This is a genomic window from Aeromonas molluscorum (genome assembly GCF_051376105.1).
Classification (GTDB): Bacteria; Pseudomonadota; Gammaproteobacteria; order Enterobacterales; family Aeromonadaceae; genus Aeromonas; species Aeromonas molluscorum.
The window spans coordinates 1,869,502-1,982,233 of sequence record NZ_JBPQCY010000001.1 but is presented as its reverse complement, the minus strand read 5'-3'; the positions used below and the strand labels follow the sequence as shown (position 1 = coordinate 1,982,233).

The 112,732-nt window shown below is 59.7% G+C and carries 100 protein-coding genes, 4 tRNA genes, 1 other RNA gene, 15 pseudogenes and 1 riboswitch (2 of these 121 running past the window's edge); of the genes and pseudogenes, 88 read left to right on the top strand and 32 right to left on the bottom strand.

Going from position 1 to position 112,732, the window contains the following annotated elements:
- Positions 1–246, bottom strand: partial view of a penicillin-binding protein activator gene (locus tag ACSMDR_RS09780; protein ID WP_436468066.1) — the 5' portion only. It extends 1,698 nt beyond the left edge of the window; 246 of the gene's 1,944 nt are visible here — the first part of the coding sequence; its start codon is at positions 244–246; its stop codon lies beyond the left edge, outside the window.
- A gap of 79 nt (positions 247–325) precedes the next feature.
- On the opposite strand from ACSMDR_RS09780, the gene rsmI reads away from it, so the two are divergent.
- The 16 genes and pseudogenes from rsmI to ACSMDR_RS09700 form a co-directional block, all read left to right on the top strand.
- Positions 326–1,168, top strand: a complete 843-nt coding sequence (gene rsmI / locus ACSMDR_RS09775; RefSeq protein WP_005891108.1) for a 16S rRNA (cytidine(1402)-2'-O)-methyltransferase — start codon at positions 326–328, stop codon at positions 1,166–1,168.
- 215 nt (positions 1,169–1,383) lie between these two features.
- Positions 1,384–1,769, top strand: an RNA gene (gene rnpB / locus ACSMDR_RS09770) — RNase P RNA component class A.
- An 11-nt stretch (positions 1,770–1,780) separates the two neighbouring features.
- Positions 1,781–2,249 (top strand): annotated as a pseudogene (lfiM, locus tag ACSMDR_RS09765) (lateral flagellar motor switch protein LfiM); the annotation flags it as partial.
- Between the two features lie 8 nt (positions 2,250–2,257).
- A pseudogene (gene lfiN, locus ACSMDR_RS09760) lies at positions 2,258–2,635 on the top strand (lateral flagellar motor switch protein LfiN).
- Positions 2,635–3,362, top strand: a pseudogene (gene fliP, locus ACSMDR_RS09755) (flagellar type III secretion system pore protein FliP). Before lfiN ends, fliP begins: the two co-directional pseudogenes overlap by 1 nt.
- 1 nt (position 3,363) lies before the next feature.
- Positions 3,364–3,622: pseudogene (locus ACSMDR_RS09750) on the top strand (flagellar biosynthetic protein FliQ); the annotation flags it as partial.
- Between the two features lie 4 nt (positions 3,623–3,626).
- Positions 3,627–4,408 (top strand): annotated as a pseudogene (gene lfiR, locus ACSMDR_RS09745) (lateral flagellar biosynthetic protein LfiR).
- A 345-nt stretch (positions 4,409–4,753) separates the two neighbouring features.
- Positions 4,754–5,542, top strand: a pseudogene (locus ACSMDR_RS09740) (EscU/YscU/HrcU family type III secretion system export apparatus switch protein).
- A 3-nt stretch (positions 5,543–5,545) separates the two neighbouring features.
- Positions 5,546–7,613 (top strand): annotated as a pseudogene (lfhA, locus tag ACSMDR_RS09735) (lateral flagellar biosynthesis protein LfhA).
- 192 nt (positions 7,614–7,805) lie between these two features.
- A riboswitch (cyclic di-GMP riboswitch) is annotated at positions 7,806–7,893 on the top strand.
- Positions 7,894–8,114: 221 nt separating this feature from the next.
- Positions 8,115–8,360 carry a response regulator gene (locus ACSMDR_RS09730; protein ID WP_436468065.1) on the top strand — a complete coding sequence of 82 codons (246 nt, stop codon included), beginning with the start codon at positions 8,115–8,117 and terminating at the stop codon, positions 8,358–8,360.
- A gap of 98 nt (positions 8,361–8,458) precedes the next feature.
- Positions 8,459–8,629, top strand: a pseudogene (locus ACSMDR_RS09725) (sigma 54-interacting transcriptional regulator); the annotation flags it as partial.
- Positions 8,620–8,763 (top strand): hypothetical protein, encoded by a 144-nt coding sequence (locus ACSMDR_RS09720; protein ID WP_436468242.1) that lies wholly within the window; start codon positions 8,620–8,622, stop codon positions 8,761–8,763. The pseudogene ACSMDR_RS09725 and the gene ACSMDR_RS09720, both read left to right, overlap by 10 nt.
- Positions 8,730–9,005 (top strand): sigma 54-interacting transcriptional regulator, encoded by a 276-nt coding sequence (locus ACSMDR_RS09715; protein ID WP_436468241.1) that lies wholly within the window; start codon positions 8,730–8,732, stop codon positions 9,003–9,005. Before ACSMDR_RS09720 ends, ACSMDR_RS09715 begins: the two co-directional genes overlap by 34 nt.
- Before the next feature lie 5 nt (positions 9,006–9,010).
- On the top strand, positions 9,011–9,409 hold the full coding sequence (locus ACSMDR_RS09710; protein ID WP_436468240.1) for an AAA-type ATPase lid domain-containing protein: 399 nt from the start codon (positions 9,011–9,013) through the stop codon (positions 9,407–9,409).
- Between the two features lie 4 nt (positions 9,410–9,413).
- Positions 9,414–9,739: pseudogene (gene lfiE, locus ACSMDR_RS09705) on the top strand (lateral flagellar hook-basal body complex protein LfiE).
- 17 nt (positions 9,740–9,756) lie between these two features.
- A pseudogene (locus ACSMDR_RS09700) lies at positions 9,757–10,222 on the top strand (flagellar M-ring protein FliF); the annotation flags it as partial.
- On the opposite strand, the pseudogene ACSMDR_RS09695 reads toward ACSMDR_RS09700, so the two are convergent.
- A pseudogene (locus tag ACSMDR_RS09695) lies at positions 10,217–11,167 on the bottom strand (IS481 family transposase). The pseudogenes ACSMDR_RS09700 and ACSMDR_RS09695 overlap by 6 nt on opposite strands.
- An 87-nt stretch (positions 11,168–11,254) precedes the next feature.
- On the opposite strand from ACSMDR_RS09695, the gene ACSMDR_RS09690 reads away from it, so the two are divergent.
- The 6 genes from ACSMDR_RS09690 to ACSMDR_RS09665 all read left to right on the top strand — a co-directional run bounded on the left by ACSMDR_RS09690 (position 11,255) and on the right by ACSMDR_RS09665 (position 15,981).
- Positions 11,255–11,428, top strand: a complete 174-nt coding sequence (locus ACSMDR_RS09690; RefSeq protein WP_436468064.1) for a hypothetical protein — start codon at positions 11,255–11,257, stop codon at positions 11,426–11,428.
- Positions 11,429–11,518: 90 nt separating this feature from the next.
- Entirely contained in the window at positions 11,519–12,514 is a 996-nt protein-coding gene (locus ACSMDR_RS09685; protein ID WP_436468063.1) for a flagellar M-ring protein FliF C-terminal domain-containing protein, read from the top strand.
- A complete protein-coding gene (fliGL, locus tag ACSMDR_RS09680) occupies positions 12,501–13,529 on the top strand; it encodes a lateral flagellar motor switch protein FliGL (protein WP_436468062.1) in 1,029 nt (342 codons plus the stop codon). The genes ACSMDR_RS09685 and fliGL overlap by 14 nt, the downstream gene beginning before the upstream one ends.
- A gap of 12 nt (positions 13,530–13,541) precedes the next feature.
- Positions 13,542–14,234: a FliH/SctL family protein gene (locus ACSMDR_RS09675; protein ID WP_436468061.1), complete on the top strand. Its 693-nt coding sequence runs from the start codon at positions 13,542–13,544 to the stop codon at positions 14,232–14,234.
- Positions 14,227–15,561: a lateral flagellar FliI-like assembly ATPase LfiI gene (gene lfiI / locus ACSMDR_RS09670; RefSeq protein WP_436468060.1), complete on the top strand. Its 1,335-nt coding sequence runs from the start codon at positions 14,227–14,229 to the stop codon at positions 15,559–15,561. Before ACSMDR_RS09675 ends, lfiI begins: the two co-directional genes overlap by 8 nt.
- Positions 15,562–15,570: 9 nt before the next feature.
- Positions 15,571–15,981, top strand: coding sequence for a flagellar export protein FliJ (locus ACSMDR_RS09665; protein WP_436468059.1), 411 nt, complete (start codon positions 15,571–15,573; stop codon positions 15,979–15,981).
- Between the two features lie 45 nt (positions 15,982–16,026).
- Here ACSMDR_RS09665 and flgN read toward each other — a convergent pair whose 3' ends face one another.
- From flgN to flgA, 3 genes are all read right to left on the bottom strand, one after another.
- Positions 16,027–16,473 carry a flagellar export chaperone FlgN gene (gene flgN / locus ACSMDR_RS09660; RefSeq protein ID WP_436468058.1) on the bottom strand — a complete coding sequence of 149 codons (447 nt, stop codon included), beginning with the start codon at positions 16,471–16,473 and terminating at the stop codon, positions 16,027–16,029.
- Positions 16,470–16,742, bottom strand: a complete 273-nt coding sequence (flgM, locus tag ACSMDR_RS09655) for a flagellar biosynthesis anti-sigma factor FlgM (RefSeq protein ID WP_436468057.1) — start codon at positions 16,740–16,742, stop codon at positions 16,470–16,472. The genes flgN and flgM overlap by 4 nt, the downstream gene beginning before the upstream one ends.
- A gap of 70 nt (positions 16,743–16,812) precedes the next feature.
- A complete protein-coding gene (flgA, locus tag ACSMDR_RS09650) occupies positions 16,813–17,508 on the bottom strand; it encodes a flagellar basal body P-ring formation chaperone FlgA (RefSeq protein WP_436468239.1) in 696 nt (231 codons plus the stop codon).
- 169 nt (positions 17,509–17,677) lie between these two features.
- Between flgA and lfgB the strand changes: the two genes are divergently transcribed.
- The 12 genes from lfgB to ACSMDR_RS09590 all read left to right on the top strand — a co-directional run bounded on the left by lfgB (position 17,678) and on the right by ACSMDR_RS09590 (position 27,488).
- Complete coding sequence (lfgB, locus tag ACSMDR_RS09645; RefSeq protein WP_436468056.1) at positions 17,678–18,067, top strand: lateral flagellar basal body rod protein LfgB; 390 nt, start codon at positions 17,678–17,680, stop codon at positions 18,065–18,067.
- A 2-nt stretch (positions 18,068–18,069) separates the two neighbouring features.
- Positions 18,070–18,492, top strand: coding sequence for a lateral flagellar basal body rod protein FlgCL (flgCL, locus tag ACSMDR_RS09640; protein ID WP_436468055.1), 423 nt, complete (start codon positions 18,070–18,072; stop codon positions 18,490–18,492).
- Between the two features lie 2 nt (positions 18,493–18,494).
- Positions 18,495–19,172, top strand: a complete 678-nt coding sequence (locus tag ACSMDR_RS09635; RefSeq protein WP_436468054.1) for a flagellar hook assembly protein FlgD — start codon at positions 18,495–18,497, stop codon at positions 19,170–19,172.
- Between the two features lie 18 nt (positions 19,173–19,190).
- Positions 19,191–20,393: a lateral flagellar hook protein FlgEL gene (flgEL, locus tag ACSMDR_RS09630; protein ID WP_436468053.1), complete on the top strand. Its 1,203-nt coding sequence runs from the start codon at positions 19,191–19,193 to the stop codon at positions 20,391–20,393.
- 9 nt (positions 20,394–20,402) lie between these two features.
- Positions 20,403–21,137, top strand: coding sequence for a lateral flagellar basal-body rod protein LfgF (gene lfgF, locus ACSMDR_RS09625; protein ID WP_436468052.1), 735 nt, complete (start codon positions 20,403–20,405; stop codon positions 21,135–21,137).
- A 66-nt stretch (positions 21,138–21,203) separates the two neighbouring features.
- The gene (lfgG, locus tag ACSMDR_RS09620; RefSeq protein ID WP_042041854.1) at positions 21,204–21,989 is read left to right on the top strand and encodes a lateral flagellar basal-body rod protein LfgG; all 786 of its coding nucleotides are present in this window, start codon (positions 21,204–21,206) and stop codon (positions 21,987–21,989) included.
- Entirely contained in the window at positions 21,989–22,660 is a 672-nt protein-coding gene (flgH, locus tag ACSMDR_RS09615) for a flagellar basal body L-ring protein FlgH (protein ID WP_436468051.1), read from the top strand. Before lfgG ends, flgH begins: the two co-directional genes overlap by 1 nt.
- 8 nt (positions 22,661–22,668) lie before the next feature.
- The gene (gene fgIL / locus ACSMDR_RS09610) at positions 22,669–23,772 is read left to right on the top strand and encodes a lateral flagellar basal body P-ring FlgIL (protein ID WP_436468050.1); all 1,104 of its coding nucleotides are present in this window, start codon (positions 22,669–22,671) and stop codon (positions 23,770–23,772) included.
- Positions 23,773–23,781: 9 nt separating this feature from the next.
- Entirely contained in the window at positions 23,782–24,174 is a 393-nt protein-coding gene (locus ACSMDR_RS09605; RefSeq protein ID WP_436468049.1) for a rod-binding protein, read from the top strand.
- A gap of 61 nt (positions 24,175–24,235) precedes the next feature.
- Positions 24,236–25,555, top strand: a complete 1,320-nt coding sequence (gene lfgK / locus ACSMDR_RS09600) for a lateral flagellar hook-associated protein LfgK (protein ID WP_436468048.1) — start codon at positions 24,236–24,238, stop codon at positions 25,553–25,555.
- Between the two features lie 10 nt (positions 25,556–25,565).
- Positions 25,566–26,465, top strand: coding sequence for a lateral flagellar hook-associated protein LfgL (lfgL, locus tag ACSMDR_RS09595; protein WP_436468047.1), 900 nt, complete (start codon positions 25,566–25,568; stop codon positions 26,463–26,465).
- An 18-nt stretch (positions 26,466–26,483) separates the two neighbouring features.
- Positions 26,484–27,488 (top strand): hypothetical protein, encoded by a 1,005-nt coding sequence (locus ACSMDR_RS09590; protein ID WP_436468046.1) that lies wholly within the window; start codon positions 26,484–26,486, stop codon positions 27,486–27,488.
- 77 nt (positions 27,489–27,565) lie between these two features.
- Here ACSMDR_RS09590 and fliB read toward each other — a convergent pair whose 3' ends face one another.
- Positions 27,566–28,738 carry a flagellin lysine-N-methylase gene (gene fliB, locus ACSMDR_RS09585; RefSeq protein WP_436468045.1) on the bottom strand — a complete coding sequence of 391 codons (1,173 nt, stop codon included), beginning with the start codon at positions 28,736–28,738 and terminating at the stop codon, positions 27,566–27,568.
- 232 nt (positions 28,739–28,970) lie between these two features.
- Here fliB and lafA (ACSMDR_RS09580) point away from each other — a divergent pair, with 232 nt between their 5' ends.
- The 11 genes and pseudogenes from lafA (ACSMDR_RS09580) (at position 28,971) to lafU (ending at position 38,342) form a co-directional block, all read left to right on the top strand.
- Positions 28,971–29,831, top strand: a complete 861-nt coding sequence (gene lafA, locus ACSMDR_RS09580) for a lateral flagellin LafA (RefSeq protein ID WP_436468044.1) — start codon at positions 28,971–28,973, stop codon at positions 29,829–29,831.
- A gap of 179 nt (positions 29,832–30,010) precedes the next feature.
- Positions 30,011–30,874, top strand: a complete 864-nt coding sequence (gene lafA / locus ACSMDR_RS09575) for a lateral flagellin LafA (protein WP_436468043.1) — start codon at positions 30,011–30,013, stop codon at positions 30,872–30,874.
- A 175-nt stretch (positions 30,875–31,049) separates the two neighbouring features.
- Positions 31,050–31,916, top strand: coding sequence for a lateral flagellin LafA (gene lafA, locus ACSMDR_RS09570; RefSeq protein WP_436468042.1), 867 nt, complete (start codon positions 31,050–31,052; stop codon positions 31,914–31,916).
- Between the two features lie 119 nt (positions 31,917–32,035).
- Positions 32,036–33,319: a lateral flagellar capping protein LafB gene (gene lafB / locus ACSMDR_RS09565; protein WP_392441317.1), complete on the top strand. Its 1,284-nt coding sequence runs from the start codon at positions 32,036–32,038 to the stop codon at positions 33,317–33,319.
- Between the two features lie 39 nt (positions 33,320–33,358).
- Entirely contained in the window at positions 33,359–33,751 is a 393-nt protein-coding gene (gene lafC, locus ACSMDR_RS09560; RefSeq protein ID WP_436468041.1) for a lateral flagellar export chaperone LafC, read from the top strand.
- 124 nt (positions 33,752–33,875) lie between these two features.
- Entirely contained in the window at positions 33,876–34,214 is a 339-nt protein-coding gene (locus ACSMDR_RS09555) for a LafX (RefSeq protein WP_436468040.1), read from the top strand.
- Positions 34,205–35,344, top strand: a complete 1,140-nt coding sequence (locus ACSMDR_RS09550) for a flagellar hook-length control protein FliK (RefSeq protein ID WP_436468039.1) — start codon at positions 34,205–34,207, stop codon at positions 35,342–35,344. The genes ACSMDR_RS09555 and ACSMDR_RS09550 overlap by 10 nt, the downstream gene beginning before the upstream one ends.
- The gene (locus ACSMDR_RS09545; protein ID WP_436468038.1) at positions 35,341–35,589 is read left to right on the top strand and encodes a hypothetical protein; all 249 of its coding nucleotides are present in this window, start codon (positions 35,341–35,343) and stop codon (positions 35,587–35,589) included. The genes ACSMDR_RS09550 and ACSMDR_RS09545 overlap by 4 nt, the downstream gene beginning before the upstream one ends.
- Before the next feature lie 192 nt (positions 35,590–35,781).
- Positions 35,782–36,493: pseudogene (lafS, locus tag ACSMDR_RS09540) on the top strand (lateral flagellar system RNA polymerase sigma factor LafS).
- 50 nt (positions 36,494–36,543) lie between these two features.
- A pseudogene (gene lafT / locus ACSMDR_RS09535) lies at positions 36,544–37,402 on the top strand (lateral flagellar motor stator protein LafT).
- Positions 37,402–38,342 (top strand): annotated as a pseudogene (lafU, locus tag ACSMDR_RS09530) (lateral flagellar motor protein LafU). The pseudogenes lafT and lafU overlap by 1 nt, the downstream one beginning before the upstream one ends.
- Before the next feature lie 653 nt (positions 38,343–38,995).
- On the opposite strand, the gene ACSMDR_RS09525 reads toward lafU, so the two are convergent.
- Together ACSMDR_RS09525 and ACSMDR_RS09520 are read right to left on the bottom strand one after the other, a co-directional pair.
- Positions 38,996–39,349 carry a transglycosylase SLT domain-containing protein gene (locus ACSMDR_RS09525; RefSeq protein ID WP_436468037.1) on the bottom strand — a complete coding sequence of 118 codons (354 nt, stop codon included), beginning with the start codon at positions 39,347–39,349 and terminating at the stop codon, positions 38,996–38,998.
- On the bottom strand, positions 39,270–39,482 hold the full coding sequence (locus ACSMDR_RS09520; RefSeq protein WP_436468036.1) for a transglycosylase SLT domain-containing protein: 213 nt from the start codon (positions 39,480–39,482) through the stop codon (positions 39,270–39,272). Before ACSMDR_RS09520 ends, ACSMDR_RS09525 begins: the two co-directional genes overlap by 80 nt.
- A 314-nt stretch (positions 39,483–39,796) precedes the next feature.
- On the opposite strand from ACSMDR_RS09520, the gene mraZ reads away from it, so the two are divergent.
- From mraZ to mutT, 19 genes are all read left to right on the top strand, one after another.
- Positions 39,797–40,255 carry a division/cell wall cluster transcriptional repressor MraZ gene (mraZ, locus tag ACSMDR_RS09515; protein WP_436468238.1) on the top strand — a complete coding sequence of 153 codons (459 nt, stop codon included), beginning with the start codon at positions 39,797–39,799 and terminating at the stop codon, positions 40,253–40,255.
- Positions 40,256–41,194, top strand: coding sequence for a 16S rRNA (cytosine(1402)-N(4))-methyltransferase RsmH (rsmH, locus tag ACSMDR_RS09510; RefSeq protein WP_005891112.1), 939 nt, complete (start codon positions 40,256–40,258; stop codon positions 41,192–41,194). It begins immediately after the preceding gene.
- Between the two features lie 3 nt (positions 41,195–41,197).
- Complete coding sequence (gene ftsL, locus ACSMDR_RS09505) at positions 41,198–41,512, top strand: cell division protein FtsL (protein WP_005891115.1); 315 nt, start codon at positions 41,198–41,200, stop codon at positions 41,510–41,512.
- Positions 41,509–43,254: a peptidoglycan glycosyltransferase FtsI gene (locus tag ACSMDR_RS09500; RefSeq protein WP_005891119.1), complete on the top strand. Its 1,746-nt coding sequence runs from the start codon at positions 41,509–41,511 to the stop codon at positions 43,252–43,254. The genes ftsL and ACSMDR_RS09500 overlap by 4 nt, the downstream gene beginning before the upstream one ends.
- On the top strand, positions 43,238–44,731 hold the full coding sequence (gene murE, locus ACSMDR_RS09495) for a UDP-N-acetylmuramoyl-L-alanyl-D-glutamate--2,6-diaminopimelate ligase (protein ID WP_436468035.1): 1,494 nt from the start codon (positions 43,238–43,240) through the stop codon (positions 44,729–44,731). The genes ACSMDR_RS09500 and murE overlap by 17 nt, the downstream gene beginning before the upstream one ends.
- Positions 44,728–46,083, top strand: coding sequence for a UDP-N-acetylmuramoyl-tripeptide--D-alanyl-D-alanine ligase (locus ACSMDR_RS09490; RefSeq protein ID WP_436468034.1), 1,356 nt, complete (start codon positions 44,728–44,730; stop codon positions 46,081–46,083). The genes murE and ACSMDR_RS09490 overlap by 4 nt, the downstream gene beginning before the upstream one ends.
- Entirely contained in the window at positions 46,077–47,159 is a 1,083-nt protein-coding gene (mraY, locus tag ACSMDR_RS09485; protein WP_005891129.1) for a phospho-N-acetylmuramoyl-pentapeptide-transferase, read from the top strand. The genes ACSMDR_RS09490 and mraY overlap by 7 nt, the downstream gene beginning before the upstream one ends.
- Positions 47,160–47,161: 2 nt before the next feature.
- A complete protein-coding gene (murD, locus tag ACSMDR_RS09480; RefSeq protein ID WP_436468033.1) occupies positions 47,162–48,445 on the top strand; it encodes a UDP-N-acetylmuramoyl-L-alanine--D-glutamate ligase in 1,284 nt (427 codons plus the stop codon).
- A gap of 91 nt (positions 48,446–48,536) precedes the next feature.
- The gene (gene ftsW, locus ACSMDR_RS09475; RefSeq protein ID WP_436468032.1) at positions 48,537–49,721 is read left to right on the top strand and encodes a cell division protein FtsW; all 1,185 of its coding nucleotides are present in this window, start codon (positions 48,537–48,539) and stop codon (positions 49,719–49,721) included.
- Entirely contained in the window at positions 49,718–50,812 is a 1,095-nt protein-coding gene (gene murG, locus ACSMDR_RS09470) for an undecaprenyldiphospho-muramoylpentapeptide beta-N-acetylglucosaminyltransferase (protein WP_436468031.1), read from the top strand. The genes ftsW and murG overlap by 4 nt, the downstream gene beginning before the upstream one ends.
- Positions 50,813–50,920: 108 nt before the next feature.
- Positions 50,921–52,375 (top strand): UDP-N-acetylmuramate--L-alanine ligase, encoded by a 1,455-nt coding sequence (gene murC / locus ACSMDR_RS09465; RefSeq protein ID WP_436468030.1) that lies wholly within the window; start codon positions 50,921–50,923, stop codon positions 52,373–52,375.
- A 96-nt stretch (positions 52,376–52,471) separates the two neighbouring features.
- The gene (locus ACSMDR_RS09460; protein WP_436468029.1) at positions 52,472–53,224 is read left to right on the top strand and encodes a cell division protein FtsQ/DivIB; all 753 of its coding nucleotides are present in this window, start codon (positions 52,472–52,474) and stop codon (positions 53,222–53,224) included.
- Positions 53,205–54,464: a cell division protein FtsA gene (gene ftsA / locus ACSMDR_RS09455; protein WP_005891144.1), complete on the top strand. Its 1,260-nt coding sequence runs from the start codon at positions 53,205–53,207 to the stop codon at positions 54,462–54,464. Before ACSMDR_RS09460 ends, ftsA begins: the two co-directional genes overlap by 20 nt.
- A 40-nt stretch (positions 54,465–54,504) precedes the next feature.
- On the top strand, positions 54,505–55,656 hold the full coding sequence (gene ftsZ / locus ACSMDR_RS09450) for a cell division protein FtsZ (RefSeq protein ID WP_005891146.1): 1,152 nt from the start codon (positions 54,505–54,507) through the stop codon (positions 55,654–55,656).
- Positions 55,657–55,751: 95 nt separating this feature from the next.
- The gene (gene lpxC, locus ACSMDR_RS09445) at positions 55,752–56,675 is read left to right on the top strand and encodes a UDP-3-O-acyl-N-acetylglucosamine deacetylase (RefSeq protein ID WP_436468028.1); all 924 of its coding nucleotides are present in this window, start codon (positions 55,752–55,754) and stop codon (positions 56,673–56,675) included.
- Positions 56,676–56,812: 137 nt separating this feature from the next.
- On the top strand, positions 56,813–57,718 hold the full coding sequence (locus ACSMDR_RS09440; protein ID WP_005891149.1) for a M23 family metallopeptidase: 906 nt from the start codon (positions 56,813–56,815) through the stop codon (positions 57,716–57,718).
- A 57-nt stretch (positions 57,719–57,775) separates the two neighbouring features.
- Entirely contained in the window at positions 57,776–60,493 is a 2,718-nt protein-coding gene (gene secA, locus ACSMDR_RS09435) for a preprotein translocase subunit SecA (RefSeq protein WP_436468027.1), read from the top strand.
- A 74-nt stretch (positions 60,494–60,567) separates the two neighbouring features.
- Positions 60,568–61,752, top strand: a complete 1,185-nt coding sequence (locus ACSMDR_RS09430; protein WP_436468026.1) for a tetratricopeptide repeat protein — start codon at positions 60,568–60,570, stop codon at positions 61,750–61,752.
- An 8-nt stretch (positions 61,753–61,760) separates the two neighbouring features.
- On the top strand, positions 61,761–62,171 hold the full coding sequence (gene mutT / locus ACSMDR_RS09425; RefSeq protein ID WP_005891157.1) for an 8-oxo-dGTP diphosphatase MutT: 411 nt from the start codon (positions 61,761–61,763) through the stop codon (positions 62,169–62,171).
- 71 nt (positions 62,172–62,242) lie between these two features.
- On the opposite strand, the gene yacG is transcribed toward mutT, so the two are convergent.
- From yacG to ACSMDR_RS09380, 9 genes are all read right to left on the bottom strand, one after another.
- Complete coding sequence (gene yacG / locus ACSMDR_RS09420; RefSeq protein WP_005891160.1) at positions 62,243–62,437, bottom strand: DNA gyrase inhibitor YacG; 195 nt, start codon at positions 62,435–62,437, stop codon at positions 62,243–62,245.
- Between the two features lie 61 nt (positions 62,438–62,498).
- Entirely contained in the window at positions 62,499–63,221 is a 723-nt protein-coding gene (gene zapD, locus ACSMDR_RS09415; RefSeq protein ID WP_005891162.1) for a cell division protein ZapD, read from the bottom strand.
- A gap of 37 nt (positions 63,222–63,258) precedes the next feature.
- Complete coding sequence (gene coaE / locus ACSMDR_RS09410; RefSeq protein ID WP_436468025.1) at positions 63,259–63,873, bottom strand: dephospho-CoA kinase; 615 nt, start codon at positions 63,871–63,873, stop codon at positions 63,259–63,261.
- Positions 63,874–63,940: 67 nt separating this feature from the next.
- Positions 63,941–64,813, bottom strand: coding sequence for a prepilin peptidase (locus tag ACSMDR_RS09405; RefSeq protein ID WP_436468024.1), 873 nt, complete (start codon positions 64,811–64,813; stop codon positions 63,941–63,943).
- A 98-nt stretch (positions 64,814–64,911) separates the two neighbouring features.
- The gene (locus tag ACSMDR_RS09400) at positions 64,912–66,153 is read right to left on the bottom strand and encodes a type II secretion system F family protein (RefSeq protein ID WP_436468023.1); all 1,242 of its coding nucleotides are present in this window, start codon (positions 66,151–66,153) and stop codon (positions 64,912–64,914) included.
- Between the two features lie 62 nt (positions 66,154–66,215).
- The gene (gene tapB, locus ACSMDR_RS09395) at positions 66,216–67,922 is read right to left on the bottom strand and encodes a PilB family type IVa pilus assembly ATPase TapB (RefSeq protein WP_436468022.1); all 1,707 of its coding nucleotides are present in this window, start codon (positions 67,920–67,922) and stop codon (positions 66,216–66,218) included.
- Between the two features lie 3 nt (positions 67,923–67,925).
- Positions 67,926–68,342: a type IVa pilus major pilin TapA gene (gene tapA, locus ACSMDR_RS09390; protein WP_436468021.1), complete on the bottom strand. Its 417-nt coding sequence runs from the start codon at positions 68,340–68,342 to the stop codon at positions 67,926–67,928.
- 430 nt (positions 68,343–68,772) lie between these two features.
- Positions 68,773–69,630 carry a carboxylating nicotinate-nucleotide diphosphorylase gene (gene nadC / locus ACSMDR_RS09385; RefSeq protein WP_436468020.1) on the bottom strand — a complete coding sequence of 286 codons (858 nt, stop codon included), beginning with the start codon at positions 69,628–69,630 and terminating at the stop codon, positions 68,773–68,775.
- A gap of 5 nt (positions 69,631–69,635) precedes the next feature.
- The gene (locus tag ACSMDR_RS09380; RefSeq protein ID WP_005891180.1) at positions 69,636–70,112 is read right to left on the bottom strand and encodes a retropepsin-like aspartic protease family protein; all 477 of its coding nucleotides are present in this window, start codon (positions 70,110–70,112) and stop codon (positions 69,636–69,638) included.
- A 111-nt stretch (positions 70,113–70,223) separates the two neighbouring features.
- Between ACSMDR_RS09380 and ampD the strand changes: the two genes are divergently transcribed.
- The 5 genes from ampD (at position 70,224) to lpdA (ending at position 78,206) form a co-directional block, all read left to right on the top strand.
- The gene (gene ampD / locus ACSMDR_RS09375) at positions 70,224–70,799 is read left to right on the top strand and encodes a 1,6-anhydro-N-acetylmuramyl-L-alanine amidase AmpD (RefSeq protein WP_436468019.1); all 576 of its coding nucleotides are present in this window, start codon (positions 70,224–70,226) and stop codon (positions 70,797–70,799) included.
- A gap of 273 nt (positions 70,800–71,072) precedes the next feature.
- Complete coding sequence (gene pdhR / locus ACSMDR_RS09370; protein WP_005891186.1) at positions 71,073–71,837, top strand: pyruvate dehydrogenase complex transcriptional repressor PdhR; 765 nt, start codon at positions 71,073–71,075, stop codon at positions 71,835–71,837.
- Between the two features lie 67 nt (positions 71,838–71,904).
- Positions 71,905–74,565 carry a pyruvate dehydrogenase (acetyl-transferring), homodimeric type gene (aceE, locus tag ACSMDR_RS09365; protein ID WP_436468018.1) on the top strand — a complete coding sequence of 887 codons (2,661 nt, stop codon included), beginning with the start codon at positions 71,905–71,907 and terminating at the stop codon, positions 74,563–74,565.
- Positions 74,566–74,732: 167 nt separating this feature from the next.
- Positions 74,733–76,625 carry a pyruvate dehydrogenase complex dihydrolipoyllysine-residue acetyltransferase gene (aceF, locus tag ACSMDR_RS09360; protein ID WP_436468017.1) on the top strand — a complete coding sequence of 631 codons (1,893 nt, stop codon included), beginning with the start codon at positions 74,733–74,735 and terminating at the stop codon, positions 76,623–76,625.
- Between the two features lie 153 nt (positions 76,626–76,778).
- Positions 76,779–78,206, top strand: coding sequence for a dihydrolipoyl dehydrogenase (lpdA, locus tag ACSMDR_RS09355; RefSeq protein ID WP_436468016.1), 1,428 nt, complete (start codon positions 76,779–76,781; stop codon positions 78,204–78,206).
- Between the two features lie 84 nt (positions 78,207–78,290).
- Here lpdA and ACSMDR_RS09350 read toward each other — a convergent pair whose 3' ends face one another.
- The 3 genes from ACSMDR_RS09350 to ACSMDR_RS09340 form a co-directional block, all read right to left on the bottom strand.
- A complete protein-coding gene (locus tag ACSMDR_RS09350; RefSeq protein WP_436468015.1) occupies positions 78,291–78,470 on the bottom strand; it encodes a hypothetical protein in 180 nt (59 codons plus the stop codon).
- A gap of 121 nt (positions 78,471–78,591) precedes the next feature.
- Positions 78,592–80,238, bottom strand: coding sequence for a methyl-accepting chemotaxis protein (locus ACSMDR_RS09345; RefSeq protein ID WP_005891196.1), 1,647 nt, complete (start codon positions 80,236–80,238; stop codon positions 78,592–78,594).
- A 170-nt stretch (positions 80,239–80,408) separates the two neighbouring features.
- A complete protein-coding gene (locus ACSMDR_RS09340; protein ID WP_436468014.1) occupies positions 80,409–82,319 on the bottom strand; it encodes a methyl-accepting chemotaxis protein in 1,911 nt (636 codons plus the stop codon).
- Between the two features lie 301 nt (positions 82,320–82,620).
- Here ACSMDR_RS09340 and ACSMDR_RS09335 point away from each other — a divergent pair, with 301 nt between their 5' ends.
- From ACSMDR_RS09335 to ACSMDR_RS09320, 4 genes are all read left to right on the top strand, one after another.
- Positions 82,621–84,900 (top strand): patatin-like phospholipase family protein, encoded by a 2,280-nt coding sequence (locus ACSMDR_RS09335; protein WP_436468013.1) that lies wholly within the window; start codon positions 82,621–82,623, stop codon positions 84,898–84,900.
- A 227-nt stretch (positions 84,901–85,127) separates the two neighbouring features.
- Entirely contained in the window at positions 85,128–87,725 is a 2,598-nt protein-coding gene (gene acnB, locus ACSMDR_RS09330) for a bifunctional aconitate hydratase 2/2-methylisocitrate dehydratase (RefSeq protein ID WP_436468012.1), read from the top strand.
- 269 nt (positions 87,726–87,994) lie between these two features.
- Entirely contained in the window at positions 87,995–89,572 is a 1,578-nt protein-coding gene (locus ACSMDR_RS09325) for an EAL domain-containing protein (protein ID WP_436468237.1), read from the top strand.
- Positions 89,573–89,700: 128 nt separating this feature from the next.
- Complete coding sequence (locus tag ACSMDR_RS09320) at positions 89,701–91,278, top strand: EAL domain-containing protein (RefSeq protein WP_436468011.1); 1,578 nt, start codon at positions 89,701–89,703, stop codon at positions 91,276–91,278.
- Between the two features lie 99 nt (positions 91,279–91,377).
- On the opposite strand, the gene ACSMDR_RS09315 is transcribed toward ACSMDR_RS09320, so the two are convergent.
- A complete protein-coding gene (locus ACSMDR_RS09315) occupies positions 91,378–92,127 on the bottom strand; it encodes a 3-oxoacyl-ACP reductase family protein (RefSeq protein WP_436468010.1) in 750 nt (249 codons plus the stop codon).
- A 172-nt stretch (positions 92,128–92,299) separates the two neighbouring features.
- Between ACSMDR_RS09315 and ACSMDR_RS09310 the strand changes: the two genes are divergently transcribed.
- Entirely contained in the window at positions 92,300–93,223 is a 924-nt protein-coding gene (locus ACSMDR_RS09310; protein WP_436468009.1) for a LysR family transcriptional regulator, read from the top strand.
- Between the two features lie 71 nt (positions 93,224–93,294).
- On the opposite strand, the gene ACSMDR_RS09305 is transcribed toward ACSMDR_RS09310, so the two are convergent.
- The gene (locus ACSMDR_RS09305) at positions 93,295–94,206 is read right to left on the bottom strand and encodes a LysR family transcriptional regulator (RefSeq protein WP_436468008.1); all 912 of its coding nucleotides are present in this window, start codon (positions 94,204–94,206) and stop codon (positions 93,295–93,297) included.
- 77 nt (positions 94,207–94,283) lie between these two features.
- Here ACSMDR_RS09305 and ACSMDR_RS09300 point away from each other — a divergent pair, with 77 nt between their 5' ends.
- From ACSMDR_RS09300 to mdtD, 4 genes are all read left to right on the top strand, one after another.
- A complete protein-coding gene (locus tag ACSMDR_RS09300) occupies positions 94,284–94,901 on the top strand; it encodes a LysE family translocator (protein WP_436468007.1) in 618 nt (205 codons plus the stop codon).
- A gap of 117 nt (positions 94,902–95,018) precedes the next feature.
- Complete coding sequence (locus ACSMDR_RS09295; protein WP_436468006.1) at positions 95,019–96,431, top strand: D-arabinono-1,4-lactone oxidase; 1,413 nt, start codon at positions 95,019–95,021, stop codon at positions 96,429–96,431.
- Positions 96,424–97,551, top strand: a complete 1,128-nt coding sequence (locus ACSMDR_RS09290; protein WP_436468005.1) for a CobW family GTP-binding protein — start codon at positions 96,424–96,426, stop codon at positions 97,549–97,551. Before ACSMDR_RS09295 ends, ACSMDR_RS09290 begins: the two co-directional genes overlap by 8 nt.
- Before the next feature lie 270 nt (positions 97,552–97,821).
- Positions 97,822–99,222 carry a multidrug transporter subunit MdtD gene (gene mdtD, locus ACSMDR_RS09285; RefSeq protein ID WP_436468004.1) on the top strand — a complete coding sequence of 467 codons (1,401 nt, stop codon included), beginning with the start codon at positions 97,822–97,824 and terminating at the stop codon, positions 99,220–99,222.
- A gap of 83 nt (positions 99,223–99,305) precedes the next feature.
- Here mdtD and ACSMDR_RS09280 read toward each other — a convergent pair whose 3' ends face one another.
- From ACSMDR_RS09280 to folB, 4 genes are all read right to left on the bottom strand, one after another.
- Positions 99,306–101,141: a methyl-accepting chemotaxis protein gene (locus tag ACSMDR_RS09280; protein WP_436468003.1), complete on the bottom strand. Its 1,836-nt coding sequence runs from the start codon at positions 101,139–101,141 to the stop codon at positions 99,306–99,308.
- A 94-nt stretch (positions 101,142–101,235) separates the two neighbouring features.
- Positions 101,236–101,790: a YbaK/EbsC family protein gene (locus ACSMDR_RS09275; protein ID WP_436468002.1), complete on the bottom strand. Its 555-nt coding sequence runs from the start codon at positions 101,788–101,790 to the stop codon at positions 101,236–101,238.
- Positions 101,791–101,925: 135 nt separating this feature from the next.
- Complete coding sequence (gene folK, locus ACSMDR_RS09270; protein WP_005903661.1) at positions 101,926–102,432, bottom strand: 2-amino-4-hydroxy-6-hydroxymethyldihydropteridine diphosphokinase; 507 nt, start codon at positions 102,430–102,432, stop codon at positions 101,926–101,928.
- A gap of 40 nt (positions 102,433–102,472) precedes the next feature.
- On the bottom strand, positions 102,473–102,844 hold the full coding sequence (gene folB, locus ACSMDR_RS09265) for a dihydroneopterin aldolase (protein WP_005903658.1): 372 nt from the start codon (positions 102,842–102,844) through the stop codon (positions 102,473–102,475).
- A 154-nt stretch (positions 102,845–102,998) separates the two neighbouring features.
- Between folB and plsY the strand changes: the two are divergent.
- From plsY to ACSMDR_RS09240, 5 genes and pseudogenes are all read left to right on the top strand, one after another.
- A pseudogene (plsY, locus tag ACSMDR_RS09260) lies at positions 102,999–103,670 on the top strand (glycerol-3-phosphate 1-O-acyltransferase PlsY).
- A 47-nt stretch (positions 103,671–103,717) separates the two neighbouring features.
- Positions 103,718–103,793: transfer RNA gene (locus tag ACSMDR_RS09255), tRNA-Phe, on the top strand.
- Positions 103,794–103,844: 51 nt separating this feature from the next.
- Positions 103,845–103,920 (top strand) — tRNA-Thr (locus tag ACSMDR_RS09250).
- A gap of 10 nt (positions 103,921–103,930) precedes the next feature.
- Positions 103,931–104,006 (top strand) — tRNA-Phe (locus tag ACSMDR_RS09245).
- Positions 104,007–104,014: 8 nt separating this feature from the next.
- Positions 104,015–104,090, top strand: a tRNA-Asn gene (locus ACSMDR_RS09240).
- Between the two features lie 175 nt (positions 104,091–104,265).
- Here ACSMDR_RS09240 and ACSMDR_RS09235 read toward each other — a convergent pair.
- Positions 104,266–104,598, bottom strand: coding sequence for a hypothetical protein (locus ACSMDR_RS09235; RefSeq protein WP_436468001.1), 333 nt, complete (start codon positions 104,596–104,598; stop codon positions 104,266–104,268).
- 129 nt (positions 104,599–104,727) lie between these two features.
- Between ACSMDR_RS09235 and ACSMDR_RS09230 the strand changes: the two genes are divergently transcribed.
- Together ACSMDR_RS09230 and ACSMDR_RS09225 are read left to right on the top strand one after the other, a co-directional pair.
- Positions 104,728–105,243 (top strand): ClbS/DfsB family four-helix bundle protein, encoded by a 516-nt coding sequence (locus tag ACSMDR_RS09230; RefSeq protein WP_436468000.1) that lies wholly within the window; start codon positions 104,728–104,730, stop codon positions 105,241–105,243.
- A 553-nt stretch (positions 105,244–105,796) separates the two neighbouring features.
- Positions 105,797–106,306, top strand: a complete 510-nt coding sequence (locus ACSMDR_RS09225) for a DUF1993 domain-containing protein (protein ID WP_005906928.1) — start codon at positions 105,797–105,799, stop codon at positions 106,304–106,306.
- An 85-nt stretch (positions 106,307–106,391) separates the two neighbouring features.
- Here the strand turns inward: ACSMDR_RS09225 and ACSMDR_RS09220 are convergent, their stop codons facing one another.
- Both ACSMDR_RS09220 and ACSMDR_RS09215 read right to left on the bottom strand, forming a co-directional pair.
- On the bottom strand, positions 106,392–106,997 hold the full coding sequence (locus tag ACSMDR_RS09220; RefSeq protein ID WP_436467999.1) for a LysE family translocator: 606 nt from the start codon (positions 106,995–106,997) through the stop codon (positions 106,392–106,394).
- Positions 106,998–107,013: 16 nt separating this feature from the next.
- Positions 107,014–107,841: an AraC family transcriptional regulator gene (locus tag ACSMDR_RS09215; RefSeq protein WP_436467998.1), complete on the bottom strand. Its 828-nt coding sequence runs from the start codon at positions 107,839–107,841 to the stop codon at positions 107,014–107,016.
- Positions 107,842–108,060: 219 nt separating this feature from the next.
- Here ACSMDR_RS09215 and ACSMDR_RS09210 point away from each other — a divergent pair, with 219 nt between their 5' ends.
- Positions 108,061–108,393: a YegP family protein gene (locus ACSMDR_RS09210; RefSeq protein ID WP_436467997.1), complete on the top strand. Its 333-nt coding sequence runs from the start codon at positions 108,061–108,063 to the stop codon at positions 108,391–108,393.
- A gap of 185 nt (positions 108,394–108,578) precedes the next feature.
- Here ACSMDR_RS09210 and ACSMDR_RS09205 read toward each other — a convergent pair whose 3' ends face one another.
- Positions 108,579–108,911 carry a hypothetical protein gene (locus tag ACSMDR_RS09205; RefSeq protein WP_436467996.1) on the bottom strand — a complete coding sequence of 111 codons (333 nt, stop codon included), beginning with the start codon at positions 108,909–108,911 and terminating at the stop codon, positions 108,579–108,581.
- Between the two features lie 392 nt (positions 108,912–109,303).
- On the opposite strand from ACSMDR_RS09205, the gene ACSMDR_RS09200 reads away from it, so the two are divergent.
- Entirely contained in the window at positions 109,304–110,809 is a 1,506-nt protein-coding gene (locus ACSMDR_RS09200; protein ID WP_495549120.1) for a histidine-type phosphatase, read from the top strand.
- Between the two features lie 63 nt (positions 110,810–110,872).
- Here the strand turns inward: ACSMDR_RS09200 and ACSMDR_RS09195 are convergent, their stop codons facing one another.
- Positions 110,873–111,739 carry an EamA family transporter gene (locus tag ACSMDR_RS09195; RefSeq protein ID WP_436467994.1) on the bottom strand — a complete coding sequence of 289 codons (867 nt, stop codon included), beginning with the start codon at positions 111,737–111,739 and terminating at the stop codon, positions 110,873–110,875.
- A 106-nt stretch (positions 111,740–111,845) separates the two neighbouring features.
- Here ACSMDR_RS09195 and ACSMDR_RS09190 point away from each other — a divergent pair, with 106 nt between their 5' ends.
- Entirely contained in the window at positions 111,846–112,304 is a 459-nt protein-coding gene (locus ACSMDR_RS09190) for an Lrp/AsnC family transcriptional regulator (RefSeq protein ID WP_436467993.1), read from the top strand.
- Positions 112,305–112,433: 129 nt separating this feature from the next.
- Here the strand turns inward: ACSMDR_RS09190 and ACSMDR_RS09185 are convergent, their stop codons facing one another.
- On the bottom strand, positions 112,434–112,732 hold the 3' end of the coding sequence (locus ACSMDR_RS09185; protein ID WP_436468236.1) for a sugar O-acetyltransferase. It continues 325 nt past the right edge of the window; 299 of the gene's 624 nt are visible here — the last part of the coding sequence; its start codon lies beyond the right edge, outside the window; the stop codon is at positions 112,434–112,436.

The window sequence follows — 112,732 nt, the reverse complement described above, 5'->3', positions numbered from 1 at the left end:
GCCTTGAGCCAGATAGCTGCGGGCAGCCAGGGTTTGCCAGACGAAGGCTTCATCCGGCTTGGCCGGATCCACCTTGGCCAGATAGGCCTCCGGATTCTGGGTCAGTTTGGCAAAGCCAGAAAGGCCCCCTTCCTGTCCAGAGGGTTGATTGGGTTCCGACGCGCAACCCGCCAGCAGGATAGCTGCGAGTAGGATGCCGAAGAGTCGTGATACACTTAGCTGCTTTGTAACCCGGTTCAAGTTCATTCCCCGACCAGTGTTGAAGTTACCCATAGTGTAAACGGGCCAATATGGCGACACAATTGTCGGGATGCTCGGAGATCCCATGAGTGACATCCCAACCCTCTATATAGTCCCCACTCCCATCGGTAATTTGGCAGATATCACCCAGCGTGCCCTCGATACGCTGCGCCGGGTCGATCTGGTGGCGGCCGAGGATACTCGCCACACCGGCATACTACTCAAACACTACCAGATATCGGTGAGCAGCTTCCCTTTGCATGATCATAACGAGCAGCAGAAGGCCGAGGTGTTGATAGCGAAAATCAAGGAAGGCAAGAGTGTAGCCCTGGTATCGGATGCGGGCACACCACTGATCAGCGATCCCGGTTATCACCTGGTCACCCGCTGTCGCGAAGCCGGGGTCAAGGTTGTGCCACTGCCGGGTCCCTGTGCCGCCATCACGGCGCTCAGTGCCGCAGGTCTGCCGACCGATCGGTTTGCCTTTGAAGGTTTCCTGCCAGCCAAGAGCAAGGGCCGCGATGACAGGTTGCAGGCCGTGATTGAGGATACCCGCACCCTGGTGTTCTACGAATCACCCCGCCGGGTTCAGGACACAGTGGAAGCGATTGCTCGCATCCTCGGGGAACGCCAGGTTGTGGTGTGCCGCGAGTTGACCAAGACCTTTGAGTCCATTCACGGTCTGCCTGCCTCCGAAATGCTGGTCTGGCTGGGCGAGGATGAAAACCGTTGCCGCGGTGAAATTGTGCTGGTGGTGGCCGGGGCGAGCAAGACGGAAGAGGATTTGCCCGCCGAGGCGATCCGTACCCTGGGGCTGCTGGTGGCAGAGTTGCCGCTCAAGAAGGCGGCCGCGCTGACAGCCGAGATCCATGGGGTGAAGAAGAACGCACTTTACAAGTACGGACTGGATCACCACCAGAAAGAATAAATAGCATCGTCGGTTCGGGTCACAGGGTCATCCTCACCATGAGGGTCTATGACGAAGGTCGCATCTACCAACCTGACCTGGCAAGAATGGGTCCATCGATGGGGGCGGCTTGATGACAGTGTCACTCTAGAATGGGTCAGCATATCATTAATAAATGCCACTATCGGCAATTGCCGGTTTACCCCGGGCTGCGGACAGGGCTATAATCCGCGCCCGGAGTCGGCTGGACAATCGCTGCTTCGTCGTTGTGCCTTTCGGGGCAGACGGGCGGAGGGGAGGAAAGTCCGGGCTTCATAGGGCAGGGTGCCAGGTAACGCCTGGGAGGCGTGAGCCTACGACCAGTGCAACAGAGAGCAAACCGCCGATGGCCCGCAAGGGATCAGGTAAGGGTGAAAGGGTGCGGTAAGAGCGCACCGCGCGTCTGGTAACAGTTCGTGGCACGGTAAACTCCACCCGAAGCAAGACCAAATAGGCCCCTATTGGCGCGGCCCGCGTTGGGGGCGGGTAGGTTGCTTGAGCCAGTGAGCGATTGCTGGCCTAGAGGAATGATTGTCACCGGGGAAACCCGGAACAGAACCCGGCTTACAGGCCGACTCCGACCTAATTTCAGCCGATACCGAACAGCGGCTGTTATTGCGGCTTCGCCAGATCAGGTTGATATCTGGTGTGCTTGTTCTCGGGGTTGGGGGATTTGAAGTGGCAGTTGCATGTCGTGCCACGGGATTCCATCGCCACCGTCAAGCCTGGACCACGCAGGCAACCCTGCATGTAATTGCACGCATCACTTGCAGATGTGGCTGCTTCCCCCCGAGGAGTCCATTTCTCAGGTCAGTCATTCATTGCCGCAAGGTCAGCTGGCAACAGGCTCTGACGCATGTGCCAGTGCGGCTGCGCGTGGTCATGGGACAACTCTCCATGACACTGGCGGATCTCGAGTGTCTCAAGGTGGGGGATGTGCTCTCGCTGGATTTGCCTGAAGTTGTGCCAGCACTGATTGGCAATCGTACCCTGTTTTAATGGACGCATTGCTGAACATAAAGGCAGCCTGGTCTATCAGGTTGCGACGGTTGTAGAGGAGTAAATTGAATCATGAACGAGCACAATATGAATGACCCGCTGGATCTGGATGGCCTGGATCAACTGTTTGGTGATGACATCAGCATGCCTAGCGCCGCAGATTTACTTGGCCCCCACCAGTAGCAGCAAGCAGCGGGATCTCTCCTTTTTCGCCAGATCCCGGTCAAGGTGACGCTGGAAGTGGCCAGCACCGAAGTGCCGCTCGGTGATTTGATGCGCGTCGAGGAGGGGGCTGTCATTGAGCTGGACAAGCTGGCGGGTGAACCGCTGGATGTGCGGGTCAACGGTCGCCTGCTTGCCAAGGGCGAAGTGGTCGTGGTGAATGGCAAATATGGCCTGCGCCTGGTCGATGTCATCGATACCAACCTGCTGGGTGGCATGGACGACTGATGCGCTATCTGCTTGCTCTGCTGCTGTTTTCGCTGCCCGGCTGGGGCGCGGACATGACGCTGTTCTCGGTATCGCCAGGCGCTTCCGGGGGCGAGGACTACAACATCAAGTTGCAGATCCTCTTCTTCATGACCCTGCTGGGTCTGCTTCCGACCCTGTTGCTGATGATGACCAGTTTTACCCGGATCATCATAGTACTGGCCATATTGCGTCAGGCCATTGGCTTGCAGCAGAGCCCTCCCAACCGGGTGCTGATCGGCATCAGCCTGATCCTGACTGTGGTGATTATGCGTCCGGTCTGGACGGACATGTATCAGAACGCATTTGTCCCTATGACCAGAACGAAATAACCCTGTCCGAGGGGCTGGCCCGGGCAGAAAACCCCTGCGTCAAATTCATGCTGGCCCAGACCCGTGAACCGGATCTGGAGCAGATGCTGCGCATCTCTGGCGAACCAACTACGGTCGCCAAAGAGGATGTGCCTTTCGGTGTGCTGTTGCCCGCGTTTGTGCTGAGCGAGCTGAATACCGCATTCCAGATTGGCTTTATGCTGTTTATTCCCTTCCTGGTGATCGACCTAGTGGTCGCCAGCGTGCTGATGGCGATGGGGATGATGATGCTCTCACCGCTGATCATCTCCTTACCATTCAACTGATGGTCTTCGCTGGTAGACGGCTGGTCGATGACGGTCGGCACGCTGGCGGCCAGCTTTGGCGGGGGAGGCTGACATGACGCCGGAGCAGAGTGTTGCCCTGGTTGGTGGCGCGGTCGATCTGGTGGTGACCATGGTCTCGGTGCTGATTGTACCGGGCCTGATCATCGGCCTCATGGTCAGTATTTTTCAGGCTGCAACGCAGATCCAAGAGCAGACCCTCAGCTTTCTGCCTCGTTTTATCGTGACTCTGATGACCCTTATCTTTACGGGAAAGGTGACTGTCCCAAATCACTACTTTGTTCCAGGATCTTTTTCTAAAATCCCCGGGTTTATCGGATGAATTCGCTGCTGTCCTCAGTGCTGCTGACCTGACCGCATGGTTGGGACAGTGGTGGTGGCCGTTTATCCGGATCGGTATGGCATTCTGGGTGATGCCGGTCTTTGGTGATGGCCGGGTGCCGCGCCAGTTCGCCTGATGCTGGCGTTCATCATCAGCCTGCTGCTGGCGCCCATGATCAAGGGCATGCCTGCGGTCGACCCTTTCAGCACGGGCGCGCTGGTGCTGACCATCGAGCGGTTGTTGTTTGGGCTGCTGTTCGGGCTTTGTGTCCCAGCTGCTCTATATGGTGATGACCACAGTGGGGCAGATCCTCTCCATGCAGATGGGTCTGGCGATGGCGGTGATGAATGATCCGGTCAACGGTGATTCTGCCCCTATCATCAGTCAGGTAATGACGGTTTTTTGTGCCTTGCTGTTCCTCGGCCTGAACGGCCATCTGGTGGTGCTGGATGTGCTCGTGCAGAGCTTGCGTAGCTGGCCGCCGGGTTCATCGCTCGGATCTGCTGGATATGAAGGGCGTCATCGGGTTGTTTGGCTGGTCTATCGGGGCCGCCCTGATCCTGACTCTGCCTGCCGTGGTTGCCATGTTGATGGTCAACCTGACCTTTGGTGTCATGAATCGCACGGCCCCTTCGCTGAACATCTTCTCGCTGGGTTTCCCATGACGCTGATGCTGGGCCTGCTGACCATGGCCATTTCCATCAGCGGAGTCCCTTCCCGTTACCTTGAGCTGGTGACCTATGTGCTGGAACAACTGCGAGCCCTGACCCCTTCATGAGCCAGAAAAGAACAGCGCCCAGGATAAAACCGAAGAGGCCTCTTCCAGAAACTGCGCAAGGCACGGAAAGAGGGTCAAATTGCGCGCTCCAAGGAGCTCAGCTCGGCGGGCTGCTGTTGCTGCTCGGCGGCTTTGCCATGCAGTGGATGGTGCCCAGCTTCGGCCGCTTCTTCGCCGAGTTAATGAAAACGGCCCCAGCGTTTCGACTGGCAAGGAGCCAGGGATTCCGGAAATGATGCTTCACTGGACGGCGGAAGCCTTGCTCAACATGTTGTGGGTCCTGCTGCCGCTGTTCGGCTTTTCTGGCCCTGTTGCTGGTCCTGCTCAGCATTGTTGCCGGGGGGCATGGTGCTGACCTGGAAGAAGCTGATCCCCAGTGCAAAGAAGCTCAATCCGCTCAAGGGGCTCAAGCGGATGTTCTCGACCCACAGCCTGATGGAACTGCTGAAATCGGTACTGAAAATTCTGCTGATTGGCGGCACGCTGGCCCTGATGCTCCAGCACCAGTGGCCCCTGCTGATGATGATGAACCGTATGCCGCCCCAGGCAGCGATGGAACAGGCGCTGCGCATCCTCTTCTCAGGCATCTTGCTAGGCAGTGTGCAGATGTTGATTGCCGTGCTGGATGTCCCCTATCAGCGCTGGTCTTTGAACAAGCAGTTGAAGATGACCAAGCAGGAGGTCAAGGACGAGCACAAGAACAGCGAAGGCCGCCCGGAAATCAAGGCCGGATCCGTCAGGTGCAGGGCATGCTGGCGCGGGCGCGCATCGAACAGCGGGTGCCGCAGGCAGACGTCATCATAGTGAACCCGACCCATTACGCGGTGGCCATCAAGTATGATCCCCGCGAGCCAACGCCCCCTATGTGATTGCCAAGGGGTCGACGGCATGGCGGAGCGGATCCGCGAGGTCGCCAGGCAGCACGACAAGATGGTGATGAGCCTGCCGGAGCTGACCCGGGCCATCTACTACTCCACCCGGATAGATCAGGAAGTACCGGCGGGTCTCTATACCGCGGTGGCTTATGTCTTGAATCATGTATTGCAGTTGAGGGCCTATGCGGCTGGCAAGGGAAAGCCAAACCCGCTTGCTCCTTTGCATGTGCCGCCCGAATTACGTCAACCTGAGAGGTAAGTTGTGAACTGGCGTGTATTGACCAAATCCTATACCGCGATCCCGATGATGCTCCTGGCCATTCTGGCCATGATGATATTGCCGCTGCCGGCTGGCCGCTGGATGCTCTGTTTACCTTCAACATTGTGTTGGCAGTGCTGGTGTTGCTGGTCTCCGTATCGGCGCGTTGCCGCTCGATTTTTCCGTCTTCCCGACCGTTCTGCTGGTGGCCACCCTGATGCGACTGTCGCTGAACGTCGCCTCGACCCGCGTGGTGTTGCTGCATGGTCATGAAGGGCATGAAGCGGCGGCAAGGTCATCAGGCATTTGGCGAGGTGGTGATAGGTGGCAACTCTGTCGTGGGTCTGGTGGTCTTCGTGATCCTGATGATCATCAACTTTGTGGTGATCACCAAGGGTGGGAGAGCGGAATATCCGAGGTGTCTGCCCGCTTTACCCTGGATGCCATGCCGGGCAGCAGATGGCCATCGATGCCGACCTCAATGCCGGCACCATGGATCAGCATCAGGCGCGAGCAAGGCGTGATGAGATCGCGAGGGAAGCGGATTTCTACGGTGCGATGGACGGCGCGTCCGATTCGTGCGCGGTGATGCGATTGCCGGCATGCTGGTGCTTATCATCAACCTGGTTGGCGGCCTTGCCATCGGTATTTTCCAGCATGCCCTGCCGGTTGCCGAAGCCTTCCAGCGCTATGCCCTGCTGACCATCGGTGATGGTCTGGTGGCCCAGATCCCTTCGCTGCTGATGTCCACCGCTGCCGCCATCATTGTGACCCGGGTCAGCGATGAAGGTGAGATGGCGGATCAGGTGGGTGACCAGATCCTGGCATCGCCCCGGGTAATCTACACTGCCGCTGCCATCATGCTGGTACTGGGGCTGGTGCCGGGCATGCCATGCTGGCCTTCCTCAGCTTTGCCGCCGTACTGGCCTGGGCTGGCTGGAGCGTGAGCAAGCGGGCGGCCAATACCCCGGATCCGGATGCCGCGCAAGAATTGACTCGTCCAGCTGCCCAGCCGGAACCGCAAGGGCTGGAGTGGCAGGATCTGCCGCCAGTCGATACCGTCGCCATCGAACTGGGTTATCGGTTGGTGCCGCTGGCGGAAGCTGACAAAGGTGCCGAAGCTGTTGGCTTGGGTGCGCGGTATTCGCAAAACTCTATCGGAGCAGTACGGTTTTCTGCTGCCCGAGATCCGGGTACGTGACAACCTGCAACTGCAGCCCGATCAGTACCGGATCAAGCTCTCAGGTGTAGGCACTGGCGTCCGGTAACGTTGATTGTCAGCGTCTGATGGCCATCAGCAGTGGTGAGACCTATGGTGCGCTGGATGGAGCTGACCCAGGATCCTGCATATGGCATGAGCGCAGTCTGGATTTCACCGGAGAGCAAGGCCAAGGCGCTGAATCTTGGCTATTCGGTGGTGGATTCTGCAACGGTGATCGCCACCCACGCCAGCAAGCTGCTGCGTGAGCAGCTTGATGCCCTCTTTGGTCATGACGAGGTCGGCAAGCTTGGGCAACATCTTGCTGTCCAGTCTGCCCCGTCTGGCGGAAGAGCTCAATCTGGCCCTGACCCAGATGCAGCAGTTGCCAGTTTTTCGGCAATTGCTAAAGGAACAGGTCAGCCTGACCGATATACGCACGGTGGCGACGACCCTGCTGATGCCAGCGAGCTGACCAAGGATCCCGTGCTGCTTGCTTCCGATGTTCGTTGCGCCTTGAACGCCAGATTGTGAGACAGGCGATTGGCAGCCGTGATGTACTGCCACCTTCACGCTCGATGACCGTCTTGAGCAGACCTTGCTGGCGGCCATGAACCAGTCGCAGCAGCAGGGGAAAATCCAGCTGGACAGTTTTCCGGTTGATCCCCAACTGCTGGCACAGTTGCAGCAAAATATGCCGCTGGTTAAAGAGCAGCTGCAGCAGCAGGGACATGCCCCGGTACTGGTGGTCATGCCTCAACTTAGACCCTTGATGGCGCGTTATGCCCGTTCATTTTCAAAAGGCCTCAAAGTGCTCTCTTATAATGAAATACCGGAAGATTTAGAGTGGAGGTTATTGGTACGCTAGGCTGAAGCGGAACTGCCATGTTAATGAACTGACATGGAAGAATATATTCCGCCTATCTACTTGAATTGTAATTATAAGCCGTTATGATGTGACGGTTTTGACAGTCGGCCGTCAAAGATAAATAACAAATATAACAATTCACATGTGCCATGCAGTCACCACTAATTTGGTGCTGTCTTGTCCAAATACGGGCAGTCGCATGAAAAAGGCAAACTGAACTGAAAAGTCAGGACGCAAAGCCTCCGGTCTAATAGCAGGAATGCTAATGATAGCGGGGTTGCCAAGGCCATTGTTACCGCCTTGATATCACTTCTCACCCAATAGATGACGTCAGTGCCAGCGTACCTGGTGCGTCTTTTATTTCGGCATTTCAGTTCTGTTGATTGTTTTGTCCACAATCACGGGTTCGGTTCCTGCTTTCGGATTTATCTATCAAAAAAAACTCAAGGCCAATCGCTATTGAGAGTGCTCCCCATTTGTTATTGATTAATCTTCATCTATGGCAAATGGAAACGATATTGCAGGAATATTGTTGCACAGGGATATGCATTTCCTGTGTCGATTCCATCAGCAAATCGAAGTTAATTCTCGCTGATAATTCCGTTGATTTAATCCTGCTCGATATGGATGCCATGACCGAAGCCGGTCCTCAATTGGTGCATGATTTCAGCGGTACTGATTGCGTGATCCTGGTTAATGAGCGTCAGGCCTATCTTGCGGCGGAAGCGATGCGAGCGGGGGCCATCGACTGACATCATCAAGCCCTTCAGTGGCCAGCAGATGGTTGATGCGGTGAAGGGGGCGCTGCGTCTGCGGCAGGCAATTCCAGATCTGATACGCTGTCTCCGCCATGAGCCTGCAAGTGTTGCAGCTTGCTCGCCGGGCAGCCGAAACGGCAGCCACCATTCTTATCGGTGGTGAGTCTGGAACGGGCAAGGAGCGTCTGGCGCGTTACATCCACGAGATGTCCAGCCGTGCTCACAAGCCGTTTGTCGCCATCAATGCGCCGCCATTCCCGAGTCCATGCTCGAATCCATTCTGTTTGGCCACAACGAAGGGGGCCTTCACCGGCGCGAACGGGTTCGCAGCCCGGCAAGTTCGAGCAGGCGCAGGGCGGGACCCTGCTGCTCGACGAAATCTCCGAACTGCCGTTGACGCTGCAGGCAAAATTGCTGCGGGTCTTGCAGGAGAAAGAAGTTGAGCGGCTCGGTAGCCATCAAACCATAGCGCTGGATGTGCGGATCATCGCCGCCAGCAACAAGGATCTGCGTACCCTGGCGGTTGCCGGCCAGTTCAGGGAAGACCTCTTCTACCGCCTCGACGTGTTGCCGATGAACTGGCCTGCATTGCGCGAGCGTCCCCGACGACATATTGCCGCTGGCGGAATATTTCATTGAACGGCATGCGCCCGCAGCAGGGCTATCGCCTCAGTGAAAATGCGCGCAAGCAACTGCTGGCTTATCAGTGGCCGGGCAACGTCAGGCAGTTGGACAATGTCATTCAACGTTCATTAATCATGGCTCGCGGATTGCATATTCAGGCGGTCGATTTGATGCTGCCCAGTTATGTCGCGGAACCCAGCGATGGATTGGCGGAAGTCCTTTCCGTCCCGGAAGGGCTGAGTGAGACGCGTCGGCATGCAGAATTTCAATTTGTACTAGAGACCTTGCGCCGCTTCCGTGGCCATCGTACCCGCACGGCAGAAGCCCTTGGGATGACGACCCGGGCACTGGATACAAGCTGGCGGCGATGCGTGAGCAGGGCATTGATATCGAGCAGCAGCTTCAAAACTAAGGGATAACGGCGTGAAGATTGAAATGATGTCATCACAGGCAACGCTCTTGCAGCAGATGCAGGAGATGCAGCAAGTTGCCACTCAGGCCCCTTTATCGAATCAAATGATGTCTCGAATGTGTCATTAGGTGACGCCATGCGAGATGTGGTCGGGCGGGTCAATGAACAGCAAAACATCGCCTCACGGCTGATGACCGCCGTGGATGCAGGCCAGAGCGATAATCTGGTTGGTGCCATGGTTGCCAGCCAGAAAGCAGGGCCTCAGTTTTCCGCCCTCATGCAGGTGCGAAACAAGCTGATGACCGGTTTTGACGACATTATGCGTATGCCGCTCTGAGGTAAGTGATGACTGAACTGGTAACGTCTCCTCAGGGGACCGCCTCTGATTCGCTCAAGATCAGGCTGCAAGAGGGATTACGCAATTGGCGTACCCTCTCCCATGACAACAAATCGATCCTGACCATAGCGCTGCTCGCCGCCATTGTGGCCGGTACCATTGTCGTTATCCTGTGGACCTCCAGCAAGAATGTGCCTCTTTACGGCAAGCAGGAGTTGTATGACACCGCCAACATCATGGAGATGTTGGAGAAAGAGCAGGTGCCTTTCAGGTTGGAAAAGAGTACGGGTCAGGTCCTTGTTCCTGAAAAGCAGCTGGCTCATGTCAGGATGGCGCTGGCGGCCAGAGGGGTGAGCGCGGCTATGCCGTCTGGTCTGGAAGGCTGGACGATGTTGGGACCGGGTACCAGCGAATTTATGGAGGGAGCGCGTTATCGTCATGCCCTGGAAGGAGGAGCTGGCCAGAACCATCATAGCGCTAGATGTGTAAACCGACCAGGTTGTTCACAGATTGATGACTCGACGGCTGGTAGCCCACAAATACTGGCATGAGGACGATGCCAGTTGTACTCATGCAGCCACGGTTGCAAGTGCTCTGCCCGTTGCTCTGACGAGTCATAGCTCCGTGCATAGGCCCCACTCACGCAGCGCGGGCTCGAATGAAGCGCTCTGCTTTGCCATTGGTTTGTGGTGTGAAACAAGGCTTGGTGCGCAGATGCTTGAGCCCCAGCCGACGCACACCTTCCTGGAAGCGTTTTGACCGGTAACAGGCTCCATTGTCCGTGAGTAGCCGACTGAAACGAATGCCGAGCCCGGCGTAGTAGTGAAGTGCCTGTAACAGCGCCAGGCAGGCACTGCGTCCCGTTTCATCAGGATGCAGAGCGCTGAACGCCACACGGGAGTGGTCATCAATCGCCACATGAACACACTCCCACCCTGCGCCGCGTGAGTCCTTGCTGCGGTCGCCGGTGATACGATGGCCGGGACGGTGGAAACGCCCCAACTTTTTGATGTCCAGATGCAGCAAGTCGCCCGGTTTCTCATGTTCATAGCGTTGTACTGGAACAGCTGGGGCCAGATTGGCCAATCGATGAAGTCCCATGCGCTGCAAGATGCGGGCGACAGTACTGTGCCCTATGCCCAGAGATTGGCTGATGTGCCGATAGGTCCGTCGCTGCTTGCGCAGTTCGATAATCCTCTGTTGGCGCTGGTCATCAATGGCATGGGGGCAAGATGCGGGTCGAGAAGAGCGATTGTACAAACCATCAGGTCCCTCCTGGCGATATCGAGTGAGCCACTTGTAAGCGGTGCGGACACTGACCCCGGCAGCGTGAGCGGCCTCTTCAACGCGCAGGCCCTGCTCAGGAATACGCTGGACAAGAAGCTGTCGACCAAAGACGGTTAATCGGGCATTTTTATGATTGTTCACTCGGGCACCTCGGATGATTGGTTTGGTTGGTGCCTCCAATTCTCCGGGAATGCCCGAGTGAACAACCTACAGAGAGATTACACCTAGATGCCGTGCGCAGTGCCCGCGTTCATCTGGCGATTCCAAACGCACGCTGTTCGTGGGCGTGATGAAGAGAAACCGAGTGCATCGGTAATGCTCGATATGCAACCGGGCCAATCCATCGAAGCGGGTCAGGTTGAAGCAATTGCCAATCTGGTGGCGGTAGTATCTCCGGAATGAAACCCAGCGCCGTCACAGTGGTTGACCCGGCCAGCTGCTCAGTGCAGAGTTGGGGAGCATTGTGTTCCGGGAAAGCAGAGCGTTCAGCAGATGGAATACGTGCGCAAGCTGGAGCAATACATACGTCAACGCGCCACCGACATGCTTTACCCCATGCTGGGTACGGGTAACTTCCGGGTTCAGATTGCAGCAGATGTCAACTTCAATGCGGTTGAAGAGACTCAGCAGCAGTTCGATCCGCAAGGTGTGATCACCAAGGAGACCAACAAGTCTGACAAGACGGTCGATGCCCTCGCCATGGGGATCCCGGGAGCCCTCTCCAATCGGCCACCCGAGACGGCGCCCCAGGCTGAACCCGCAGATGGCGCCGCCGCGCCTGCGGAACCGCCCCCCAAGAACGACAGCCGGACCGAGCGCCAGGAGAGCAGTCGTCAATACGAAAATAGCCGCACCGTGGTGCATACCCGCTATCAGCAGGGGCGACTCGAGCGGATGAACGTCTCTGTGCTGCTTAACGAGCAGACCGCGCCGAAAGATGGCTGGAATGAGGCTCAGCTTGGCCAGATCCGCCAGATGGTGGAGAGGGCCGTCGGCTTTGATACTGGTCGTGGCGATCAGATCAGTCTGCAGGTGTTCAACTTCACCGATGAGGTGCATGTCGCACCACCCGAATCCAGCTGGTGGGAGACCCCTTACTGGCAGGATTCCCTGCGCTATCTGGTCGGTGGTTTGCTCGGTCTGACCCTGGTGTTCTTCGGCATACGTCCCCTGGTCAAACATCTGGTTCGTACCCAGCAGCCAGGGGGAGTGGCAAACGAAGAAGAGCAGGAAGATCTGGAGCCCGAGCTTGGTCTGCCACTGCAACGCCAGACCGATGAGGCACTGGCCCCCCCCCATAGCAAAGGGCTCATCCGCACTGATGATGAGCAAGGGCCCCATTTCACGGCGCTGGATCTCGATGCGTTGCCCGAACCGGGCTCTGAACTCGAGGTACAGTTGAAGCATCTGCAGCTTCTGGTGGACAAGGACACGGCCCGGGTGGCCGAAGTGGTCAAAGCATGGGTGAGTAGTAATGAGCAACGCTAACATGAACCAGAGTGCAGTGGACATCGATATAGACAACCTGGAGAAGGCGGCCATTTTGTTGCTCAGCATGGGGACGGAGGCGGCCGCCAAGGTGATGCAGAAGCTGTCACGGGACGAGGTGCAACGGCTCATCTCCAAGATGGCGGGCCTGTCCGGGGTCAGCTCCATCGAGGCGAAGTGGACCCTGCAGCAGTTCTTCATCCAGTACCGGGAGCAGAGCGGCATCGCCAGCGCCTCCCGGGATTATCTGGAGCAGACCCTGGATCTTGCCCTGGGCCAGCGCCTCTCCCGCAGCCTGCTCGATAGCCTGTATGGTGACGCCATGAGCCAGGATATCCAGCGTCTGCAGTGGGTGCCTGCCGAGGTGCTGGCACGCTTCTTCCGCAACGAACACCCGCAGATGCAGGCGGTCTTACTGGGCTTCTTGCCACCCCAAACGGCCTCGGCCGTGCTCAATGCCTTGCCAGGATCGCTCCACGATGATCTCTTGGTTCGGGTTGCCGGACTCAACTCGGTGAGCGAACATGTGCTCGATGAGCTGCGACTCACGCTGGATCGTTGTCTGGCCTATGTGGCGGATCAGTCCGGCGCCAAGGTCAACGGGGTGCGTCAGGTTGCCGATATCCTTAATCGTTACCAGGGCAACAAGGAGCAGATGCTCTCCTTGCTGCGAGAGCGCGATGGCGACATGGCCCTCGAAATAGAGAAGAACATGTTCGACTTCATGGCACTGCGTCGCCAGAGCGACGACACCTTGCAACGTCTGGTACAGGAGCTGCCCGCCGATCTGCTGGCATTGGCTCTCAAGAATACCGAGACCAGTTTTCGCAAGGTGGTGCTCGGTGCCATGCCCAAGCGGATGGCCCAGTCCCTCGAAGCGCAGATCCAGGATCAGGGCAGTGTCTCTTTGCGCAAGGTGGAGCAGGCTCGGGACGAAATCATGCAACTGGTGCGGGAACTGGTCGAACAGGGCGAAGTCGAGTTCCAGCTGTTCGAAGAACCCACGGTCAACTGATGAGAGACAAGCATGCCTAACAAGATGCGCAAGTTGGCCCCGGGGGCGACTCGTCGCTACCGCTTCCCACAACTCGGCCAGGCCGGTGAGGGGGAGCCGAGCGAGCAGGAGCAGTTCGAGTTTGGCTATCAACAGGGAATGGAGCAGGGCCAGGATCTGGGGTATCAGGAAGGTTACCAGCAGGGGCTTACCAGTGGCCTGATCGAGGGTGAGAGTCGGGGCTTGGCTCAAGGCCAGGCTCGGGGCCTTGCCCAAGGGTTGGCTGAAGGGCGAGCCTCTTTCGACGAGGTCATGGTGCCTTTTGAGCAACTGCAGCAACAGTGGGATAGCCTCTGCCGGGCCCGCATGTTGCAACAAAAGCAGGTATTGGCCCAGTTGGTCGAGCAGGTAGCGCGGCGGGTCATCCAGGCCGAATTCACCCTCAACCCCCAACAAGTGTTGACGCAAGTCGAGCAGGCGCTTGCCAGTTTGCCGAGCCAGCCCGAAGAGTTGGTTATCTACCTCAATGAGGGGGACCGGCGTCGTCTGGCCGAACTGGGTGTAACCCGTTGTGCTGGCTGGCCGCTGCAACAGGATGCCGCCTTGGCCACGGGAGATGCCAGGCTCGAGACTCAGGCTGCGGTGATCGAAGTCAATACCGCGGAGCGGCTCGATGCCTGTCTGGACAAGATCAACAGCGCGCTGGATAGCAGCCTGAATGGATAAGCGTTTTCAGCAGGCGCTCAGTTCGGCACTGGATGACTTTGAACCAGCTCCCGGCTTTCGCCGTTATGGCCGCCTGGTCCGCGTCACTGGACTTACCCTGGAGGTCGTTGGCTGTCAGCTGGTGATGGGCCAACGTTGCCGGGTTGATACCGCTGGCGAAGGCTATCTGCTGGCAGAGGTAGTCGGATTTAATCGTGACGTCTCTTATCTGATGCCATTGCAGGCCATGAGCGGCCTCTATTCGGGCGCCAGAGTCTTGCCCATCTCGGGTGAGGAGACGATTCGGGTAGGGGAACACCTGCTTGGCCGCGTATTGGACGGCCTGCTACAACCTTTGGATGGCCTCCCTCTGGCGGAAGCCGGGGAGTGCGTCAGCTTGTTCAGCCCCCCCCTCAATCCGTTGCAGCGTACCCCGGTGCGCGAGCCGCTCGACGTAGGGGTGCGTGCCATCAATGGCCTGCTCACCGTCGGTAAAGGCCAGCGCCTCGGTCTGTTCGCAGGTTCTGGGGTCGGCAAGAGCATGCTGCTAGGCATGATGACCCGCAACACCACGGCACAAATCGTCATTGTTGGCTTGATTGGTGAACGAGGGCGTGAGGTGCGCGAGTTTATCGAACACAGCCTGGGCAGCGAAGGGCTGGCCCGGGCCGTGGTCATCGCCGCCCCAGCCGATCAGTCTCCGCTGATGCGGCTTCGCGCGGCACAGCTTTGTCATCGCCTCGCCGAATATTTTCGTGAGCAGGGGCAGGATGTACTGCTGCTGATGGACTCCCTGACCCGCTACGCTCAAGCCCAGCGTGAAATTGCTCTGGCCATCGGCGAGCCGCCCGCTACCCGGGGCTATCCACCCTCGGTGTTCAGTATGCTGACTCAGCTGGTGGAGCGGGCCGGTAACGGTGTCGATCCCAATGGCAGTCTGAGCGCCTTCTATACGGTGCTGGCGGAAGGGGACGATCAGCAAGATCCTGTCGTGGATGCGGCTCGTGCCATTCTGGATGGTCACATAGTGTTGACCCGGCGCCTTGCCGAGGAGGGCCACTATCCGGCCATCGACATAGGTGCTTCGGTCAGTAGGGTCATGCCCCAGGTGGTGTCGGCCGAGTGGCAATCCCTGGCGGTTACCCTGCGTCAGCTGTGGGGGCGCTATCAGCAGGTCCGTGAGTTGCTGCCTCTGGGTGGCTACCAGGCGGGGGCGGACGCACAGATGGATGAAGCCGTGCAGCGCTATCCCACCATAGCGGCCCTGCTGCAGCAGGGCATTCATGAGGTGACCCCCCTGGCAGAGACCCCTGCCGGGCTGCGCCAGGCTCTCGGCCGTCCGGCCTAAGGAGAGAAAGTGCTCAATGCGTATCTGGTTTTACAACAGCAGACGCTGGACGAGATGGGTAAGGAGCGCCAGCGCCTGCGTGAGCTGGCTCAGCGTGAGGAGCTGCGGGCATTCAGATTGCAGGAGGTGATCGCCAGCTTGGGTAAGGGGCAGGATTTTCATCCTTTGTTGCTGCAAAATCGTCAGCAGATGGATGTCCAGTTGCGTCGCTTGCACAGCCATCAGGTTCAACAATCGGCGATGGCGCGCCTCGATCTGGATCGCCATGAGTTGCAATTGCGTCAGCAGTTCGGGCGAGTTAAGGGGTTGGAGGGAGTGCTGGACAAGCGGGCCCTGGCAGACCGGAAACTCAGGGAGTCGCAGGAGCAGCGTCAGCTGGATGAGCTAAGCAGCCTGCGCCATCGAGCCCTGGGTAGTTGACGAAGGGCTGGTCACGGATAAAGGTTCAATAAAGGTTCAGATGAATCAAGCTTCCTGGCCATACTCCTGGCGCTGACCGAGCAAGGTATGCAGGGTTTCAATCTGCCCCGCCAGCAGGCGACCATTGCGATCATTTTGCCATTGGCACTGGCGTAGGCTGGACTCGAGTCGCTGCCACTGGTCTGCCATGGTGTGCTGCAACTGGGCGGGCAGGCGAGCAATCAGCTTGGCCATGCCCTGTTCATCCGGTGCCAGCCCAAGGGCGAGCAGATGTTGGCAACGCTGCTGAGCCTGCTGCTCTATCTGTTTCATCAGCTCAGTTTGCTGCAGATTGTGCTGAGTCAGCTCATCCACCTCATGCGTCGCCAGCAGTAGATGCTGGCGCTGCAACATATCGTGCAGCTCACCATAGCTGCCGAGATCGCGCTGTACCCCGAGCAATAGTTGCTTGACTCTCTGCTTGGCATCCAGCGGTCTGGCGAACTGGCTCATCGACGGTGCAGTTCCAATATGGCCTGGCTCAAGGCATCCATGTCGAGGTTCATACGTCCTTCCCCTATGGCTTGACGGATCTGCTTGACCTTGGCCATATCGACATCCGGTGTGTCGGCCAAGGTGATGCGGGCTTGTGCCATGGTCTGGGCGGTGGCACTGATCTGGCTCTCACCGCTCTGGCGAGGCGGGTTTGGCGTCGGCGCCGTGTCCTGCCTGCGTTGAGTAAGAGGCTGAGCCTGGATAGGGTCGGTGCGAGTGATCTTCATATATTCAATTCCTGATGGTCTACTGGAGTAAAGCGACCGCGGGTCAGCATAACTTGAATGGAGTGCTAGCTCAAAATCGTGTCTCTACCTCTCCCTTGCCCAGTACCCAGGTCTGGATCTCTCTGCCCGAGCTGTTGTTGCGCACCCTGATACCATCGCCGATGGCCCCATCTTCCAGCGCTTCCCCCCGAGTCGTGGCGGCAAAGCTGCCTTTACCTGCCCTGATCAGTACGCCTTCTCCTTGACGCACCGCCCACTGCTTCTGCAGATCGAGTTCACCGATGAGTTGTCCCATGCGCAGCCTGCGCCCACTTTTCTGCTCGAGCAAGGAGAGGCTAGCCGGAGTGAAGCCGCGTTGAATGCGACTGACTTCCAGCTCCTTGGCAACCAGATCGTCACCCTGGATAGCGCGTCCCTTGGCTATCTCCTGGGCCGTGGCCCAGACAGACATAAAGACGCTGACATCGACTCTGGCCCTGAGTTGCCATTGGGGATCGCCGCAACTGATGAGGTAGGGCCGTCGACCCCAGGGTTGACGATAGATACCACCGGCCTGCAACCCGAGGGTTTGCCGACAAGGGGGTAGGTGCGCCGCCGCCGGGGCGAGCCAGACCTGATAGTCGACGCGATTGGCTTGCCAGCCTTGCAGGGCCAAATAATCCTCGAGCTGATGCTGGGCCTGCTGGCGCAGGATCTGCTCCAGGGCGGTGATATCCAGTGTCTCCGTCTGGGCTTGCACCCCGGGAGACAGGGTGAGCAGCAGCATCAACAGGAGGCCTCCCCACTTCCTGCCGGGAAAGCCAGCTTCCCCCCGACTCGCCCCAGGCAGGGGGCGAAGCCACGCCACAGGGCGACCGGTGTGTTTTTTCATGGTTGGCATGAGTCTTGATATGGCCTGCACGGGTCTGACTATTTCGCTGACGAGAGGATGAAACATGAGTATCTCATTTGACAGTGCGCTGGGGGTACATCCCTATGCCCTGAATGTGCGAACGGATAGGGCGCGTATCCTCGCAGGTAATCTGGCAAATGTGGATACCCCGGGCTATCTGGCCAGGGACGTGGATTATAAGAGCATCTTGGGCCGGGTTGCACAGCAAGTGGCAGCCAAGGATGAGAGCGGTGCCATTGCGGGTGGGCGTTTGCAGGATGATATGCAGCATCCTCTCTACCGTATTCCATATCAGGTCTCCATGGATGGCAATACCGCCGAGCTCAGTGTGGAGCAGAGCAAGTTTGCCAACAATGCCACCGACTTTCAGACCAGCCTCACCTTCCTCAATATGAAAATCAGCGGGATCGCCAAGGCGATCGAGGGCCGTTAATCATGTCATTCAATCGAATCTATGACATCGCCGGCAGTGCTATGCGGGCACAGACGGTCCGTCTCGATACTGTGGCCTCCAATCTGGCCAACGTCGACAGTGTCGCGGGCCGGGAAGAGGAGGCCTTTCGTGCTATCAAGCCGGTGTTCTCCACCTTGTATCAGCGGGTTCAGGATGCCGATGGCATGGGGGCCGCCCAGGTGCAGATCGCCGGTATAGTCCAGTCCGATCGCCAGGTCGAGAAACGGCTCGAGCCCACCAATCCCATGGCCGATGATGATGGTTTCGTCTACTACTCCAACGTCAATGCGGTGGAGGAGATGGCCGACATGATGAGCGCCTCTCGTGGCTTCGAGACCTCGGTTGAGGTCATCAATCGTATTTCCAGCATGCAGCAGGGTCTGCTGCGCCTCGGGCAGGTCTGATCATGAGTCTTCCTCAGGTCAGTAGTCTGGACACGGCTCGCAGCGCCAGTCAGAGCGTGGATGACAACATCGCTGGCAACAGCACGGCGAGCGGTGGCATGCAGCTGCGCAACGAGTTTTTGCAGATGATGGTGGCCCAGCTCCAGAATCAGGATCCCACCAATCCCCTCGATGGCTCCCAGTACGTCACCCAACTGGCCCAGTTCAGCATGGTGGAAGGGGTCGAGCAGTTGAAGGTATTGCAGCAAAAGTCCATTGCCATGATGGATACCCAGCAGGTATTGCAGAGTACGGATCTGATTGGCCGGGATGTCATGGTGCCGACAGTTGCTCTGAAGCAGGGGGAAGAGAAGGCGATACGAGGCCAGATTGAGCTGGGGGGTGCCGCAGATCAGGTCGAACTCAAGGTATTTGATGAACACGGCACCCTGGTTGCAACCCGCAATTGGGGTGAAAGCAAGGCTGGAGCCATAGATTACGACCTGCCGGTGTTGCCGGCTGGCGCATATAGCTTCGAGGTGAAAGCCTCCCTGGCCGGGAACAGCGTACAGAGCAAGCACTATGCCGCCAGCACCGTGGACAGGGTCACCCTGCCCGGTACCGGCGAAATCATGTTAGAGGTGGCGGGGGTTGGGGAAGTTCCCCTGTTCAGTGCCATCCAGTTTGGCAAATCGGCATAAACCCATAGGAGCGACACAGTGTCTTTTAGTATCGGACTGAGCGGCCTGCGTGCCGTCAACCAGGAATTGAGCGTCATCAGCAACAACGTGGCCAACGTCAGCACCGCCGGTTTCAAATCAAGCCGTGCCGAGTTTGCGGCCATCTATGGTGGTGGCCAGGCGGGCGGGGTCGAGATGAACAACGTCTCCCAGAACTTCGATCGCAATGGTGACCTGATGCGCACCGGCCGTGGCCTGGATTTGGCCATCTCTGGCAATGGCTTCTTCCAGCTCAAGGATGGCAACGGCCAGACCTCCTACACCCGGGCTGGCATGTTCCAGCGCGATGCCAACAACTACCTCACCACCTCGACCGGGAATCGCCTGCAGGGTTATACCGTCAATGGTGCAGGTCAGCTGCAGACGGGGGTGGTTGGCGATCTGCAAGTCGGGACAGGCAGTCTGCCCGCTAAGGCCTCCGACTCCCTGGAGTTTGTTGGCAATCTAAAAGCGGATGCCAGCAACATCGATACGGTGCTCAATCCGTTCGATACCAGCAAGGCGGAGAGCTACAACTTCTCCCAGTCCAGCAAGGTGTTTGATTCCCTGGGCAGCGAACACAACATCACCCAGTATTTCGTCAAGGTAGGCAGCAACGACTGGCAGGTGCACTACACGGTAGATGGTGCCGCCAACGGGACCACCACCAACCTCAAGTTCAATACTGACGGCTCTTTTGACGCAGTGGGCAGCGGCGCCGACAAGGCGACTCTGGCATTGACGCCACAGGGTGCGGATCCCATGACCCTGGATATAGGCCTGAGCAAGTTCAGCCAGTACGCCTCCGACTTTAACGTCAGCCGTAACCAGTCAAACGGCTATACCTCGGGTGATCTGACCGGGGTCAGGATCGATGGTGATGGTGGTGTCTATGCCACCTTCACCAATGGCCAGAGCCTGCTGCAGGGCCAGGTGGTGATGGCAAACTTCGCCAACCCCAACGGCCTGTTGCAGAGCAACAACACCAGCTGGCAGCAATCCTTCTCATCCGGTCAGCCAGTGGTCGGCGCTCCGGGCAGTGGCACCCTGGGTTCGCTCACCTCGGGAGCCTACGAGGGCTCCAACGTGGACTTGACCGGTGAGCTGGTGAACCTGATGACCTCCCAGCGCAACTACCAGGCGAACGCCAAGAGCATCAGCTCGGCGGACAAGATGACCCAGGTGCTCTTCAACTCCTTCTGAGGCTGATCCGTGGAAAAGCTAATCTACACCGCCATGTCCGGCGCCCAGCACTCGCTGGTCGCTCAGCAGATCCGGGCCAACAACCTAGCGAACCTCAACACGGCTGGCTTTCGAGCTGACTTCGAGCGGGTCTCTGCCTATGCCCTGAGCGGGGATGGTTACCAGAGCCGCGTCATGGCGCGGGAAGAACAGGCCGGCACCGACTTTCGAGCGGGCGCCCTGATGCAGACGGATCGCAAGCTGGACGTGGCCGTGCGTGGGGAAGGTTTTCTGACGGTGCAAACGGCAGATGGTTCAGAGGCTTATACCCGGGCCGGCAATCTGGACGTCGATGCCGATGGCTTGCTCAGCCTCAATGGCCGCCCCGTGCTGGGGGATGGCGGCGAGCTGGTTGTTCCTGCCTATCGAGATCTCAGTTTCGGCAATGATGGGTCCCTCAGCATCACGCCTCCCGGTGGTGGCGCCCGTCTCGATGTGGGACGGCTCAAGCTGGTTAATCCGGCTGCCAATGAATTGATCAAAGGCCTGGACGGTCTGTTCCGTTTGCGTCAGGGCGGCGATGCCGAGCCGAGCGAAGAGGTGGTCATGGCTTCCGGTTTCCTGGAAGGGGGCAACGTCAACGCGGTCGACGAGCTGATCGGCAGCATGGCACTGACCCGCAACTTCGAATTGCAGGTCAAGTTGATGAAGACTGCGGACGATCAGGCCCGCCAGGGCGCCCGTCTCATCTCGGGCCAGGGTTAATCCTCAGAGCCAATATTTCGGATCCGGCCTGGGGCCGGATCCTCATGAACGCAGTGGAGAGAGTCGATGCACGCAGCATTATGGGTCAGCAAGACGGGCCTGTCGGCACAAGATGCCAAGATGGCCAGCATTTCCAACAACCTGGCCAACGTCAATACGGTCGGCTTCAAGCGCGATAGGGTTGCCTTCGAGGATCTCTTCTATCAGGTCCAGCGTCAGCCGGGTGCCCAGCAAGATCAGCAGAATCTGGCGCCGATCGGCATCCAGATGGGGAACGGTGTCCGGGTAGTAGGTACTCAAAAAGTATTCACCTCGGGTCAGTTCCAGAATACCAACCAGGAGCTGGACATGGCAGTGGTCGGGGCTGGCTTCTTCGGGGTTGAGCGCCCGGATGGCGAGACGGCGTACAGCCGCAATGGCCAATGGCATCGCAGCGCAGAGGGTTTGCTGGTCAATGCCGATGGTCTGCCCATGCTGCCGCAAATCCAGATCCCGGACAATGCAACCAAGGTCTCCATCGGTACCGATGGCACCGTCAGTGCTACTCTGCCTGGCCAGCAAGAGAATGTGGAGCTGGGTAGGATCACCCTGACCAACTTCGCCAACCCGGCCGGTCTGGAGGCCCTGGGCGGCAACCTGTACCGGGCCACGGGGGCCTCCGGTGAGGCAATCGAAGGGGTGCCAGGCGAAGATGCTATGGGAGCCATCAAGCAGTACACATTGGAGAGTTCCAACGTCAACGTGGTGGAAGAGATGGTCGACATGATCACCACGCAGCGCGCTTATGAAATGAATGCCAAGGTGGTCTCGGCGGCGGATCAGATGCTGAAGTTCGTGACCCAGGCCCTGTGATGATGAGCGTGTTCAGGCAGAGTCTCTGGCTGGTGTTGCTGCTCGGTGGCTGTGCCACCTATGAGCTGCGCGCCCCCGAGCCGGGTGAAGAGCAGTGGGCGCCCTCGCGCCCCAACCTGCCCGCGGTAGCCAGTGGTGAGGATGGCAGCCTCTATCGTGACAACTATATGTTCACCCTGTTTCAGGACAGGCGAGCCTATAGAGTCGGCGACATCTTGACCGTCATGCTGGAGGAGCGTACCCAGTCCAGCAAGAAGGCCAATACCAGCACCAGCAAGAGCAGCAGTCTCAATGTACCGGCCCCGTCCATCGGCGGAGAGGTGCGTACCGACTGGGGGGCGACTCTGAGTGCTGATCGTGATTTTGATGGCGGCGCTACGTCCAGCCAACAAAATACCCTGTCAGGCGCCATTACGGTCACCGTGGCAGAGGTGATGCCCAATGGGGTGATAGGGATCCGCGGCGAGAAGTGGATCCGCCTCAATCAGGGGGACGAATATGTGCGCCTCGGCGGCATGGTGCGGGTCGAAGACATCGATCAGCGCAATCGTATCTCGTCCCAGCGTATCGCCGATGCCCGCATCACCTATGCCGGACGAGGCGCGCTGGCCGACAGTAACCAGATGGGTTGGTTGAGCCGCTTCTTCAGTTCAGCCTTTGCACCATTTTGAGGACCCTTATGAACAAGTGGTTTCCGGCCTTGCTGTGCCTGGTTCTGCCCCTGCTTGCGACGGCGGCACCCGCCAAACGCGCTCTGCTCGACATTGCGGACGTGCAGGGACTGCGTCCTAACCAGCTGGTGGGTTATGGCCTGGTGGTCGGCCTCTCTGGCACCGGGGATCGCAGCCAGGTCAAATTCACGGGGCAGTCGATGGCCAACATGCTCAAGCAGTTCGGTGTGCAACTGCCTGACGACATAGATCCCAAGCTCAAGAACGTGGCTGCGGTCTCGGTGCAGGCGACCTTGCCTGCGCTGGCGGGCAAAGGCCAGCTTGTGGATGTGACTGTTACTTCCATCGGCGATGCAAAGAGCCTGCGTGGCGGCTCTTTGCTGCTGACGCCACTGCGTGGCATCGACGGTGAAGTCTATGCCGTCGCTCAGGGTAATCTGGTGGTCGCAGGGGTGAAGGCTGAGGGCCAGTCGGGCTCCTCGGTCACCATCAATGTGCCGACGGCGGGCATCATTCCTAATGGGGCCATCATTGAGCGAGAGGCGGTCAACAGCTTCGCCAGCAAACCCGAGGTGACTCTCAACCTGCATCAACCAAACTTCCGTACCGCGCGTAACGTGGAGCGTGCCATCAATGCCCAGTTGGGGCCGGTGGCCAAGGCGGTGAGCGCGGGCCGCATTCGGCTGGCAGCCCCCAAGGATGAGAGCCAGCGCATCTCTTTCATGGCCTTGCTCGAAGACATCCAGATCGATCTTGGCAAGGAGAGGCCCAGGGTGGTATTCAACAGCCGGACCGGTACTGTGGTCATGGGGCAGGGAGTCAAGGTGCGCAAGGCGGCAGTAAGCCATGGTAGTCTCACTGTCACCATAGGCGAGAGCCAGACGGTGAGTCAGCCCAACGCCTTCTCCAATGGGCAGACCACCACCACGCCCAACTCCCAGATCCAGGTTGATCGGGAGCGCAACAATATGTTTGTCTGGCCTGAAGGGACCTCCCTCGAGGTGATCGTCAAGGCAGTCAACTCCCTGGGGGCAACACCGGATGATGTCATGGCCATACTGCAAGCCCTGGATGAGGCGGGTGCCCTCGAAGGCGAGCTGGTGGTCATCTGAGGATCTATCATGACTAGAATCACGTCAGAGCCTGGTTTCTATCAGGATCTCAATGAGTTGCAGAAAATAAAGAGCAACCCGGATCAGCGGGCCGCCCTCGAGGCCGCCGCTGGCCAGTTCGAGGTCGGCTTTTTGCAGACAGTGCTCAAGCACATGCGGGCCGCGACCGATGCCTTGCAAGACGAGGATGACAAGCTGATCAAAGGGGAGGGGCTCTATCGCGACATGTATGACAGTCAGCTCGCCATGAGCCTGGTGCAGCGTGGCGGCTTGGGACTCAAAGAGCAGATGATCAAGCAACTGGATCCCGCATTAAAGAATCCCGAGCCCATGGTCGCTTCACAGGAGCAGGGTCTGGCGGCTTTCCAGCAACCCCTGACCCGGATGAAGAAACCGGGGTAATGCCAAGGCATTCCCTCCTCGATCCCCATTGCCAACCTGCCAACAGAAGGAAAGCTGACGGATGTCACTGCTCAATATCGGCTTCAGTGGTCTCAACGCCGCCCAGATAGCGTTGAATGTCAGCGCCCAGAACATTGCCAATGCCAATACCACGGGTTATTCGCGCCAGGAAGCCATGATGGGCAGTCTGTCTGGCTTCGGTCGGTTGGACAACGGCATGGGGGTTGAAGTCGTAGGAGTACGCCGCATCACGGACGACTATCTGGTCGCCCAACACTGGCGCGCCGGTTCATCCCTCGGCTCTGCCTACTCCTTTCATCAGTACATCAACACGACTGAGCAGCTGCTGGGTAGCGAGTCGATGAATATCGCCAAGGGGCTGGATAGCTTCTTTGCTTCACTCAGCGCAGCCCTGGACAGTCCAGAAACCCCGGCCCAGCGCAGTCAGATTGTCAGCTCGGCTGGCGCGCTCGCCAATCGTTTCAATCAGCTGAGCGAAAGCCTGCTGACCCAGGAGAAGCAGATCGACGATCAGCTCAACGGCAGCGTCAGCCAGGTCAACAGCTACTTGAACCAAGTAGCCGAACTCAACAAGCAGATCGGCGATCAATCCTCGAAAGGGGTGAATACCTCTGTGCTGCAAGATAGCCGCGATCAGGTGATCCGCGAGCTTTCCAGCTTGATGGAAGTCAGGGTCAACCGCCAGAGTGATGGTTCCGTGGCCCTGAGTCTGCCCCAGGGACAACCTTTGGTACTGGGAGCGAGCAGTAGCAGCCTCGCCATCAAGGGGGACAAGCTCTCCCTGAGCTTTGGCCCCCAGACCTTCGAGGTACCTCAGCTCAGTGGCGGTACTTTGGCCGGGATACTCTCTTACCGTGCCGAAGTGTTGCGTCCGACCCGGGATGAGCTGGGCCAGATCGCCAGCAAGCTGGCCGATGAATTCAATAGCAAGCAGATGAACGGCATCGATCTCAATGGCGGTACCGGCAAGCCACTGTTTGTCTACGATCCGCTGGATCCTGCTGGCACTCTCAAGCTTGCCTCGGGCTTCAAGGGAGAAGATCTTGCCTTCGCCCAGACCGGAGGGGGACAGGGTGACAACCGTAACTTGCAGGAACTGCTCACCATCAAGGATGCCCAGTACGATGCCTACGGTGGCTTGCTTGGCAAGATGGCGGTGCAGAGTGGCCAGGCCAAGGCTCAGCTGGATGCCAACGCCAACCTGGAGCAGCAACTTTCCATCAAGCTGAGTAGTGTCAGCGGCGTCAATACCGATGAGGAAGGGGTCAAGGTCATGGCCTACACCAAGGCTTATCAGGCCAACGCCAAGGTGATCAGTACCTCGGATCAGCTCTTCACCTCTCTCCTGAATATGTTCTGAGGAATTCTCCATGCGTGTCAGTACCAACCAGATCCAGCTCAGCATGCTCGGCAACCTGCAGCAAGGGTTTGGTGACTATGCCCGGCTCGATCGCCAGATAGCCAGCAACAAGCGGATCTTGCAACCCTCTGATGACGCCATCGGCAGCGTGCGCCTGCAAGGGCTGCACAAGGAGCAGACGGCCATGGCTCAGTACCAGAAGAACATCTTCAATGCCAAGAGTCAGCTCTCCCAGGGGGAGCAGCAGCTCGACACCATGACCAACATGCTGATGCGGTTGCGAGACCTCACTCAGATGGCGGCCACTGGCAGCATGTCCCCCGACGACAGAGCCGCCGTTGCCAGCGAGCTGGCGGTGCTCAAGGATGGTCTGCTCGATCTCGCCAATGGGCGTAACGAGAGTGGCTCCAGCCTGTTTGCTGGCAGTCAGGTCGACAAGACCGCTATCGTCAAGGATGCTGGCGGCAACTACCTCTATCAGGGGGACGCCCTGGTGAGGGAAGTGGTGGTGGCCAAGGGGGTGACGGTAGGCATCAATCACACCGCCGATAGCCTCTTCATTCAGGGAGGAGATTTCTTCAAACAGTTGGACGATTTGGTGACGCTGCTGGAGACCTCGACCGGCGATACCAATGCCGAGGCGGGTGCCATGCTGGACCGTAGCCAGCAGCTGCAAGATGACATCAGCCAGATGGTGAGCGGCATTGGGGCCCGGATCAATCTGCTCGACCAAATTGATGAGGGTCATGCTGAGAAGACCATCTATAGCAAGGAGGTGAGCAATCAGATAGAGTCCCTCGATTATGCCGAGGCGGTGACCAAGCAGGCCCATGTGTTGATGGCGCTGCAGGTACAACAGCAGGCATTTGCCAAGGTCAATGGCCTGAGCCTGTTCAACTACATTCCCTGATACGGATAAGGACTCAAGATGCAGATCCAGCAGACCCGGCCGGGGGGCGTAGCCGAAGCCCCCGCCCAGCTCAAGTTGCGCGGTCAGACATCTGTCCAAGGGAAGAACAAAGCTCGCCAGCCGGTCGGCATCGATCGTCACCCCAATGTAGTTAGGCTGGAACGTTGGGCTCTGATTGGCACAGCCCAGCAACGCATCGCCCATGCCCAGAGCGGTGAGCAGGCCCTCGGTCAGGTATGGGGCGAGCTCAAGCGCCTGGAGCGTCAGCTCTCTCAGACCACGAGTGCAGGAGGGGAAATAGTCCAGCGGCTGAGGGCTCTCGAAGAGAAACTGACCAGTCCGGACGCCCCTTTGACAGATGCCCTCAAGCCGAGGTTACTGAATGGTTCCGGCAGCCGGGTTCACTATGGGGTCGATCATCTGGAGCTGCTGACGGCCAAACCCACCGCCGAACGGCTGGTACTGGCCTTTCCCGTCAGTAACAGTGCGGTGGAAGTGTTGATTCCGGCAGGAGCCCAGGGACAAGAGGTGATCAAGCGGCTGGATCTTGCTCTGAACAAGGAGCAGATCCAGGCCCGGATGAGCGAACAGGGCAAGCTGGAGCTGAGTCTTCCGGAGGCGCAGAAGCGCAAACTGGATGAGCCGGTCCTCATCAGTGGAGAAGGGATCCGGATCCCGGCCGGTAACCCGGTGCCGGTCAAGTTCAAGCAGCATCCTGGACAATTGAGCCAGCTTGGTGAAGGGTTGGGGCGCGGCGAGATCAAGCAGGAGCAGCGCCGACTGCACAAGCTGCTCGGCGAGATAGAGCAGTCGGTGCGCGAGCTCAAGCTATTTCGCCAGAAGATGGTACAGCAGCTGGACAAGGTGAAATCCCGCAGTCAGAGCCTTAAGCTCGAGGAGCTGGAGCAGTTGCAAGAGAGGTTGAGTAGCCAACTCAAGGATGGCGGCTTTGCCGGCACCATGGCGGGGTTGTTGGCCCAGGCCAATGTCTCCCGCCAGAACGTGGTGGCCCTGTTGGCCTGATTGCTTCGATTGTCTGGTGCCACCCACAACACCCCGCGCCCCGGGGTGTTGTTGTTTCTGGCATCCCCGCTCCCGGATTATCCCGTCTTGAGCAGGGCGTAGAGGGTAAGATCGCTGGCTAAACCTGACTCTTCCAACCCCTGCTCCAGGGTGCTCAGGAAGCTGGCGTTGTGCTGGCGAACCGTGTGATAGCTGTAGAAGAGATCCGTCACATCCCCCTCGGTCAAGGGCGCATCCCCCATGGCCAGCAGGCACAGATAGCTGCGCAGCAGGAAGTAGTCCGCGATCAGCAGGCGATAGGCCAGCTGCGGGCTCTGCTCCTTGGCGGGGAACTGGTTGTGATAGACGTAATAGAGCAGGTGATTCTGCTGGATATGGGGGCGCTCTGCCAGGAAGGGGGCAACGCGTTCATGCCAGCACTGATGCAGGCTGGCGAGCTTGTGCTCATCATATTCGCCCTCCAGTACCCTATTGATGGTCTCCAGGCAACGGGTCATGGTCGCACGTCCACGGCGCTGCTGGTGCTGGTTGTTGAGCATCAACAGATGGGTGAGGGTGCGCAGCGCCCACCACTGGATCTTGCCGATGAATGGGAGCTGGGCGAAGGCCGTGGCGAGCTGGCCCTGCTCTATCATGGGCACCATCTGCGCGAGGAAGGTCTGGTTCGATACCTGGCTCTCATCCCTGTGGATCAGCATGCCGATGAGCCAGAGCCGCTCCTCCACCGTCATGGCGTCCGCCAGCAACACATCGATGCTCAGCATGTGCAGTGAGGCCAGGGCAGGGGGGGCGGCCCTGGGCTTGCCCTTGCCGGTGAAGGGGGTCGCCTCCATCGCCATGGCCTGGGGATCGAGCAGCACCCGGCGGCTCACCTCCGGGCAGGAGAGCACCAGGCTGCGCCTGTGTTGCTCGCCAAACTGGCTTTGCAGCCTGGGGTAGCTCTTGCAGGTCTGGCTGAGGGCCTCGGGGCCCGCCTGCTTGTGGACATTGCACAGCCCGATGCCGTCGAGAAAAGGGCAGGCCCCCGCCTCATCCATACGGATGGTGCCCCAATGAGCATCCGACTTTTTCACCTTCTGGATATGCTGTTTGGCCGTGCTCTGGATGAGTTGATCGGGGTGGCTGACGTAGTGGCGATAGGTCTGCTTGTCGATGGAAATGGTCCAGCCATGGCAGCAGTTGTCCTCGCATCGATCGCCGATACATTGAAATTGCTGGTAGTACCTGGGGGTAAGCAGGGTGTGGGCCATCTTTTCTCCTTGGGCGGCGTGGACCTCATGGTCGAGCGGGTGGCTGCCCGCGTCGATCTCTTTAGTTGAGTCACTGCAAGAAGGGTGCCCGAAGTGACGAGGGGGCGCCGGCAGGGGCGACGGAAAATTTTAAAAAAGAGCGATCGCCATTTCATTTTCACGGTCGGGCGGTCGCTTTTGAGTGGAGTCAACCAATCAGCTGCCCGGCAGCATCTTACTCAAGGAAACGACCATGGGTCTGTCCATTCACACCAACTTCGCCTCTCTGACCACGCAGAGCCAGCTCAATTCCACCAACAAGATGCTGGGTACCGCCATGCAACGCCTGGGTACCGGTCTGCGCATCAACTCCGCCGCCGACGATGCCGCCGGTCTGCAGATGGCGACCCGTCTGCAAGCCCAGTCCAACGGCCAGAAGGTCGGCATGCGCAATGCCCAGGATGCCGTCTCCATGATGCAGACCGGTGAAGGCGCCATGGACGAGATGACCAATATCGTCCAGCGCATGAAGGACCTGGCGACTCAAGGCGCCAACGGCACCACCAGTACCGAAGACTACAAAGCCCTGGACGCTGAGTTTAAGGAACTGAGCAAAGAGCTGACCAACATTGTTGATAACACCACCTTTGGTGGTCAGAAGTTGCTGAAGGGCGGTGCGTTTGAGGTCGCTGGCGGCGTTACCTTCCAAATCGGTGCATCCAGCACTGAAAAGCTGACAGTGGATGTGGAAACCGCCATGAAGGAGCTGACCGGCACTACAGCAACTAAGGGTATTGCGGACGCTGATATTGTCGCTGGTATAGGTGATCAAACCAAAGCTAGTGACGCGATTACCGCTACAACCAACCTGCTTGATCAAATTGGTTCTGTCCGTTCCTCCTTCGGTGCCAACATCAACCGCTTGGAGCACACGGTCAACAACCTATCCAACATGAAAGAGAACACCGACATGGCGAACGGTCGCATCATGGATGCCGACTTCGCCCAGGAGACCACCAACATGACCAAGAACCAGATGCTGATGCAGGCTGGCATGTCCGTGCTCTCCAACTCCAACCAGATGACCGGCATGGTCACTTCCCTGCTGCGTTGATACCTGTGGCACTCATCCCCCCGGGATGGGTGTCTTTTCTTTCTCATACTTCCTGCCCGTCTTTCTTCCGCGTCTTTTTCATCATAATTTTTGTTCGTCATTCAAGTCCTGGCCGCCCCCGGTCGCTTCTCATCCGTATCGGGTTACCCGCTGCGTTGCAGCTTTTCGAGGAGTAAATCATGGGTTTGTCTATTCATACCAACTTCGCCTCTCTGACCACTCAGAGCCAGCTCAATTCCACCAACAAGATGCTGGGCACCGCCATGCAGCGTCTGGGCACCGGTCTGCGCATCAACTCCGCCGCCGATGACGCCGCCGGTCTGCAGATGGCTACCCGTCTGCAAGCCCAGTCCAATGGCCAGAAGGTTGGCATGCGCAACGCCCAGGATGCCGTCTCCATGATGCAAACTGGCGAAGGTGCCCTGGACGAGATGACCAATATCGTCCAGCGCATGAAGGACCTGTCTACCCAGGCTGCCAACGGCACCACCAGCACCGAAGATTACACCGCCCTGAACGCCGAGTTTGGTGAGTTGGCCAAGGAGCTGGGCAACATCACCGACAACACCACCTTCGGTGGTCAGTCCCTGCTGAAGAAGGGCGCAGGCAACTTCGAGCAGGGCGCCGTCAAGTTTCAGATTGGTGGCACCGCCGCCGAGACCCTGAGCGTCAACATCTCCGCCGACCTGAAAAAGGTGACGGGGACCACAGCGAACTCCGGTCTGGATGGTGTGGCCCTGAAAGCGGGTATCGGCGATCAGGCCAAGGCCTCCGCCGCCATCACCGAGATGGAGACCTTCCTGAAAGACATCGGCAGCGCCCGTTCCGCTTTCGGTGCCAACATCAACCGTCTGGAGCACACGGTCAACAACCTCTCCAACATGAAGGAGAACACCGACATGGCGAACGGCCGCATCATGGATGCCGACTTCGCCCAGGAGACCACCAACATGACCAAGAACCAGATGCTGATGCAAGCTGGCATGTCCGTGCTCTCCAACTCCAACCAGATGACCGGCATGGTCACTTCCCTGCTGCGTTGATACCTGTGGCACTCAATCCACCCAGGATGAGTGCCTTTTTCCTCTTCCCCCCTCTTGCCCGTTTCCGCTTTTCCCGCATTTTTCAGTAATTCATTCAAGTCTTGCAGCGCACCTGTCGCTTCTCTTCTTCGTACGGTTATCCGCTGCGGTCGCAGCCTTCTTCGAGGAATAGATCATGGGTTTGTCCATTCACACCAACTTCGCCTCTCTGACCACTCAGAGCCAGCTCAATACCACCAACAAGATGCTGGGCACCGCCATGCAGCGCCTGGGCACCGGTCTGCGCATCAACTCCGCTGCCGATGACGCCGCCGGTCTGCAGATGGCCACCCGTCTGCAAGCCCAGTCCAACGGTCAGAAGGTCGGTATGCGTAACGCCCAGGATGCGGTCTCCATGATGCAGACCGCCGAAGGGGCCATGGACGAGATGACCAATATCGTCCAGCGCATGAAGGACCTGGCCACCCAGGGTGCGAACGGCACTGCGAGCGCGGAAGACCGCCTGGCCATGGGGACCGAGATGAAGGAGCTCACCGCCGAGCTGAAGAACATCAGCGACAACACCCGTTTCGGTGGTGAGGCGCTGATCGGTGCTGGTGGCAAGTTTGAAGCCGGAACAGTGACCTTCCAGATCGGTGGCACCGCCGCCGAGAAGCTGGACGTGAAGGCCGATACTAACGTCAAGGCAGTCAACACCGCCATCACCACGGCGACCACCGACTTGGCTGTTGCCGACGTGGCTGCGACTGCCTTGGCGTCCACTGACTTCAATGCGCAAATCACCAAGATGGAAGACGCCCTGGATGTGATCGGTACCGCACGTTCCCAATTCGGTGCCAACATCAATCGTCTGGAGCACACGGTCAACAACCTTTCCAACATGAAAGAGAACACCGACATGGCGAATGGCCGCATCATGGATGCCGACTTCGCTCAGGAGACCACCAACATGACCAAGAACCAGATGCTGATGCAGGCTGGCATGTCCGTGCTCTCCAACTCCAACCAGATGACCGGCATGGTAACTTCCCTGCTGCGTTAATGGTGTGAACAGGCTGCCCTATCCGGGTGGCCTGTTTTTATTGTCTGTCCATCGGAAAGCAGACGGCTGTGCTTTCCAATCGACATGCCGAATGAACCTAGTCTCAAGGGTGTAGCAAGATGCAGATAGATCCCTCCTCCATGGCCTCCCAGCTGATCGCCGCCGAACGTCAGAACATGGATGCCCTGCTCAATCGCCAGATGGCGAGCGTCAAGGCGCAGCAGACGGCGCTGAGCACGCTCAATACCAAGCTCTCCACCTTCCAGACCATGCTCAAGGACTTGAACAAGGCCTCCACCCTGCAAGCCCAGAAGGCCACCCTGTCCCAGGAGGGCTTCATGACGGTGACCAGCAACGGCAAGGCGAGCTCGGGGCAATACAGCTTCTTCGTCGAACAGCTGGCCCAGGCCCATCAGCTGGGGGTGCAGCTCGACAGCGACACGGATCCCCTGCCGGCGAGCGGCACCCTCTCCCTGGCGGTGAAGGGCAAGACTCTGAACGTGGATCTGGCGGCCCTGCCGGCGGGGGCGACCGTCAAGGATCTGGTCTCCCACATCAACAACGCCACGGACAACCCCGGGGTCAAGGCGACCCTGGTGCGCACCGATGGCAAGGTCAACCTGGTGCTGACCGGCAAGGAGACAGGGGAAGAGAACGCCATCAGCCTGAGCTACAGCGGCGATCCGGCCAGTGCCTTCGCCACCGCCCTGGCGGCCCGCACCGACATCACCAGGGCGCAGGATGCCAAGTTGCGGATGGGGGGGGACAGCCCGCTCACCATCACCTCGGCCAGCAACAAGCTGGAGAATGTGGTCGATGGCCTCACGCTGGAGCTGACCAAGGTCCAGGCGGCCGGGGATCCTCCCATGCAGGTCACCATAGGGCAGGATACCGAGGCCGTGACCGGCTCCCTCAAGCAGTTTGTCGACAGCTACAACGAGCTGGTGGGGGAGCTGGCCAAGATGACCGCCAGCGATCCCAAGTCACCGGGCGCCCTGGCCTCGGACAGTGGGGTGCGCGGTCTCAAGAGCCTGCTGGCCGCCAAGGTGCGGGATCTGCCCAATGGCCTGACCCTGCACAATCTGGGGATCAAGACCGACAAGGAAGGCAAGCTCTCCTTCAACGAGACCGACTTCAACAAGGCGCTGGAGAAGGATCCCGAGCTGCTTGGCAAGGCGCTGATGGGGGATGATGGCCTGCTCAAGCGGATGAGCAACGCCATGGATCCCTATACCAGGCGGGACGGGGTGCTCAAGGGGCGCAAGACGGGTCTGGAGAACAACCAGCGCCGGCTGGACGAGCGGATGGAGGCGCTGGATCGTCGCATGGAATCCGCGTATAAGCGCTACCTCAATCAATTCACCACCATGAATCAGATGATGCAGACCATGGGTTCCCTGTGAGTCGATGTTCGCGTTTTACCCTGAATAAGCGAGTCTTCCATGTTTGAACACCAAGATGGCTATGATGCCTACCAATTTGCCGCGACGCAGGCCAAGGCCGCCAGTGCCGACCCCCATCAGCTGGTGCTGATGCTGATGGATGGCCTGCTCGACGAGATGGCGCGGGCCGAGGGCCATATCCAGGTCAAGCAGTACGAGCGCAAGGGGCAGGCCATCAACAAGTGCCTGCAGATCCTCGGCGGCCTCGACAGCGCCCTCGACATGGAGAAGGGGGGAGAACTCGCCACCAACTTGCACCGTCTCTATGACTACTGCGGTCAGCGCCTGTTCGAGATCAGCGTCAGCAATGACCTGGCGGGCTTTGCCGAGGTGCGCCGCATCCTGCTCGAGCTCAAGGATGGCTGGGAAGCCATGGCGGTCAACAAGGGGTGAAGCGGGCGGAAGCTGCGCTTCCCAGATACCCGCTGGCCATGACCCAATACATTGATAATTCATCATTATTTTATGGCCCACTCCTTGCTAGTGGCTATGCAGTACCACTCTTGAGGCCCTTGCCATGCCCGTCAGCAAGCCATCCATATCCAGTGCCGAGTACGAGACCCGCCAGCGCCAGTTGCTGGGGCTGGGTCGACAGTTGCAGCAGCAGGCCCAGGCGGGTCAATGGGATGCGGTGCGCCTGACCGACCAGAGGTTGGCGCAGTTTTGCAGCACCCTGGCGGCCAACGCCCCTCTCTGGCATACCCTGCTCCCGGCCCGTCAACAGGTGAGGGAGTGGCACCGCCAGGCCCTCGAGCAGTGCCGGGCCGAGCTGGCGGTGCGCGAGCAGAGCTGGCAGCAGCTCAGCCAGGGACGGGAAGGCCTGCAGGCCTACGATGAGGCGCAATCATGGGCGTGATCCGCAACCTGAGCCCGGCGGCCCTGGCCGCGGGCGCCGAGCAGGGCGCCATCCATCGCCGCCAATCGGCGGACGCCACACAAGGCTATCAGTCCCTCGATCCCTCCCTCGACCCGGCCGATCTCGCGGCGCTGGCCCAGCCCTTGCCAGTGCAAGAGGGGCAGGAGGAGTCCCCCCAGCAGGAGGAGACGACCGATGAGGAGGCGCTGGCCGCCGCCATGGCCGCCTTGCTGGCGCAAGACGGGGCCAGGGTCGGGAGCGACCCCGTGGCCACCGGCTTCTCGCGCCGCGCGGCCGATATCTCTTATTTCGCTCCTGCGCCGGGTCTGACCCAGGCCAGGGCGCCCCTGACAGGGGAGGCGACGCCGTCCATGTCACCCCCTCTCACCCTCGAGACCCTGCAGGCCAGGCTCAAGCTGGGTCAGACGGTGGCCGCACCTGTTGCCGCAGACGGAGGCCATATCAGCCCACAGACGCCAGGGGCCTCCGGAGCTGGCGACAGCGCGAGCCATCGCCCCGCGCCTGCTCTTCCCCCGGCCCTGCTCGCCGCCCTGGGCGCCGAACCGGGCAGGGGGGAGGGCGCCGAGGTCAAAGGGACGCAAACGCCGACCCTCGTCACCGGCACGCCGGCCCGACAGCCCGACTACCAATGGGCCCCCGCCAGACTGGCGGATAACCCGGCCCAGTGGGGGCAGCAGCTGGTGGAGGTGCTGCGTGACAAGGTCGAGCTGCAGGTGAATCAGGGCATCAAGCAGGCGCACATTCGCCTCGATCCCCCTGAGCTGGGGCGCCTCGAATTGACGGTCAGGGTCGAGGGGGATCGGCTCAGTGTGCAGCTCAACGTGACCAACCCTGCGGTGCGTGAGGCCATGATCCAGTCGATGGAGCGGCTGCGGATGAGCCTGGCCCTCGCACCATGCCGGCGGCGTCGAAAGCGAACGTCGGCCAGGGGGGTGAGCAGGAGCGGGGCGATCGCTGGCAGCAGGAGAAGATCCTGGCGGGCCGAAGACAGTGGCAGGAAGAACAGGAGACATTGGGCGGTGCTGGCCAGGATTGGTCAATACCCTGGTGTGACATTTTTACAATCTGGCAATAGCGAGAGTGATTTCAAATTATGCGGCGTGTCATGAAGTGGATGATGTTGATGGTGATGGCACTGTGCCTGCTGGCGGCGCTGGCCTATGGCGCCTATCTCAAGCGAGACACGGTTGCCGTCTGGCTGGGTCTTGGCAGAGGCCAAGCCGAGCTGAGCAAGACGCCGCTGTTCAAGCCGATGGAGCGCTTCGTCATCAGCCTGGAGGGGGTGACAGCTCGATTATCTGGTGCTGGAGCTGGCGCTGGTGACCCACAATCCCGCAGCTGCCAAGCTGGATGAGCTGACCCCCGATCCGCAATGCCATGGTGCAGTATTTGAGCCATCGCTCCCACGATGCGGTGAAGCTGGAGCTGCAAAACATCTCGCCCTGCAGACCTCTCTGCTCGGCAAGCTGGTAGCGGTACAGGGGATACGGCTACAAGCCCTATCTGGATGAAGTGCTGGTCACCAAGGTGCTGGCGCAAGTACGATATGACAGATTCCGTTTGGGATGCTCCCAAGAGTTTGACCCCCTCGCCCCCCCGTACCGGCGAGCAGGCGATTCTGACCCGTTATCTGCCGCTGGTGAAGCGGGCGGCCACTCACCTGCGTAGTCAGGTCAGCGCCTGTTTTGATCAGGAGGACATGGAGCAGGTGGGCATGATGGGATTGCCTGGAGGCGTGGCGCCGTTATGGCAGCGAGCCCGATGCCCAGTTTGAAAGTTATGCCTTCAAACGGATTCGTGGCGCCATGCTCGATGAGTTGCGCCGTCTGGACTGGCGACCCCGCCAACTGCGACAGCAGGTACACAGCCATAATCAGGCGCAGCGTGAACTGCACAATCGTTTGGGGCGCCCCCCCCGAACAAGAATTGCTACAGCGCTGGGCTGACTGTTCGGTGGATGAGGTGCGTCAGTTGTCCTACGCCAGCCAGGCTGAAGCGCTGCAGAGTCTGGAAGAGTGGCTGGAGAATGGCGGCAAAGCGCCGGCCACCGAGTCTGATGATGTCGATATGGCGATGACCATCAGCAAGGTGTTGGCCACTCTGGATAAACGCGAGCAGTTATTGCTTTCCCTCTATTACCAGCAAGAGCTCAATATGAAAGAGATCGCGCTGGTGCTGGGATTAACCGAATCCGGGTTTGTCAGTTGCACAAGCAATGTGTACTTCAGCTAAAGCAGCGATTGGTCGACTCCATATAGTAGTGCTTCACCTTTACTGGTGACCCTTCTTGTATCGTGCGGGAACATTCATGCAAAAACAGATTGGCATCGGCGTCATATTAGTGTGCGTGCTGGGTGGCTTCATGATGGCCGGGGGAAACCTCGCAGCCTTGTGGCAGCCAGCCGAGCTCATCATCATCATCGGCGCAGCGGTAGGTTCCATGTTTCTGGGCAACTCGAAAGAGGTGATGCATGAGATGTGGCGTCAGGTGAAGCAGTGCTTCAAAGCGAACAACAAGAATGAGAAAGAGGTCTATCGTGAGCTGCTGACTCTGATGCATCAACTGCTTGAAGAGACACGCAACAAGGGGATGAAGGCGCTCGACGAGCATATTGAAAATCCGCAGCAGAGCTCCGTCTTCCTGATGTATCCCCAGATTTCGGAAGATCCCAACTGCTCGGTTTCATCATCGATAACCTGCGTCTGCTCGGAATGGGCAGATCACCCCCCATGAGCTCGACACCATACTGGAGCAGGAGATCATGGCCATCGAAGAGGACATGCTCAAGCCGTCCCATGCCCTGCACAAAACGGGGGAGGCCTGCCCCGGTTTCGGGATCCTCGCTGCCGTGATGGGGATCATCATCACCATGCAGCAGCTCGACGGCCCCCTCAGCAACATCGGTGTCCATGTGGCGGCTGCTCTGGTGGGCACCTTTATCGGCATCTTCCTCTGCTACTGCCTGCTGGAGCCCATCAGCAATGCCATGGAGGAGATGGTCAAGCGCCGCATCGGCCTGTTGATGTGCATCAAGTCGATCCTGATTGCCCAGTTGCGGGGCAAGACACCGCTGCTCTCGGTCGATTCTGGCCGCAAGATGCTGGAGCCCGATGTGAAACCCAGCTTCCTTGAACTGGAAGACTGGGTGACCAACAGGGCGATGTAATGCGCAATCACGAGCAGATTATCGTCAAGCGCCAGCAGCGTCGTAACAGCGGTCCCAAAGGGTGGCGGGCATGGAAGGTCGCCTTTGCCGACTTCACCTTGGCCATGATGGCTTTCTTCATGGTGCTGTGGATCCTGGCTGTGTCCAATCAGGAGGAGCGCGAGGCGGTGGCCAGCCGTCTGCGGGATTACAGCATCATGGACAGTGAGGCAAACCCCTTCGATATTCGCAACAGCCCCTATCCCGTCGATCTCGGCGGCAATCCCTCGGTAATGGAAGAGTTGAGTCCGCAGTTCGATCAGCAGGGTCAGCTGATGCCCAGACACATGGAGCGCAATCGAGCATTTTTTCTGACGGCACAGGGCGGTGGGTATGAAAAGCTGTTGATAGGCAAACTTGAGGGGGAGATCCAGACGAGCAGCTGGCCAGCTTTATCGGTTCCATGGCTGGAGCAGATGCAGGCGAAGAATAACCTGAGCTGCAACTGGTTCCCCAAGGTTTGCGGATCCTGATCCGTGATGATGCGATCGGGACGTATAGCCGCGGCAGTGCCCGCATCAGCCCTTTCTTTCGCCATATGTTGATGGCGTTGGCCCCCATATTCCAGCGTATCGAGAATCGGGTCATGATTTCTGGCCATACCGACAGCACTCCGTTTGCCGGTGACAACTACAGCAACTGGGAGCTCTCGTCAGACCGCGCCATGATGGCAAGACGGGTGTTGCTGGCCGGAGGCATGCCACCTGAACGGGTCGGGCAGGTTGTCGCGATGGCCGATACCATGCTGGAAGATACCGCAATCCACAAAGCAGCCGTAATCGGCGCATTGAACTGCTGGTCATGACAACTCAGGCAGAGAAGAATCTGGAGCAACTTTTCAGCTCCCAAACGCAAGCGGCAACCAGCAATGCCAAGGATGATTTCCCATGGACGACCCTGAGATCGAATTTCCGCTGCATACCTCGCACAATGATCCAGGCGCAAGGTACCCCGTGCTGGCATCCTGCACGATGGCACCACGCCTTTCGAGTCACAGAGCTGCGGCATTGCGGCCAGATTGCTGATTTCTGGGATGCTGTTTGACAAGAGCATTGGCCGCGCAGTGATAAAAGACATAGGGCCGGGTGGTGTCGGTTTCCTTGCTCCGGCTCGATTTGAATTACCCGAAACCGTCAGCCTCGTCATGTTGCCGCGAATTACGCTGGATTGCCGGATTACCATCGTCGCGCCATTGGCCGGCAGCTCAGTTTCTACGGGGCTCGCTGGTCATATCCGGAAGAGGTTGATTTGGCCCCAATGCAGCCATTGGCGCCACTGTTTCATGGTGCCGCAATCAGCGGCCGCTTCTGCTGAATCCCAAGAGGATCAGGCAAGCGTTCCAGACCTGATCTCGCCTCGACCCATATCAAGCCCCCTTGCAGCTTTCAGCAACAGGGGTCGTGCAGGCTGTCCAGTGAGACCGCTTTGCCATCAGTGGTCGCCCCTTTCTTCCGGTTGGCGGTGGGGGCTTTGCCCTTGCTATAGACGATAGGGCAATGGGTTATCCCTTGGCGACAGGGAGTTGCCAGGCCGGATTCCAGCGGCTGGCGTCATTCATTGATACGCCTTTTGCCTGAGCCCACGCGGGCAGTGAGCAGCCGTTCGGATGACGGAATATTTGCAAGTCATTGCCGCTGTGCCATGGCGGAAGTTGAAACTGATAGCTGTCAGCCATATCCAGCAACTGGCCAGGGCGATGAAAGCGCGCGACATAAAAGCGTGTTTCAGTCGGAAGCTCCAGTTCCCATATATACGTGTCCCCGCTTTTAAAACCGCATTGAGTACCCGCCCTTCTCCTGCGTTGTAGGCGGCCAAAGCAAGCAGCCAGTCATTGCCAAAGAAGCGATACAGCCATGCCGAGATAGGAAAGGGCAGCCTCTGTCGCCAATGGCAGTGAATAGCGGCCATCAAATTCGCTGGTGATGGGAACGGCAAATCGGGTGGCGGTATCTGGCATCAGCTGCCAGGGGCCTGCGGCGCCAGCAGAAGAGACCACATCCAATCGGTAACTGCTTTCCAGTAAAGGAACAAAGGCAAGCAAGGGCGGCAGTTTGCGTTCGTGAACCTGTTGCTCCGACCCAGCGAATAACGGGCTGTGTCTCCGCAAGACGTTGTTGGAGATAAGGGCGCTGCTTCAGCAGGAATATTATTCTGCTTATTTTTACAGCAAATAACTTGTGGAAAATCAACTCACTTAATCTGCCCTCGCCAAGTGCTGCGTCAATATGTTCCCCGCCGCAAGGATCCTTGCTTGAAAAGCACTTTACTCGTCCTTAAACTTCACAGTGGAGAAAAGTGGATCAAAGTGGTTTTTCTGGGCAGAGACCCACCATTTATTCATTGGGGATGGCTAATTTGTTGCGTGGTGCTCACGCCATCAGCCTGGATGTCAAAGGGCGACTGGCGATTCCGACCAAATACCGTGATTGGCTGCGCGACGAATGCGACGGCCAGCTGGTCTGTACCATCGATATTGCCCACCCCTGCCTGCTGCTCTACCCCCTGCACGAATGGGAGGAGATAGAGCGCAAGCTGAAGACACTCTCCAGCATGGATCCGGCACAGCGCCGTCTGCAGCGTTTATTGCTTGGCCATGCGACCGAATGTGAACTGGACGGCAATGGCCGTCTTTTGCTCTCCCAGCCACTGCGCAGTCATGCCGGGCTGGATAAAAAAATCATGCTGGTGGGTCAGCTCAACAAGTTTGAGTTGTGGGACGAATCCCGCTGGCAACATCAGATAGATACCGATATCGCGAGCCTGCCCGAGGATGACTGGGCAGGTTCGGATCGTTTACAGGATTTCTCGCTATAAATGAGCCAAGCCGCTGAACACATCACAGTGCTGTTGCACGAAGCCGTCGAAGGTCTGGCCATCCAGCCGGACGGCATCTACGTCGACGGCACCTTTGGCCGTGGCGGTCATTCCCGTCTCATCTTGGAAAAGCTCGGCCCCCATGGCCGCTTGATTGCCATCGACCGCGATCCTCAGGCCATTGCCGAAGCCGCCAAGATCCAGGACACCCGCTTCGAGATAGTCCATGGCCCCTTCTCCGGTATCACCGACTATCTCAACGAGCGCGGTCTGCTCGGCAAGGTCAACGGCTTCCTGCTGGATCTGGGAGTCTCTTCCCCCCAGCTTGACGATGCAGAGCGGGGCTTTAGTTTCATGAAAGACGGCCCCCTCGACATGCGCATGGACCCCACCTCGGGGCAGAGCGCTGCGCAGTGGCTGGCCAAGGCGGATGTCGATGACATCGCCTGGGTATTGAAGACCTTCGGTGAAGAGCGTTTCGCCAAGAAGATAGCCCGCGCCATAGTGCACGATCGCGCCACCGAACCCTATGTGCGCACCCGCCCACTGGCGGAGATGATTGCCAGGGTCAACCCGAGCAAAGAGAAGGGCAAGCACGCCGCCACCCGCAGTTTCCAGGCGATCCGCATCTATATCAACAGTGAGTTGGATGAGATAGAGACGGCCCTCGATGGTGCCTTGCAGGCGCTGGCCCCGGAAGGCCGTCTGTCGGTCATCAGTTTCCACTCGCTAGAAGATCGCCTCGTGAAGCACTTCATCCGCAAACATGAGAAGGGTCCGGAAGTTCCCCGTGGCATCCCCCTGACCGAGTCCCAACTGGCCGGTGGTCGCAAGTTGAAGTCGGTTGGCAAGGCACTCAAGCCGTCTGACCATGAAGTCAGCGAAAACAGCCGTTCACGCAGCTCTGTGCTGCGGGTTGCCCAGCGGCTGGCGGATTAAATCATGAGCGAGCCCCGCGTTCACCTCGGCAAGGAGATAGTCCAGGACCTCTGGCGTCACAAGTTGCAGATAGCGTTGGCGGTTGCCGTGCTGCTGACCTCCTTTGCGGTGATCCTGGTGACCAACATGACTCGGGTCATGACGTCGACCCAGAACGATCTCATGGCCGAGGAAGACAGGCTCAATATTGAATGGCGTCACCTGCTGCTGGAGCAGGGCACCCTGGCCGAGCACTCCCGCGTGGCGGCTCTGGCCATGGACAAGTTACAGATGGCTCGCCCATTGGTGACCACTGAGAAGGTAATTAACCAACCATGAAACGCAAGACGCCAGCCAAGGCGCAGGCCAAAGCCCCGTCACTCTATCCGTGGCGTTTTCGCACCCTGGTGTTCTTCATCGGGATCGCGTTTGTCGGGCTGATCTTGCGTCTGGCCTGGATCCAGGTGATTAACCCGGACCGGCTGCGTCAGGAGGGAGACATGCGCTCCCTGCGCACCACCTCCACCCAGGCGGTGCGCGGCATGATCACGGATCGCAACGGCGAGCAGCTAGCAGTGTCCGTGCCGGTTGAGGCAGTCTGGGCCGATCCCAAGACGGTATACGAATCCGGCTCCATCCATAACGAACGGGCCTGGCTGGCACTCTCCGCCGTGCTGAAGGTCGACATCGATGTGCTCAAGCGCCGTATCTCCAATCCCAAGAAGCGTTTTGTTTACTTGCAGCGTCAGGTGACACCAGCGGTGGCCGAGTACATCAAGGGTCTCAAGCTGGGAGGCGTCTTCCTGCGTCCCGAATCTCGCCGTTTTTATCCCACAGGAGAGATCAGCTCTCATCTGGTCGGGGTGACCAACATTGACGGTCACGGCATCGAAGGCATAGAGCGCAGTTACGACCAGTGGCTGACGGCAACCGCAGGCGAGCAGCGGGTACGCAAGGATCGCCAGGGCCGGGTCATAGAGCGGCTCGGCGTGGTCAAGGAGGGCAAGAATGCCAACAACCTGACCCTGAGCATCGATCAGCGGGTGCAGGCGCTGGCATACCGCGCCCTCAAGCGCGCCACTGACGAGAACAAGGCTACATCTGGATCTTTGGTCATGCTGGACGTCAAGACCGGCGAGGTGCTGGCCATGGTCAACACGCCCTCCTACAACCCGAACAACCGCGGTCAGTATCAGAGCTTCCGGGTGCGCAACCGGGTCGTGACCGATACCTATGAACCGGGCTCCACCATCAAGCCGCTGATCCTGCTCAGCGCCCTGCAGGCCGGAGTGACGAGCTGGAAGGATCACATCCAGGGTGGCCCACTCTACATTGGCGCCAAGCAGATCCGGGATGTCAGCATCCACAGCGCCAACAACCTGTTCGACATACTGCGTTACTCCTCCAACATCGGCATGTCGCGCATCGCCCTGCGCATGCCGGCTCAGGAGATGATCAATACCCTCAGCCTGTTCGGCCTTGGCAATGACACCGGCAGTGGCCTGATCGGGGAGAGTCTGGGGATGTTGCCCCAGCGCCGGCGCTGGTCCGATATCGAGCGTGCCACCCTGTCGTTCGGTTATGGCCTGCGGGTGACGCCGCTACAACTGGCTTCCGCTTACGCCACCCTGGCCAATCAGGGCAAACGGGTGCCCATCTCCACCATCAAGCTGGACAAGGCACCCAGGGGAGAGCAGGTCATCGATCACAACAACGCCAAGGCCATGATGCAGGCGCTGGAGTTCGTGGTCGACAATGCCATCCCCAAGGCCAAGGTGCCCGGCTACCGCATCGGCGGCAAGAGTGGTACCGCCAAGGTGGCGGTCGCCGGTGGCTATGGCAAGGACTACATGGGCTGGTTCGCCGGCTTCGCGCCGGCTAGCGATCCCCGCTTCGTGATGGTGGTGGTGATCAACGAGCCCAAGGGGAGCGCCTATTACGGCGGCGCCGTCGCGACGCCGCCCTTCGCCGAAGCCATGGGCGGCGTACTGCAGCTCTACAACATTCGTCCCGATGCGGTGCCCAATGCGCCGCCCCCTTCGCTCGCCCAGATGGAGGCCGCCGTTGTCCCTCACACTTGATGCACTTGTGCGCCCCCTTGGCATTGCAGCCCAGGCGCTCCCTCTGACCGACATGCAACTCGATAGCCGACGGGCGGGGCCCGGCTGTCTGTTCGTGGCGCTCAAGGGCCATCAGGTCGACGGCAGGCAGTTTATCGAGAATGCGGTTGCCCAGGGGGCGAGCGCCGTGCTGTTTGAGGAGGATGGGGAGTTCTCACCGCCTGCGCTGGATGTGCCGTGCATCGGTATTCGCGATCTGCCCGCCAGGCTATCGGGTCTGGCCGGGCATTTCTTCGGCGAGCCGGCGGCGGTGCTGGATTTGATCGGCATCACTGGCACCAATGGCAAGAGCACCACCGCCCTGCTGGTCGCCAACTGGCATAGTCTGTTGGCCAGCGAGCGGGGCGGCAAGGCCGCCGTCATGGGCACCATAGGCAATGGTCTGTTTGGTGAGCTGATTGAAGCTGCCAACACCACCGGCAGCGCCCTCGAGGTGCAGGCCAATCTGGCGGCCTTGCGGGATAAAGGCGCCAGTCTGGTTGCCATGGAGGTCTCCAGCCACGGTCTGATTCAGCACAGGGTCGCCGACCTGCATTTTGCCGCCACTGTTTTCACTAATCTGAGTCGGGATCACCTCGACTATCACGGCACCATGGCCGCCTATGGCGAGGCCAAGGCGCTGCTGCTCAAGCAGGTCGACGCAGCGAATGCCGTCATCAATCATGATGACCCGCTCGGGCGCGAATGGTTGAACCTGTATCCCCAGGCGGTGGCCTTTGGCACCAATGGCCCGATTGAAAATCATCCAGGGCGACAGTTGACGGCGCAGGATCCCCAATTTCATCAGCAGGGATTCAGTTCTGCCATTAACTCCAGCTGGGGGAATGGTGTATTATCCGCCCCCTTGCTCGGCCGCTTCAACGTCAGCAATGTGCTGGCCGCCATGGGGGTCATGCTGGTGCTCGGCCATGAGCTCGAGCAGCTGCTGGTGACCGCTCCCCGCTTGCAGGGAGTCACGGGGCGCATGGAGTGCTTCGGTGGTGGTCAGGTGCCGCTTGCCGTGGTCGATTATGCCCATACCCCGGATGCGCTGGAGAAGGCATTGCAGGCCCTGCGGGTGCACTGCGAGGGTCGTCTGTGGTGCATCGTCGGTTGCGGCGGTGACAGAGACAGCGGCAAGCGTCCCATGATGGCTGCCATGGCAGAGCAACATGCGGATTGCGTGATCCTGACCGATGATAATCCCCGTACCGAATCGCCGGCCCGCATCATGACTGACATGGTGGCGGGTCTTGCCGATCCTGACGCCGTGACCATAGAGCACGACAGGGTCAAGGCCATCGAAGTCGCGTTGGCGCAGGCGAGCAAAGAGGACATCATCCTGGTGGCCGGTAAGGGGCACGAGGATTATCAGATCATTGGTACCGACAAGCGGCACTACAGCGATCGGGAGACCGTCGCGGCCGCCTTGCACACTTTATTGGAGTCATTCACATGATGACCCTCAGGCTTGCCGAACTGGCGCAGGCACTCGATGCCCGGTTACTGGGTGAGGACGCAGAGATCACCGCGATCAGCACGGATACCCGTACCCTGGGTCCGGGCGCACTTTTCGTTGCCTTGCGCGGTGAGCGTTTCGACGCCCACGATTTTTGTGAGCAAGCCATGGCGGCAGGTGCCAGCGCCTTGCTGGTTGAGCGCGAGCTGCCCCTGGCCATTCCCCAGTTGATAGTGACAAACAGCCTCAAGGGGTTGGGTCTGCTCGGTCGACTGGTGCGCGAGCGCGTCAATCCCAAGGTGCTGGCCATCACCGGCAGTTGCGGCAAGACCACGGTGAAAGAGATGGCGACCGCCATACTGCGCCATGAAGGCGAGGTGCTGGCCACCGCTGGCAACTTCAACAACGAAGTGGGCGTACCGCTCACCCTGCTGCGCCTCGAGGCGCAGCACCAGTTTGCGGTGATGGAGCTGGGTGCCAACCACCCGGGGGAGATCGCCTGGACCACCTCCCTGGCCCGGCCCGATGCCGCCATCATCAACAACGTGGCGGCGGCTCATCTGGAAGGTTTTGGCTCTCTGGAAGGGGTGTTCCATGCCAAGAGCGAGATCTTCGAAGGTCTGGGCGAGGGTGGTACCGCCATCGTCAATGCCGACAACGAGTTCTGGCCCCAGTGGCGGGAACGGGGCATTCGGTGCGCCTTCTCCCTCGAAGATCAGAGCCAGCCCTTCCATGCCCGTGACATAACGCTCAACGGGCAGGGCTGCGCCGAATTCGTGCTAGTGACCCCGCAGGGAGAGTTGACCCTGACCCTGGCCATTCCCGGTCGCCACAACGTGGCCAATGCCCTGGCCGCCGCCGCTGGCTGCCTGGCACTGGGGGCGTCGCTTGCCTCGGTCAAGGCGGGGCTGGAGCAGATGGCGCCGGTCAAGGGCCGCTTCTGCGTGCGGCGCTGGGGTGACCTGACCCTGATTGATGACACTTACAACGCCAGTGTTGAGTCCGTACTGGCCGGCATCGATGCCCTGACCGCCATGGGTGGCTACAAGGTGCTGGTGTTTGGTGACATGAAAGAGTTGGGCGAGGAGTCTGCCGCGCAACATGCCCGGGTTGGACGCCACGCCCGCGAACGCGGCCTCGACGCCGTGCTGACAGTGGGTGAACAGAGCCGCCACACCGCGGATGCTGCGGGCGGCCGACATTTTGACAACAAGGCGTCCTTGTATGACGCGCTGGCACAGATGATAAACACAGAGCAAACCATCTCGATTCTGGTGAAAGGGGCGCGTGGTTCGCGCATGGAAGAGATAGTCAACATGGTCGCCGACCATCAGGAGCAAGCCTCATGCTAGTCTGGCTGGCGGAATTACTCACCCCGCACTTCACCTTCTTCAACGTCTTCTCCTACCTGACGCTGCGTGCCATCTTGTCGATCATCACCGGTCTGACTGTGGCGCTCTGGATGGGGCCGCGCCTCATCCGTCGCCTGCAAATCATGAAATTCGGCCAAGTGATCCGCAACGACGGTCCGGAATCCCATCTGAGTAAGAAGGGTACCCCGACCATGGGCGGGCTGATGATCATTGCCGCCATCTTCATCTCCGTGCTGCTCTGGTGCCGTCTCGACAATCCTTATGTCTGGCTGGTGCTATTCGTGCTGGGCGCCTATGGTGCCATCGGCTTTGCCGATGACTACCTCAAGGTGGTGCGCAAGAATACCGACGGCCTGATCGCCCGCTGGAAGTACTTCTGGCAGTCGGCGGTCGCCCTGGCGGTGGCGATCTTCCTCTATGCCACGGCGACCCATGACGGCCAGACCCAGCTGGTGGTGCCCTTCCTCAAGGATGTGATGCCCCAGCTCGGCCTGATGTTCATCGTGCTGACCTATTTCGTCATCGTCGGCACCTCCAACGCGGTCAACCTGACCGATGGTCTGGATGGTCTGGCTATCATGCCGACCGTGATGGTGGCTGGGGGCTTTGCCTTGATCGCCTGGGCGACCGGCAACGTCAACTTTGCCAGCTACCTGCACATCCCTTATGTGCCCTATGCCTCCGAGCTGGTGATTGTGTGTACCGCCATCGTAGGGGCGGGTCTGGGCTTCCTCTGGTTCAATACCTATCCGGCCCAGGTCTTCATGGGGGATGTGGGCTCACTGGCCCTGGGCGGCGCCCTGGGTACCATAGCCGTACTGGTGCGCCAGGAGTTTCTGCTGGTGATCATGGGAGGCGTCTTCGTGATGGAGACCGTCTCGGTGATCCTGCAGGTCGGTTCCTACAAGCTGCGTGGGGTACGCATCTTCCGCATGGCGCCCATTCATCACCACTACGAGAAGAAGGGCTGGCCCGAGCCGCGCGTCATAGTGCGCTTCTGGATCATCACTCTGATGCTGGTGCTGCTGGGTCTCGCCACCCTGAAGGTGCGTTAATCATGGTCATCATCCTGGGTCTGGGGAAAACCGGTCTCTCTTGTGTCGATTATTTCCTCGGCCGTGGTGTAACTCCCCTGGTGATGGATACCCGTCGCAATCCCCCTGGTCAGGATCAGCTCCCGGCCAGGGTTGAACTCATTGAGGGCCTGGATGAGGCCTTGCTCACCCAGGCGCATCTGATAGTGGCAAGCCCTGGCATCGCCCTGGCGACGCCCGAGCTCAGGGCTGCCGCCGAGCAGGGTGTGGACATAGTCGGCGACATCGAGTTGTTCGTGCGCGAGACCCAAGCCCCCGTCATCGCCATCACCGGCTCCAACGGCAAGAGCACAGTCACCACCCTCGTGGGTGAGATGATTGCCGAAGCGGGCCTCAAGGTTGGCGTGGGGGGCAACATAGGCACCCCTGCGCTGACCTTGCTCAAGCAGCCGATGGATCTTTGTGTGCTGGAGCTCTCCAGCTTCCAGCTGGAAACGACTCACAGTCTGCGGGCCGTCGCCTCCGTGGTGCTGAACCTCTCGGAAGATCACATGGATCGCTACACGGGCATGGCCGATTACCGCGCCGCCAAGCAAGAGATCCATCAGCACTCACAACACATTCTGGTCAATCGGGATGATGCCCTGACGCTGCCCGACGTGGGCGAGCTATGGCAGAGTTTTGGTCTGGATGACAAGAGTTATGGCCGCACCCTGTGCGAGGGGCGCTTGTGGCTGAGCCTGCATGGCGAGCCGCTGCTGCCCGTGGACGAGATGAAGATCGTCGGTGCCCATAACCAGGCCAATGCCCTGGCCGCCATGGCCCTGTGCGATGCGGTGGGTATTCCCCGTGAGCCGCAACTGGCCGTGCTGCGGCGTTTTGAAGGCCTGCCCCACCGCGCCCGCTTCGTGCGTGAGGTCGGGGGAGTACGCTGGATAAATGATTCCAAGGCCACCAACGTGGGCGCGACCCTGGCCGCGGTGGCTGGCGTGCGCGAGTCGGTCAAGGGTCGCCTGCTGCTGCTGGCCGGTGGCCAGGGCAAGGGCCAGGATTTTGGCCCGGTGCAAGACCTGCTCGGCAGCCAGATAGACAAGATGTACTGCTTTGGTCAGGATGCCGACATACTGCTGGCGCTGGGTGAACAGACGGAGCGGGTCGCTGACCTTGAGGCCGCCGTCGCCAAGGCCGCAGCCGATGCCAAACCTGGCGACTGGGTGCTGCTGGCCCCGGCCTGCGCCAGTCTGGATCAGTTCAAATCCTTCGAAGCACGGGGCGATCGCTTCACCGAACTGGTACTGATGCTATGAACGCGCCCCTTGCCAGCCTGGACGGGCTTAACCTCTTCACATCCTTCGACGTTCGCGGTGATCGCCTTACCGCTGAACGGGTGATGCCCCTATGAACGCCCTGCGCGCAACCCTGGCTTTCCTGCAACGGATCCTGCTTCCGGCCCGGCCCGGTGCGCTCTACGATCGCCAGTTGGTGGTACTGGGGTTCTCCCTGATGGCGGTGGGACTGGTCATCGTGGCCTCGGCCTCCATCCCGGAAGGGATTGCGCTGGCCAACGATCCCTTCATGTTTGTGAAGCGTCACGGCCTGTTTCTGGTGATGGCGATCGGTATCTCCTGGTTTGTCCTGCAGGTGCCCATGGCACGCTGGCAGCAATACAATGGTCCCATGCTGCTGCTTGCCATCCTGATGCTAGTGCTGGTATTGCTGGTGGGGCGCAGTGTCAACGGCTCAGTCCGTTGGTTGCCCCTGGGCCCGTTCAACCTGCAACCGGCGGAATTTGGCAAGCTGGCCCTGTTTGTCTATCTGGCGGGTTATCTGGTGCGCCGTCAGAACGAGGTGCGCGAGCGCCTCATCGGCTTTATGAAACCGATGGCCGTGCTCTTCCTGGTGGCCGTATTGCTGCTGGCCCAGCCGGATCTGGGCTCTGTGGTGGTGATGTTTGTGACATCCCTGGGCATGTTGTTCCTGGCTGGGGCCCGTATGGGTCAGTTTATCGCCCTCATTTTGGTCGGCGTCAGTGCCGTGGTGACCCTGATCATCGCCGAGCCTTATCGGATGCGGCGGGTAACCTCCTTCCTTGACCCCTGGGCCGATCCCTTCGGCAGTGGTTATCAGCTGACCCAGTCGTTGATGGCGTTTGGTCGTGGTAGCTGGCTTGGCGAGGGGCTCGGCAACTCCATCCAGAAGATGGAATACCTGCCGGAGGCCCACACCGACTTCGTGTTCGCCATCCTGGGGGAGGAGCTCGGTTATCTCGGCGTGCTCGGTGCCCTGCTGCTCATCTTCGCCCTGGCGTACAAAGCGCTCAAGCTGGGCCATCAGGCGCTGGTGGCCGACAAGCTCTACGAGGGCTATCTCGCCATCGGTATCGGCATCTGGTTCAGTTTTCAGACCTTCGTCAACGTCGGGGCCGCCAGCGGCATGATGCCGACCAAGGGGCTGACCCTGCCGCTAGTCAGCTATGGCGGCTCGAGTCTCATCATCATGACGGTCGCGGTGAGCATGTTGATCCGGATCGATTTCGAATTGCGCCAGGCCAGTGCCCAGGCGCGTGTGCGGGAGGTTGCGTGAGTAGCAAGACGTTGTTGGTGATGGCCGGTGGTACCGGTGGCCATGTGTTCCCCGGCTTGGCGGTCGCTGACCGGCTCAAGGCCCAGGGCTGGACCATACATTGGCTCGGCACGGCGGATCGCATGGAGGCCGAGCTGGTGCCTGCTCATGGCTACCCCATCTCCTTCATCGACATTCAGGGGGTGCGTGGCAATGGCATCAAGCGTTTGCTGGCCGCCCCTTACCGCATCGTCAAATCCATACTGCAGGCTCGCCAGGTACTGAAAGAGATCAAACCCGATGTGGTACTCGGCATGGGGGGCTTCGCCTCGGGACCGGGCGGCGTGGCGGCCTGGCTGTCCGGTATTCCTCTGCTGCTTCATGAACAAAACGCCGCAGCCGGCATGACCAACAAGCTATTGGCACGCCTCGCCAAGCGGGTGTTGATGGCTTTCCCTGGCGCGTTTGCTCCCAGCAGCCGCACCGCAGTGGTCGGTAATCCAGTGCGTTCGGAAGTGGTGGCGTTGCCGGAACCGGCCAATCGGATCAGCACTCAGCCTGCCCCTCTTCATCTGCTCATCATTGGTGGCAGCCTGGGTGCCAAAGTGCTTAACGAACAGGTCCCTGCCGCGGTCGCCGCCGCCGGGGTGCCCATCGAGGTGCGTCACCAGACCGGCAAGGGGAACCGGGATGCCGTGGCCAATGCTTATGCCGCCCTGGGCCAGGCGGCGGAGGTGAGCGACTTTATCAAGGAGATGGCCGATGCCTATGCCTGGGCCGATCTGGTGGTGTGTCGCGCGGGGGCCCTGACCGTCTCCGAAGTGGCCGCCGCCGGTGTGGCCGCCATCTTTGTGCCACTGCCTCATGCGGTGGACGATCACCAGACCCGCAATGCCCTGACCCTGGTCGATGGCGGTGCAGCCGAATTCCTGCCCCAGACAGAGCTGAGCCCCGCTACCCTGGGTGCCCGCCTCAGCTGGCTGGCCGGGCGCAGGGAAATCCTGTTGAACATGGCCAAGGCGGCGCGGCGCGTCGCCATTATCGATGCCGCAGAGCGGGTTGCCGATGAGTGCAAGCGGCTCGCAACTGGACAGAGTGAGAAAGCATGCTGATCAAGATTGCACAGGCCAAGCCATGCAGTCTTACCCCTCAATGTATTGAGGCCGCAGAGCGTGTTGCAGATGAGTGCACGGGACTGGCGGCAGAGTTAAGAGAGAATTATGAACAAGGTTGAACTGGCAAAACTGCGTACCGTGATCCCCGAAATGCGCCGCGTGCGTCGCATCCACTTTATCGGAATAGGTGGTGCGGGCATGGGGGGCATTGCCGAGGTGCTGGCCAACGAAGGCTATCAGGTCTCCGGCTCTGACTTGGCCACCAATGCCGTGACCGAGCGTCTCGCCAGCCTGGGCGCCCAGATCTTTGTTGGTCACAGTGCCGAGCATGTAGATGGTGCCAGCGTGGTGGTAGTCTCAACTGCCATCCATACCGACAACCCCGAGTTGCTGGCTGCCCGCGAACAGCGCATCCCCGTGGTACGCCGTGCCGAGATGCTGGCCGAGCTGATGCGTTTTCGCCATGGCATCGCCATTGCTGGCACCCATGGCAAGACCACGACCACCAGTCTGGTGGCCAGCATCTATGCCGAGGCGGACCGAGATCCCACCTTCGTCATCGGTGGTCTGCTCAATAGTGCCGGTACCAATGCCCGTCTGGGGAGCAGCCGCTATCTGATAGCGGAAGCGGATGAGAGCGATGCCTCCTTCCTGCATCTGCAACCCATGGTATCCATCGTGACCAACATCGAAGCGGATCACATGGACACCTATGGCGGCGACTTCTCCAAGTTGAAAGCAACCTTCATCGAATTCCTCCATAACCTGCCTTTTTACGGTTTGGCTGTGGTATGTGTTGACGATCCCGTTGTCCGTGGCATGCTGCCTGAGATAGCACGTCCGACCCTGACGTATGGTTTGAGTGACGATGCCGATGTGCAGGTGCTGGACTTCATGCAAACCACTCATCGCAGCAGCTTCCGCGTACGCCGTAAAGATGCCGGTGAGCTGCAGGTCGCCCTGAACCTGCCGGGTGTGCACAATGCACTCAATGCCGCTGCCGCAATCGCGGTTGCGACCGAAGATGGTGTCAGTGATGAGGCCATCATCAATGCCCTGTCCAAGTTCGAAGGGGTGGGGCGCCGCTTCCAGCAGTATGGCGAATTTGAGACCGGGCGTGGCAAGGCCATGCTGGTGGACGACTATGGCCATCACCCGAGCGAAGTGAAGGTCACCATCAATGCCGCGCGGGCCGGCTGGCCCGAGAAGCGGCTGGTGATGGTGTTCCAGCCTCACCGTTACAGCCGTACTCGCGATCTCTATGAAGATTTTGCTGATGTGCTCTCCAAGGTGGACGTCTTGGTGATGCTGGAGGTCTACGCCGCCGGTGAAGAGGCGATCCCGGGGGCCGATGGTCGCGCCCTGTGCCGTTCCATCCGTTCCCGTGGCAGCCTGGAGCCGGTTTTTGTCGCCACGCCGGATGATGTGCCGGCCGTGCTGGCGGATCTCATCGGTGAGGGGGATCTGGTGCTGACCCAGGGGGCTGGCAACGTGGGGGCGTTGGCCCGACGTCTCGGCGAGATGAAATTGAGCATAGAGAGCATGAAATCCGGCGCCTGAGGGCCTAATGAGTATTTTGACCGCCAAGCCGGGGCCTATATAATGGCGCACCCGGCCCGGCAGGCGGTCTGGTCACGTTTTACGGGGATATGACGGGTGGAGGCAAGGGCACAAGGGCGCACCAAGGGTGGCTTCATCATCGGGGTGGCATTTTTCCTCCTGGTGATGGTGGGTCTCTACCAGAGTGCGCTGGACGTAAAGGATTGGCTGACAGATGCCAACCGGTTGCCCATCAGTGCCTTGCTGGTACAGGGGCAACACCAATATATCAAGGCGGAGGAGTTGCGCAGTGCCGTGCTGGATGGCGATGCGCCACGCAACTTCTTCGAGATGGATGTGAATGCACTGCAGGCGCGCCTGACGGCGTTGCCTTGGGTCGCCCAGGTGTCGGTACGCAAGAAGTGGCCCGACAAGATCAAGGTCTACCTCACAGAGCAGAAGGTGGCGGCTCGCTGGAATGGCAGCCGTTTCGTCAATGCCAAGGGTGAGGTGTTCAGTGCACCAAATCGGGTGAAGAGCCCCTTGATGCAACTGTCAGGCCCTGATGACCAGGCTGCCAAGGTGCTGGAGAACAGCCGCCAATTTGAGGCGCAGCTGGCAGAGCGAGGTTACAAGCTCAGTGCGGTCAATCTGACCCCACGTTACGGCTGGGAACTGACGCTGGATAACAATATTCAACTGTTTGTGGGGCGTTCGGATATGGCGCTCCGTCTACAGAGATTTATCGATGTCTTCCCGATCATCGAACCCCGTGAGCAAGTGGCTTATGTGGATCTTCGATACGACACCGGGATGGCGGTTGGCTGGAAGAAGAACGAAGAGAAAGCGCATGACCAAAACCGCAGATAGAAATCTGATTGTCGGGCTGGATATCGGCACCACCAAGGTGGCGGTTCTGGTGGGCGAAGTGCTGCCGGACGGTGAACTCAATGTCATCGGCATGGGCAGCCATACCTCTCGTGGCATGGACAAGGGCGGGGTCAACGATCTGGATTCCGTGGTCAAATCCCTGCGCCGTGCGGTGGAAGAGGCCGAGATGATGGCCGACTGCCAGATTAGCTCCGTCTATCTGGGCTTGTCTGGCAAGCACATTGATTGCCGTAACGAGACTGGCATGGTGCCCATCTCCGACGAGGAAGTGACCCAGGAGGACGTGGATAACGTCATCCACACCGCCAAGTCGGTGCGTCTGTCTGATGAACTAAGGGTGCTGCACGTGCTGCCCCAGGAGTTTGCCATCGACTACCAGGAGGGCATCAAGAACCCGGTTGGTCTGTCCGGTGTGCGGATGGCCGCCAAGGTGCACCTGATCACCTGCCACAACGACATGGCTCGCAATATCGAGAAGTGTGTCGAAAAGGTGGGACTGAAAGTCGATCAACTGATCTTCTCGGCGTTGGCGTCCAGCTATGCCGTCTTGACCGAAGACGAGAAAGAACTGGGCGTCTGTGTGGTCGATATCGGTGGTGGCACCATGGACATGTCGCTGTTTACCGGCGGCGCCCTGCGCCATACCAAGGTGATCCCTTACGCCGGCAGCACTGTCACCAGCGATATCGCCTATGCCTTCGGCACGCCGCCGCTGGATGCCGAGGCTATCAAGGTGCGCTACGGCTGCGCCCTGGGCCGCCTGGTCAGCAAGGAAGACAATATTGAAGTGCCCAGCGTCGGTGGACGCCCGGCCCGCAGTCTGCAACGACAGACCCTGGCCGAGGTGATAGAGCCGCGCTACACCGAGCTGCTCTCCATGATCAATGACGAGCTGGTGAAGGTACAAAGCGAATTGAAACAGCAGGGGGTCAAGCATCAGCTGGCCGCCGGTTTGGTACTGACCGGTGGTGCGGCCCAGATCGAAGGCATAGTGGAGTGCGCAGAGCAGGTATTCCAGTGTCAGGTCCGGGTCGGGGAACCCATGAATGTGCGCGGATTGAGCGATTACGTGCAGGCACCAGTCTACTCGACCGCGGTCGGGTTGCTGCAATACGGCCGTACCCATCAATCCACAGGCAGTAGCAACGATTATACCGCCAAAGCAAGCGTCGGTGGGCTGGTCAAACGGGTCAGCAACTGGTTGCGTGGCGAGTTCTAAAAGATTTTGCTGAGTCAGGCAAATAAAGCGGAGAGACAACATGTTTGAATTTATGGATAGCCACACGGACGAAGCTGTCATCAAGGTGATAGGCGTGGGTGGCGGCGGCGGCAACGCAGTCGAGCACATGGTTCGTCAAAACATCGAAGGTGTTGAGTTCATCACGATCAACACCGACGCCCAGGCACTGCGCAACTCCAGTGCCAACACCACATTGCAGATCGGTAGTGGTATCACCAAGGGATTGGGCGCAGGTGCCAGTCCGGATGTGGGTCGTGAAGCTGCCCTGGAAGACCGCGAAGCGCTGCGTGAGCTGCTGACCGGTTCCGACATGGTGTTCATCGCGGCTGGCATGGGCGGTGGTACCGGTACCGGTGCCGCTCCCGTCGTGGCCGAAGTGGCCCGCGAGATGGGCATTTTGACCGTCGCCGTGGTAACCAAGCCATTCTCGTTTGAAGGCAAGAAGCGGATGGGCTTTGCCGCCCACGGCATCGAAGAGCTTTCCAAGAATGTCGACTCCCTGATCACCATCCCCAACGACAAGTTGTTGAAGGTACTGGGTCGTGGCATCTCCCTGCTGGACGCCTTCAAGGCGGCCAACGATGTGCTGCTGGGTGCCGTACAGGGCATCGCCGAGCTGATCACCCGTCCGGGCCTCATCAACGTCGACTTCGCGGATGTGCGTACCGTGATGCGCGAGATGGGTACCGCCATGATGGGTACTGGTTCTGCCTCCGGTGATGACCGTGCCGAAGAAGCTGCCGAGAAAGCCATCTCCAGCCCGCTGTTGGAAGACGTGGATCTGGCCGGTGCCCGTGGCATCCTGGTCAACATCACCGCCGGCATGGACATGACCATCGAAGAGTTCGAAACCGTGGGTAACGCGGTCAAGGCCTTCGCCTCCGAGAATGCCACCGTGGTGGTGGGTACCGTTATTGACCCGGAGATGCAAGACGAGCTGCGGGTGACCGTGGTTGCGACCGGTATAGGCGCAGATCGCAAGAGCGACATCACCCTAGTCAAAAACAACATGGTACAAGAGCGTCCGGCCCGTCAGCCCCTGATCAGCGAAGCCCTGCAGTCTCGCGTGATGGAAGAGGCCCCGGCCAAGGCGGTGAATGCCGAGCCACAAGCTCGTCGTGAGCCTGATTATCTGGATATTCCGGCTTTCCTGCGCAAGCAGGCAGACTAAGCCTCTAACGGGGCTGGTTTGTTTGTTGTTTAAGGAATGTGCTAAGATGGCCCGTCAACGACCATCTGGTCCGGAATTTAGCTGTGGATACGCCCATGATTAGACAAAGAACCTTGAAAACGAGTGTCCAGGCCACTGGTGTGGGCCTGCATTCGGGTCGGAAAGTCACAATGACGTTCCGTCCGGCACCTGTGAACACAGGGATCGTTTACTTGCGTACCGATCTGGATCCTGTGGTGGAATTGCCAGCAAATGCCGACCAGGTGCGCGATACCGTACTCTGTACCGCGTTGGTCAACGAAGCTGGTGTGCGTGTTTCCACCATAGAACACCTCTCCGCCGCTTTGGCCGGGATGGGGATAGACAACCTTTATGTCGAGGTTGATGCACCCGAGATCCCGGTAATGGATGGCAGTGCGCACCCCTTCATCTACCTGCTGCAGGAAGTTGGCATCCGCGAACAGAATGCGCCCAAGCAGTTTGTGCGGATCAAAAAGAGCATCCGGGTTGAGGACGGCGACAAGTGGGCGGAGTTCCACCCCTATCGCAACGGCTTCAAGATGGATCTCGAGATCGACTTCCAGCACCCGGTATTCGAAGGCCGCAATCAGCGTTGCGTACTGGATTTCTCCGGCGCCTCTTTCGTGAAAGAGATCAGCCGTGCCCGTACCTTTGGCTTCATGCGTGACATCGAGTACCTGCGTTCCCAGAATCTGGCCTTGGGCGGAAGCCTGGAGAATGCCGTGGTTCTGGATGACTATCGGGTGCTGAACGAAGATGGTCTGCGCTACGAAGATGAGTTCGTCAAGCACAAGATGCTGGATGCTATCGGTGACCTTTATATGTGTAACCGCAGCATCATAGGCGAGTTCCGCGCTTACAAAACGGGCCATGCCTTGAACAACAAGTTGCTGCGTGCCTTGCTGGCCCAGCAGGAAGCATGGGAACTGGTGACCTTCGAGGGTAAGGGCGAAAAATCGCCAATCGCTTACTACGACAACGGTCTGGTTCTAGCCTGATAGTTGTGCAACAGGACGTCGGTCACCTCTCCGCGCCGGCGTCCTGTCATTCTTGTTTACATCCCGATACCGATACTCTCCCGGTTTTATTTTCGTGGTGGCAACTAGCCTCACCCGACCGAGCAGATTGAATTTCTATGAGCATTACCCTGATCCTCAATGGCAAGCAGCGGCGCAAGCTGCACTTCCCCAAACAACGTCTGGCCTGGGTCGGCGGTCTCTTTCTTTCTATTCTGGTGCTAGGGTCTGTCCTGCTATGGCAGAGCTGGCATCAAAAAATGGCTGCCCTCGAGCTGGCGCTGGTTCAAGCAGAGCAGCAACAGACGAGTCAAACTACCGAGCAGGCCCGCGAACAACTCGCCATGCTGGCTGCCCAGGTCGGCACCATGCAGGGCCAACTTGGCAGGCTCAATGCCCTGGGTGAGCGATTGACCGAGCAGGCGGATCTCGATCCCGACGAATTCAACTTCAAAGAGCTGCCTCCCATGGGCGGCCCCTCCTATGATGCCGATCTGGAAGTGAACCTCGACGAGCTGCAAAGCTCCATGGCTCACCTCAGCAAACAGCTCAGTAGTCGCGAAGAACAGCTGTCGGTACTTGAATCTTTCATGCTCAATCACCATATCACTGACGCAGGCTTTATTTCCGGATCGCCGGTCAAGCAGGAGCGGGTCTGGATTAGCTCTGGCTTCGGTGGCCGGGTGGATCCCTTTAATGGTCGTGCCAAGATGCACAAAGGCGTCGATTTTCGCGGCAAGCCGGGCACGCCCATATTGGCAACCGGGCCCGGCATAGTGAGCTGGGCGGGTCGCCATCCTGAATTTGGCAACATGATTGAGATTAATCATGGTAATGGCCTGGTGACTCGCTATGCCCACAACGCCAAGTTGTTGGTGGAGGTGGGTACGTTAGTGGATCAGGGTCAGCAGATAGCCCTGATGGGACGCACCGGTCGCGCGACCGGGGTCCATTTGCATTATGAAGTGTTGAAAGACGGTCGTCAGGTCAACCCCAGTCAATTCCTTACTGCCAGACGGGGTTAGGTTTTTTTCTCTCCAGTTCCAGTGACGGAACCTTATAACCAGAAACAGTTGGTACCCATGATTAGCACACTGCTTACCAAGATTATCGGCAGCCGGAACGACAGAACGCTCAAGGCCCTGCGCAAAATTGTAAAACAGATCAATGCAATGGAGCCTCAGTTCGAGGCCTTGTCTGATGCTGAGTTGCAGGCCAAGACGGCCGAGTACCGTCAGCGCCTGGATCAGGGGGAGACCCTGGAGCAGTTGCTGCCGGAAGCCTTCGCCACAGTACGTGAAGCGTCCCGTCGTGTGTTCGGCATGCGCCACTTCGACGTCCAGCTGATCGGCGGCATGGTACTCAACTCCAACCGCATAGCCGAGATGAAAACCGGTGAAGGTAAAACCCTGACCGCGACCCTGCCTGCCTATCTGAACGCCTTGGCGGGTCACGGTGTGCACGTGGTGACGGTGAACGATTATCTGGCCAAGCGTGATGCCGAGGCGAACCGCCCGCTGTTCACCTTCCTTGGTCTGACCGTGGATTGCAACGTGCCGGGCATGGATGCGTCCCAGAAGCGTGATGCTTATGCCGCCGACATCACCTACGGTACCAACAACGAATTCGGTTTCGACTACCTGCGCGACAACATGGCGTTCTCGCCAGAGCAGCGGGTACAGCGCCCTCTCAACTATGCCCTGGTGGATGAGGTGGATTCGGTGTTGATTGATGAGGCGCGTACGCCACTCATCATCTCGGGCCCGGCGGAGGACAGCTCCGCCATGTATATCCAGATCAACAAACTGATCCCGCTGCTGGTCAAGCAGGACAAAGAAGACTCTGAAGAGTACACCGGTGACGGTCACTACACGGTCGACGAGAAGAACCGCCAAGCGCTGCTGACCGAAAACGGCCAGATCTTCGTGGAAGAGTTGCTCAAGAAAGAGGGCTTGCTGGCCGAGGAGGACTCTTTGTTCTCCGCCACCAACATCAGCCTGCTGCATCACGTCAATGCCGGTCTGCGTGCTCACACCCTGTTCGAGCGCAACGTCGATTACATCGTGCAGAAAGACGAAATCGTCATCGTCGATGAACATACCGGTCGAACCATGCCGGGTCGTCGCTGGTCCGATGGCCTGCACCAGGCGGTCGAGGCAAAAGAAGGGGTCAAGATCCAGAACGAGAACCAGACCCTGGCCTCCATCACCTTCCAGAACTACTTCCGCCTCTATGACAAGCTGGCGGGCATGACGGGGACCGCGGATACCGAGGCCTTCGAATTCCAGCAGATCTATGGCCTGGATACTGTGGTCATCCCGACCAACCGCCCCATGGTACGTAAAGACATGGGCGATCTGGTATATCTCACCGCCCTGGAGAAGTACGACGCCATCGTCGAAGATATCCGTGGTTGCGTCTCCCGTGGCCAGCCGGTACTGGTCGGTACTGTCTCCATCGAGAACTCGGAGCTGCTCTCCGGCATCCTGACCAAGCAAGAGATCCCTCACAAGGTATTGAACGCCAAGTTCCATGCCATGGAGGCGGAGATCGTCGCCCAGGCGGGCCAGCTCGGCGCCGTCACCATCGCCACCAACATGGCCGGTCGGGGTACCGACATCGTGCTGGGTGGCAACTGGCAGGCCGAAATCGCCCAGCTTGACAATCCGAGCGACGCGCAGATCAGCGAAATCAAGGCCGCCTGGCAGGTTCGTCACGATGCTGTGCTGGCCGCAGGTGGCCTGCACATCATAGGTACCGAGCGTCACGAATCACGCCGCATCGACAACCAGCTGCGTGGTCGTTCCGGTCGTCAGGGGGACCCGGGTTCTTCCCGCTTCTACCTCTCCATGGAAGATCAGCTGATGCGTATCTTCGCCTCTGACCGTGTCACTGGCATGATGAAGAAGCTGGGCATGGAAGAGGGCGAGGCCATCGAACACCCTTGGGTCACCAAGGCCATCGAGAATGCCCAGCGCAAGGTGGAGGGTCGCAACTTCGACATCCGCAAGAACTTGCTCGAATTCGATGACGTGGCCAATGATCAGCGCAAGGTGGTCTACGAGCAGCGCAACGAGCTGCTGGAAACCAACGATATCTCCGAGACCATTCACATCATCCGGGATGACGTCTATGGCGCCGTGATTGACGAATACATTCCGCCTCAGTCTCTGGAGGAGATGTGGGACGTGCCCGGCCTAGAGATCCGTCTGGCCGCCGATTTTGGCCTGGTTCTGCCCATTCAGCAGTGGTTGCGCGATGACGACAAGCTGTATGAAGAGAAGCTGCGTGAGCGCATTCTGGACGAAGCCAACCAGCTCTATGCTCGCAAAGAAGAGCTGGTCGGCGTCGATGTGCTGCGCAATTTCGAGAAAGCCGTGATGCTGCAGACTCTGGATGGCCTCTGGAAAGAGCATCTGGCCGCCATGGATCATCTGCGTCAAGGCATTCATCTGCGCGGTTATGCCCAGAAGAACCCCAAGCAGGAGTACAAGCGCGAATCCTTCGATCTGTTTACCCAGATGCTGGAGACCCTCAAGCGCGATGTGGTCAGCATATTGAGCCGGGTCCAAGTACAGGAGCGGGATGTCGAGGTGATGGAAGAGCAGCAGCGCCAGCAGGCAGAAGCGGCTCCCCGCACCTACACCCACGCCACTGCCGACGATCAGCTGGCGGACGAGGGCGAAGAGACGAGTGCACAGACAACCTTCGTGCGGGACGAGCAGAAGATCGGCCGCAACGATCCTTGTCCCTGCGGATCCGGCAAGAAGTACAAGCACTGCCACGGTCAGTTGACCTGATAGCGCTATGCTAGTGAATGCACCGCCTCCGGGCGGTGCATTCATTTCAGGGGCATAAGGGAGGAGGGCTGAGGATGAGCAAGGTGCCGACGGGGTGGGATGGGCAGGCGCATGCCAGCTGGCTGCAGGAGCGGCGGCAGGATGCCGTCCAGCGGGTGCTGGCCCTGCTGAACGGGGAGCGGCTCAAGCCGGTTCCCCTGCAACTGCAGTTTGCCTATTACCTCTTTCTGTCTGGCGATCCGGCCTCAGCCGCGCAAGTACTGGCGCTGGCGCATCAGGCCGCCCCCGAGAATGATGAAGTGCTGCGCAATCTCTGCGTCTGCCTGTCGCGCTCGGGCCAGCATGAACGTGCGGTGGCGCATCTGACCGAGTTGGCGGCCCGTGACCCGGCAGACGCTCTGGCACAGGATGGACTTTGCACCTCCCTCGCCAGGCTAGGACGCCATGCCGAGGCGGCGCAGGCGGGGACCAGAGCACTGTGCCTCAAAGACGAGGCTGCCGGGCAACCCGTCGAGGGGTGGGTGCTGCCGGCAGAGGGGCCGGATGCTTGGCTGGCCAGCCAGGACGGCAAGCACTCCATCATTGCCTTTTCCCTGTGGGGGGCAAACCCCCGCTACCTGAGAGGGGCGCTCGACAACGTACTGGCCGCCGCCTATCTCTACCCCGGCTGGCAGCTGCGTTTCTATGTGGATGAGAGTGTGCCCGCGGACCTGCTGGCCTGCCTGCAGGCCCATGGTGCCGAGCTGTGTATGCAACCTGCGGATCACTCGCTGCGTCAGCGTCTGTGTTGGCGTTTTCAGGTGGCCAATGATCCATGGGTTGGCCGCTTCCTGGTGCGGGATGTGGATTCGGTACCGAGTGTGCGCGAACGCGTCGCCGTCGATGGCTGGCTTGCATCGGGGCGCTGGTTTCATATCATGCGTGACTGGTGGAGCCACACTGACCTGGTGCTGGCGGGCATGTGGGGGGGCGTGGCCGGGGTGCTGCCACCACTGGCGCCCCTGCTCGGAGCTTATCAGCCCGGCCTCATGGAGACGCCGAACATCGATCAGTGGTTTCTGCGGGACTGTCTGTGGCGCTATCTTCGCCAGAGCAGCCTCATCCAGGATCGCTGCTTCAGCCCCCCTGGGACCCAGCCATGGCCATTGCCCGCCCCGGCGGGGAGCGAGCATGTGGGTCAGGATATGTTTACGGCGCAGGGGGAACGTCAGGCGCTGCGTCTGGCCCCCTGGATCGCCAAGTTACCGTGTTTAGGTTGAGGACAAAGATGGAACAGAAGAAGCGGATATGGGTGGCGGTTGGCGTCATCGAGAACGAGCGGGGTGACATCTTCATTGCCAAACGCGCCTCAAGCAGCCACCAGGGCGATCGCTGGGAGTTCCCGGGGGGCAAGGTCGAGGCTGGCGAGGATCTGCTGGCAGCCTTGGACAGGGAGCTCTGGGAAGAGATAGGCATCCGGGTCGAGGATTGCGCCCCCTTTATGGAGCTGCATCATGACTATCCCGAGAAGCAGGTGCTGCTGGATATCTGGAAGGTGACCCGTTTTCGGGGTGAGCCGTTTGGCAAGGAGGGACAGGAGTGTCTGTGGGTTCCCCTGGCCGAACTGGATAACTACCAGTTCCCTGATGCCAATGGCCCCATAGTCGCTCGGCTACAGGGCCTGGTAGCTAAAAGCTGACAACGAATGCGGCAGCGAAATGTTGATAACAAAAAGGGCCATTGGCCCTTTTTTGTTATCACGGGGAGGAGTCAGCGCCACTCTTCTCCGGCATCCGGGTCTGGCAACAGGTCCGGATTGATCTCTCCCGGGATCCGCTTCTCTTCGTCGGCCCATTCGCCGAGATCGATCAGCTGGCAGCGTTTGCTGCAGAAAGGGCGGAACGGGCTCTGTGGACCCCATTCCACTGGCGTTTGGCAATTTGGGCAGTTGACCTTGGTGACCATGGATTCCTCCGCAGGCAAGAGATAAATGGCGTAGGGCGGGAGCCTGGCTCCCATCCCTTCGTTAGCAGCAGGCGAGCTGGAAGGGCACATCGCCTATGGGTTGTTCCTGGGTTGGCAGGAAGCGCAGGGCAAAGCGGTTCTTGTGGCCACTGAGAGTCGGATAGCAGCCCATGGCATGGGGCAGGCGGATACGGATCAGTTCCGCATTCTCCGCCGTGTCCTGATAGAAGCCGTTGGTGGCGACCTGATCGCTGAAGTGGGACGCATCGCGCCACAGTCGCAGCAAGAGGCCGATGGCGCCCATCAGCAACTGGATATCGCTGAGCCAAGCCTCCATTTGCGGGTGTCGCAGGGATGCCGGGGTCGTCAGCCAGTGGTGCAGTTGAGGCACATCAAAGGCGCAGAGTCCGCCGGGAATGGAGAAGCGCTGGCGGATGGAGCTAAGCAGCTTGTCTTCCTTGAGACGAGCGCCGGGGCGCGGAGCACCCAGCAGCTTGCGGGAAAGCTGGCTGCTCTCCTGTTGCATTGCGCGGATCTGATCGAGATCGACATCAGGCAGTTCTGCCCAGTGGCCGAGGCGCTGACTCAGGCGCTCAAGATCCTTGATGAGATCCGAGCGCAGATCTCCCCGCTCGAGCAGTTCCTGCAGATCAAACAGCCCCTTGAAGAAGGCGATATGAGACCAGGGGTGATCACTCCCCAGATTGTTGTGGATCTGGTTGAACAGTGATTCCAGACGAAGATAGGTCCGGCTTTTTTCGTTGAGAGGGAAATCGTAAATCATGCCTAATCCTGGCCAGCCATAAACCGGCCTAGTGTACTCACAGTTGCCGGGCTTGTTGAGTGGCAAATGCCAGATATGTCTGGTGCAGCGCCAAAATTCGCCCACGCAAGAGCTCAGGAGTGCCATCCCGGTTCTCAATGATGTCGTCAGCGGCGGCCAAGCGAGCCATACGACTCGCTTGAGCGGCGACAATCGCCTTGGCCTGCTCACGACTGACCCCGTCACGTCGACAGGTGCGGGTGATCTGGGTCTCCTCGTCCACATCGACCACCAGTACCCGGTTAGCCATGGCGGTGAGCCGGTTTTCAACCAGCAGGGGCACCACCAGCAGACAATAAGGGGAGCGTGCCGCGGCACATTGACGCTGCATCTCCTGGCGGATCAAGGGGTGGAGCAATGCATTGAGCCACCCCTTGGCATCGGGGTCTCTGAACACGTGGTCACGCAGCTTGCGTCTGTCTAGCTGTCCCTCCTCATCGAGCACGCCAGCGCCAAAGTGTTGACTGATGGTTGTCAGTGCCGGCGAGCCTGGTTCAACCACCTCGCGGGCGATGACATCGGCATCAACGATGTCGATGCCCAGCTCGCCAAACAGGTTGGCGACTGTGGTCTTGCCACTGCCAATTCCCCCTGTGATTGCGACTATATACATGGGTGAGAGTGTCCTGAAGTGATCGTTTTTCATTCGTCTTGTCTGGTTATTGTGCCCCAAGCCGAGGTCAGAGCACCATGTGCAGATACCAGGCGGTGATGCTATCTCCCCAGAGCAGGGCGACCCAGCCAGCGATGGCAAGATAGGGGCCGAAGGGGATAGGCTTGCTGTGTTGTTGGCGGCGCGAGACGATGAGGGCAATGCCGATAATGGCGCCTACCAAAGAGGAGAGCAGCAGGATCAGCGGCAGCGCCTGCCAGCCGAGCCAGGCCCCAAGGGCCGCCAGCAACTTGAAGTCGCCATAACCCATACCCTCCTTGCCAGTGAGCAGCTTGAAGGCCCAGTAGAGGCTCCAGAGCACCAGATAACCGGCCATGGCACCGATGACAGCATCGTTCAAGGGGACTTTCTGCCAGATGAGGTTGACCAGCAGACCAGCCCAGAGCAGCGGCAGCGTGAGGGGATCCGGCAGTAGCATCTTGTCCAGATCGATGAAGGTCAGGGCAACGAGCACCCAGGTGAGCAGCAGATAAGCCAACAGGGAGGGGTCAGCAGGCAGACGGCTGGCCACGACGACGGAGAGCAGGGCGGTGAGCAGTTCAACCAAGGGGTAACGCGCCGAGATGGGCGCTGAGCAGCTGTGGCAGCGCCCCTTGAGCCAGAGCCAGCTCAGCAGCGGGATGTTTTCCAGGGCGCTGATGGCATGGTTGCAGTGGGGGCACTGGGAGCGCGGCACCATCAGGTTGTAGGCTTCGGTGGGGGGCTGTGCGCTCTCTGGATTAAAGTAGTCCCGATATTCGGCCTGCCAATCACGCTCAAGCATGATGGGCAGACGGTGGATGACGACATTGAGGAAGCTGCCAATGGTCAGGGAGAAGAGAAATACCAGAGTCAGGTAGAGCCAGGGCAGGCTGAGCGCCAGTTCAGTCATGGGTTGCATCGAGTCTTGAATAAGGAATAAGGAATAAGGAAGAGGGCAGTGTAGCATGACCCCACGGCTGAGGAGCCAGGGCCCCTCGCCGGAGTGGTCGGCTCGCACTAATGAATAATAGAGCCGAGTTTGAAAATGGGCAGATACATGGCGACCACCATGCCGCCAACCAGCACGCCCAGCACCACCATGATAAAGGGCTCAAGCAGGCTGGTAAGGCCGTCGACGAGGTCATCGACCTCCTGTTCGAAGATGGTGGCCACTTTGGAGAGCATGTCATCGATGGCACCGGACTCTTCTCCTATCATCACCATCTGGATCACCATGTCGGGGAAGAGATCCACGGTGCGCATGGCGACGTTGATCTGCATCCCGGCCACCACCTCGTTGCGAATGGCCAGGATGGCGGTGCGGTAGACATAGTTTCCCGAGGCGCCCGCCGCCGAAATCAGCGCATCTACCAACGGAATACCGGCGCTGAAGGTGGTTGATAGGGTGCGGGCGAAGCGAGCCATGGCTGCCTTGTGCAATATCATGCCGACCACGGGTATGGTAAGGATGAATTTGTCCGTGTTGTCTTTGACCTTCTGGTATCGGCGCCAGGCCCGTACATAGAGGAAGACGGCCAGGGCTATGCCCCCGAAAATCACATACCACCAATCCTGCATGAAGCGGGAGATACCGATGACGAACTGCGTGAAAATGGGCAGTTCGGCGCCGAAGCTCTTGAAGATGTCTTCAAACTGGGGGATGACGAACAGCAGCAGAATGGAGGTCACTATGATGGCCACCAGGATCACCATGGCGGGGTAGAACATGGCTTTCTTGATTTTTGACTTGAGCGCCTCGGCTTTCTCTCGATAGGTGGCGATGCGATCATAGATGGTCTCGAGAGCACCTGAATGCTCGCCGGCCTCAATCAGATCACAATAGAGATCGTCAAAATGGCGGGGGTGCTGACGCAAGGCTTCCGACATAGGCGTACCTGTTTCAACATCACTGGCAATCTGCCCCATCAAATCACGCATGCTCGATTTCTCGTGGCTGCGGGCGATGATCTGCAGGCTTTGTACCAGAGGAACACCGGCGCTCAGCATGGTGGCAAGTTGGCGACTCACCACGGCAATGTCCATGGGCTTTATCTTGGCGCCCGCCTTGGAGAAGAGACCGTTACTCTTTCTGCTGATACGGGAAACGCTGACGCCCTGCTTGCGCAGCTCGGCCTTGGCCATGTTGACGTGTTCGGCTTGTAGTTCTCCGGAGATATCCTTGCCTTTGCGATTGACCCCTTTCCAGCGGAAGGTATAGACCTTGGCGGGCAGGTTGCGCTTCTTCGATAGAGTAGCCATCCTTGCATCCTTGCAATGAGGGCCGCTTGATGAGCGGCGTGATAAGTAGGCGGCCTGACCGGTTAGTTGGTGGTGATCCTATTAATTTCGCTCAGACTGGTCACGCCGAGGCGGGCTTTTTCCAGTCCAGATATACGCAAGGTGCGCATCCCCTCTTTCTGAGCGATGGCGGCAATCTGCAGCGAGTTGGCTCCCTGCATGATGAGCTTGGCGATATTTTCTGACATCAGCAGGATCTCATAGATACCAACTCGCCCCCTGTAACCCCCGGTACATTCCTTGCAGCCCTTGGGTTTGAACAGTTTAACCCCTGCTGCCAGTTGCTGAGTGCTAAAGCCCAGCGCAGTCAATTCTGTATCGGGGAGTAGTTCAGGCTCCTTGCAGTGCTCGCACAGCTTGCGGGCAAGCCGCTGAGCCATGATGAGGGTCACTGAGGAGGCGATATTGAATGCTGGCACTCCCATGTTCATCATGCGGGTCAGGGTCTCTGCTGCCGAATTGGTGTGTAGGGTCGAGAGGACCAGGTGGCCGGTCTGTGCAGCCTTGATGGCTATCTCGGCGGTTTCCAGATCCCGGATCTCCCCCACCATGACAATGTCCGGATCCTGGCGCAGGAAGGAGCGCAGCGCGCTGGCAAAGGTGAGTCCAGCCTTGGGATTGACCTGCACCTGATTGACTCCTGGCAGGTTGATCTCCACCGGATCTTCGGCGGTGGAGATATTGACCTCAAGGGTGTTGAGTATGTTGAGTCCGGTGTAGAGGGAAACTGTCTTGCCTGAACCGGTTGGGCCTGTGACGAGGATCATGCCTTGTGGTTTGCTCAGCGCGGTCAGGTATTGCTGTTTCTGTGTCTCGTCGAAGCCAAGTTGTTCTATGTTGAGCCGCGCTGCCGAGGAGTCCAGTAGCCGGATGACCACTTTTTCACCCCACATGGTGGGCAGGGTATTGACCCGCATGTCCATGGAACGGTTGCGAGACAGCTTGAGCTTGATGCGACCATCCTGGGGCAGGCGCCGTTCGGCAATATCGAGCCTGGCCATGACCTTGAGGCGGGCGGCGAAGCGGTTGGCCAGATTGACCGGTGGGGTGGAGGCTTCGTGCAGTATGCCATCGATACGAAAGCGGATGCGGTACTTGAACTCATAGGGTTCGAAATGCAGATCAGATGCCCCTTGCCGGATGGCATCCATCAAGATCTTGTTGATGTATTTGACGATGGGCGCATCGTCATCGGCGGTATTGACGCTCTCATCGAGCCGGCTGCTTTCGTCAGCCACTTCGAGTGCCGAGATCTCGGCTTCGTCGATATCGTCCATGCCAAGGGCATCATGCTCGCTCTCGAGTAGCTTGCCGATGGCCTGGCTCAGTTTGTCCTCTTCGACCAGCAGGGCCTCGGTATGCAGGCCGAAGCTGAAGCCGAAATCTTCCAGCGCCGCCACATTGCTCGGGTCGGACATGGCGATATAGAGGGTGTGGCCCTGGGTGTAGATGGGTAGCACATGGTGCTTGTCGATCAACTTCTGATTGAGGTATTTCTGCGGGATCTCGGCCAAATCGAAGGCGGCAAGATCCAGCAGAGGTACCCCATACTCCAGCTCGCAAAACTCGGCCAGCGTCTTGCTGGCGAGGATATCGTTTTCGATCAAGTAGGTGACAAAGGGTTTGCGCTGGGCCCGGGCCTGGCTCAGGTAGTGTTGTGAGTCGGACTCACTGATCAGGGAAGAAGCGGCCAGGCTCAGGGCCAGGCCGCTATGGGGGCTAGAGGTCATGCGTTAGCAGATGCCTTGGCCAGTACAAGTAGCCGAGCTATTGGGTGTCCACAGGATTTGTCCACCACTAGCGGTACCAGTCAGAATATAGGTTACATCGTCAAATGGATCTGCTCCGGTCGCGGTTATAGAAACATCTGCCGGAGTGTCATCAACTTCCACCGATTTCACATAACCACTTGCTCCAGCAGCGGAAGGAATACCACCAGATCCGTTTGCATCGCAAAGAGATATATCTCCAGTTGTCTGATAGCACACTTCAATAGCAGTTTTAACGCCGCCTGTCGCCGCAACTACCTCTGAAAACTTGGCTTTTTTGGTATAGGTCTGATACGCCGGCAAAGCGATGGCGGCAAGAATGGCGACGATGGCCACGACTATCATCAGTTCGATCAGGGTAAAGCCGGTTTGCTTTCTCATCTTCAATATCCTTATTTCACATGGGTCCTGACAACGTTGGCGGTGAGTTGACCGCCTTTGGCATCTTAACCAAGCTGATGCGCTTGGCAACAACACCAGCGAATTTAGCTAACAAGTCTCTGAATAGTGGCGCAAATGGATATAAATCAGTGGTTTGTTGGGCTCTTTCGATACCCGGTACTCTTGTCGGTTTTCTCCTAGTCTCTCCTTTTACCATGGGCGGGCCTTGCCTAAAGAAAAGGCGTCAATGGCGTCTTTTGCAAGTCGATATTAGTCAGGAGGCGATAGCCGCATCGCTATCAGGACAAGGGGAAATCGGCGAGGGGATTGAAACCAAGGGATTGAGACGTTTGGCGAAGGAAAACTCCCTGTCCCCGATGGCATCACTGCGACCGGGGACAAGGTGAGTAGGGACAGCGGTTATGATTGACTAGATAAAGCGCATGGAGAGATCCAGGGCCCGCACATGCTTGGTCAGGGCGCCGACCGAGATGTAATCCACGCCGGTGGCGGCAAATTCGGCCAGCGTCGTCAGGGTCACGTTGCCGGATACTTCCAGCTTGGCTCGCTTGGCGTTCAAGGCCACCGCTTCACGCATCATGGGCACATCGAAGTTGTCCAGCATGATGATGTCGGCACCGGCATGGAGGGCCTGCCCCAGCTCAGCAAGCGACTCCACCTCCACCTCGACCGGCTTGCCCGGGTTGAGGCGGCGGGCCTCACTCACGGCCTCGGTGATGCCGCCACAGGCCAGGATGTGGTTCTCCTTGATGAGGTAGGCGTCGTACAGACCGATGCGATGGTTCTTGCCGCCGCCACAGGTCACCGCATATTTTTGGGCATCCCGCAGGCCTGGCAGCGTCTTGCGGGTATCGAGCAGGCGGCACTGGGTGCCGGCCAGCTCTGCGACGTAGCGGGCGGTGAGGGTGGCGACGCCGGAGAGGGTCTGCACAAAATTGAGCGCATTGCGTTCGCCGGTCAGCAGCACCCGGGCCGAACCATGCAGGCGAAACAGCTCCTGATCCGGCTGCAAGATGTCGCCATCCTTGACCAACCACTCCACTTGTACCTCGCCACCGAGCTGGAGAAAGACTTCATCCACCCAGGCTTGACCACAGAAGACCCCAGCTTCGCGGGTGATGACCCGGGCACTGGCCTGGCGATCGGCCGGGATGAGCTGAGCCGTGATGTCGGCGCTGGCGTCCGGCTGGTCTTGGGCGGTCAGGGCGCCCCCCAAATCTTCGAGTAACGCGGCGCGCACGGCGCGACTGATGTCCTGTTGTAACATGCCTTTTATTCCTGCAAGGGTCTGAGAAGCAACTGCCTGTCTCTTTGGATCAACTCCAGCCGACCGAGGGCATTCATCCCGACCAGGATCTCATTGCCGCTGGCGGCTGGATTGATATAAACGGCCAGATCGTACAAGGTCAGCGGACCCATCGCCAGGCTTTCTATTCGGCCGTTGCCGACCAGGATGGGGCCCGCTGCCGTATTGACCCGGCTGTGGCCCTGTGGCGTTAGCCCCAATCGTTTGGCCACATCGGCCGGAATAGTGACCCGTGTGGCGCCGGTGTCGAGCAGCAGTTGCACCTCCTGGCCGTTGATGGCACCCTCCAGACGATAGTGGCCGCTGGCATCCATCGGCAGACGCAGTTCGCCGCTTGCCGTGACACTGGGTTGACTACGAGTGTGAAAATAGAGGGTGAGCAACCCCATCAGCGAGAGCCACGCCAGTAGCCAGAGCCAGCGGGCCGCAGCAGGCGCCGCCATTATGGGCTCCTCACCATGCAGGACAAGGGGTTGGGCGGCGAGGGCCTGAAGAGCGATAGCCAGAGCCTAGGGGCGGTAACGCGCACATCAATACCATGAGCAAGAGAGACGATGACCCAGCCTAACACAGTATTTTCCATTGATTCAGACGGTTGGTGTGAGCAGGCCAGACGAGTGCCCTCTCCTTATTGCAATGAGCGAGCCGCCCCCGAGGATGTCTCCTTGCTGGTGGTACATGGCATCAGCTTGCCACCGGGCCAGTTTGGCGGCCCTCATATTGACGAGCTGTTCAGCGGTACCCTAAATCCTGACGAGCACCCCTATTTCGCCGAGATCCATCAGTTGCGGGTCTCTGCTCACTGCCTGATCCGCCGCGACGGTGGGTTGGTGCAATATGTGCCTTTTCTCGCCCGGGCCTGGCATGCGGGCATCTCTTGTTGGGAGGGGCGAGAGGCATGCAACGATTACTCCATCGGCATCGAACTGGAGGGGACTGACGAGCTGCCTTATACGGCTGCTCAATATGCCGTGCTCGCAAGCCTCACTCGAACCATACAGGCTCGTTTTCCTGCCATAGTGGCAGAACGGGTGGTGGGGCACTGCGACATAGCGCCGGGTAGAAAGACGGATCCAGGCAGCAGTTTTGACTGGGCACGATATCGCCAGGAAACGAACAAACCTTGGTAGTATTGAAATTAAGTTTGTGTTTTTTAAATCAATGGCTTGCCAACATGGCAAGCCATTCTTATTGGCTGTTACCCAAATGTTGTCTGTGATCTGGCGCAGAAATATTGGTCAGACCATTTTCTATGAGTGAGATCATAGTTCCCGAAGATTACCCATAAGTAGGCAGCTTACTTTGTTGATGCAGATCAGATTTTGGGTGGACATTTTCCATGCCCTCTGCTAATTTTCGCCCCATTCATGAAATTGGTAATACCAATTTAACAAAGCTGCCTCATGCCCTATCGTAAAGTTACTCAACCCAAATTGGCTGACGCCATCGTCGCCGAGTTGGAGCACATGATCCTGGAAGGCAGCTTGCAGCCTGGCCAGAAGTTGCCGCCAGAGCGGGAACTCGCCATCCAGTTTCAGGTGTCGCGCCCCTCCTTGCGAGAGGCCATCCAGCGTCTGGAGGCGCGTGGGTTGCTGTATCGCCGTCAGGGCGGTGGCACCTTTGTGCAAAATGGTTTGAGCAAGGGCATCGCCGATCCCCTGTTCGAGCTGCTCAGTACTCACCCTGAAGCCCAGTATGATCTGCTGGAGTTTCGTCACGCACTGGAAGGCATCTGTGCCTACTATGCTGCATTGCGGGGTACAGAGGCAGATTTCGAGCGCATCCGCGCCGCCCAGGCCGCCATCGAGGCTGCAGGGCAGCAGGGATCGCTTGCGAGCGAGTCGACCGCTGTCACCCAGTTCTATCTGGCGGTGGCGGAGGCCTCCCACAACGTGGTGCTGCTGCACCTGTTGCGTGCCATGGGCCCCATGCTCGAACAGAACATTTTGCGAAATAACGAAATTTTGAATCGCCGTCCGGGAGTGGTCGCCAAGATCCGTCGCCATCGTGCGTCGCTGATCGAGGCTATCCTGTCGGGGGCTCCGGAGCGGGCCAGGACTGCTTGTCATGAGCACCTGGCCTTTATCGAGGACACCTTGTTGGATATGCAGAGGGAAGATAGCCGGATCCAGCGATCCATGCGTCGGATCCGTCAGCAGGAAAACTAATCCCACAAGGCTTTATTGTCGAATTTTGCGCAACTTACATCCCGTGCAATAACAATAGGAACCAGCCATGTCTGATATCCTGAAGAACGATGTGGACCCGATAGAAACGCTGGAGTGGCTTGCCTCTCTGGAATCCTTGTTGCGTGAAGAGGGTCCGCAACGCGCTCAGTTCATCCTTGAACAACTGGCCGAGAAAGCCCGCGTTAGCGGTGTGGAAGTGGCTGAGAAAGCGAATCGCGATTACATCAATACCATTCCTGCCACTGACGAACCGGCTTACCCGGGCGATCAGGAGATGGAGCGCCGTATCCGTGCCATCATCCGCTGGAATGCCGTGATGATAGTGCTGCGTGCTTCTAAAAAGGATCTGGACCTGGGTGGTCACATGTCCTCCTTCGCTTCCAGTGCCACCATCTACGAAGTCTGCTACAACCACTTCTTCCGTGCTCGCAACGAGAAGGATGGTGGTGATCTGGTTTATTTCCAGGGTCACATCTCCCCGGGCATCTATGCTCGTGCCTTCGTCGAGGGTCGCCTGACCGAAGACCAGCTGGACAACTTCCGTCAGGAAGTGGACGGCAAGGGTATTCCTTCCTATCCGCACCCGAAACTGATGCCGGAGTTCTGGCAGTTCCCGACCGTCTCCATGGGTCTGGGCCCCATCGCTGCCATCTATCAGGCGCGTTTCCTGAAGTACCTGACCGACCGTGGCATCAAAGACTGCGCCGAACAGACCGTGTACGCCTTCCTGGGCGATGGCGAGATGGACGAGCCGGAAGCCAAAGGCGCCCTGACCGTTGCCGTGCGTGAAAAACTCGACAACCTGGTGTTTGTGGTCAACTGCAACCTGCAGCGTCTGGACGGTCCTGTCGTGGGTAACGGCAAGGTCATCAACGAACTGGAAGGCCTGTTCGCCGGCGCCGGTTGGGACGTGACCAAGGTTATCTGGGGTCGCAAGTGGGATGAGCTGCTCAAGAAAGACACTTCCGGCAAGCTGATCCAGCTGATGAACGAGACCGTGGATGGTGACTACCAGACCATGAAGTCCCGCGATGGCGGCTATGTGCGTGAGCACTTCTTCAATCGCTACCCGGAAACCGCTGCCCTGGTCAAAGACATGACCGACGAGGAGATCTTCGCCCTGAACCGCGGTGGTCACGATCCTCGCAAACTGTTTGCCGCCTTCTCCAAGGCTGCAGAGACCAAAGGCAAGCCGACCGTGATCCTGGCCAAAACCATCAAAGGTTATGGCATGGGTGAAGCGGCCGAAGGCAAGAACATTGCCCACCAGGTCAAGAAGATGGATCTGGGCTCAGTGCGTCACCTGCGCGATCGTTTCAACCTGCCGGTGACCGACGAGCAACTGGCAGAGCTGCCGTATCTGAAGATCGAAGAGGGTACCGAAGAGTACAAGTACCTGCACGCCCGTCGTGCCGAACTCAAAGGCTATGTACCGACCCGCCTGCGTGAGACCACCACCACCCTGGACATCCCGGCACTGGAGACCTTCGGTCCGCTGCTGGGCGAGCAGGCCCGTGAAATCTCCACCACCATGGCGTTCGTGCGTTCCCTGAACGTGCTGCTCAAAGACAAGTCCATCGGCAAGCGCATCGTTCCCATCCTGGCCGATGAAGCCCGTACCTTTGGTATGGAAGGTCTGTTCCGTCAGATCGGTATCTACAGCCCGCATGGTCAGCAGTACACCCCGCAAGACCGTGACATCGTCTCCTACTACAAGGAAGACAAACAGGGTCAGGTTCTGCAGGACGGCATCAACGAGCTGGGCGCAATGTCCTCCTGGCTGGCTGCTGCGACCTCCTACAGCACCAACGATTGCCCGATGATCCCGTTCTACATCTACTACTCCATGTTCGGTTTCCAGCGGATCGGTGACATGGCGTGGGCAGCCGGTGACCAGCAAGCCCGTGGTTTCCTGCTGGGCGCGACCTCCGGTCGTACCACTCTGAACGGTGAAGGTCTGCAGCACGAAGATGGTCACAGCCACATCCTGGCCGGCACCATCCCGAACTGCATCTCCTACGATCCGTCCTACGCCTATGAAGTAGCGGTGATCGTGCAGGACGGCCTGCGTCGCATGTACGGTGAGAAGCCGGAGAACGTCTTCTACTACATCACCACCCTCAACGAGAACTATGCCATGCCGGCCATGCCGGAAGGCGCCGAGGAAGGTATTCGCAAGGGTATCTACAAGCTGGAATCCGTGGCCGGCAACAAGGCCAAGGTACAGCTGCTGGGTTGTGGCTCCATCCTGGGTCATGTCCGTACCGCCGCCCAGATCCTGGCCAGCGAGTACGGCGTGGGTTCCGACGTGTTCAGCGTGACCTCCTTCAACGAGCTGGCCCGTGACGGTCAGGACGCCGATCGCTGGAACATGCTGCACCCGACTGCTGCTGCCCGCGTCCCCTACATCACCTCGGTACTGGGTTCCGAAGCCACCATCGCCGCGACCGACTACATGAAGTCCTTCGCCGAGCAGGTACGTGCCTTCATGCCGACCGAGAACTACCGTGTATTGGGTACCGATGGTTATGGCCGTTCCGACAGCCGTGCCAACCTGCGTCGTCACTTTGAAGTGAACGAGTTCTATGTCGTGGTTGCTGCCCTGACCGAACTGGCCAAGCGCGGTGAGATCGACAAGCAGGTTGTGGCCGACGCCATCGCCAAGTACGGCATCGATGCCGACAAGGTTAACCCGCTGTACGCGTAAGAGGATTGAGCACCCTGTCCGGACTTGCGTGCCGGACAGGGCCTTGCCCAGGTTAATGCGACATAAGGGTAAGAGGACAAACACAGGGTCCGGACGGCAACAACGAGTCGGAACCTGCTCTTGCCAAGGTTAACGCGATAAACGTACGCGTAAGAGGATAAAGCACAATGTCCAAACAGATTATGGTGCCGGATATCGGTGCCGATGAAGTAGAAGTGACCGAGATCATGGTCGCCGTGGGTGACAAGGTCGAACTTGACCAGTCCCTGATCGCCGTGGAAGGTGACAAAGCCTCCATGGAAGTCCCGGCTCCGGCCGCGGGTATCGTCAAAGAGATCCTGATCAAGGTGGGCGACAAGGTTGCCACCGGTTCCCAGATCATGATCTTCGAAGCCGAAGGCGCGGCTGCCGCCGCTCCGGCTCAGGCCGTTGCTGCCGCTCCCGTTGCCGCCGCAGCGGCTGCCCCTGCCCCTGCCAAAGACGTGCACGTCCCCGACATAGGTGACGACGAAGTCGAAGTGACCGAGATCATGGTCGCCGTGGGCGACATGGTTGAAGCCGACCAGTCCATCATCGCCGTGGAAGGTGACAAGGCCTCCATGGAAGTGCCGGCGCCGTTCGCGGGCCGCGTGGTCGAGATCAAGGTTGCCGCCGGCGCCAAGGTCTCCACCGGTTCCCTGGTGATGGTATTCGAAGTGGCTGGTGCCGCGACCGCTGCCGTAGCTGCTCCGGCTCAGGCCGCCGCTCCCGTGGCTGCGGTGCCTGCCGTCGCCGCTGCCAAAGAGGTCAACGTGCCGGACATCGGCGGTGACGAAGTGGAAGTCACCGAGATCATGGTCGCCGTGGGTGACAAGGTCGAAGCCGACCAGTCCCTGATCGCCGTGGAGGGTGACAAAGCCTCCATGGAAGTGCCTGCGCCGTTTGCCGGCGTAGTGAAAGAGATCAAGGTGAAGGCGGGTGACAAGGTTTCTACCGGCTCCCTCATCATGGTATTCGAAGTGGCTGGAGCAGCGCCTGCCGCCGCCCCGGTCGCTCAGACTGCTGCTCCTGCTGCTGCTGCGCCTGCCGCTGCCGCCTCGGTTGCTCAAGCCGCCGCCCCGGCTGCTGCGTCCTCCGACTTCGTTGCCAATGACGCTTATGTTCACGCCTCTCCGGCCGTGCGTCGTCTGGCTCGCGAGTTCGGTGTCAACCTGGCCAAGGTGAAAGCCTCCGGTCGCAAGGGCCGCATCGTCAAAGAAGACGTGCAGGCTTATGTGAAGGATGCGGTCAAGCGTGCCGAGTCCGCTCCGGCTGCGGGTCAAGGCTCTGGCAATGGCATGAGCGTCGTGGCCTGGCCCAAGGTTGATTTCAGCAAGTTCGGCCCGGTCGAAGAGCTGGAACTGACCCGGATCCAGAAGATCTCCGGTCCTGCCTTGCATCGCAACTGGGCCATGATCCCTCATGTCACCCAGTTCGACGAAGCCGATACCACGGATCTGGAAGCGTTCCGCAAAGAGCAGAACATGCTGGCCGAGAAGCAGAAGCTGGATGTGAAGATCACCCCGCTGGTGTTCATCCTGAAAGCCGCCGCCAAGGCCCTGGAAGCGCACCCGCGCTTCTGCAGCGCCCTGTCTGCAGATGGCAGCAAGCTGATCATGAAGAAGTACATCCACATCGGTGTGGCGGTAGACACCCCGGGTGGCCTGGTGGTTCCGGTCGTTCGTGACGTCAACAAGAAGGGCATCCATGAGCTGTCCCGCGACTTGGCCGAGATCTCCAAGAAAGCCCGTGCCGGCAAGCTGACTGCTGCGGACATGCAAGGCGGTTGCTTCACCATCTCCAGCCTGGGTGGCATCGGTGGTACCAGCTTTACTCCGATCGTCAACGCGCCGGAAGTGGCCATCCTCGGTGTTTCCAAGTCCGAGATGAAGCCCAAGTGGAACGGCAAGGAGTTCGTGCCGCGCCTGATGCTGCCGCTGGCTCTGAGCTATGACCACCGTGTCATCGACGGTGCTGACGGTGCTCGCTTCGTCACCACACTGAGTGGCGTGCTGTCCGACATTCGTCGACTGGTTCTGTAAATGTAAATGAGAGGGCGAGCACAGAGCTCGCCCTTTTCACTTCTCATTTCATTAACAAAATTATAAACTTGCCCCGTTTTTTTCACGGCTGCAGCCGCCTTCTTTGGCATAAGACTGTGCTGTCCGGGGATATAGAACGACAAAGAGGTCATGATGAGTAAAGAAATCAAAACTCAGGTCGTAGTTCTGGGTGCTGGCCCTGCCGGTTATTCAGCTGCCTTCCGTGCCGCCGATCTGGGTCTGGATACCGTTATCGTCGAACGTTACTCCACCCTGGGTGGCGTCTGCCTGAACGTAGGTTGTATCCCGTCCAAGGCGCTGCTGCACGTCGCCAAGGTGATCGAAGAAGCCAAGGCGCTGGCCGATCACGGCATCGTCTTCGGTGCCCCGCAGACCGACATCACCAAGGTCCGCCTGTGGAAAGAGAAAGTCATCAACCAGCTGACCGGCGGTCTGGCCGGCATGGCCAAGATGCGTAAAGTTCAGGTTGTGAACGGCTTCGGCAAGTTCACCGGCCCCAACACCCTGGAAGTGACCGGCGATGACGGCACGACAGTCGTCACCTTCGACAATGCCATCATCGCCGCAGGTTCCCGTCCGGTGAAACTGCCGTTCATCCCCCATGATGACCCGCGCGTATGGGATTCAACCGATGCGCTGGAACTGACCACAGTACCAGGCAAGTTGCTGGTGATCGGTGGCGGCATCATCGGTCTGGAGATGGGTACCGTTTACTCCTCCCTGGGTTCCGAGATCGACGTGGTGGAATTTGCCGACCAGCTGGTACCGGCTGCCGACAAAGACATCGTCAAGATCTACACCAAGCGTGTTGCCAAAAAATTCAACATCATGCTGGAGACCAAGGTCACCGCAGTTGAAGCTCGTGAAGACGGCCTGTACGTCTCCTACGAAGGCAAGCATGCCCCGGCCGAGCCGGTTCGCTACGACAACGTGCTGGTCGCGGTCGGTCGTGTGCCGAATGGCAAGCTGATGGACGCCGAGAAAGCCGGTGTTGCCGTCAACGAGCGCGGTTTCATCGAAGTGGACAAGCAGCTGCGTACCAACGTGGCTCACATCCACGCCATCGGTGACATCGTCGGTCAGCCGATGCTGGCCCACAAAGGTGTGCACGAAGGCCATGTGGCGGCCGAAGTCATCGCCGGCAAGAAGCACTACTTCGACCCGAAAGTGATCCCGTCCATCGCCTATACCGAGCCAGAGATGGCCTGGGTTGGTCTGACCGAGAAGGAAGCCAAGCAACAGGGCCTGAACTTTGAAGTCGCCACCTTCCCGTGGGCTGCTTCCGGCCGCGCCATCGCATCAGACTGCTCTGACGGCATGACCAAGCTCATCTTCGACAAAGATAGCAACCGTGTCATCGGTGGCGCCATCGTCGGTACCAACGGCGGTGAGCTGCTGGGCGAGATCGGTCTGGCCATCGAGATGGGTGCCGACGCCGAAGATCTGGCGCTGACCATCCACGCCCACCCGACTCTGCACGAGTCCGTGGGTCTGGCTGCCGAGGTGTACGAAGGCTCCATTACCGATCTGCCGAACGCCAAGGCCAAAAAGAAGAAGTAATTCTCTTCTCTCAGCCCGATATAAAAAGCCGCTCTTCTGAGCGGCTTTTTTGTTTCTGGGATCACCAAGGCGCGAGAGTTTGCCTCAACAGCGGCCCTTCTTGGCCTGACCGGGTGGGCAGAAGGATCCGTTGCCGCTCTCCCCGTCACTGACACGGATCCGGGTATCGTCGACCCGGATGTCCGCATCGTGCACCCGCACCGGACCATGACTGCAGCCTGCAAGCAGACTGCCCAGCACAATGCTCATCACCAGCTTGTTCATAACACCTCCACGATTTTCCTGATTATGCCGCAACGGTGATAACAGTAAGGATAGGTAGGCACAGGGCTGCGTCATGGCATGGCGCTAAGACGACAGGGAGCGCCGCAGTGCTCCCTGCGGATTACAGCCGGAAATTGCCCACCAGCTTGTCGAGCTGACCGGAGAGCTGCTGCAGTCCTCGGCTGGAATCGGTAAGGCGGTGGGCAATGTCGGTAGTCTCCATGGTGAGCAGGTTGATATCTTCCACGTTGCGGTTGATCTCGCCCACCACGCTGGATTGCTCCTCGGTGGCGGTGGCGACCTGGATGTTCATGTCGCTTATCTGGGTGATGTGCGAGGTGATATGACCCAGAGCCTCGTTGGCCTTGTCGGCTTGTGCCACCACGGCCAGGCTCTGGCTGCGCCCCTCGGCCATGGCACTCACGGCGCGGGCGGACTGAGCCTGCAGGCTGTTGATCATCTTCTGGATCTCCTCGGTGGAGGCGGCGGAGCGGCTGGCGAGGTTGCGTACTTCGTCGGCCACCACGGCGAAGCCACGACCCTGTTCACCGGCCCGTGCGGCCTCGATGGCGGCGTTGAGTGCCAGCAGGTTGGTCTGCTCCGAGATGCTGCGGATGGTGTCGAGTATGCTGCCGATGGCATCGGTCTGACCGGCCAAAGAGCCAATTACGCCGGAGACCTCTTCCAGCTCGTTGGAGAGCCCCACTATGCCGTGGCGGGCTTGCGCCACCACGCCAGCCCCTGACTCTGCCTGCTCGTTGGCCTGCTTGGCGACTTCGGCGGCCAGGGAGGCATTGCCGGCTATCTCGCCGACGGTGGCTCCCATCTCGTGGATGGCGGTGGCGACCTGGACGGTGCGATCACGCTGGGCGGTGCAGTTGCGCTGGGTGAGCTGAGCCTGATTGGCGACCTCGGAGGCCGTGCTCGCCAACTGGCGCGAGTTGCTCGCCACCTCTTCGATGGCGCCATGGATGCGGGCAACGAAGTGGTTGAAGCTGCGCGCCACCTCGGCCAGCTCATCCTTGCCCTCGATCTCGGCCCGGCTGTCGAGCGCCAGATGTTCGGCCGCCTCGCCGATGTGGCGTTGCAAGAAGCTGACCCGACGACGCAGGCTGCTGAGGATCTGGCTCGAGACCAGCAAGGAGATGAGGATGGCGATCACTATGATGGCGATCATCTGGTTGCGGCCACTGCCATAACTCTCTTCACTCAGCTGGTTGCGCTGCTGGGCCTGGCTGATGAGGCCATCGAGCAGGGCGTTGGCCCCCTTGCGCATCACGCCGTAAGTCTGGCTGTAGCGATCGCGGTAGATGCCGCGCGCCACCTCCATCTGATCGTTTTCCAACGCCTGCAGCATGGGAGTCAGCTCGTCTCGCTCCATCTGTTCAAACTGGCTGAGCAGTTTCTGAGCCTCGGCCCGAGCGCTGGGATCAACTTGCGCATCCACCGCCTGCTGCATGGCCTGGCGCATCTCGGGAATGTCTTCGGTGCGCGTCTCCTTGACCCGGGTCAGTACCCCCTTCTCGTCGCGCAGGGAGCTGTCTTGCAGCAGCATCATGTCGATGCCGACCCGCATGCGCGGGATGCGCGAGGCAACCTCGGCCATGGCCCGCATCGGCGTGGCCGTGTTCTGATAGAGCTCATCAGCCTGACGCTTGATGTCGCCCATGCTGCGCAGGCTGGCGCCGCCGACCAGCAAGAGGGCGATGCAAGGCACGGTGACGGCCAGTATGAGTTGAGACTTGAGGGTGATCTTTCCTGCGAGCATGGTGACTCCTTTAAGCTGCTGGGTTGGCCGCTAATCTAGCCGCTGTCGATGACAATTAGCGGTCTGGCACTGCGTGGGCACCCGGATATCCCTACCCGGGAGGGTTGCCCGCGCGGGGCCAGGGTCATCTCAATAGTTGCAGAGCGCGCCTGGGCGCGCTCTGGTCAGTGTCATAGCCGGAAGTTGCCGACCAGTTGGTCCAGCTCGCCGGAGAGTTGTTGCAGACTACGGCTGGAAGCCGTCAGCTGGTGGGCTATGTCCGCCGTCTCCATGGTGAGCTGGTTGATGTCTTCCACGTTGCGGTTGATTTCGCCCACTACGCTGGACTGCTCTTCGGTGGCGGTGGCCACCTGGATGTTCATGTCGCTTATCTGAGTGATGTGGGAGGTGATCTGGCCCAGGGCCTCGTTGGCCTTGTCTGCCTGGTTCACCACGGCCAGGCTCTGGCTGTGCCCCTCGGCCATGGCACTCACGGCGCGGGCGGACTGAGCCTGCAGGCTGTTGATCATCTTCTGGATCTCCTCGGTGGAGGCGGCGGAGCGGCTGGCGAGGTTGCGCACCTCGTCGGCCACCACGGCGAAGCCACGACCCTGTTCACCGGCCCGGGCGGCCTCGATGGCGGCGTTGAGTGCCAGCAGGTTGGTCTGCTCCGAGATGCTGCGGATGGTGTCGAGTATGCTGCCGATGGCATCGGTCTGGCCGGCCAGGGAGCCAATCACCCCGGAGACCTCTTCCAGTTCACTGGAGAGCCCGACGATGCCGTGACGAGCCTGGGAAACCACGTCGGCTCCCGCCTCGGCCTGTTGGTTGGCCTGCTTGGCTACATCGGCGGCCAGGGAGGCGTTGCCGGCTATCTCGCCGACGGTGGCGCCCATCTCATGAATGGCGGTGGCGACCTGGACGGTACGATCTCTTTGGGCGGTGCAGTTGTGCTGGGTGAGCTGAGCCTGCTCGGCAACCTGGGCGGCGGTGGCGGCCAGTTGGCGTGAGTTGCTGGCGACCTGCTCGATGGAGCCATGGATCTTGGCCACGAAGTTGTTGAAGCCTTTGGCGACCTCGCTCAGTTCATCCTTGCCCTCGACCTTGAGACGCTGGGTCAGGTCGCCATCGCCGCTACCTAACGCCCGGAACAGGCGGGCCAGTTCGTTGAGAGGACGGCTGACCGAACCTGCCAGCACCATGCCAAGCAGCCCCATGCCCAGGGCAATGACCAGACTGACCAGCACGATGTGCAGGCGGGCCTTGTCGAGTTCGGCATAGATCTCGGCTTCGGGAACCTGCACCACCAGGTACCAGTCGAGCAGGGGAATATAGCTGGTAGCCAGCACCACTGCCTGGCCATCGACCTCGGCATGGCTGGCGGAAAACTCCTGCTTGGTGAGCAGCGCGGCGGCATCTGGGCCGGCCAGCTGACTCAGCGTATCCCGATCGATGCGGGCGGCATCCGGATGCAGTTTCACCTTGCCGCTGCCATCGGTCATGAAGACGAAGCCGCTGTCGCCGACCCGGAAGTTGGAGAGGGTGGCGACCATGGTGTCCAGGGATTTGGCGAGTCCGGCCAAGCCGCGGCCCCCCAGCTGCTGGAAGTTGACGAACAGCTTCATCTCGCCGTTGGCCTCGCGAAAGATGCTGAGCATCAGGTCCTGCTGGCTTTTGGTGTAGTCATAGAACCAGGCATCCTGGCTCTGGGTCAGGTTGCGCAGGAAGCCATCCTGGTTGTAATAGGCGGCGCTCTGCCTGTCGGCGAAGGAGGCGGTCACCAATCCGTATTGCTGGGTGAGATCCTTGAGCTGACTGATGAGGATGCCCTCCTGCTCCTTGGGCATGCCACGCGCCACCCAGTCCAGCACGAAGCGGTCATTGGCCAGCTGCTTGGCGGCGTTGGCCACCGAGTTGAGATCCTTTTCGATGTCCTTGCCGATGCGCTGGGTCAGGTTCGGCAGCTCTTGCTCGAACATGCGGGTCTCGATCAGCTGCTGGGCCGAGCGCTGGCTGAAGTAACCCACCAGCAGGCAGGAGAACACCACGGCCAGGGTGACGGTGGCGATTATTTTCTGTTTGAGGGTCAGGCTTGCAAGCATGGCGTTGACTCGGGATCCGGTTGAAAAGGAGGTCATGATATTAGCGGCCGGAAGGGGGCGTTCTTGAGCCTGGGCTGGGTTTTATTCAACGTTTGCGTTTGCGCGCACATGAGGAGGAGGATAGCTCGGTGTCATCTGGAATCAGGGGGCTCGCTGACGTCGGGGGCGAGCGGGCAGGGGAGCTTGGTACCTGTACCGGGAGCCATCTCGCCTCGTCGGGATAGAGGCTTGCGGTTCCCTGATTGCCCCTTATAGTAGGCTGCAATCATTGCAATGCCGCATCGACCCCATGGAAACTCATATGTACGCTGCTCGCCGGGAATGGACCCGCACTCTGCTTCTGTTGCTCGGCTGCCTGCCGTTGCTTGTCCTGTTCGGTGGCCAAGTCATGGCGAGTGAGCGCCCCAAAATCGCGCTGGTACTCAGTGGTGGTGGCGCCAAGGGCTCGGCCCACATCGGGGTGCTCAAGGTACTGGAAGAGAAGCGGATCCCGGTCGATATCGTCGTCGGCACCAGCATGGGCTCCTATGTGGCAGGCATGTATGCCATGGGTTATAGCGCCGAGGAGGTGGAGCGCACCACCCTGGCCATCGACTGGAACAAGGGGTATCAGGACAAGGTGGGGCGCAACGAGCTCTCCTTGCGCAAGAAGCAACAGAACGAACAGTACCAGTTGCGCACCGACATTGGCGTCAACGGCAATACGACCCAGTTGCCGGATGGTTTCTTCCAGGGCCAGTCCATGGCCAGCCTGCTGCGCTTTGCCACCTCCAACCTGCCGGTGCAAAAGAGTTTCAACGATCTGCCTATCCCCTATCGCGCGGTCGCGACCGACATGGAGACGGTGACCCCCTTCGTGCTTGAGCACGGCAGTCTCGCCAAGGCGATGCAGGCCTCCATGTCCATCCCCGGCGCACTCAAGCCGGTTGAGTGGGAGGGACACATCCTGGCCGACGGCGGTTCTGTCAACAACATGCCCGTCGATGTGGCCAAGGCCATGGGCGCCGATATCGTCATCGCGGTCGATATCAGTGCCAGATTGCGTACCAAGGAGGAGCTCAAATCCGGGCTCGCCATGATAGATCAGCTCACCACCTATATGACGCAAGTGGGTACCGAGAAGCAGAAGGCATTGATGGGGCCCAAAGATATCTTGCTGATCCCTGAGTTCGGCGGCATGGGTATCGCCGATTTTGCCCTGATGCCGGATGGCATTAAAGATGGTGAAGAGGTGGCCAGACGGGCCGCTGGCCAGCTCGATGGGTTATCGCTCTCCAAGGCGGATTATGCCGCCTATCGCAACCAGAAGCTGAGTCGCCGCGCCGAACGCAGCGGCCAGCCAGCCTACTTCATCGACAAGGTAGAGCTGGTCAACAATTCCCGCCTCTCCGACGAGACCATGATCGCCACCCTCAAGGTGCGTCCTGACAAGGTGCAGACCAACGAGAGCCTGGAAGCAGGCATTCGCCGCCTCTATGCGCTGGAGTCCTTCGATCGCATCACCTACCAGGTCGAGGAGCGCAACGGCGAGAACGTGCTGGTGGTCGATGCCAGCGAGAAGAACTGGGGGCCGGGTTATCTCAACTTCCAGCTTGGCTTCTCCGACGATTTCCAGAGCGATTCCAATTACAACGTCGGCATGTCCTACACCCTGACCAATGTGAACGATCTGGGTGCCGAGTGGCTGACCGAAGCCTCGCTCGGTACGGCCAAGCACGTCAAGACCGACTTCTACACCCCCCTTGAGTCGTCGCAGACCTTCTATGGCGAGGCGAGCCTGGGCTATGACAAGACCCAGCGTCGGCTCTTTGTCTCGCCGGACGAGGCGGGGTTCTTGCCAGTCAACTTTGTGGAGTCGGAATACAGCTTCTTCAGTGCGGATGCCTCCCTTGGGTGGAACCGTCAGCCCTGGAGCCGGGTCTCCATCGGCTTGAACGGCAAGATAGGCAATATCGAGCTGCAAAACTTCAAAGACGCCACCGTCGATGCCACCGCCTGGGGGCCTTATGTGCGCTTCGAACACGACACCCTTGATAGCCGCTATTTCCCCTATGAAGGGGTGCAGTGGGATGTCAGAGCGGGTTATACCCGGGTCTCCACGGACGATGGCACCGGCCTAGATGGCGACAAGAATTCGTCGGGTATCAGTTATCACCTCTCCCTGATCAAACCCTGGTCCTGGGACAGGCACAGTATCAACTTGTTGCTCGAGGGGGGCGGTCTGGACACCGATGAGGCTATCCCTCTCGACATTCAGGATCTCGGCGGCCTGTTCCGTCTATCCGGTTACCAACGCTATGAACTCTCCGGGCGCTACAGCCTGTTTGGTGGCTTGCGCTATATCTACCGGGTGGCGGACAACGACTTTGGCGCCCTGCGCGCTCCCCTCTATCTAGGCGGCTCCATCGAACGCGGCGGGGTCTGGAATAAGGGCGAGGATATCAGCCTGGAGAGCTCCATTCTCGCCGGTTCTGTCTATGTGGGGATAGAGAGCTTCCTCGGTCCCATCTTCCTGGGCTACGGCATGGCGGAGGGCGGGAATGATGTCATCTACCTGCAACTGGGCAGTACCTTCGAATAGGGTGAAAATGCTGACAACTTGTTAAGTTGAATTCTCTGTGTTTTCTGTTAACAGCCAAAACATCAGCAACTTTAAATGGTTAGCTGGTTTAGGTGAATAAGTGTGCAGGGATTGGATTTTAATTACTCGTTAAAACTTATATAGTGGGGGGCACCCTAAGGGTGTCCCGCAAGGACGATCGCCGCCAGCCTGGGCGAGCCCCAAAAAAGACCAAAGAGGAATTAGTCGTGCTTGAAACCTACCGTAAACACGTCGAAGAACGTGCCGCCGAGGGCGTGGTTGCCAAACCTCTGAACGCAGAGCAAGTTGCCGCACTGGTTGAACTGTTCAAGGCCCCCCCCGCCGGCGAAGAAGATTTTCTGAAAGAGCTGTTGTCCTCCCGCGTCCCGCCCGGTGTCGATGAGGCCGCCTACGTCAAGGCTGGTTTCCTGACTGCGGTCGCCAAGGGTGAAACCCTGTCGCCTATCCTGAGCGCCGCCCAGGCGGTCGAGCTGCTCGGTACCATGCAGGGTGGCTACAACATCCAGCCACTGATCGACCTGCTCGACCATGCCGAACTGGCCCCTCTTGCTGCCAAGGGCCTCTCCCATACGCTGTTGATGTTCGACTCCTTCCACGATGTGCAGGAGAAGGCCGAGGCCGGTAACACCTTCGCCAAACAGGTGCTGCAATCCTGGGCCGATGCCGACTGGTTCCTGAACCGTCCGGAGCTGGCCGAGAAGATCACCGTTACCGTCTTCAAGGTGACCGGCGAGACCAACACCGACGACCTGTCCCCGGCACCGGACGCCTGGTCCCGTCCCGATATCCCGCTCCATGCCCTGGCCATGCTGAAAAACGCGCGTCCTGGCATCACCCCGGACAGCGACGGTACCGTCGGTCCCATCAAGACCATCGACACCCTGAAAGAGCAGGGCTTCCCGCTGGCCTATGTGGGCGACGTGGTCGGTACCGGCTCTTCCCGCAAGTCCGCCACCAACTCCGTGCTCTGGTTCATGGGCGACGACATTCCCTTCGTGCCGAACAAGCGCGCCGGTGGCGTCTGCCTCGGCGGCAAGATAGCCCCCATCTTCTTCAACACCATGGAAGATGCCGGTGCCCTGCCCATCGAGGTCGATGTTGCCAAGCTGAACATGGGCGATGTGATCGACATCTTCCCCTATGAGGGCAAGATCACCCGCCACGGCACCGATGAGGTGCTGGCCGAGTTCACCCTCAAGACAGACGTGCTGATCGACGAGGTGCGTGCCGGTGGCCGTATTCCGCTGATCATTGGTCGTGGCCTGACTGACAAGGCCCGCGAGGCCTTAGGGTTGCCGTTCTCTACCGTGTTCCGTCGTCCGCAACCTGTGGCCGATACCGGCAAGGGCTACACCCTGGCCCAGAAGATGGTCGGCAAGGCGTGCGGCGTGCAGGGCATTCGTCCGGGCACCTACTGCGAGCCGAAGATGACTACCGTCGGCTCTCAGGACACCACGGGCCCCATGACTCGCGATGAACTGAAAGATCTGGCCTGTCTGGGCTTCTCCGCCGATCTGACCATGCAGTCCTTCTGCCACACCGCCGCTTATCCCAAGCCTATCGATGTGCAGACCCACCACACTCTGCCGGACTTCATCATGAACCGCGGCGGCGTCTCCCTGCGCCCGGGTGACGGTGTCATCCACTCCTGGCTCAACCGCATGCTGCTGCCTGACACAGTGGGCACAGGTGGTGACTCCCACACCCGCTTCCCAATCGGCATCTCCTTCCCGGCGGGTTCTGGCCTCGTGGCCTTCGCCGCCGCCACCGGCGTCATGCCGCTGGATATGCCGGAATCCATTCTGGTCCGCTTCAAGGGCGAACTGCAACCAGGCATCACCTTGCGTGATCTGGTCCATGCCATCCCTTACGCCGCCATCCAGAAAGGGCTGCTGACCGTCGAGAAAGCGGGCAAGAAGAACGCCTTCTCTGGCCGGATCCTCGAGATCGAAGGTCTGCCGACCCTGAAGGTGGAACAAGCCTTCGAGCTGGCCGATGCCAGTGCCGAACGCTCCGCCGCCGGTTGTACCATCAAGCTGGATCAGGCCCCCATCGCCGAGTACCTCAAGTCCAACATCGTCATGCTGAAATGGATGCTCTCCGAAGGCTACGGCGATGTGCGCACCATCACCCGTCGTATCAAGGGAATGGAAGAGTGGCTGGCCAATCCGGTATTGATGGAAGCGGACAAGGATGCCGAGTACGCCGAAATCATCGAGATCGATCTGGCTACCATCAAGGAGCCTATCCTCTGTGCGCCTAACGATCCGGACGATGCCCGTCTGCTGAGCGACGTGGCTGGCGACAAGATTGACGAGGTGTTCATCGGTTCCTGCATGACCAACATCGGTCACTTCCGTGCCGCCGGCAAGCTGCTGGACAAGTACCAGGGCTCACTGCCGACCCGGATGTGGATAGCGCCGCCGACCAAGATGGACCGCGACCAGCTGACCGAAGAGGGCTACTACGGCATCTTCGGCCGGGTCGGTGCGCGCATCGAGATCCCGGGCTGCTCCCTGTGCATGGGGAACCAGGCACGGGTTGCGGAAGGAGCCTCGGTGGTCTCTACCTCCACCCGCAACTTCCCGAACCGTCTGGGCAAGGGTGCCAACGTCTATCTGGCGTCTGCCGAGCTGGCCGCCGTTGCGGCTATCCTGGGCAAGATCCCGACCGTGGCCGAGTACCTGCAGTACGCCAAGACCCTGGATGCCACTGCGGCTGATACCTATCGTTACCTCAACTTCAACGAGATCGCCTCCTACACCCAGAAGGCCGATGCGGTGATTTTGCAACAAGCGGTATAAGGGAGTAGGCGCCGAACCGGCGCCAGCACTCTGATAAAAAGCCCCGGTCGATGCCGGGGCTTTTTCGTCTGTGCACCGGATGGAAAGCTGGTGACCTGAGTTGCGAATGCCATTGAACAAAAAATGATCTAGGCCATGAAAGTCGCCGCCGGGCCGCAGTATCATCTGCCGCCTCTGGACTGTGGCAAGGGAGGCGCGCAGTTTACCGTTAGAAGAAAGGGCGACGCCACGAAGGCCGCCATCCTCTCATGTCATGGGTATACCACCTTATGTTCCTGTTCGGGTTCGATATCTCAAGACCTGGCTGGCGCCTTCTGAGCGCCGTCCTGGTCTTCGCCCTGCCCATGTCGGTGGGGCTGCAGGAGCTGCATGCCAACTATCTACGTACGCTTGATCGGCAGTCTGAACGGGCCGCGACCCAGGCCGTGCAGTTGATGGAGAGGATGCTTGACCATGTCGAAGAGGCCAACCGCAAGGTAGCCCACCTGGTCAATCACCCCTGCCAGTCCACCCTCCTCACTCTGCGCAAGCAGGTGGCGCTGGTGCCCTTCGTGCGCAGCCTCAACCTGGTCGATGGCCATGGAGTCTACTGCAACTCGGTGATGGGCAAGGTGCAGTGGCACGATGAGCCAGGTGCCTACAGTGAAGGTCTCTTGCGTCTGCTGCCGGGTCATGCGGAACTGAGCAGCCAACCCATGCTGGCGATACGCACCGAGAGCGGGCACGGCGCCGTCCTCAGCACCATCGACAGGGAGTATCTGAAGATGATACTGACCCTGAGTGCGCCCCACGGCGGCGAAGTACTACTCCAGGTTGGGGAAGAGTGGCTGGATCACCTGGGGCAGCTGATGGGCAGGGAGCCCAGCTTGCCAGCCCTGGCTCCCCATAGCGTCCAGTCGAGGCGCTACCCCCTCTCCATCTACGCCGGCCTGGCGCTGCCTTCCAGCTGGTATTCGCTCTGGCAGGTCAGGCACCTGACCATCTTGATGCTGCTGGGCTTCTCCCTGATCATCTCGCTGCTGGTGTGGTGGCTGCTGGGGCGGCCTCGCTCCATGGAGGGGGAGCTGAAACGGGCGTTGCGGGCCCGGGAGTTCCTGCCCTACCTGCAACCCCTGGTGGCCAGCGACGGTGGCAAGCTGATGGGGGCCGAAGTGCTGATGCGCTGGCAACACCCCAGCTCCGGGCTTATCCGCCCCGACCTGTTCATTCCCCAGGCGGAGGAGTGCGGCGTGATAGTGCCCATGACGGCCCAGCTGATGCAGACGGTAGCCCAGCAATTGGCGAGCTGGCAGGACAAGCTGTCGGACGGCTTTCATATCGGCTTCAACATCAGTGCCGTTCACTGCCGGGACTTCTCCCTGCTGGCGGAGTGCCGCGCCTTTCTCGCCCATTTTATCCCGGGGCGGGTGGTATTGGTGCTGGAGCTGACCGAACGGGAGTTGCTGGTGGCCGATCCCCACACCCTCTCCCTGTTTCGGCAACTGGACGAGATGGGAGTAAAGCTGGCCATCGATGATTTTGGCACCGGCCACTCCAGCCTGGTGTATCTGCAGCAGTTCCGGGTGGATTACCTCAAGATCGATAAGTCCTTCATCGGCCGCATCGGCACCGAGTCGCTGTCCGAGCACATAGTGGACAACGTCATCGACCTTGGCAGCCGGCTCGGCGTGGCCCTGATCGCCGAAGGGGTCGAGACCCGCCAGCAGGCTGACTACCTCAGGGGCAAGGTGGCCTATCTGCAGGGCTATCTGCTGGGTCGCCCGGTGCCGCTGCCCCGGTTCTGCGGGGAGTTGAGATCCTCGGCGCCGCCGACACCGTGCGGGGTCGAGCTTGCACCCTGTCCCTGAGGCGGCATGCCGCACGCCATCGGCTGGCGACCTGAGCGGGCATCATCAATGCTCGTATTTTGAGCGATTAGGGTCCTGTTCAGCGGGGGGTTGCTAGAATGGCGCCTCTTTCATGAGCGGGATCTACTATGCGCTATTTCTCCGGTGTCGATACGGTCAGGCCCAGAGTGCTGATCACCTTGCTGGTGTTCGCGTTGCCCATGCTGTTCGGCAGCTGGGCGCTGCTGGTTCGTTATCGGGCCGATCTGCAGTGGGAGTCGAGACAGGCTGCGACCCATACCCTGGGATTGATGGAGACCATGCTGGCCCATGCCGAGGAGGCCAATGGTCAGGCATTGCCGTTTCTGGGCAAACCCTGCGCCACGGCGATGCCGACCCTCAGGGCGCTGGTCGCCATGGTGCCTTTCGTGCGTTCGGTCAACCTGAGTGAGGGGAACCGCGTCTATTGCACCTCCCAGTTTGGCCTGCGGGAGATCCCCTATACCGCCGATCAGTACAGCCAGGGTCGCCTGAGATTGATGGCGGGAAATCTGGTACGGCAACAGCATCCCATCCTCTCGGTACGAGCTGTCTCGCCACAGGGGGCCGTCATGACCCTGATCGATGGGGATTACCTCAACTTCATGCTGAATCTCAACCAGAGAGCCATGCCCGTCATGCTCAGGGTTGGTGATTGCTGGCTCGATGATCAGGGCCACTTTTTCGCCGCCGAGCCCCTCCTGGCGAGCCAGGATCATGTGCGGATCCAGTCGGCCGCCTACCCCCTCTCCATCTATGCTGGCTACGCCTCCTCTCCTACGCTCATGGGGTTGTGGCAGCATCACGGTTTCGGGCTTTGGCTGCTGTCCGGCTTCAGCGCCAGCTTTGCCTGCATCATGTGGTGGCTGCTGGGTCGACCCCGCTCGCCTATCCACGAGCTTGCTCGTGCCTTGCAGGCCAGGGAGTTTGTTCCCTTCCTGCAACCTCTGGTGGCAAGTGACAGCGAGCAACTGGTGGGAGCCGAGGTATTGATGCGTTGGCAGCATCCTGATGCGGGACTGATCCGTCCGGATCTATTCATTCCCCAGGCGGAGGCCAGCGGCCTGATCGTACCCATGACCGACCTCATCATGACGGAGGTGGGGGAGGTGCTGGCCGCCAGGCAGGCATGCTTGCCGGATGGCTTTCACATCAGCTTCAACATCAGTGCGGCCCATTGCCGCGATGATCGCCTACTGCGTGAGTGTCGTGCTTTCCTTGCGCGCTTCACGCCAGGCAAGGTGGTGCTGGTGCTTGAGCTGACCGAGCGGGATCTGCTGGTGGCGGATCCCCATACCCTCTCCCTGTTCCGTCAACTGGACGCACTGGGTGTGCAACTGGCCATGGATGACTTTGGCACCGGGCACTCCAGTCTGGTCTACCTGCAGCAGTTCCATGTGGACTATCTCAAGATCGACAAGTCCTTCATCGGTCGCATCGGCACCGAATCGTTGTCCGAACACATAGTCGACAACGTGATCGATCTCGGCGGTCGGCTTGGTCTGGCGCTGGTCGCCGAGGGGATCGAAACCCGATTGCAGGCCGATTATCTCAAGGGCAAGGTGACTTACTTGCAGGGCTATCTGTTTGGTCGTCCTGTGCCGGTACGGCAATTTTGTGATGAGCGTTTGACGGGGAATTCCGTGTCAGCCATCGATGCCGAAGGGACGCTCCTTGCGCCGGCCTGAGCCGAACCGGTGACGACCAGGGCATGACGGTATTGCTGTCTGCCTGATGAAAAGCCCCGGCGAGTGCCGGGGTTTTCTTTTGTGTCGTCAAACAGAGGGTCAGGCGGAGAAACCACCGTCAATGGTCAGGCTGGCCCCCGTGATATAGCCTGCTTCGGGGCCAGCCAGATAGGCGACGAAGCTGGCGATCTCCTCATCCTTGCCGTAGCGTGCCAGGGCCATCAGGCCCTTGAGCTGTTCCGCCGACTCACCGTCAGCCGGGTTCATGTCGGTATCGACCGGGCCTGGCTGCACGTTGTTCACCGTGATGCCCCGCGGGCCCAGATCCCGGGCCATGCCCTTGGTCAAACCGACCAGGGCCGACTTGCTCATGGCGTAGATTGAGCCACCCGCGACGGGGATGCGGTCTGCGTTGGTACTGCCGATGTTGATGATGCGCCCTCCGTTCTCCATGTGGTGCGCGGCCTCCTGACTGGCCACGAACACGCTGCGAATGTTGACCGCCAGGGTACGATCGAGGGCATCCAGAGTCAGCTCCTCAATGTTGCCCCACACCAGTACCCCGGCATTGTTGACCAGGATGTCCAGTCGACCGAAGGTGGTGACGGCCTGGCGTATGGCGTGCTGAACGGCCACGGCATCTGCGCTGTCGGCACGGATGGCCAGCGCCTTGCCGCCTGCGGCGGTGATGGCCGCGGCTATCTCGTCCGCCTTGCCGGCCGAAGAGACGTAGGTGAAGGCCACGGCGGCGCCGTCGCGGGCGAGGCGTTTGACAATGGCGGCACCAATGCCGCGCGAACCGCCCTGTACGAAGGCAACCTGTCCACTGAGTGATTTGACGGTCAACATCTGATATCTCCTGTCTGAAAATGAAGTCATGTCTGAGCGAGTTGGGAACTAGAGCCCATTCAGCCAGGAAGCAAAAGTGGCGTTGAATGAACCTGTGAACAGTGTGATTGATTCCTTGAGATTGATTAAGTGGCTATTATTCCAATCTCTATTTCCCTGAAGGACTGAATAGGTGGCCACACAAGATCCCTTTCTGAGTGTCAGGCACTTTGTCGCCGTGGCGCAGTCGGGCAGCTTTACCACGGCGGCGCTGGCACTGGGGCTGACCGGTTCGGCGCTGAGCAAAAGCATAGTGCGCCTGGAGGCGCGACTGGGGGTCAAGCTGCTGCACAGAACCACCCGTCGGGTCAGTCTGACCCTGGAGGGAGAGGCGTATCTGGCCAGTTGCCTCCAGGCTACCCGGGTGCTGGAGGAGGCGGAAAGCAGCTTCTCATCGGGGCAACGAAACCCGTCGGGTCGGGTCCGCATCGATCTTCCCGCTGCGTTTGGCCGTCGGCATGTGCTGCCACTCCTGCTGGATTTGGCTAGTCGCCATCCGCAGCTGGATCTGTCGGTGACCTTCAACGAGCGCAAGGTCGATCTTATTGAGGCCAACATCGATCTGGTGGTGCGGATTGGCGCGCTGGAGGATCAGGCCGACCTCGTTGCGCGTCGTCTGGGGGAGCAGAAGCTGGTCATCTGCGGGGCGCCCTCCTATCTGGCCCGGCGCGGGGCCCCCCTGACCCCGGATGAGTTGTCACGGCACGACTGCATCATCGATTGGCGATCTGGCTATCGTCATCGCTGGCTACTCAACAATGGCGCGGGCCAGACCGAGGCGTACGACATACAGGTGCGCCATGAAATGGGAGATGGTGAGGCGGTACGGGCCGCGGCCCTGGCTGGCCTAGGCCTGGTTCAGGTGCCGACCTGGCTGGTGAGCGAGCAATTGGCCTCGGGCGCCCTGATCCCCGTGCTTATTGATCAGTCCGGTGGCGAGATGCCGATCAATGTCATCTGGGCCCGCAGCCAGCACATGCAGCTCAAGCTGCGCGTCGTGGTCGATGCCTTGCTGCTGGCGGCGCAAGCGAGTGGCAGTGGTTTCCGGGCTCGCTGAGTCTGTGTCGTCACTGTCCGGCAGTCACATGCGAGCCAGGGAGGCATCTTGTGCCCGCGAGGTGTCGTGACCTATTTGCTCAGGGATTGCAGCCAGTTCGCCAGCTTCTCATGGGGGCTGCCGGGAATCGGTGGCGCGGCGGCGAGCAGGTGATAGCCGGTGCCATCCGGGATGAATCCGAGCGGGGCGGCCAGCAGGCCGGCGGCGACATCGTCGCACACCAGCCGGTAGGGCCCGATGGCGACGCCAAGACCCGCCACGGCGGCCTGCAGGCTGAAGTAGAAGTGTTCGAAGGTCTGGGTCGGCGCCTCGTCGCTTGCACTCTGTCCGGCCTGTTCCTGCCAGCTTTGCCAGGCGGCGGGACGGGTCTTGGTGTGCAGGCGGGGGGCAGAGGGGTGCAGCGCCGGCAGTTCCCCTTGTGGCTCGAAAAACTGCGCCACCTTGCCCGGCTGACAGACGGGCCCCGTTAGCTCCTCAAACAGCAGCTGGCTGTAAAGGTCATCAGGCCAGTGAAAGTCGTTGCGCCGAATGGCGAGATCGATGCCGCTGCCAAAGCTGAGGGCGCCACCGCCCGCCATCAGATGCACGTCCAGCTCGGGGTGCAGGGCTTGAAAGGCGGGCCAGCGCGGGATCAGCCAGCGCATCAGCAGAGTGGGTTCGCAGGAGATGACCAGCGACTGGGGCTTGCTCTGCTGGCGCAGGGCCTGCGCCGTCTCCCGGATCCTGCCCAGCCCTTCTCTGACGGCCTCATGGAGCCTGCTGCCCGCCTCGCTCAGAAAGACCCGGCGCTGGCGGCGCTCGAACAGCCTGATCCCCAGATCCTCCTCCAGCAGGCGTACTGCCCGGCTGATGGCGCCATGGGTGAGATGCAGCTCATCGGCGGCGCGGCTGAAGTTTTCGGTGCGAGCCGCCACCTCGAAACAGCGCAGTGCCGTCAGGGAGGGAAGGGAGAGGTCTTTCTGTGAGTTTTTATCACCATTCATGTCAGAAGTTATCGTTAGTTACTGGTGTATATACCAAATAAAATAACCGATACCTCTCAGGATTAGGACTCTTTTTTATGACCGAACTGTTAGCCGTAGTGGCCATTACCTTCTTTGCCGTCATCAGCCCTGGGCCCGATTTTGCCATGGTGTCGCGCAACAGCCTGCTGCTCTCCCGTCGCACCGGCGTGCTGACGGCGCTCGGCATAGCGGCCGGGGTCTGCGTCCATGTGACCTACACCCTGCTGGGGGTCGGCCTGCTGATCCAGCAGTCGCTCTGGTTGTTCAACCTCATCAAGCTGGCAGGGGCCGCCTACCTCATCTTCCTCGGCATCAAGATGTTGCGCGCCAGGCCTGTGACCCATGAGGAGATGGCCAGCCAGCCGACCCTCTCCAGCCTGGGGGCACTGCGCACCGGGTTTCTGACCAATGTGCTCAACCCCAAGACCACCATCTTTATCGTCAGCTTGTTCATGCAGGTGGTACAGCCGCAGACGCCACTTGGCGTCCAGCTTGGCTATGGCACCTTCATCGTACTGGCCCACGGGGTCTGGTTCAGTGCGGTGGCACTTTTCTTCTCCACCGCGTCGGTACGGGTCCGTCTCTTGGCGGTGCGCCACTGGATCGACCGGGTGTTTGGTGGCTTGCTGGTGGGGTTCGGCATGCTACTGGCACTGACCCAGCAATCGCGCTGAGGGAGTGGGGGAGTCATCCCCCTTATCCACCCTCGACTGTAGGGGCTTGTTTTTCATGCCTTGTGGTTCACTTTTCGGTAGAATCACCGCTCATTTTGAAGTCAGATGAGGCGCGGTATGACGGTCCAGTTCCAGGCATTTCACAGCATCAAGGCGATTGATAATCGGGAGGTGCTGTTCAACTGGTCCAGAACCAATCCCCTCGGCGCCCTGGATCAGGTGTGGCGCCCGAAAAACCGCGACGAACTGCAGCGACTGCTGCGCGAACAGCCCGGCCGCAAGATCCGGCTGATTGGCTCAGGCCTCTCCTTTGAACCCATCCACAGCGTCTATGCCGAAGGCAATCAGGCGCTGCTGGTGGATCTCTGCCAAATGACCGGCCAGCTCGGGGTGACGGAAGAGAGCGTCACCTATCATGCTGCGACCCCGCTGGATGCCCTGTATGCCGATCTCATCGCCATGGATCGCATGCTGCCGGCATCCCCCGGGGTGATCGGCATCCAGACCCTGGGCGGCGCGCTCAGTACGGGCACCCATGGTCAGGGGCTGCATCAGGCGGCCCTGTGCGATGCCGTGCTGGCCCTGCGCATCATGCTGGCTGATGGCGAGATCCGCACCATTGACCGCGCACATCCCGAATTTGGCGCCTTCGTCATGGGGCTGGGGCTGCTTGGCATACTGCTTGAGGTGACCCTGCGCACCGTGCCAAATCGCATCATGCGCTGCACCAAGTTCACCACCGACTACCCCTTCCTGCTGGCACACAACGAGCGGCTCAATCGCGAGCATGGCTTCGTGAAGAGCTGGTGGTTTGCCTGGACAGGCGAGAGTCATGTCTGGCTGGTGGATCCCGCCTCCGAGGAGGAGGTGGCCCGTTACCGCGCCGCAGGCAGCGAGCCCCTGCTGCTGGAGGACGGCACTGACACTGCCATGAATGCCACCATAGATGCCACCTTGCAGAAGATGGGCAAGGACACCAAGGACGAGTCCCAGGCCGGAGAGCACTTCGAGACGGTGCGCCGCTTCAAGGATGCCACGGATCTGGTGGGCAACGTTTATCAGATCCTCTGCAAGGGGATACCTGCGCCCCAGATCAACTGCGAGGTAGCGGTGCCGCTTCATCGCATGCAGGAGGCGCTGGAGATACTGCAGGCATGGCAAGAGGCCAACCCGGGCGTGCTGCACTACCCCTTCATCCTGCGCTGTACCGGGCCTTCCGAGGCTTGGCTCAGCGGCGCCTATCAACAGGATGTATGCTGGATAGGCTTCCTCGTCTACCTGGCGGCGGATGGCACCTTCGTGGGCGGCTCCATGGAGCAGATGCGCGAACTGCAACAGCTGCTGGTGCCGCTCGGCGGCATTCCGCATTTTGGCAAGCATCTGGCAATGGATCTCTACGACTTTCCGGCCCTGTTGCCGCGCTGGCATGAGTTCATGGCGCTCAAGGCCGAACTGGATCCCCAGAGCCGTTTCGAGAACCGCTGGCTGGGCCAGCTGTTTGCCCCGGCAGCAGGAGAGAGCCATGACTGACAATCAGGACACCCGTATTCCCGTGACCCTGCTGACCGGCTTTCTCGGCAGCGGCAAGACCACGTTGCTCAACCACTGGGTCAAGCAACCCGAGCTCGGCGAGTGCGCCGTGCTCATCAACGAGTTCGGCTCGGTCGGGCTGGATCACCATCTGGTGCAGCAGATCGACGAGCAGGTGGTGCTGCTCGATTCCGGCTGCATCTGCTGCTCGGTGCAGGGCTCTCTGGTGGAGGCGTTGCAGGGGCTGTTCATGAAGGCCATCCAGCGCAAGATCAAGCCGTTCAAGCGGCTCATCATCGAGACCACTGGCCTGGCCGACCCCGCTCCCGTGCTGTTCACCCTGACCGAGGAGGGGTTTATCGCCCAGCGCTACCGCTTCGACGGCACTGTGACTGTGGTGGATGCCGGTCATATCGAGCAGCAGCTGGCCAGCCAGTACGAGGCGGTCAAGCAGGTGGCACTGGCGGATCTGCTGGTGGTCAGCAAGGGCGATCTGGTGGATGGGGAGACCCTGGCGCGTGTCAACGCCCAGCTGGTGGCCCTCAACCCGGCGGCCCCCGTGGAACATGTCACTCAGGGCGCGCTCTCCCCGACTGTGCTGGAGACCCTAGGTGCTTACAACGAAGGGGCGGGACGGGATGCGCGTCGTCTGCTCGCCTGGTTGCGTACCGAGTCTTCCAAGCAGGGGCTGGCCTCGCCGATGCAACCTCGGCTGACGCCAGCCAGCGGCAAGGTAGGTCTGGCGGCGCCGACCCACTTCGAGCATGGCAACATAGAGAGCTTCTCCCTGCGGATCGGTGAGCCCCTCAAACCGGCCCGGTTACTGGCCGCCATCGAGGCGGTGCAGCTTGCTCACGGGGATGCCCTGCTGCGGCTCAAGGGCATATTGCAGTTGGAGGGGGAGAGCCAGCCCGTGGTGATCCACGGCGTACACGGCCAGCTCTATCCGCTGCAGACCCTTCTCGACTGGCCGGAAGGGCGCGCCCAGTCCAGGTTGGTATTCATCGTCAGGTGCGCCGATAGGGCAGCTATCGAGGCCCTGTTCCTGGGAACCCTCAAGGCCCCCGAACCCAGCATGGAGGAGCGGCTGAAGGCCATGCTGGGTTCGCCGGACGCTTAATTCGAGTGAGGGGCAGGATGGTGAGCAGATCCTGGCCCTGTCCTTGGCCGGTCAGCCCCAAGGGAGGCTTATACGGCTTGCTCGCCACCTGGTTTGCTCCCTGAGCGCGTAGTTGCACGAAGTCGGCCGGAGTGAAGTAGAAGGAGAGCAGGGTCGCCAGGGGGGCTGCATGCCCCTCAGTGAGAGCCCGGCACAGCAGGAGGTCTGGCTGCTCAGTTGCATCGAGCTGTTTCCAAGGGCCTCACCCCCCTCAACCCTGATGGAGATACCATGACGCAGCCACACCCGGAACTCTCAGCAGCCCAACTCAAGTGGCTGCCCTGGCTGATCGCGGTCGGCTTTTTCATGCAGACTCTCGATGGCACCATCCTCAATACCGCGCTGCCCAGCATGGCAGAGACCCTGGGCGAGAGTCCGCTGCAGATGCAGTCCGTGATCATCGCCTACATGCTGACGGTGGCGCTGCTTATCCCGGCCTCCGGCTGGCTGGCAGACAGATTCGGCACCCGCCGTGTCTATCTGTGGGCCATCAGTCTGTTCAGCCTGGGCTCCCTGGCCTGTGCCATGTCCAATACCCTCACCATGCTGGTGGTGGCGCGGGTGCTGCAAGGGGTGGGCGGCGCCCTGTTGATGCCGGTGGGGCGCCTGGCCGTCCTGCGGGCCTTCAGCAAGCGCGAACTGCTCAGGGTGATGTCGTTTGTGACCATACCGGGCCTGGTGGGGCCACTGATAGGCCCGGCTCTGGGAGGCTGGCTGGTGGAGGTGGCGAGCTGGCACTGGGTCTTCCTCATCAACTTGCCGGTGGGGTTGCTGGGTTTCATCGCCAGCTGGCATTACATGCCCGAGATGCGACGGGAGACGCCCAGGTTCGACTGGCGAGGTTTCGTGATGTTCAGCGCCGGCATGGTGCTGGTGTCGGTTGGCTTGCAGGGATTGGGGGAGCACAGCCTCTCCACCGGCTGGTCGTTGCTGCTGCTGATCACCGGGCTGGCGGCCATGGCGAGTTACTGGCTCTATGCCGCCAATGCCGAGCGACCCCTGTTCAGTCTGGCGCTGTTTCAGACCAAGACCTTCGCCATCGGGGTCTGGGGCAACCTGTTCGCCCGCCTGGGCAGCGGCGCCATGCCGTTTCTCACCCCGCTGTTTCTCCAGCTCGGTCTGGGCTATTCGCCGAGCACAGCCGGCATGACCATGATCCCGACCGTGCTTGGCGCCATGTTGACCAAGGCCCTGGTCAACCGGCTGATCCCGCGCATCGGCTATCGCCGCATTCTGGTGAGCAATACCCTGTTGCTCGGCGCCCTGATCGCCAGTTTCGGTCTCATCGACAACGATCTGCCCTACTGGGCCCTGCTCATCTGGCTGGGGGTATTTGGTGCCGTCAACTCGTTGCAGTTCTCCGCCATGAACACCCTCACGCTGCAAGACCTGAGCGCCGAGCATGCCAGCAGTGGCAACGGCCTGCTCTCGGTGGTGATGCAGCTCTCCATGAGCCTGGGGGTTGCCATTGCCGCCAGTTTGCTTGGTCTGTTTGCCGCCGCCCAGAGCGAAAACTGGTTGCACGGTTTTCACCTCACCTATCTCAGCATCGGGCTGATGTCGATGCTGGCGGCCATGATCTTCGCACAGCTGGCCGATGAGCGGGAGGAGAGGCGGGACGGCGCGGACTGAAAGGCTCCCTCTGTCTGGTACCCCGTGACGGGGCGCCGAAACGAACAAGGGCGGCCCATGGCCGCCCTTGTTGCGTGCGGGGATCAGACGTTGAACTGATCGACCGCCTTGTGCAGCAGGCTGGCCTGCTCGGCCACATTCTGGCTGGCGCGACTGTTCTGTTCGGCCTGCACCATGGCCTCGTTGGCGATGTCGCGGATCACCACGGCATTGCGGTTGATCTCGCTGGCCACCGAGCTCTGCTCCTCGACCGCAGTGGCTATCTGGGTGCTCATGTCCATCATCTGGCTCATCTGATGGGTGATGTTGGCAAGCTGCTGGCTCGCCTCGGCGGCGGCTTCGACACTGCGCTCCCCTTGAGTGCGGCACTCGCCGATCAGGCTGACCACGCTGTGGGTGCGGTTTTGCAGCCCGCTGACGATGGTGGCTATCTCGCTGGTGCTCTGCTGGGTGCGCATGGCCAGGTTGCGTACCTCGTCGGCAACCACGGCAAAGCCGCGGCCCTGCTCACCGGCCCGGGCGGCTTCGATGGCAGCGTTGAGGGCCAGCAGGTTGGTCTGCTCGGCGATGGCGCGGATCACCGCCAGCACATTGCCGACCTGCTGGCTCTCTTCGGCCAGCTCTTGCACCACCAGGCTGGAGGCTTCCAGCTTGGCGGAGAGGGAGTGGATCACTGCCATCGTCGTCTCCACGCTCTCCCGGCCCTGCTGGGCACTCAGGTTGGTGGTGCGGGCGCTGTCGGCGGCGCTCTCCGTGTTGCTGGCGATTTCCTGGACAGTGCTCTCCATCTCGGTGGCGGCGGTGGCGACCAGATCGCTCTCTTGCAACTGCTGCTGGGTGCCTTCCCGAGCGGCATTGGCGTTGCGCTGCAGCTGGGCGGTGAGCTGCTCAAGGTCCGTGACCGAAGCAATAACCTGACCTATGACCTGATTGAAGTGCTCCAGCATGGTATCGAAGTCACGGCCCATGGCGCCAAACTCGTCCTTGCTGTTGATGCGGGCGCGCAGGGTGAGGTCGCTGCTGGCGGTAACCCGGCGCATGATGTCGGCCAGCCGCTGCAGGCCGGTCATGACGTCGCGGCCGATGAGCAGATTGAGGCAGAGTGCCACCACAATGCCCAGGGAACAGAGCAGCCCCATGATCCAGAGGATGCGGCTATGGTTGGTCTCGGCCTCCCTGGCCAGATCCTGAGCCAACACTATGCCGGCCTGGCGCATCTGCTCGGCGCTGCGGTTGAGATCGGCGCGCAGCCCCTCTTCGGCACTCAGACCCAGCCGTTGTTCTTCCGCCACCAGGGCGGTGAAGTTCTGACGGTAGCGTTCGAGCAGGGCGGCGAGGGCCGGTTCCGAGGCCAGGGCGGCGGTCAGGGGAGCCAAGTTTTGCTCAAACTTGTCTCTATAACGCAGCTCGCGGCGCAACATGAAGTCTTTCTCGTCCCGGCGCAGTTGCAGCATCAGCAAACTCTCCTGCTCTTGGCCACGGCTTTTGAGCTCCTTCTCGAGGGCATGAATGGCCTCGCGCAGTGCGCCGTAGTAACCGGTCTCCGGGGTGAGGCCGATCTTCTCCTGCTGGGCACGCAGGGCTTCGAATTGGCGGGCATAGTCCTGCAGCAGGCTGGCGAAGGTGAGGATGTCGCCCTGCTGGCGCCCCTCGTGGTGGCTGGCCATGTCGGTGAGCAGGCGGCTGGTTTCATCCCGCAAGGCCGCGAAAGCGGTGGCCGCGGCGGGATCCCTGCGTAGCAGAAACTCTTTCTCTTTCAGGTTCAGGGCGATGAGATCGGCCTCAGCCTGCTTGGTCAGCAACATCTCGGCGCTGCTGCGCGACTCCTGTGCGGAGAAGTAGAACACGACCCCCATGACGATGGCCTGGATCCCGGCCACCAGGATGGCGGATAACAAGAGTTTCTGCTTGACGCTCACGGCGACCTCAACGAGCAAATGATGTGCACAGCGTATCGGCGCGTGAAGCTATATCTTGAAGGCAAGATTGGACTTTTATGCTGAACTCGGTAACTCAGGACTCGATGGATTCTGTCACGGCCTTGTCATACAGATAAATAATCTGGCACTCCAGCCGATCCAGCAGGGCGGGCAGGGCATCAGTCGCCAGTTCCATGGTCAACTCGGGCAACCCCGGGGTCCAGGTGAACGAGGCGTGGGTCAGCAGGGCGGGATCAAGCAGCAGGGGGATGTCGGCGCGAGGCAGAAAGGGACACACGGCGCCGGGCAGGCAGCCTGTCTCCTGCTGCATCTGGTCCGGGCCACAGATGGAGGGCTTGGCGCCGAAATGGTCCCGAACGGCTTTGGCATCGAGACGTCCCTCCTTGTGGGTCAGCAAGAGGGCGAAGCGACCATCCTTGAAGCGCAGAAACAGTGTCTTGCTGAACACCCCAAGCCAGCCGAGGCGCGCCTTGACCCGCTCGTCCGTGGCGTAATCGAGTATGGGTTCATGGCGGTATTGCCGATGGGGCAGCTCGGCCAGCAGTTGCAGGTTGAAGGCGTGGATCTGGTGCAGGCGTTCGATATCGGCACTGGCAGTCGCGAGGGTTGTGCTGTGGTCTTGGGACATGATGGGCTCCTGTGTGGTCCCCATAGTGCCCCCTCTGCCCTCGACTGACTAATCAGAACTTCTTATCAGAGATTACCCCCCTCAGACCATAGGTTAGCTGGCGGGCGAGAGGCTGGCCCGCCAGCGCGCCGAGGATCAGGCCAGGGCGTGAGCGGGCATCCAGGCAAAGGGAATGGGCGTGAGTCGCTGGGAGGCTTTGTCGTAGGCTGTCCAGTGCTCGGCCAGCGGGTGGCCCGTCTCGGGATGGAGCAACGCGGGGGCCAGCTCGGCCAAGGGCCAGAGCACGAAGGCGTTAGTCAGTATCTCGCCACGGGGCAGGGCGACGGGCTCCTGACAGACGAGATCCCCATAGAGCAGCAGGTCGAGATCCAGAGTGCGGGGGGCAAACTTTTTGGCATCGGGCTCACGACCGTGAGCAAACTCCATGGCCCTCAGCTGGCGACAGAGCTCGGCCAGCGTCAGCTCTGTCTCGGCGCCGACCACCAGGTTGTAGAAGGGGCGACCGGCAAAGCCGACCGCCTCGCTCTCAAACACCCGGGAAACCTCAAGGGGGCCACACAGTTCGTGCAGGGCATCGAGCCCGGCACGGATATGGTGTTCGCGCGCAATGTTGGAGCCCAGGCTGATGTAGATACGCGTCATAGGGCCTTCCCCCACTGCCCCTGGATGCCAACGCGGATCATCACTGTTCGCTCGCGGCCGGTATGCGATGACGCAGTATCTCGACCCCCACACCGGCGGCGTTGGGCACGGCGCCAGGCTTGGTCAGCGTCACCTTGACCCACTGCACCCGAAAGTCAGTCAGTATGAGGTGGGCGACCTGCTCGGCCATGGTTTCCACCAGCTCCACTACCTTGCTGCTGGCGTACTCCGACACTTTCTGGGAGAGCGTGGCGTAATCGAGCGCCAGCATGATGTCGTCGCCCGCGGCGGCGGGGCGGTTGTCAAAGCCCATCTCGAGGTCAAAACGGAGCTTCTGGCGGATGCCTTTTTCCCACTCGTATACCCCTATGGTACTCAAAACCTCGAGTCCACGAATAAACACCTTGTCCATGACAGTACTTCTTCTTTACTCTTGATGGGCTGTGAAACAGCGCAGGGATGCTGGCCTGGCAGATCACGTGCCATTGGCGAACGGACCGGGTTAACCGGACCGGAGAATGTGGCCCGCATCATACCCCATTCATATCGTGGTAAAAACGACCAAGATGACGGCCCTGACGATTTTGATGATTATTCTGGCCTATCTGGGCGGATCCTTGTCCAGTGCCGTGCTGGTGTCACGCACCAGCGGCCTGCCGGATCCGCGGGATCATGGTTCCCACAATCCGGGGGCGACCAATGTGCTGCGTCTCGGGGGGCGAGGGGCCGCCCTGCTGGTGTTGCTGCTCGACATGCTCAAGGGCACGGCGCCCGTCTATCTCTCCTGGTTTCTTGGCATCAAGCCCGTCTATCTGGGCTTTATCGGCGTGGCAGCCTGCCTGGGCCACATGTACCCGCTCTTCTTTCACTTTCGTGGTGGCAAGGGGGTCGCCACGGCACTCGGCACCATGCTGCCCATCGGGCTCGACATGGGGGCAATGGTCATAGTGAGCTGGCTGCTGGTCGCCCTGCTCAGTGGTTACTCCTCCCTGGCTTCCATAGTGACCGTGCTGCTGGCACCCCTGTTTGCCTACCTGCTCAAACCTGAATATACGCTGCCGGTCTCACTGCTCTCTTGTCTTATCCTGATCCGCCACCACGAAAATATTGCCCGTCTGCTCAAGGGCGAAGAGCCCAGACTGTGGCGCAGGCGGGGGCAGGATCGGGGTTGAGCCGGGCGAGAAATGCACAAAAGCCCGCTTGTTGTGCAAAAAAGAGACGAACGAGACAAAAAGTAAAATTTCCCGTTGACCACCAAGGGCAAAATCCGTTTAATAGCGGCCACGCCCAGATAGCTCAGTCGGTAGAGCAGGGGATTGAAAATCCCCGTGTCGGCGGTTCGATTCCGTCTCTGGGCACCATATTAGGTGCCATGAAGTAAAAGTTTGGTTCATGCACAGCAGTTAAAGTGTGCCGGCTTAGCTCAGTAGGCAGAGCAACTGACTTGTAATCAGTAGGTCACCAGTTCGATTCCGGTAGCCGGCACCATTTATAGATTGCCCAGATAGCTCAGTCGGTAGAGCAGGGGATTGAAAATCCCCGTGTCGGCGGTTCGATTCCGTCTCTGGGCACCAAGTACAATTCCTCCTTAGTTCAGTCGGTAGAACGGCGGACTGTTAATCCGTATGTCGCTGGTTCAAGTCCAGCAGGAGGAGCCAACACAAAAGCCCAGCAGCAATGCTGGGCTTTTTCTTTGCCTGTTTTTTACGGCTGACCAGATTTGCATGGCAGGTTCGGTTATTGCGTGTCGATGGAGTCATGGTCTGCTGGCGAGCGTTGAGTCTATCAAGTGTCCCCTCTCTGCTGTTGTTTCACCTGTGGATCAGTCCTGCGTCACTTTGCCAGCATGATACCTTGCATTTTTAGCCAGAATGCCTCCTGACAGGCGTTGTGGAACAGCTTGCGTGGCGGCGTGATGGGCATGTGGCTGGTAACAACTCGATAGCTTATCCAGCATTCGGCGCATAGCTGTTCTGAGGAGAGATGGTCCTGCTCTATCTGATGACAGATGACGACCCCATTGGCGAACCAATAGGTGGTTTGCTGGTGCTGGATCAGGGTGCCACTCTCGTCATGCTCGCTATAGTGTTCACTCTGCTGGCGGGTGATGGTCGCCGGTCCCGGCTGCCGATGGATTGCATTGATATAGGTAATGAGCTGATTCATTGCCGTTCTTGTCTGTGATGGGGGCTGGGTTTGGGCGCTGGCCGAAGGCGTCGAGATCTTAACTTGCTGCACCGCGGGCGGCAATCCTGCCCGGATGCGGAAGTGGTGACTGCATGAAGGAGATAAGTGATGGGGATCCCCCAAGACAAGGCCGAGCTGCTGCTCGCCATCGACACGAATTTTGGCAAGCTGCTCAAGGCGTTGCAGGCCGTCCCCGAGAGCCGGGCACAGAAGTTGACCATGGAAGGGCACGGCAAGGGCACCAGCATGAGTGCTGCCAACCTGGTGGCCTACCTCATCGGCTGGAATGAGCTGGTGATCAAGTGGATCGAGCGGGATGCGGCGGGCTTGCCGGTCGATTTTCCCGAGACGGGCTTTAAGTGGAACGAGCTGGGCAGGCTGGCCAAAAAGTTCTATCGGGATTATGAGGGGCTGGCCTATCCGGCACTGCTGGCCCGGCTGATGGCGGCCAAGGCTCGCATCATCGAGCTGATCGCGGTGCGCGGTGACGATGAGTTGTATGGTCGCCCCTGGTATGAGCAGTGGACCCTGGGGCGGATGATCCAGTTCAACACCGCCTCTCCCTACTACAATGCCAACGGGCGATTGCGCAAGTGGTTGAAGGGGATCGGCATTCAGGTATGAATGCCCCCGGTGTTGCAGATGGCGATGCTGCCCATCTTTGTATCCTCGCTACTCATTCCTGCCCGCTCGTAACACGTCCAGAATGACCTCGGTTTGAGGCTCTTGGAGTATCTAGGAAAGCAGGGGTGATTCAAGTGTCACAGGCATAAGATATGTAAGCCTCAAATTAAAAGAAGCTCTTTGGCTGTGTCGGCGGTTCGATTCAGTCTCTGGGCTCCAAGTACAATTCCGCCTTAGCCCAGCCGGTAGAACGGCGGACGGTTAATCCGTATGTCGCGGGTTCAAGTCCCGCAGGAGGAGCCAATACAAAAGCCCAGCAGCAATGCTGGGCTTTTGTATTCCATTTTCCCCATTAAAGCCGATGACGCAGCCCATCAACATGATCAGCACTAGGCGGGGTTGAGTGGGGGCTGGTGTTTTACCGCTACGGCAGCGGCTGTCGTCTGGCTGTGTTGGAGGGGCGACAAATCTGCATGTACGCAGCAAAAAAAAGGCTATATTGAGCTGCGCCGCCCTGCGGGACGGCTCTTCCTGCCTTTATAGAGAGCGCATCATGAACCGTGAATTTACCGCCCAGTTTATCAAAATGCTCACCAACCTCGACCAGCTGCTGGTCAAGGCTGCGGCCCACGCCGAGAGCAAGAAGTGCGATGTGAACAATTTCTTCGGCGATCGACTCATTGTCGACATGTTGCCCCTGAGCAAGCAGGTATTGATCTGCTGCGAATCGGCCAAGGCCTGCGTGGCGACTGCCAGCCACAGCGACAATCCGAGCTTCGCGGACGAGCCAGCCACCATGGCGGATCTGCGCGGCCGCATCCAGGCGACCATCGACTTCCTGAAGGGCCATCTGGAGTCTGACTACAGTGCGTTCGAGAGCGGCAAGTACTTCCCTTACTGGGCCAATGGCAAGTGGATGGATGGCAAGACCTGCTTCTACGAGTACGGGTTGCCGAACTTCTACTTCCACCTGACCATGACTTATGCGCTGCTGCGCCGCGCCGGGGTCGAGCTGGGCAAAGGGGACTATCTGGGCGCCCTGGCATTCCATCAGCCGGAATAAGGCAAACGGGATTCAATAAAAACGGGCCTGCCAGGGTGGCAGGCCCGTTTTTATTGGCCGGCAGGCAAACCATTCTCTGTCCGGTTCATCCCAGGAGGGGCAGATAGACATGCTGATAGGCCAGGGCCCCGGCGGAGTAGAGCAGCAGGGCGGCCATGATGAGATTGAAGTACCTGAACCAGCGTGGGTCTTGAATGCGGCGGCCAACCAGATCCCCCAGCAGTGAATAGCTGCCCGGTGCGCCAGCCGCCAGCAAGCCAAGCAGCAGAGACCAGGATAGCAGGCTCCAGCCGTGGATCTGCGCCGCCGGGAACTGGATGCTGGCAATGGGCAGGGTCGCTATCATGGCCTTGGGATTGAGCAGCTGGATCACAAATCCATTGCGAATGCCGAGCGGGCGGGCCGAGGCCGCTTGTCCGCTGACCTCGCCCTTGTCGCGGGCTATCTTGATGGCGAGATAGGCGATGTAGAGGCAACCCACCAGGCTGACATAGATCAGGGTCTCTGCTCGAACCAACCGGGCCCCCAGCCATCCAAACAGAAGCAGTAGCAGACACATGGCCATGCCCACCCCCATGAAGAAGCCGAGGGAGGCTCGGGCACGCCCACCCAGGCCTGCATTGAGGCCCATCAGGTTGACGGGGCCAGGGGTATACATGATGCCAATGGCATAGGCGAGGATCTCAATCATGGAACTGTCCTTGGGCTCAGCTGATCAGGTTGGCGCTGTATTGGGTCGGGGTCATGCCGTAGATGCGCTTGAAGCGACGGTTGAGGTGGCTCAGATCGGTGAAACCGTAGCGGTACACCAGATCCTGCGCCGATTCCCCCCTCTCCAGGGCGCGGCGCGCCGCATTGATGCGGCAGTTGATCACATATTGATGGGGTGTGATGCCGAGCTGCTGGCGAAACAGGCGCAGGAAGTGGTATTTGGAGATATTGGCTGCCGCACTGATATCGGCCAGGGAGATATCTTGCTGGAAGTGGCCATGGATAAAGTCTCTGGCCTGCAACAAGAGTCGATCTATGCGGCTCACCTGGCCATCCGGCTCAAAGCGTCCCGCCTGCTGCATCACCCGGGCGGCGAGACGATAGAGGGCAAACTCCTGCTCTATGCTGGCTGCCCGGCTATTCACCGCCTGAGCCAGCTCGAGTATGCAGTCGCTCAGCCCGCTGTCGCGTACCAATGGCTGCTGCAATCGGTACGGCCCGGTAGCTCGCTCTCCCGCCGCATTGGCAAACAGTGGCGTGATTTCGTGGGGGGGAATATAGAGCATGGCGTAGTCGAGGCTGGCGTTGTCTCCCGCATGGCCGTCATGCACATCCCCTGGATTGAACTGGATGACGCTGCCCGCCGGACTTGAGTGGAAGCCGCCATGGCAGAAGAAGTTCTGTCGGCCCGCCAGCGTGACCCCGAAGGAATACTCCTCATGAGCGTGCCGATCGTAGCGAAACTCCGTCATGTTGACCCGCAGTGCAGTCAGGCTCGCCAGGTGCTGGCTGTGTGCAAATATGAACTGATTATCCTGCGCCATCGCTCCCCCCTCTTTACCGTGAACCCATGCCCTAATCTACCGTCAAGGAGTGGATGGTCGCTTGGACAATCTTGCTCTTTGTCGCCGATGAGGGGCAGGAGGGAAGATTTGAGTCATTTGGTGCGCGGCTTTTGGGTGCAGTGCCAATCCGGTCACATCCTTGTCAACAAAAGCGGGCTAGTTTAATGGGTGACCTCAACACAGCATAAGGATGCAACCATGGGATGGTATGAACTCAAGCTGGCCAAGAACGACCAGTATCACTTCGTGCTCAAGGCCGGTAATGGCGAAGTGATCCTCAGTAGCGAGATGTATAACAGCAAAGCGGCGGCGCAAAACGGCATCGCCTCAGTGCAGACCAACTCTCCCGAGGCGGGCCAATATGAGCTGAAGGAGGCCGCCAACGGCAAGTATCATTTCAATCTGAAAGCGAAAAATCACCAGGTCATCGGTTCCAGCCAGATGTATGCCAGCCAGGCTTCGGCCCAGAATGGCATCGCCTCGGTGCAAACCAACGGACCCTCGGCGACCATTAAGGATCTGGCCGTCTAACGAGACCGGGTCTCATGGTCCGGTGTCGCGTTTGCTTCATCGCTTGCGAGGGGGCTGGACCTGCGTCGATTTGATCGCCGGGTAGCGGACCGGTTGCACCAAGCAGAAAGCCCCGCAGTGCGGGGCCTTCTCGGGCAGTGCATGTTCGACCACCATCCGGGGAAATCAGGCTATCGACAGGACACTTAGCGCTGCTTGCCGCTACCTATACCGAACGGGATGCGGTAGTCGCTGCTCTGCTCGCCCAGGCTGACGGTCAGCGTGCCTTGCGTGCGGCTGGGGATCTTCACCACTTGGGTGCCCGTCAGGTTGGCATGAACCGAGGTCAATACATCGCCGGATTCGTTACGCACCTCCAGCATGGGATTGGCCTTGCCATCGATCGCTGCGGTCGCGTGCCAGTTCACAAAGAGCACGCCCGGGGTGGCATTGAAGTCAGCGGGAACGGAAGCCTGGGCGACACCAGCGCTCATCAGACCTGCAACGGCCAGCATCTTGATTAGGTTTGTCATGTTCATTCACTCTCTTGGTTTTTATGTCATTGCCAAGGCCGGTTCGGCCTGAATCAATGCATCCGTGCAAGAGGTTATTCAAATAGTGTGTTGTTCTTCTGTTGATTGCCAACATCTTGCATTGATGATGCAGGTGTCCTGAACGACCTGTTATTTGGCCACTTGGCGTTCCTGCCTAAGCGTTGATTGAATATTAAACGCATCGGCTTGCCGATGTTAGCGAGATTATCTGGTCTAGTTGTTCAAAAAATATGAAGTCGATGTCCATCTTAGGTTCAGACAGTGGAGCATGGCGAGCCGTTGCACATGCGCCATCAATCAAGCCGACTCCTGACACTTGATTGTCATATGAAGCGCTTAAGGTGCAGCCTCATTTTCAATATGGTTCAAGGATGACTATGTTCCGCCCCTCTGCTCTCACCCTCGCCCTCTCTGCCAGTCTGACAATGACACTGTTGGCCGGTTGCAACTCAGAAAACGACTCTTCTCCTGCTACCACGCCCAGTGTCGACTATCAGTACAGTACCAAGGCCGTCTACGCGGCTCGCCAGGATGCGAGCAGTTATGAAGCGGCTCCGGCAGGTTTCACCCCGGTCTTTACCGAACTGGTGGCGCGCCATGGCTCCCGCTCCTTGTCTAGCCCCAAGTACGATGTCCTGACCAGGCAGGTCTGGGAAGCTGCCGCCCGGCAGGGAGCCCTGACCGAACTGGGTCAAGGTCTGGGAACCAAGGTGGATGCCGTCACTGCGGCCAACCAGCAACTCGGCTATGGCCTGCTCTCGGCCCTCGGCAAGGAGGAGCATGCCAAGCTGGCGACCCGCCTGGCCGAGCGGTTGCCCACCTTGTTCGGCAAGGGAGGTGCGCCCGCCTGCATCCAGGTTGAGACGTCGGGCAAGGACAGGGCCAACGAGAGTGCCTTTTACTTCATGCAGAGCTTGGCCCAGCGGGTTGATTATGTGAACGATGATGCCCGTTGTTACGTCAGCCAGGATGATCCCTCCGTCATCGACAAGGGGCTGCGCAACAAATTCGAGCTCTACTTCCACAAGACGGAGCCGGAAGGGGACTACCTCAAATATCTGCCTGCCTTCCAGGCCTATCAGGCGTTCGTCGGGGATGAGGAGGCGGGCATGATACCCAACCCCGTACTCAGTCAGGCCCTCGGCAGTCTCAAAGGGCTGGACAAGACCCGGGCCATGGCGCGTTCCATGCTTGAGCGTATCTACAGTAAAAGCTTCGTCGACTACCTGGCTGGCGGCGTCGAGTTTGTGGCCATCAACCCTGAGGATGGCGGCATGACCTATGTCCACGACGAGGTGGATGCAGCCCTGATGCTCTACAACCTCTTCATCATCGGCCCGGGCATGATCCGCGAGGCCGATGCTCAGGGCGTCTCCTGGGAGCTGGAGCAGTATCTCAGCCCGGAGGAGTCGGCATGGTTCTCCTACCTCTCGGATGCGGAGGATTTTTACGAGAAAGGTCCAAGCTTCGCCGATCAGAGTGCAACCTACGACATAGCTCAGGCTCTGCTGGATGGCATGTTCAACGAAGTGCAGCGCCAGGTCGTGGAAAACGCCGGCGAACACCTCGCCACGCTGCGCTTTGCCCATGCCGAGACCATCATACCCCTGGCTGCCCTGATGAAGCTGGAGGGCAGTCGGCAGAGCGCTCAGCCGGGCGTGCTGATGAGCCAGGCCAACAACGAATGGCGCGGTGGCTGGGTCTCTCCTTATGCTGCCAACATCCAGTGGGATGCCTATCGCGATGACAGGGGCAAGGTCTTGGTCAAGATGCTCTACAACGAGAAAGAGACGGCGTTCAAGGCAGGGTGCGTTCCCATCAAGAGCGGCAGCGCTTTCTATGAGTTCGGTGAGCTCAAGCGCTGCTACGGTTATCCGTCATGACGTTCGCTCGGTATCTCTGATGGAGCGGGTCTGTCATCACAGACCCGCCTCTATTTGGCGAAGTCATGCGGGGTCGGCGCGCCGCCGCCCCCCATGCCAGGTGGTGCCCATCGAGGCGGCGATGATGGCGGCTATCCCCAGCCACTGCGCAGGAGGCAGTTGCTCTCCCAGCAACAGCAACCCCATCAGGGCGCCCATGGCGGGTTCGCCGCTGGTCAGTATGCCGTAGCTCTTGAGCGGCAACCGGCGCAGGGCAAACATCTCGAGGGAGTAGGGGATGGCACTCGAGAGCAGCCCCACTCCCGCTATGGTCAGCACCAGGGGGAGGGTGAAGCAGGCCTCGCTCGCCCCGCCGAAGCCGAAGGGCAGCACCAGCAGGGTTCCCACCCACATGCCAAGGGCCGGGGCCTGGGCCCCCAATAAGGCACCGGCCCGCTTGCCGGTCAGCATATAGAGCCCCCAGAACACGCCAGCGCCGAGGGCCAATGCGGCCCCTTGGGGATCGATGGCCTGTTCGGCCTCCCGCAGCGGCAGCAGCAACAGCAGACCGACGATGGCCAGCGCCAGCCAGATGAAGTCTTCCCGGTGGCGGGAGCTGAGCAGCGCCACCGTCAGCGGGCCGATGAACTCGATGGCCAGCGCCACACCGAGGGGGATGCGCTCTATGGCCAGATAGAAGAGCAGGTTCATGGCTCCCAGCGAGAGTCCGTAAGGGATGGCCCCCAGCAGGGTGCGTCTGTCGAGTGGCGCTCGCCAGATTCTAAACACCAGGGAGAGGAGGAGAGCGGCGCACCCCAGCCGAAACAGGGTGGTGCCGGCGGCCCCGATCAAGGGAAACAGCGACTTGGCCAGGGAGGCACCTAGGGTAATCGACAGCATGGCGAGCATGACCGCCAGCAGGGAGGAGAGGGTCGTGGCATTCGGTGGCATCTTGTTCAAACCTGAGCAGGGAAGGGAAAGTAAAATATATCTGGCGATAGCCGTAATTTAGGTCTAAAACTGGCCCCACTCGATAATTTTTATCTCTTTATCCCCCATGACCGACAAGTTCGATTTGCTCATTCTCTCCGAGCTGCAGCAGGATGCCCGTCTGCCTATTCCCGAGCTGGCCCACCGGGTCGGCCTCTCCGCTCCCGCCTGTTATCGCCGGGTCCGGGCCCTGCGAGAGGCAAGCCTGATTGAGCGGGAGGTGGCGCTGGTGGCGCCGGCGACCATGGGCTGGCCGATCACCATGCTGGTGCTCGTCACTCTGGAGCGGGATCATGGTCGTATCATCGATGAGATGATCGCCGGCCTGAAAGGGGAGCCAGAGGTCATGGACCTCTGGTATGTGACGGGTGAGCAGGACTTCGTGCTGCAGGTCGCCGCGCGAGACATGCCGAGCTACGAGCAGTTCACCCGGCGGGTGCTGCATGCCAGGGAGCAGGTGCGCAGCTTCAAGACCCTGGTGGTCATGGGGCAGCACAAGCGCTGCGGGGCCTTGCTGCCTGCCTGAGGTGGGCGCCTCTACTGCGAAGACGTGCCTGCAAGCCATTGGCAAGCGGTCATGAACAAGATGGATCGGCAGGCGACTTGGCCGCTGCGCCGAGTGCGAGCCGGGGCAGGATTGTCTGTCCCGATTGGGTCAGATGTCAGCCAGCTCCTGCGCCGTCATGGGGCGCAACACCCGACAAGGGTTGCCGACCGCGACCACATTGGCCGGGATATCTTTGGTCACCACGGATCCGGCCCCGATCACGCTGTTATCGCCAATGGTGACACCCGGGCAGATGACGGTGCTGCCACCTATCCAGACGTTGTTGCCGATGCGCACCGGCTTGCCGAACTCGACCCCGGCCACCCGTGGCATCACCGCCACCGGATGGGCGGCGGTGTAGATCTGAACCCCGGGCGCCAGCAGCACGTTGTCACCTATATGCACCT

Bases quoted from the DNA above. Each gene is read 5' to 3' on its own strand.
- rsmI (WP_005891108.1), top strand. From the start codon at position 326: ATGAGTGACATCCCAACCCTCTATATAGTCCCCACTCCCATCGGTAAT.
- ACSMDR_RS09730 (WP_436468065.1), top strand. From the start codon at position 8,115: ATGGAAACGATATTGCAGGAATATTGTTGCACAGGGATATGCATTTCC.
- ACSMDR_RS09710 (WP_436468240.1), top strand. From the start codon at position 9,011: ATGCGCCCGCAGCAGGGCTATCGCCTCAGTGAAAATGCGCGCAAGCAA.
- ACSMDR_RS09690 (WP_436468064.1), top strand. From the start codon at position 11,255: ATGCCGTGCGCAGTGCCCGCGTTCATCTGGCGATTCCAAACGCACGCT.
- ACSMDR_RS09685 (WP_436468063.1), top strand. From the start codon at position 11,519: ATGGAATACGTGCGCAAGCTGGAGCAATACATACGTCAACGCGCCACC.
- fliGL (WP_436468062.1), top strand. From the start codon at position 12,501: ATGAGCAACGCTAACATGAACCAGAGTGCAGTGGACATCGATATAGAC.
- ACSMDR_RS09675 (WP_436468061.1), top strand. From the start codon at position 13,542: ATGCCTAACAAGATGCGCAAGTTGGCCCCGGGGGCGACTCGTCGCTAC.
- lfiI (WP_436468060.1), top strand. From the start codon at position 14,227: ATGGATAAGCGTTTTCAGCAGGCGCTCAGTTCGGCACTGGATGACTTT.
- flgN (WP_436468058.1), bottom strand. From the start codon at position 16,473: ATGAGCCAGTTCGCCAGACCGCTGGATGCCAAGCAGAGAGTCAAGCAA.
- flgM (WP_436468057.1), bottom strand. From the start codon at position 16,742: ATGAAGATCACTCGCACCGACCCTATCCAGGCTCAGCCTCTTACTCAA.
- flgA (WP_436468239.1), bottom strand. From the start codon at position 17,508: ATGCTGCTGCTCACCCTGTCTCCCGGGGTGCAAGCCCAGACGGAGACA.
- lfgB (WP_436468056.1), top strand. From the start codon at position 17,678: ATGAGTATCTCATTTGACAGTGCGCTGGGGGTACATCCCTATGCCCTG.
- flgCL (WP_436468055.1), top strand. From the start codon at position 18,070: ATGTCATTCAATCGAATCTATGACATCGCCGGCAGTGCTATGCGGGCA.
- ACSMDR_RS09635 (WP_436468054.1), top strand. From the start codon at position 18,495: ATGAGTCTTCCTCAGGTCAGTAGTCTGGACACGGCTCGCAGCGCCAGT.
- lfgG (WP_042041854.1), top strand. From the start codon at position 21,204: ATGCACGCAGCATTATGGGTCAGCAAGACGGGCCTGTCGGCACAAGAT.
- flgH (WP_436468051.1), top strand. From the start codon at position 21,989: ATGATGAGCGTGTTCAGGCAGAGTCTCTGGCTGGTGTTGCTGCTCGGT.
- fgIL (WP_436468050.1), top strand. From the start codon at position 22,669: ATGAACAAGTGGTTTCCGGCCTTGCTGTGCCTGGTTCTGCCCCTGCTT.
- ACSMDR_RS09605 (WP_436468049.1), top strand. From the start codon at position 23,782: ATGACTAGAATCACGTCAGAGCCTGGTTTCTATCAGGATCTCAATGAG.
- lfgK (WP_436468048.1), top strand. From the start codon at position 24,236: ATGTCACTGCTCAATATCGGCTTCAGTGGTCTCAACGCCGCCCAGATA.
- lfgL (WP_436468047.1), top strand. From the start codon at position 25,566: ATGCGTGTCAGTACCAACCAGATCCAGCTCAGCATGCTCGGCAACCTG.
- ACSMDR_RS09590 (WP_436468046.1), top strand. From the start codon at position 26,484: ATGCAGATCCAGCAGACCCGGCCGGGGGGCGTAGCCGAAGCCCCCGCC.
- fliB (WP_436468045.1), bottom strand. From the start codon at position 28,738: ATGGCCCACACCCTGCTTACCCCCAGGTACTACCAGCAATTTCAATGT.
- lafA (WP_436468044.1), top strand. From the start codon at position 28,971: ATGGGTCTGTCCATTCACACCAACTTCGCCTCTCTGACCACGCAGAGC.
- lafA (WP_436468043.1), top strand. From the start codon at position 30,011: ATGGGTTTGTCTATTCATACCAACTTCGCCTCTCTGACCACTCAGAGC.
- lafA (WP_436468042.1), top strand. From the start codon at position 31,050: ATGGGTTTGTCCATTCACACCAACTTCGCCTCTCTGACCACTCAGAGC.
- lafB (WP_392441317.1), top strand. From the start codon at position 32,036: ATGCAGATAGATCCCTCCTCCATGGCCTCCCAGCTGATCGCCGCCGAA.
- lafC (WP_436468041.1), top strand. From the start codon at position 33,359: ATGTTTGAACACCAAGATGGCTATGATGCCTACCAATTTGCCGCGACG.
- ACSMDR_RS09555 (WP_436468040.1), top strand. From the start codon at position 33,876: ATGCCCGTCAGCAAGCCATCCATATCCAGTGCCGAGTACGAGACCCGC.
- ACSMDR_RS09550 (WP_436468039.1), top strand. From the start codon at position 34,205: ATGGGCGTGATCCGCAACCTGAGCCCGGCGGCCCTGGCCGCGGGCGCC.
- ACSMDR_RS09545 (WP_436468038.1), top strand. From the start codon at position 35,341: ATGAAGTGGATGATGTTGATGGTGATGGCACTGTGCCTGCTGGCGGCG.
- ACSMDR_RS09525 (WP_436468037.1), bottom strand. From the start codon at position 39,349: ATGGCCGCTATTCACTGCCATTGGCGACAGAGGCTGCCCTTTCCTATC.
- rsmH (WP_005891112.1), top strand. From the start codon at position 40,256: ATGAGCCAAGCCGCTGAACACATCACAGTGCTGTTGCACGAAGCCGTC.
- ftsL (WP_005891115.1), top strand. From the start codon at position 41,198: ATGAGCGAGCCCCGCGTTCACCTCGGCAAGGAGATAGTCCAGGACCTC.
- ACSMDR_RS09500 (WP_005891119.1), top strand. From the start codon at position 41,509: ATGAAACGCAAGACGCCAGCCAAGGCGCAGGCCAAAGCCCCGTCACTC.
- ACSMDR_RS09490 (WP_436468034.1), top strand. From the start codon at position 44,728: ATGATGACCCTCAGGCTTGCCGAACTGGCGCAGGCACTCGATGCCCGG.
- mraY (WP_005891129.1), top strand. From the start codon at position 46,077: ATGCTAGTCTGGCTGGCGGAATTACTCACCCCGCACTTCACCTTCTTC.
- murD (WP_436468033.1), top strand. From the start codon at position 47,162: ATGGTCATCATCCTGGGTCTGGGGAAAACCGGTCTCTCTTGTGTCGAT.
- ftsW (WP_436468032.1), top strand. From the start codon at position 48,537: ATGAACGCCCTGCGCGCAACCCTGGCTTTCCTGCAACGGATCCTGCTT.
- murC (WP_436468030.1), top strand. From the start codon at position 50,921: ATGAACAAGGTTGAACTGGCAAAACTGCGTACCGTGATCCCCGAAATG.
- ftsA (WP_005891144.1), top strand. From the start codon at position 53,205: ATGACCAAAACCGCAGATAGAAATCTGATTGTCGGGCTGGATATCGGC.
- ftsZ (WP_005891146.1), top strand. From the start codon at position 54,505: ATGTTTGAATTTATGGATAGCCACACGGACGAAGCTGTCATCAAGGTG.
- lpxC (WP_436468028.1), top strand. From the start codon at position 55,752: ATGATTAGACAAAGAACCTTGAAAACGAGTGTCCAGGCCACTGGTGTG.
- ACSMDR_RS09440 (WP_005891149.1), top strand. From the start codon at position 56,813: ATGAGCATTACCCTGATCCTCAATGGCAAGCAGCGGCGCAAGCTGCAC.
- secA (WP_436468027.1), top strand. From the start codon at position 57,776: ATGATTAGCACACTGCTTACCAAGATTATCGGCAGCCGGAACGACAGA.
- ACSMDR_RS09430 (WP_436468026.1), top strand. From the start codon at position 60,568: ATGAGCAAGGTGCCGACGGGGTGGGATGGGCAGGCGCATGCCAGCTGG.
- mutT (WP_005891157.1), top strand. From the start codon at position 61,761: ATGGAACAGAAGAAGCGGATATGGGTGGCGGTTGGCGTCATCGAGAAC.
- yacG (WP_005891160.1), bottom strand. From the start codon at position 62,437: ATGGTCACCAAGGTCAACTGCCCAAATTGCCAAACGCCAGTGGAATGG.
- zapD (WP_005891162.1), bottom strand. From the start codon at position 63,221: ATGATTTACGATTTCCCTCTCAACGAAAAAAGCCGGACCTATCTTCGT.
- coaE (WP_436468025.1), bottom strand. From the start codon at position 63,873: ATGTATATAGTCGCAATCACAGGGGGAATTGGCAGTGGCAAGACCACA.
- ACSMDR_RS09405 (WP_436468024.1), bottom strand. From the start codon at position 64,813: ATGCAACCCATGACTGAACTGGCGCTCAGCCTGCCCTGGCTCTACCTG.
- ACSMDR_RS09400 (WP_436468023.1), bottom strand. From the start codon at position 66,153: ATGGCTACTCTATCGAAGAAGCGCAACCTGCCCGCCAAGGTCTATACC.
- tapB (WP_436468022.1), bottom strand. From the start codon at position 67,922: ATGACCTCTAGCCCCCATAGCGGCCTGGCCCTGAGCCTGGCCGCTTCT.
- tapA (WP_436468021.1), bottom strand. From the start codon at position 68,342: ATGAGAAAGCAAACCGGCTTTACCCTGATCGAACTGATGATAGTCGTG.
- nadC (WP_436468020.1), bottom strand. From the start codon at position 69,630: ATGTTACAACAGGACATCAGTCGCGCCGTGCGCGCCGCGTTACTCGAA.
- ACSMDR_RS09380 (WP_005891180.1), bottom strand. From the start codon at position 70,112: ATGGCGGCGCCTGCTGCGGCCCGCTGGCTCTGGCTACTGGCGTGGCTC.
- ampD (WP_436468019.1), top strand. From the start codon at position 70,224: ATGACCCAGCCTAACACAGTATTTTCCATTGATTCAGACGGTTGGTGT.
- pdhR (WP_005891186.1), top strand. From the start codon at position 71,073: ATGCCCTATCGTAAAGTTACTCAACCCAAATTGGCTGACGCCATCGTC.
- aceE (WP_436468018.1), top strand. From the start codon at position 71,905: ATGTCTGATATCCTGAAGAACGATGTGGACCCGATAGAAACGCTGGAG.
- aceF (WP_436468017.1), top strand. From the start codon at position 74,733: ATGTCCAAACAGATTATGGTGCCGGATATCGGTGCCGATGAAGTAGAA.
- lpdA (WP_436468016.1), top strand. From the start codon at position 76,779: ATGAGTAAAGAAATCAAAACTCAGGTCGTAGTTCTGGGTGCTGGCCCT.
- ACSMDR_RS09350 (WP_436468015.1), bottom strand. From the start codon at position 78,470: ATGAACAAGCTGGTGATGAGCATTGTGCTGGGCAGTCTGCTTGCAGGC.
- ACSMDR_RS09345 (WP_005891196.1), bottom strand. From the start codon at position 80,238: ATGCTCGCAGGAAAGATCACCCTCAAGTCTCAACTCATACTGGCCGTC.
- ACSMDR_RS09340 (WP_436468014.1), bottom strand. From the start codon at position 82,319: ATGCTTGCAAGCCTGACCCTCAAACAGAAAATAATCGCCACCGTCACC.
- ACSMDR_RS09335 (WP_436468013.1), top strand. From the start codon at position 82,621: ATGTACGCTGCTCGCCGGGAATGGACCCGCACTCTGCTTCTGTTGCTC.
- ACSMDR_RS09325 (WP_436468237.1), top strand. From the start codon at position 87,995: ATGTTCCTGTTCGGGTTCGATATCTCAAGACCTGGCTGGCGCCTTCTG.
- ACSMDR_RS09320 (WP_436468011.1), top strand. From the start codon at position 89,701: ATGCGCTATTTCTCCGGTGTCGATACGGTCAGGCCCAGAGTGCTGATC.
- ACSMDR_RS09315 (WP_436468010.1), bottom strand. From the start codon at position 92,127: ATGTTGACCGTCAAATCACTCAGTGGACAGGTTGCCTTCGTACAGGGC.
- ACSMDR_RS09305 (WP_436468008.1), bottom strand. From the start codon at position 94,206: ATGAATGGTGATAAAAACTCACAGAAAGACCTCTCCCTTCCCTCCCTG.
- ACSMDR_RS09300 (WP_436468007.1), top strand. From the start codon at position 94,284: ATGACCGAACTGTTAGCCGTAGTGGCCATTACCTTCTTTGCCGTCATC.
- ACSMDR_RS09295 (WP_436468006.1), top strand. From the start codon at position 95,019: ATGACGGTCCAGTTCCAGGCATTTCACAGCATCAAGGCGATTGATAAT.
- ACSMDR_RS09290 (WP_436468005.1), top strand. From the start codon at position 96,424: ATGACTGACAATCAGGACACCCGTATTCCCGTGACCCTGCTGACCGGC.
- mdtD (WP_436468004.1), top strand. From the start codon at position 97,822: ATGACGCAGCCACACCCGGAACTCTCAGCAGCCCAACTCAAGTGGCTG.
- ACSMDR_RS09275 (WP_436468002.1), bottom strand. From the start codon at position 101,790: ATGTCCCAAGACCACAGCACAACCCTCGCGACTGCCAGTGCCGATATC.
- folK (WP_005903661.1), bottom strand. From the start codon at position 102,432: ATGACGCGTATCTACATCAGCCTGGGCTCCAACATTGCGCGCGAACAC.
- folB (WP_005903658.1), bottom strand. From the start codon at position 102,844: ATGGACAAGGTGTTTATTCGTGGACTCGAGGTTTTGAGTACCATAGGG.
- ACSMDR_RS09235 (WP_436468001.1), bottom strand. From the start codon at position 104,598: ATGAATCAGCTCATTACCTATATCAATGCAATCCATCGGCAGCCGGGA.
- ACSMDR_RS09230 (WP_436468000.1), top strand. From the start codon at position 104,728: ATGGGGATCCCCCAAGACAAGGCCGAGCTGCTGCTCGCCATCGACACG.
- ACSMDR_RS09225 (WP_005906928.1), top strand. From the start codon at position 105,797: ATGAACCGTGAATTTACCGCCCAGTTTATCAAAATGCTCACCAACCTC.
- ACSMDR_RS09220 (WP_436467999.1), bottom strand. From the start codon at position 106,997: ATGATTGAGATCCTCGCCTATGCCATTGGCATCATGTATACCCCTGGC.
- ACSMDR_RS09215 (WP_436467998.1), bottom strand. From the start codon at position 107,841: ATGGCGCAGGATAATCAGTTCATATTTGCACACAGCCAGCACCTGGCG.
- ACSMDR_RS09210 (WP_436467997.1), top strand. From the start codon at position 108,061: ATGGGATGGTATGAACTCAAGCTGGCCAAGAACGACCAGTATCACTTC.
- ACSMDR_RS09205 (WP_436467996.1), bottom strand. From the start codon at position 108,911: ATGAACATGACAAACCTAATCAAGATGCTGGCCGTTGCAGGTCTGATG.
- ACSMDR_RS09200 (WP_495549120.1), top strand. From the start codon at position 109,304: ATGTTCCGCCCCTCTGCTCTCACCCTCGCCCTCTCTGCCAGTCTGACA.
- ACSMDR_RS09195 (WP_436467994.1), bottom strand. From the start codon at position 111,739: ATGCCACCGAATGCCACGACCCTCTCCTCCCTGCTGGCGGTCATGCTC.
- ACSMDR_RS09190 (WP_436467993.1), top strand. From the start codon at position 111,846: ATGACCGACAAGTTCGATTTGCTCATTCTCTCCGAGCTGCAGCAGGAT.